The sequence below is a fragment of the Bacillus sp. EE-W1 genome, from assembly GCF_009760835.1.
Classification (GTDB): domain Bacteria; phylum Bacillota; class Bacilli; order Bacillales; family Bacillaceae_G; genus Bacillus_A; species Bacillus_A wiedmannii.
Genome location: NZ_WIPE01000063.1, coordinates 103,489 through 205,504, shown reverse-complemented (window position 1 = coordinate 205,504; position 102,016 = coordinate 103,489). Strand labels below are relative to the sequence as shown.

Below are 102,016 nucleotides of genomic sequence, written 5' to 3'. Positions count from 1 at the left end.
AATGCAATTTATCACAATTAGCTAATCCATTCGACTCACTGGCAGACAACCAAATTTGTTGTCTGCTTTTTGTATGAGATTTTTCATTTTACATATACTACTTTTGAGCCTGTTACCAATACAAGCCATTTGGTGTTTTGAATTCCGACTAAGCTTTTTTGTTGCATAGATTTTCACATCTTTGACAACACTGTTTTAAAGCGCGTTTTCTGGTTATTCGTAGTTCTAATCCAGAATAATTTTTCTCCTATAAAGGACAGCAGGTACGACTGCTAGTCCTTTTTTCTTGTACTACATACTCTCCTTTTTGATAATTTCGAACGACGTTACCCTCATCATCGTAGTAAGCAATTTCCCGAAAAGGATGACAGTTGTGCTTTTCAATTTCTCCATCGAACAAAACGAAGAAATGAGTTTTCCAGTTCCCAACGATCATACCCCACATGCCAGCTACGTTACTCGCATACCCATGTAAGCAAAATGAAGATCGGTAATTCTGCATTTTCTTGAAAGCTTTTTCCGCACTGTACATGCGCTTGATATCAAAAACACCTTCGTTCTCGCACTTTACAAACTTCATGAATTCAACCATCGGCATCGTTAGAAACTTTGTTCTAAACTTCTGCCAGTACAGGAACCTTGCTTTACTTTCCATTTCCGCTACTACAAATTCTTCGTTTGGCCAATGTTCGAAAATGGTGGTGAGTTTGAATTTGTAAAGGAGATAGCTCAACCCAACCACCCCCGTTTCTCACCTTCACGAAAGATGGAATCAATCAGTAACTTAGCCCCTTTCTGACTGACAACGACTTGTCCATCGAACAGCTCAATGTTTGCATCGAATGCTTCACCGGTTACTACACAAACCTTCTCATGCTTTGCAAGAACAACGTTTTTACCGTCTACATGGATTTCTAATTCCGTACCTTTATGCAGCCCTAATGTTCTACGTAATTCTTTTGGAATCACTACACGACCAAGTTCATCTATTTTTCTTACGATACCAGTGTTTTTCATGGCTTCTTCTCCCCCTTAATTCGCAATCAACTTACGGAACAGTTCTTCGTTTCTTGTGTCTAGCGCGTAATCGATGAGGTTATATTTAATTAACTGATCAATTTCAACTGCGCCTTTCAAATTATTAAGTATTAAAAATCGTAATAAAAAAGAGTGCTATAAAGATATGCACTCTTTTAAAAGGCTTTACCAATCTCGACGATCATCACGATCACGGTCATGATTACGTCTGCGACGACACTCATCACAATCGCAGTCACGTCTACAATGACAGTCGTTAAAATCGTTTCTTCTGCGTCTACGACCGCATCCGCAAAATACTAAATCATCCCAAAATCTATTACAATCTCGAGAATGTTCAAAATTATTGTTACATCCCATAGATATGATTCCCTCCTCTAAAAATAGAATTCATCATATTCTATGAATAAAAGGTGAAAACAGCTTGTTTACTAGCCTATGTTTTTTTGTTTTACACTAATAATATTCCAATTTGCAAGTCTACCTCACCCCTTATCTTTCCTTAACAACAAACAAGACGCCAACCAGATCATGGCAGCGTCTATGATAATTGATATTGGTCTTATCATTCGGCATCATTCCTATTTCTTAAATAAAACAGAATCAACGATTGTTAAAACTACCCAAGCTATTCCGAGAAACACTGCAATTAATGGCATCAACCAGAAGTAGTGATACCATTTTGTGTAACTACTCATCTTCCACCATTCATGGAGTGGATTAAGCCCTATCATTTATAACAACCCTCCCCCATTTTGTTCAATAAAAAGAGAGCACCTGTATATCAAACGTTTATGTCACCAATCACTCCAGCAAATACACCAGGCTCAATAAGAAACACAAAAGCCACGACACACACACATCGTGGCTGAATTTATAAATTCAATTGGTCTTTTCGTCCTTCTTGCGGATTCTTACCGCCCTTGCCCGTTCTCCGGTAACGTTCTGATAAAGGGGCTACGCTATCCCCACACTATTCTTTTTTCAAAGAACTGTATAGATATAGAGTAATATTGATTCTGTTCTGAGAAATCACCGGAAACGTCCCCTTTTTATCGAAAAAAAGACCTGCATTTATGCAGGTCAAATATAAATTAGTGACTTTACTTAGATAAAATTACTGATGGATTTCATATCACTTATTCTGTTGGAGACGGAAATCTTGCAGCTTCAAAATGCGTACTATTTTCTACAGTAGAGATAACTCCAGCTACGCTACTTTGTGCAAAAACCTCGACTACATCCCCAGCATTCAATTGAATTATTGATGAAACGGCAACAACATTAGCAAAGTTTATTGGACCAAAAAAATCATTATCTATTGCAATTGCCGGATTTCCATTAACTCGAATTTCTACCCGTGCTCTATAGTTTGTGTTTAGATTATTAGGAATGAACGCAATTGTTCCAATAACAGAATAAACACCTCTTGTCTTTGGTATAAAAATGGATGTTGCAGGGTTATATTCATTTGCTAAATCAAATTGTTCATTTTGGAATAAGACTTTTACAAAAGTATTTGCTGGCACATTTTGATTAACTGTGCTCACAGCTCTAAAAGCAGATGCTCTTACAAGATTGTATTGGTAATCATCAGAACAACAATTCACTTTTACATTAACCCAAGGCTTTTCATCATGTTTTTTATCACATTTGTCATAACTCTTACTACTTTTATGACAATCATGATATTTCTTTTTGTTATCCTTACAATGATCATAGTAGGAATAAGACATACTAGTTTCCCCCTTTTAAATTTATTACTACATACTATGTAAGATAGATTTAAAAGGTTTGGACGAGCTATTATTATTTTTAATTGAATTAAAAAACCCTACCAATTGGCAGGGCAGGGAAATAATATAACATGTAAAGCAGAACAACCTCATCTTAACCAATCTATACAACATAACAAAATACTAGAATCCCATTTCCGATACCTCAAAACTAAGTTTATATAATCCCCACAGCTGTAGCGATCAACTGAATATCACTTTTTTTCTTCTGATAAAACGGATCACGCTTTATCATTAATTCGTTGTACACAAACGAATCTTTAACCTTTCGATTCCCTAAGTACTTCATTTCAATTATCTTACGTTCCTCTTCATCAAGAGCATGTTACAACGTCCGTTCAATTTGTTTAAAACGTATCTCATGATTCTTTTCGTCACCTTTCATTTTAGGAAAAAGAACAATGCCCCCCGCTCGAGCCTGTTCTTCTTGATTTTTCATCCGGACGCACAATGCTTTGTAGTTTTTCAGCTCCTTCACCACAAGTCTACGCATCTCCTTTTCAATGATGTCTTTAAAAAATGACAATTGATTCATACGATACGGTTCCCCTCCGTTCGATCTACTTACTTATAAACGAATTATTTTGTTTAAATTAATATAGCATCTATTAAACACATAATAATTATACTTTTTTACTAGTATACAAGCCGTATCTTTTAAAAGAAGCACAACATAGAATAAAATACAGGACAAGACTTTCAAAAAACTTGTCTGAATTTATTCTCAAAAAAGAGGTGAACATAAATGCCTATCGTTAAGCCCTTTATAGCTGGAAGACGATTTGTAAGTACAGCAGCAACAGGGACTGTCGCTGGAGCAGATTTAACTTTTGCTAACACAGACTTCACTGATGACACTGGTGCTGTAACAACATTCCCTGCTTCTTATGCTTTTTTAACACTTTATATTAATGGTGGGGGATACTATTACTGGTGTGACTACTACAGCTGCTACTATTGTAGGAGGCGCTGTCCTAGATGGAGGAACTCCTATCGCAATCGAATTTACAATAACGTAAATTTAGTTATCTTTTTAGAGGTTTCATTAAAAGAAACCTCTAATTTTAAAAAATGAAGTTAGTTTTAGTAGCAACTACATAATGCAGTGCCTATACTAGTATAGGATGATTGGTATTTATACTCACTCTTGAAAAGAGCACTTATATGGTGCTCTTTTTTAGTTTTAAACTAATACAAAATGAAATTTTAAATCTTATTTAAAATACACTCAAGTATCCTAATTTACTAACGATTAACCTTACATAGTTGTAATAATTTCTTTAGCCTCCCACTAACTAGAAGCAATCGATTCCTTCTTTGATGGTAAAAATATAAAAAAGCAATGATTAGGTTTTAAATCTAGTCATTGCTTTATCTATCTTATCTTGTTTTACAACTAAATATCTAAATATCATTCTTTCACTTGAATGCTACATGTATTTTTATTAAATTCTTTAATAAAAATTATATAATGCTTCACTAATGGCTTCCTTTTTCTCTTATCAATATTCATATGTTACAATAGTACCAGTTGTATCAGTAGTACCATTAAAACCACTAAAACAATTAGAACAACTACCACAACTACCACAGCCGCCACAACCTCCACAGCCGCCACAACCTCCACAACCTCCACAACCAAAACAACCGAAGCAACCAATACAACGGAATCCGCCACAACGAAATCCACCACAGCGACCTCCACAACCGCCACAACGACCACAACCGCCACAGCGACGAGCAGCATCTTCAATATAGTAATATGGATATTGGTTTTGCTGGTCCCAATACACAACATTTCCAGACTGATAATCATTAAGGCTTAACGCTTGTAGTTCTTGTTGAAACTTATTCATTTTCATGACCTCCGTTTATAAAATACAACCTCATCGATGCTTGCCTATATCCCTGTTCGTTAAATCTAAGTAGAAATAGCGCTATAAACTAAGTTCAATACATACACCAACAAAGTATGACTTATCACTAGATGATGCACCTTGTTTATGCACCTATTTTTAGGTTATTTTTTCCATAGGCTCATTTTTATAAATTGGAAAAAGACGCATTTAGATTGATGCGTCTTTTGGCGAACTTCTTTTGTGAAATCATATACATAGGTATTATTCATACCTGTGTATAGCAATACCTCTACTCATTATCCAATTACATCTTTTACATCTGTATCCACTGGCCACTTTTCTAATGTATAAGCCATATCCCAAAATGAATATTCATATTGACTGCTAATAATAAAGTGCTGTTTCATTCGATTTCGATCTGCCTCTGTCACTTTTTCAGCTATTGTATCTAACCGTGTAATTTGTTCTTCAACTAATGTTCTGAACCAATCAGATCCATAAGCAGAAATCCATTCGTTATAAATTTGCTCTTCTGGCTGACACTCTTTTAAACGCTCACCAATTTCATAATACAACCAATAGCAAGGTAAAATTGCTGCAATGATATCGCCTAAATGTCCTTCATACGCAGCACGATACATATGTGAAGTATAAGCGTATGCAGTTGGAGCAGGGATAAAATTATCTTTCTCTTCTTGTGTTATCCCTAGTTTCTTCGCAAAGTTCTCATGTAAAGATAATTCCGCCTCGTATGTATTTTGAGCATGATGTGCCATACGAGCTGTCGTTTCTAATTCTAGAGCCTTTGCAGCTCCTAAAGTTTGTACTCTAGCGAAGTGACTCAAATAATATGAATCTTGAAGTACGTAATAGCGAAAACTAGCTAAATCTAACGTTCCTTCACCAAGTTGTTTTACAAAAGGGTGATGAAAACTAGCTTCCCAAATTGAATCTACTTCTTGACGTAATGATTGTGAAAATGTCATTTAAATCCCTCCAATAAAGTATAAAATTTAAGTATTTACCCACAGTTATTAAATCTGTAAAATAAAAAAACTTTCTTTACAAACGTAAAGAAAGTGAAATTGACAGTATTTATTCATAAAATAGTAATGTCTTCCCACTTCCCTACGCTAGTATTAACCAGATCAGGTACTAAGAGTCTCAAATTCTCATTTGATCTCAGCCTATAATAGGCCCCCCTAGTGGATAAATATTTAATTTTCGTATTGCATTCATCATAACATACTTCATGTTACTGTCAAAAGTATTCATGATAGCGCTTCTTAAAACCCTTCTTCTTTTCTTACTTTTAATGAAGTTTCAATAATCATATCTAATAGTTTACTATAATGAATACCAGCTGCATCTGCACTTTTCGGTAGTAAACTTGCTTGTGTCATCCCTGGTAATGTATTAACCTCCATTACATATGGAATTCCGTCCTTTACCATCATATCTACCCTTGCATAAACGCTGCATTTCAATGCTTTATAACAAGCCAGTGACGCTTTGTTTACACGTTCCTTCAATTCAGCTGGAAGTTCGATAACTTCTTCAATTGTACTAACATCATCATATTTTGCATTGTAATCAAAGAACTCAGCTGCATGTCGGATTGAAATAATAGGTAACTGTTTTCCATCAAAAATTGAACATGTAATCTCATCACCTTTTATATACTTCTCTATTACTACTTCAGAATCCCATTCAAACACAGTTTCCAGCATTGAAATTAATTCATCTTTATCATATACAATCTTTACCCCAACACTTGATCCACCAGAGTTTGGTTTTACCACTAACGGAAATCCTAACTTATCTAATTCATCAAGATTTAGATCCGCCATTTTTGTAAGTTCAATCCAATCGGGTGTTTCTATACCTTCATAGCGTAAAATCTTTTTCGAAATATTTTTGTCCATACATATACCGCTAGATAACATATTGCTCCCGCTATAAGGAATACCTAAACTTTCAAGCGTGCCTTGAACCGTCCCATCTTCTCCATATTTTCCGTGTAATGCAAGCAGCGCAAAATCAATGTCTTTCGCTTTTTCGATTAAATCCATTTTTTCATTTAACGTAATTGGTACGATTTCATATTTATTTTTATCTAAATTTGCAATCATTTCATTTCCAGTCATAATTGATACTTGTTTTTCAGAGGATACTCCCCCCATAATAACGCCAATTCTCATTTCCTCAACTCCAAATTTCAGTTTTTATTGTATCACCGATTATTTTGATTCCACGAACTATTTCTTCTTCTTTCAGACGTGAAAATCCTAATCGAAAAGTAGTCGCTCCTCCTCCATCAGAATAAAAAACATCTCCAGGAGAAAATGTAACCCCTTGCTCATAACACTTTTGTAAAAGTGTGCGGGCATGAATTTTTTCTTCTAACTCTATAAATAAATGAAGTCCACCATCACCGGTCATTCTTTGAAACGGAATGTACTCGTTACACGCCCCAACAGCTAACTCATATTTCTTCTTATAAACTGATCTTGCCTTTTTTAAATATTTTTCAAAATATCCTTCATGTAAATATTGAAATAGAACAGCTTGATCTAACGTAGATGTGTGAATCGTTCTTGCTCTTTTTACACTTTCTAAATGATGAATCAGTTCTTTATCTGCGATGATCCAGCCTACACGTAAACCAGGGAAAAGTACCTTTGAAAAGCTACTAATATAAATTACATTATTACCAGCGCCAGCAAAAGTTAATAATGGTGCTAAGTGTGAACCTGAATAACGTAGCTCTTCATTAAATCCATCTTCTATAATAGGAACCTTATATTTGGAGAATAATCTCATCAGTTCCGTTCTTTTCTCCGAACTCGTAACAATACCGGTTGGATTATGATAGGAAGGAATTAAATATGCGAAATCAAACTCTTTTTCACGCAAACTTTTTTCTACTTCGTTCGTATCGATGCCATCTTCATTCATATTAATTCCGTGAACTTCAAGTCCATGTAAACGGAAAAGCTTCAATGCAGCATGGTGAGTTGGATTCTCACAAATAACCCGCCCTGATTTCTTCGATAACGAGGATAGCACGATGTCTAATCCTTCTGTAAATCCATTTGTAATTAAAATATCTTTGTTCGAAATATCTACACCTTTCATTTCCATATAATGAAGTAGATAATTCATTAAAGGTCTATAACCTTTTGCGTATCCGTAGTTTAATACGACATCCCCTTCAATGGACATACGAGTAAGAAAAGCTCTTTTGAAATTTTCCACATCAAATAGCTTTTCGTCCGGAGCAATGCTATTAAAAACAATCATTCCTTTTTCCCAGCGAACACCATGTTTCATTAAATCTAATTCATCCGCTAATAAGGTAACTGTATTAAGTTTATGTTTCCAATCTATTTCAACAGACGAAGTGTTCGATATATCAACCTTCGCTACAAAATTCCCTTTCCCTTTAACTGCATAAATGAGTCCTTCTTGCTCTAAATCCGCATAAGCAGCGAGTACAGTATTTCTGCTCACACTTAGTAATTCACTTAGTTCCCTAGTTGAAGGGATTTTTTGATCCCCGAGCAAATGACCTTTCATAATCATCTTTTTCAAATAATCTTTCAATTGAATATAAACGGGACGATTTTTCACAACTTTAAAATCTTTAAACAATTCCTTACCCCCTGCAATCATTTTTGCATATTTATTTCATTCTCAAAAGGTCCACTACATATGTATTTTTTATAAAGGGCGGTACGGTCTTATAAAGTGGAACTTTAATCAATGGGGCTGATTATCACCCACTGATTATTATCCCTTATTAACAGACATTTTACTGCCTATTACTAAGGGATAAATCTTTGCGGTATAAGTTAATTACATCTTTTAAAGCTGCTGCTGCGGCTCCGCGTGGATTTGATGCACCACCAATTGTAGTAACTTGCCCCATCGTATCAGTAAAGAAGGTAATTCCTTTTTCTGTCCCATTTACATTTGCTAGTGGATGATCTTTATCTATTTCGTGTGGTTCCACATGAAGAGCCACTTTACCATCCTTATCCTTATATGCTGAAGCTATTAATTTAATATATTTATTTTGTTCTTTAGCATTTCGTATTTGTTGTTTTGTAACATGTTCGATTCCTTTTATATGTATATCAGTAAGTGTTTTCTCTGTTTCCATTAAGCTGTTTGTCAAAAGTAACAATTTACACGCACTATCTGAACCACTTATATCTAATATAGGGTTTGTCTCAGCAATTCCTTTATTTTGTGCTTCTTTCAGTGCTTCTTCAAATGTCATATCTTCCTCATACATTTTCGTAAGAATATAATTAGTTGTTCCATTTAATATTCCTTCTATTTTTTCAATACTGCAACCTGCTAAACTAAATTGTCCGATATCTAGTGTCGGTAGTGCAGCGGCTGTTGCACCGCTATATCGAATTCGTACATTTGCGCTTCTTGCTGCTTCATTTATTTCTCTCCAGTTTGTAACGAGCGCACCTTTAGAAATTGCTACTATATCCATCTGTTTCTCAATCGCTTGTTTCATATATTGTTTCCCTGGATTTCCATCTTTAAGATTTGTAACTGTTGATTCTACCAATACAGTACCACTTATGCTAGTTGTTGCACGTTCCTTCGGATGATACTCTAAATATTTTTCAATTGCAGCGGTACCGCCACCATACATCAATAAATGATGAAGAGATAAACCGTCTTCATTATGTATTGCAATATTTCTCCCTAATACGCCACTTACAACTAATTGAATCCCATATGTTTCATATATATATGAATACTTTTCATTTAATAATTTTATAAACTCTCTGCCTACTGTTCCGTATCCTGATAATACAACTTGAATTTTCATAATATCCCCCCATATTTTTCTACCAAATCCCTCTTTCAATATAATATAAAGCGCTCTCGAATTCCATCGAGAGCGCTTTATTATTACCTATTTTGGTAAACGTGATAGCTTTTCAGCAATTGTTCTATAAAATTCTTGAATGCTAGAAAAACCTAACGTATCTGAAACACTTAATCCTACCATGTCGAGATGGTCCCAATTCGCTTTCGTTTCGATATGATTCCATTTTCCAACCTGTAATGACTCATTATTATTTACAGCAACATTAGAAGATGGTGCAATCATAGAATTTGTATTTACTACACCATCATTTTGCCACCAAGAAGTATCAACTAACGGACGGTTTTCTTCATATCTCGCATAAGAACCTAAGAAAAATGCATTCCCCATCAACACTTTATTCATCGTTATATGAGGTAAATGTAAACCTGTTATAGGTGCTGCTTGTGATGCATGTCCACTATAAGATAAGTAATACACATCCGGTTGCGTCTTTACCCAATTATTTAACTCCTTTGCACCATCAGTACTTAAATCCCATTGACTAATGTCTTTTGTATTTTTCCAAATTGAACTATTTAGAATACGATTACTATATTGGAAAAAGGACTCTCCAGCATTCTTCTTTATACCCCATTGATCCAATTTAAAATCATATAACGATAAATTATTGTTTCCTCCAAAGCTTGCAGCTGTAATGAGTAAATCTTTAGCGAACGGCAGCAGAAGACTACCATCCGCAAGTGTTGTACCGTTGTGAGGGGTTGCTAATGTTGTCACACTATGAACATATGATTTTCCGCCTTCAAATAGTAGTGATATTTTGGTGTCTGGGTGATTTTTCACATAATTCTTTTCTTCAAAACTACCTTCTTTTAATAGCTGTACTAATGTTCTAATCGTTTGTCCACCCATACTATGCCCAACTAAATGAACTTTATTTGTTTCACTCCAATTCGGTGCAAAACCACTATAAGTTCTACCAAAACGATTATGTCCATGTTTCTCAGCATGTGCGGCACCGTAGTCTACTGTACCACCGTTAATTTGCGCATATAATTCACATGCACGATCCCAGTTACTAGAAACAGGTCCAACAGCTGCGGTATGTACCATATAACCACTTTGCTTCAAATCTTCCTGTATATCATGAACACCACCCCAATATTTTACGCCAAGCATTTCTTCTCTACCCCATCCAGCAAATCCATTCACCAATATGACAGGATAATTATTTTGTTGTCTCTCTTCAGCGTACGTTATTTTCATTGCGAATGAACATACAGTCACTAATGCGAAAAAACATATTTTAAAAAATAACTTCCCCATACTTCCCCCCTAATAAAACGTTTACATTTTTCTTTTAAAAAATTCACAGCATGCTTTAATAACTTAAACATAATGTAAAGCATTTTATATACGTTGTATATATAGAAAACATATACAAATGTTGATAAATATTAATTCAAGTAAACATTTACTGTTTACAATACAACTTGTAAATCTGATTATTTGAATTTATAATTAGATATAGTTTCCTCATGTTAAATAGATTTAAAAACCATAAGAAAACTAATCTCATTGCTTGAAAAGGAGGAAAAAGCATGAAAATCGGATCAAATATTCATACATTATCTCAACCTACTAACATAACTCCATCTACTCTTGAGCATAATACTATCTCTTCTACTAAACTTGAAAGTAAGAAAGTAAATGATCCTATCAAGTTTGATATTCGTTCATCTGAAAAAGAAATGAAACAACCTGAGCATAAATTTAACGAATTAGATTTATGGAAGATGTTAAAAGATAAAGGTGTTCCTTTATGGATCATACTTGAAATGCTACAAAGGTCTCGTAAGGAAAAAGAATCTCAAAATAATTCAGTTCAAATTTCAAATGCGATTGAAGAACCGAGCGAGACGCGATTAAATGAAGTAATGTAAACTATGTTATCTAAATGGTCTAAATTAAAAAGAGTTCAAGGCTGATAAAATTCCTATCAACCTTGAACTCTTTTTTATGATTTTTCTCCAATCGTGACAAATTGAACTGATACTTCTTTCTCAAAATCTTTAATTAACTTTCTTACTTTTACATATTCATTAGTCAATGTATTATCTGTCGACATTTTAGGTTTTTCGTCACCTAAAGATTTTTTCAGATGAAGAAGTTGCATTTTTGATTCATTTACTTTTATTTCTTTATACACATTATTTTTCGCCACAATTACAAACCATAGTGTTCCATAGTTTCGATTATTACCAAGCCAAGCATCACTATCATATGTAACTGGTATCGCTTTACCTTCTATTTCAATACTTTTTATATTCTTTTCTTCTTCATTTATAAATAATAGTGAACTTTCTTTTGGAAAATTCGGTAACGTATCTAAAGGTTTAGAATGAGATGTATGATCTCTTTTACGAAAAATTTTTGCTGTAATCATCGCTTTTGCAGTAGATTCATTTAATATCAGAACCCTTTTTTGATCAAATCTACCTGTTTTCACCGAAAAAACTTCATGTTCTTTCGTATTTTCCTTATAACGCTTCATAACTGTTGAAGTATGATTCTCATCTCCAATGATTAATACGCCGTTAGCTGGAAATCTGTTTTCATTTTTAGAGCATGCACTTAAACTTATTAAAATTAATATACTTAATATGAAAATAGAGAGTGTTTTTTTCATCACAGTTCCTTTCATAACTCAAATTGTTTTTTTACATGCTTTTCTGCAATCTTACTTGCTGATATTCTCTACTGTTCCATAGTTTTATAAAGCTTTTGTAAGTAACGCCAACGAGTTATAAAGAAATATAAAACTTGTATACATATAAATGAAATTAAAATTATGATAGAGCTATCCATAATAGAAAAATCGACTAATTGTTGTAATGCCATATAAGCCACCACAGTATGAATCACTGCAACGATAATCGGTAAGAAGAACATTAATACTAATTGTCTTGTTACAACTTTTTTCAACTCTCGTTTACTTAATCCCATTTTCGAAATCATCTTATATTGCTGCTGATCGCGGTCCAAATCAGTATATAACCGGAAATAAATAAAACTAGCAGCGAAAGTAAAGAAGACGATTCCAACTAAAACACTTGCCATAAGTAATAACCCATTCGTTTGTTTTGCACTTAACAACTCTATAGTTAGTGCTCTAAATTCAAAATGTATGTCTCTAGGATCTTGATCGAATATGTCACTTAATTGGTTTGAAATCTCTTTTGTTTTTATCCAATCATCTACAACAAATCCATAAGTTCGATATTGGATAATATTTTCAAAATCTAGATTACTATTAAGCGGAATTTCATCATACACATGATCTTGAATCGCAATATTAATCCCTTCCGTATCGTGTGGCAAAACTAAATTATCTACAGTTTTTTTTACATGAAATGTCTTTGTCCAATCGCCTTGAATAACTTCAATATTCTTTTTATAATCACCATTTTTAAACTCTTGTTTTTGTGATACGACTCCAGGGATTAATAACATTTCATCTTCTTTTTCAATCGTTTCTTGTTGGTACCCGAGTGCTCTCGCAAGTTCGTTATATTCACTTAACTTCATTACATTTACATTACTTTCTGTATAAATATCTGAAGTGGAAGCCATTCGATATGGAATATTAGAATCAGCAAGATGTTTTTTTATAATCGAGAGATGTTTATCCGTTATTTTATTTTTATCAGGAGCTGTATACAGAAATGTATACGGGTTTGTCATCCTTACCAAATCTTTGTTTCCAAGAGCTGCTGTCGTGCCAATTGCTGTAAAAGCAACTGCTGAAATAATAGATACTATAAAAAACATTGTTGCATTATCTTTCATACGGTATATTAATTCTGAAAATGTTAATATATTGGTTCTCTTTAAAAAGAAAGATTCACTCCTTTTCACAAGATGCAATATATAAACGCTACACTGTGTATATAAAAAGTACGTTCCTATAATTACTAGGAGAACACCCATTCCGAGCGTAATAAAACTATAACTTGGGATAAAGCGAAATACTAAAATATAGCCATATCCTATACTAAATAAAGAAAAAATTGATAATAAAATTGACGATTTCGGTTCAGGCTTTGGCTTTTCCCCTGCTTGAATAAGTTCCACAAGTTCTGTTACTTTTATCATTTTAAAAGTAACTAGCGAAACAATTAAAAATAAGAATAGAAACGTGATGCCAGTTAATAATACCGCCTTTACTGGCATATAAAAAGGTAAGCCGTTACTAATCATTAATACACTGGCACTTATTAATAAAACTAGTTTAGAAAATATAAGTCCAATAAGAACCCCTATACAAATTGAACCAAGTCCAATTAACATATTTTCAATTAACAATAACTTCTTAAGCTGTCTCATTGACATACCTTGCATCATTAAAATGCCAAATTCTTTCTTACGCGTTTTTAAAAACGAACTCACTGAATATAGAATGAAGAAGAATGAAAAGACAAAAATCAAACCTTGAGAAACTTCAAATCCTAATGTACCAAATGTACTTATTGTTTTACTTGTCGATTTCAACTCCCCCTGTAAATCAGGATGGAATAATAAAAGAGCATACGTAAAGAAAATCATTATAGAAAATGCACTACTTAAAAAATGGGCAGCATATGTACGCTTATTACGAAAAATATTATTAAATGCGAATTGACGAAAAGTCATGCCTTTTCCCTCCTAACAAAGAAAGGACATCCATAATCTTTTGATAAAATGCTTGCCTGCTTTCACCACGATAAATTTCGTTATATAGTTGACCATCTTTAATAAAAATTACTCGGCTGCAAAAACTCGCTGCATACGGATCATGAGTCACTAACATCATCGTAGCTTTTTCTTCCTTATTTAGAGTATCTAACATCTCCATTACATCATTTGAAGATTTAGAATCTAAATTCCCTGTTGGTTCATCTGCAAGTAATAATTGCGGCTTATGAACAATTGCACGAGCAATTGCTGTTCTTTGAGCTTGGCCTCCTGATATTTCAAACGTTCTTTTATTCAATATATCTGTAATATTTAATTTCTCTGCGATTTCTTGTACGCATTTGTTCATTTCTTGCACAGAAACGCCATCTAATGTCATCGGCAATACGATATTTTCCTTCACTGTAAGCGTGCTAAGTAAATTAAATGATTGGAAAACAAATCCCAATTGTTTCCTACGGAATAAAGCTAAATCTTCTGATGATAAGTGGAAAGGATTTGTACCATTTATTACTATTTCTCCCGATGTCGGAGAGTCGATAGTAGATACCATATTTAATAACGTTGTTTTCCCGCTCCCGGATGGCCCCATAATCCCTATAAATTCACCTTTTTGAATTGATAAATCAATATCTACTAATGCTTTAAAAGGTATTTTCCCTTTATATACTTTATTAATATTTTTCGCATGTAAAATTTCCATTTCTATTCTCCCTTCATTTGCACTTCTCACAATAGAGTGTAAATGAATTCTCTTATAGCTCATATTGATTCATCTTTCATTTATCTTACACGCTTGTAAGATTTCTAAAAAAACTGATAATAATACTATATACAAATTAAAATTAACGCATAACTATCTTATAATAATTGTATAGTGATAGGAAATACAATTGTATATCAAACCTTTATTATAAAAATGAGAAAAGACCGATTGCTTTATCGGTCTTTTCCTTCCCAAAATTATATTTTTAACTAACGCTTTTAATTGAAATGTTTTTGCGTCACCATTTTAATTCTTTTTCACTTTATAATACCCTCTACAAAAAATTGATTGCTTCGGTTTGATCGCAATTAACAAAGAATTGTATATGTCTGAAGCAGAAAATATTGCGTTTATCCAACATACAAATAATAAGATTGACTTAAAATTGCCTGATACAAAAGATGATATAATGCCAGGAATGACCGATAGTACAATAATAGGTAAGCTCATAAAAATCCAAAACCGCGTTTTGGATAGGATTGCATTTGTATTTAGCCAAAAAAATATTCCGCTACAAGTTAAGCTAATATCCCCCATTTTATTTATAACAATAATGTGTAGACATTCATGAATGATGAAGACTAAAATACCTAAAATGATAAGATAAAATATATTAATATGAGTGAAACTTGCTCCAAAATAATACGGTATTAGAAAAATAATGATTTGAAGTACATATACAAACTTCATATAATGTTTTCGGTGCCAATCATTTTGTATAAAAGGAGTCCATTCTGACAAATCCATACTTATTTGTGGTAAGTGACGAAACCAAATGATAATACGCTTTCCCCCTCATTTAAACTATTTCATATTTTAAAACATGCAACCCACTAACACTCAATCATTAATTTTAAATGCAAACCTTCGCTGTCTTCACTTTTGCCGTGCATTCTTATACGAAAGCCTAAAGTGATTCATGTGTAGGATGATTTGAGTAAGAAATTAGTTTTTTCATAGATACATATATTCGACAAAATTTTCCAAATACCTTTTTGAATATACTGTTTATGAAATGGATCTCGCATGTACAACTTGATGCATTTGTTTTTGGTGAAAAGCACATCCAGAATCTACTCTTTAACATGGTTAACTAGTACATTAGAATGCAAAAAGCTTAGAGTTATAACTCTAAGCTTTTTGCATTGCATGATCACTCCCTTTAAAGAGCACTATTTTTTATCCATTCGGATTTACTCAATACATAATGATTATAAATTTGATTTTCTATCATCTGTTGACCCAAATAAGTAAATCTACATTTTTCAATGACCTTATTTGAAGGTGCGTTGTTTATTACTGCAATTGCGTTAAGGACATCCACATTTGTATTTTCAAACAAATAGTCAATCAGTCCTTTAGTTGCTTTCGTTGCATATCCATTATTATGATATTCACTTGAAACAGCATACATAATTTCTCTATTCGGTGCAGGAATCTCATCTTTCATACTTGTGCAGCACCATCCAACAAATTCATTTGTCGTTTTCTTAAATATTCCTAGTCTTAATATGTGATCATCTATGTTAGTCGTAGTTCTCACTGCATTAAGAAATGCTTTATTTTCTGGTATTTCATAATTTGTAACCCAATTAACTCGTTGTTCTTTCGTTGATTTCCAGTCCGGTAAAAACTTTTCTATGTCCGGTTGATTTGCTATTTTATAAATACTTTCCGCATCTTTGACCGTAAACTCTTGTAGGTATATATCACCACAATCTATTTTAAATAGCTTAGTCAAATCCTCTTCTCCCATGTCTAATCCCCCTTACTTACGTTAAAGCGCCTTAATCTGCTTCGTAAGTTCCATAAACCGTTCATCTAGTTCTTTATATTCTTTGTCTTTAGGAGTTAAAAAGCTTAATTTCCCTAATACTTCTTGTCTTTCTGTTTCTAACGTTAAACGTAGCTCTTCAATTTCATCTCTTGTTTTCGTAGGTTCTTCGAGCTGCTTTTGTATCGTATTGTTTACAAACACAAGTTTTGCCGTAGTTGTTTTCTCCAAAAAATATCGATCGTGAGAAACGATAACAAGTGTTCCATTATACTCAGCTAATGTGTTTTCAAGCTGTTCACGTGATGGCAGATCAAGGTGATTCGTCGGTTCATCTAAAATAAGTACATCTTTTTCATCTAAAATATAAGCCATAAGCTTACATTTTACTCGTTCCCCCATACTCATATACTCAATCGGCTCTTTCCATTGAGAAGCTTGAAAACCTAAATGTTTCATTAAATTTTGAACTTTCCCTCTTTCTTCAAATGACTCTTTATAAAATAAATCTTCTGGTGTTTTATCAAGTGGTAAATCAAATACTTCTTGTGTTAAATAACCAATGTTTGCTGATGGTGAAATCCATACTTCTCCTTCAGCAGTTTCTGTTCCCATAATCATCTTTAGTAACGTTGTTTTCCCACTACCATTCGGTCCAATAATCGCAACCTTCTCACCGTGCTGAATTGTAAAATTAACGTTTTCAAATAATGTTCGTTTATTAAATTCTTTCCGCAATTGTTTTACTTCTAAGAAACGTTTTCCTACTTTTTTACTCGCTTGAATAGAAAATTCAACTGAATAATCTTCTTTCACACGTTCTACTTTCGTTTTCTCTAGCTCTTTTTCAAGACGTTTTCGTTTCGATTTAACTTGCGCGTCCATTCGCTTCGCCTTTACACGATAAAATTCTTTAACACCTTCTTGTTTTGTAGACTGCGCATGTGCCTTTTGTGACCATGAACTTAATTCTTTTATATGTGTTTCTACTTGTTCTATTTTCTTTTGTTGTTTTTCATATTCACGCTGTTGCGTCATTCTTTTATGTTCACGTGCTTTCATATAACTCGTATAATTCCCGCTATGATCAATTAATTTCTTATCCTCAATTGACCATATTCTAGTCGCAACAACATCTAAAAAATATCGATCATGTGATACGACGATAACTGTACCTTTCATATTTTTTATTTGTTTAATAAGAAATTCCGTACTCATCTCATCTAGATGATTTGTCGGTTCGTCTAATATTAAGACATTAGGATTTTGGGCAAACCCTTTTGCTAATCGAACTTTTAGCTTTTCACCACCACTTAAAGTTAGAAAATCGTTCGTGGGCACGCCCCATTTTGCAAGAAGTTCCGCTTCTTTTGCAATTATATCCTTACTAACAAATGATTCTATTTCTTGTTCAACATATGCTGTTGTCATATTCATTTGCATCCATTCAACAGTACCTTTTGATGGTTCAATCTTCCCATTTATTAATTGAAGTAACGTTGATTTACCAGCCCCGTTTTTACCAATTAATCCAATAACATCCCCTTGTCTTACTGTCACATTCATTTTCTCTAACAACATATTTTCCTTAATTTCAACATAAACATCATTTAATTTTAATAGTTCTTTCATAATACCGATCCCTTTCATTAAGGGAGAATAAAAAAATCCTCCCAAATAAATTTGGCAGGATTAGTCGTTAAAATATTTATACCCAAATAAGCTATTGCGTAACATAAATAGCAATACCGTTGTATGGAAATTGGGCAGACTAATCCTATTTTTTAGAAATTGAAATTTATTGAATTTCAACATTTAAAAATAAGATTAGTTAATCATCGTCCACCCATCATTCCTTTCCGTCGTTAATAACCATATTGTACCATACTAGTACTGTATGAGTAAATGCAATTATATGTGCTGGAATAAAGATCGCTTTCTTCCAAGGCAATTTATCATTTCTTAACATCAAATTGAACAAGCATACCTTTATTTTAAGATTCCCCTAATAATTCCCTTCTAAGCACGCCCTCTTATATAATTTTTATATAACTGTATGATTAATTTTATATTATACAGACTACATTTCAGTTCTTATAATAAAGTTATCATTTTTAAGGAGGGATTCTCCAATGGAATTTAGCAAACTAGGAAACAGTGGATTAACAGTAAGCAAGATTGCATACGGGAACTGGATAAACCATGGCGGAAAAGTAAATGAAGATACCGCAAATGAATGTGTGAAAGCCGCATTAGATGTTGGTATTACAACGTTCGATACTGCAGATGTTTATTCGGACACTATTGCCGAGGAAGTACTTGGTCGCTCTTTGAAAGGAACACGCCGAGAAAGTATAGAACTTTGTACAAAAGTATGTCATCCGACCGGACCTGGAAAAAATGATCGAGGTTTATCACGAAAACATATTATAGAAAATTGTAATGCATCGTTACAACGGCTACATACAGACTACATTGATGTCTATTATGCACATCGATTCGATACAACAACACCTCTTGAAGAAACAATGTTAGCTTTCTCAGATCTTGTAAGACAAGGAAAAGTCCTTTATTTAGGCGTAAGTGAATGGAAATCGGAACAAATCACACGCGGTGCAGCACTTGCACGAGAATTGAAAATCCCTCTTATCGCTAGCCAACCTCAATATTCGATGTTGTGGCGAGTTATAGAAACTGATGTGATTCCAACATGCCAACGTGAAGGACTTGGCCAAATTGTTTGGTCTCCCCTCGCACAAGGTATTCTCACTGGAAAATATCAACCAGGTAAACCAATCCCTGCCCACTCACGTGCTAATTCAGATGCAGGAAAACCATTTTTCAATAAACTCGTACAACGTTGGATGAGTGATAATGTACTTACTGCTATACAGAAACTTAATCCTATTGCAATTGAAAATAATCTTACCTTATCTCAACTCGCAGTTGCTTGGGTACTACAAAATCCAGCTGTTTCCTCTGCAATTATTGGCGCTTCAGATCCGGAGCAAATAAGAGAAAATGTAATTGCTTCTAGCGTTACATTGTCACCTGAAATTATGGGTCAAATTGATAGTGTATTAAAAGGTTTCATTGAGTATGACCCAAGTAAAACAGGTTAAATCGTCAGTGACTTAACAATAAATATAGTACCTTTCCCAAATCACTACTGCCCATCCAATCAAGATGGGCCTTTACTTTTCAAATTCAAATTGTGAAGTCGTATAAATCTCTCTAACAACTGATAAGAAGTTCTCGAGCACGACAGACTTTTCATCCTGCCTCCATCCAGCGTATAAGTTTATTTCCGGTGTATGTTCCTGAATATCTTTATATATGACTCCCGATTTTTTATAACTCTCCACCGATGATGGAACGACAGAAATCCCCATTCCTGCTGCAACTAAATTAACAATCGTCTGCATTTGAATTGCTTCTTGAACAATATTTAAACTTACTCCATGTTCCCAAAAGTAACTAATAATTAAATCATAAAAGTTAGTACCGAAATGACGAGGAAATAAAACAAATGGTTCATCTACTAGTTCTTTAATAGAAATATTAGGTAACGAAACTAATGCGTGATTTTCATGTAAAACCAATTTTAAACGTTCTTTAGAACAAACTTCGGAAGACAATATTTCATTATTCTGCTTAGAACGAATAAATCCAATGTGAATTTGTTTTTCATAGAGTGCTTTTATTTGCTGGTCTGTTGTCATCTCGCTTAATATAAGCTGAATTTTAGGAAAGCGTTCTCGAAATGTTTTTAATATGTTTATAACCGTTTCTGTAGAATCGACAAAACCGATGATTAAATGTCCAATCTTTCCTTCATCCGCAAGCTGTGTTTCTTTAATAGTTCTTTCTACTTGAAGTAACGTTTGCCGAGACCCTTCTAAAAATATTTTCCCAGCATCGGTAAGCTCAACCACTCTTTTTGTTCGATGAAAAAGTTGGACCCCTAATTCATCTTCTAATTTACGAATTTCTTGGCTTAAAGGAGGTTGTGCCATCATTAGACGTTCTGCTGCACGGCTAAAGTTTAATTCTTCTGCCACCGTTATGAAATATTTTATTTTTCGAATATCCATTACAATCCCCCTATCATTCACAACTAGTAAAAAATCCCTCCTTCTAATAAATTGTAAATAAAAACAGGAGGAAACTATATCAATCCCTTTTCGTTTCCTTTTTATCATAAATCATTTCATGAAAATACGAGAGATTTATACTAAGTTGAATTACATGTTTTGGGCAATCTCATTACTTGCATATATTATTTGATTTACCATTTGGTTGAGTAACGAGTTCTTGATATTTTATTCACCTAATTATAAAAACAAAATGTTATTCGTTATCCAATAACCACTTATTGTTTTTCGATAATTTTTTATTGATTATCCCCCTGTAATAAGCTATTATATGTTTACAGAAAATACTAATGTAAGGATTGAATTTATGGACAGGACATTAAAAATCACAAAGTTAAATATGTTTTTAAGGATTTTTCTCATCCCGATTATAGTAGGGATAATTGTTGGTATACTAACTAAATTGGGGCAAGGTATACTTCCAGGACATTGGAATTCATTAGCTAATCTAGGAAGCGTTTGGTTAGTCCCATCCTTTTTTGTGGCTAGCTTTAGCTATTCTAAGCGTACAGCTATACTTTCTGGTATCCTTGCACTACTCGGTATGGTATTAGGCTATTATGGTTATGCAATAGTTATTGAAAATGTAGCTCACTCTATTTATTTTATATCTGTATGGATTGTATGTGCATTTATAGGAGGAACTATCTTTGGAATTGCAGGTTTTCTATGGAAAGATACTACAAATCCACTTCATAAATTCGGAAGCGCGCTTATTAGTGGAGTTTTTGTAACGGATGGACTTCACATTCTTTTAAATTTTGAAGACTATAGTCACATGTTACCTGTTGGATATACCGAAGTGATAGTCGGCATTATCTTGATTCTTGTATTAGAACGCTCTAATGCTAATCGAATTTCTTCTTTCTTAATGATGGTTCCCATCACTATTTTAGGATTAATTGGATATAAACTATTAAGTTTGTTTACTTAATTACAATACTGTATCATGAAAAAACAAAAGACCAATTCTATTATAATCTACAAAACATATCACGAATTCGAACATTATACTTATTAATGTTGATACACTTATTCATAGGATGTATTCATGAAGCTATCTCTTTCAAAGGGGTGGCTTTTTTCTTACAAAAACTATTTATCAGCTTTTTATTAAATACTTCTAATTTAACAATCGTATTTAATAGCGTGTCATTATACATACTAAGATGACCTTTTACCATTTCATATAATCGCTATAAGGTGAAACTTTAATCAATGGAAGTTTTCTTCATCCCCCACTAATTATTAGCTGAACCAATCGGACTGCCCATTAAAGCGGGATAAAATAAGGCTAAAAAACTTATCTCCAAAGTTCTTTAGCCTAGATCACTTATTTACACATTAAAAAATATAATACGTACAACGGTACCTTTACCAACTTCTGAATGGATTTCTACACTATGTCCTAATTGTTTCGTAATTTCATATACAAGATATAGCCCCATTCCAGTTGATTCTTTAAAATCTCTACCATTTTCTCCTGTAAAGAAAGGTTTAAACACTCTTGGTAAATCTTGCTTCGGAATTCCTACACCACTATCGATAATTTCAAGTTTAACGTTATTACCTTCCTTACAAGCATTTACTTTAATCTTCTCTCTACTACCTGACGAATATTTAATCGCATTCGATAGTATTTGTCCAATTAAAAATTGTAACCATTTTGCATCACTTTCCACAGTAATATCCTTATCAATTTTAAGCTCTGGATATACAAAATTCCGGATAAAGAAGCGTTTATGTTCATGCACGGAATCATTCACTATTTTATGTAGCTGTACTTTTTCCACATAAAAATCTTGGGTAAATGCTTCTAAACGTGCGACATACAAAGCCATCTCTAACCCCTTTTTCAATCTATCTGTTTCCTCATTTATACTTTCAAAACGTGGGTCTACTTCATCTTGTGTAATTAATTCTATTACAGATAAAGGTGTTTTCATTTGATGAATCCACTGGTTCATAAAGGTTAAATGATCACTATTTTTTCTCTCTTGTATTTGCAGCTGATTTTGATAATGGCGATATTGCACCTCAAGTAGGTCTTGAAGCGCAGTAGATACAGCTGAAAAATCAGATTTTTGAACAGATTCATCCAAAGATTCAAGCGGATTTGCTAATCGTTCATAAAAAGAGCGATGTGTAAAGTAACGAAATACTAAATAGACTACCATAAAAAAGACACCTAAAAACATTGCATATAATGCCGTTGCAATATGGTTATGCCCATCAAACCAATATACAAGAAATATGGCTAGTAATTGGATTGCTGTAAAACAAATAAGTGGTATATGATCACGAATAAATAATTTTATCATTTCTCCATACCAGTATCCCAAGTAATATGTAATCTATAACCGACACTACGAATCGTTTCAATCGCATCTTCAATCTGTAACGTTTTTAACTTTTTTCGCACACGAGTTGTATTTACGCTTAAAGTATTATCATCAACATAAGATTCGCTATCCCATAATTTATTCAACAACACTTCTCTACCCACAACACGCGGATAATTTTTCATTAACATTTCTAATAAAATGGCTTCGTTTCTCGTTATATCAATCTCTTGATTACGCAATTTCAATACAAGCCTTTCAGGATATAAACAAAGACCTTGTTGCTCGACCATCCGTTCTTCTACTTTCGGTGCATAATCTCCGTAAGCACGTCTTAAATGACTACGAATTTTCGCCATTACAACTTCGTAATGGAATGGCTTTGAAATAAAATCATCGCCGCCGTTTTCTAGCGCCATAACTTGATCCATCGTGCCTTCACGAGCCGAAATAAATAATATCGGACATGTAGAAACTCCGCGAATTTGACGACACCAATAGTAGCCATCAAAACTTGGTAAATTAATATCTAATAAAACTAACTCTGGTTGTTCTTCTAAAAAAATGTTTAATACATTTTGAAAATCCGATACAATAATTCCTTCATACCCGTATTTCGCGACATGTGTTGATAATAGTTCAGCAATTTTCATATCGTCTTCTACAATCATAATTTTAACCATATGTTTACTCCTTTTTCGATCCACAATCTTATATTCAATTATATAAAATAAATACTACCTGTTTTTATATCATCCGTAAATTAAAAAAGGATACTTTTATACAACAGCATCCTTCTTCTATCATTCTTATTTAATATGAAATTCACTCAAATTAAAACCTAGCTTCTCCGCATAATTCATACCTAGTTCCATTCGAGCAGTCTTCAGCGGGTCCACAACTTGGCATACTTTTAAATCGCCTGCAGCTGATAATAAAAGCATTGCGCCTGCTGTAGACATTTCTAATTCCTCATGTAAAAATGTCACCATATTACGTACAGCGCGATTCGCTGCATCATCTAACAATTTCTCTGAAGCAATCGTCATAAGTTTTTCTTTTTGGATCGCCATTGGCAGTGGCCATTTCTTTCCTTTTATAATCTGAACAGTTACCGTCACCTCACCAGCAACCTCTACTCCACTAACACCAATTTCACCATCACCCATCGCTGCGTGTAAATCACCTAATGCTAATAAAGCACCAGGAACATTTACAGGTAATAATAATGTTGTCCCTTCTCTTATCTCTTTACAATCCATATTCCCACCGTGATCATGAGGTGTGCCACATGAAATGCTCTCTTCTTTGGGTGCAGTACCAATTACACCGATCATTGGATTAATCGGGATTTGTAGTTCATTTGAAAACAAAACATGTTCATTATGTATTGGGACGATCTTCACTGTATTTTCATGTAGCTCTTCACCCATTACGCCTAGATTTGCCCCTGTAGTTAAAACACCTTGCTCTGCAATTTTTATCTTTTCAATTGTTACAACTAATATATCACCAGGTTCTGCATCATTAATATATACTGGGACAGTCGCTGGATTAATCCGGTTCCAATCTAATTCTTGAAACACAACATCTTCAGAATCAATTTGATTTTCAAAGCAATCATATGTTTCAAATACAAGGCGACTCCCAATTTCCACTTCCATACATGGTTTATTTTCTGGTGACATTGCGTAAATGCTATGTTCTTTATGAATTCGATACATATTATCACTCCCCTTTTATATTAGTCTACAATTACTAATTAGCTTTTTTCACAAAAGCTCCTCTGAAAAATTAATAAATTTACATATAGAAAAGCACCTAGCTTATTTTCATACATACACTCTTTACTATAACAGGTAAAGAAAGGTGGTAGCACTATGCCCCTTATTCCATATAACGAAAGCGATGTTGATTTGCTAGCTCGTTTAATTCGTGCTGAAGCTGAAGGAGAAGGACGGCAAGGTGAACAACTTGTTGGCTGCGTAGTAGTAAATCGTGTATTTTGTGATTGCTTAGATTTTAAACAGCTTCGTTCTGTACGTGATGCAGTATATCAAAGTCCTGGTGGATTTGAAGCAGTGCAATACGGATATTTTTATCAGCGTGCTCGCGACTCAGAAAAGGATATCGCTAGAAAAGTTTTACAAGGTGAATGGCGCTGGCCAGCACGTTGGGCTCTTTGGTATTTTCGTCCAACTGGAGCTTGTCCGCCTGAATGGTATAACCAGCCATTTGCAGGGCAATTTAAAAGTCATTGTTTTTATGAACCACGTGGTGATGAATGTCCGAAAATGTATTCACGGTAGCAAAATATGAAACGCAAGTACTTAGCTGAGTACTTGCGTTCCCTTTATTTTTTAGAAATCTAATAATGTGATAAACTTTTCGATGCCTACTACATGTATTAATAACGGTATTCGAGGGCCACTGGACTGATTCATAATGAGCTTATATATAATAATAAATAATTGTTTTTGATTTTCTTTCATTATTTTTTTATTTTCATGGTGACAAATCGAATACAATTGCTCCATTAAGTTAGAGTAATCTTTGTTAGAACGAAGTATATTGCAAACTTCTACTAACCATTCTTTCTGTCTTTCATCTAATGTGTTGTAAAACTCTATATTTCTCTCTTGATTTACAGCAATTAATTTTTCAGTTTGAAAGTTTCTAACCCAATACTCTGCACGTTTGCTTATCGCTATCATATCCTCTAATGCATAATTCCTATCTATTTTTTCTAATATACCTTGTAAAATAGACGAATCAAAATTTAATAGCGGTAACGTTCCTGCTACTTGATTAAATTTCGGATATTCTTTAATTCTGCTATCAACTCTAGAAAGTTTAATTGCATCAAATAAATCTTCATTTTTGAGCGTTTTATTCTCATAACTATCTTTCAATCGTTCATATTCTGTATAATTGCGAATTACATCTTCATCAAGACCGATATGAAAAGCTGCGTTTGGTCTATATTTAGCAAACATGAAAAGAATCACTTCTGGTAAATACACTTTTAACAAACCACTAGGTGTAATACTATTCCCTGAAGAACTTGACATTTTTTCATGATTCCCTTTAATACCAATGAAATCATAAGCAATATAATGAGGAGCTTCACGATTGAATATTTTCATTGCAATTTCCTTTGATACATTATAACTACCTGTTTCTGATGAATGATCTCTTCCACCCGGTTCAAAAATAACATCCTCTATCATCCATCTCATCGGCCAATCGACTTTCCAATTCAGTTTCATTTTATTTGTATTTAATACCGATAATTCAGTTTGATTTCCGCATTCACATTTATATCGTACTGTTTTTAATACTTCATCAAAATGTGTAATCGTTGTTGCATCTTTCCCGCATCTCTCACAATATAATGTAACCGGATAAAAGCCCTCTCGCTCTTCTTCACTACATTCTCCTGTTTTAAAACTCATTAAAATATCATATATTTCTTTTCTTTTATATAAAGCCTCTAATATGTTTTTGTTATATCTTCCACTTCTATATTCAGCATGTTGATATATAAATTCCACTTCAATCCCAAATACTCGAAGCGATTCTTCAAACTCTTTTTCAAAATGCTCTGCATAGGAGTTATGACAACCATATGGATCTGGAATATCACAGTATGGCATACCAATATATTTTGCAAAAGATGGATCAATATTTTTAGGGACTTTTCTAAACCTATCATAATCATCCCATGAAAATATAAAACGAGTCTTTTTTCCTAAATCTTGAAGAGCTCTTACAACGAAATAAGTCGTTATTATTTCGCGAAAGTTCCCGATATGAACAGAACCAGATGGACTGATTCCAGATGCACAAACAAAAGTTTCTTTGTTTGGATGTTTCCTTATTAATTCATGTGCTACTTCATATGCCCAATGCATATATTATTCACCTCAATTGATTTTTTGTTTTCACACTTTCAGTTTTATGCAATAAAAAAACTCCCACCCCCAAGATTATTCATCTTGAGGACGAGAGTTGTTAACTTCGCGGTACCACCTCAGTTTGTTAATACGTCGCCATATTAACCTCTTCAGGTACGGCAAAATATGCTTATACCCTATCTCTATAACGGGAGAATCCGTCGCACCATCCCTAAACAAATTAGTTCCTTGCGCAGCTCCAAGTCTTTTTTCATTAAGATTTATACCGCTCATTCTCAGCAACTAGAGCTCTCTGTACGTAACCTTTCTTAACTACTCTTCTCTTCCATGCCACTTTATATATTAGTTTTTTCATATGATAATTTATAATGCTTTTATTGTCAAACTTTTCCGGACATATAAGCTATCTAAATAAATGCTTTATCGCTTCTAATTGAATTTTGTGGCTACACTCATCGCAACAATATGTTCCTTTCGGTTTCTCTTTAAATCGTTTATATTTTTCACTACCTTCGTAAACACGAAATACATTTTTGCAAGAAAAGCAAACAATTTCATAAAACATCATATGCATTTTCCTCTCCATGTTTATACATTTTTTTAATCACTTGAGAAAATTAGTTTTCTATAGTACAAATCTTAATATCTTTTGATTAAAAGGTTTACCTCTATTCATATCGAATTATAGAAATATCTTATAAAGCGAGGTGAAAATCTTGATCAGTAATATAGAATTAGTTTTAGATGCGAAAGCTAGTTTGGCTGAAGGGCCTTGTTGGACTGAAAAAAAGCAACTTTTATACTGGGTTGATATTGTGGAGAAACAATTATGCATATTTAATCCTACTACTAATACAAACCGAGTAATTGCTCTCAATCAACAAATTGGCTGTGTTGTTCCATATTTAGATGACGTACTACTCCTAGCTATGGAAAACGGCTTTTATTCTATTAATGTAAAAACAGAAAAACTAACACATATTTTTGATCCTGAACCACATTTATTTGAAAATCGTTTTAATGATGGAAAATGTGATCCAGCAGGACGTTTTTGGGCAGGTACTACAGATACATACGGTATAAATGCTGCTGGTTCCTTGTATTGTTTAAATAATAATTTAAAGATAGAGAAAAAAGTTTCACATGTAAATACATCAAATGGCATAGCTTGGTCACCTGATCATACATACCTTTACTATATTGATACGCCTACTAAAAAAGTAGTTCGTTTTCATTATGATATATGCTCTGGAGTAATTCATAATCCCAGTGATGTAATCATTTTTCCTGAAACTGAAGGTCTACCTGATGGTATGAAAATTGACGAGGAAGGTTGTTTATGGATTGCTCATTGGGGAGGTTCAAAGATTACTAGATGGAATCCTTCAGCTGGAGAACGAATATTAAGCATCCCAATTCCAGCGCTATATGTAACGTCTTGTACATTTGGAGGACCTAATTTAACAGACCTATATGTTACAACCGCCAGGACAAGAATGACGGATGACGAATTGAAAAAATATCCACATGCTGGTGGTATTTTTCGAATTCAAACAAATATAAAAGGTTGTCCTACCCATTCATTTCGCAATAATAATATTGGAGCTGAAACTATATGAACCGTATCGATTACATAAGAACCGAAGAAAAGAAATATCACGATCTTTGTTATGAACAATATAAACTATTTGAAACCGGCTCTTGGCTATACAAACCGGTTAAAACAGTTATGGACTTACTGGATTCCTTTGAAGGAAGAAACAACTTGCAAGTACTTGACCTCGGCTCTGGTGTTGGAAGAAATAGCATTCCAATCGCACAAAAGATACAAAATGGTAGCGGCACTGTTACTTGTGTGGACTTACTGGATTCCGCTTTAACAAAATTACAAACTTATAGCAAAGAACATGATGTATTTGAAGTTATAAAAACAGAACAAGCAGCTATTGAAAACTACTATATTGCCCCTAACACTTATGATTATATCGTTGCAGTATCAAGTTTAGAGCATGTCAAATCAGAAGAAGATTTAAAAAACGTGCTCCATTCTATGAAAAAAGGTACAAAGATTGGTGGTATCAATTGTTTCATTATTAACTCAAACATACAAGAAATCGACTTACATACGAATGAAGAATTAGATGCTTTAATTGAAATTAACCTTCCTACTGATAAAATGATACATCTATTAAAAAATATTTATAAAGACTGGCAAGAAATGAAAGTTGAAACAAAAGAATTAGCTTATGATATAGTCCGAAACGAAAGACACATTTTATTAAAAACAAATGCTATAACATTTGTTTTTAATAAATAAAACTATAAAAGGTAAGGTTTTTTCCTCCTATATTCATAGAAACACCCTTACCTTTCAATTATAAATCCTTGGAAAATTGCTTCGTTATTAGTTTTAACTTCATTTAAAACATTATTTTTATTAGAAATACTATTTAGCTATTAATTGAATTCATTCATTTTATTAATAATTGCTTGTCGAGCTTTTTCTTTATCATCAAAATGAATAGTTGAATCTTTTAAAATTTGATACGTTTCATGCCCCTTCCCTGCAATCAAAACAATATCATTAGTAGATGCCATGTGTATTGCATGATTTATAGCTAGTTCACGATCTACTTCTATTTTATAATTCAAATTATTATTCTGTGAAAATCCTTTTTCAATATCTTTAATTATTGCCTTCGGGTCTTCCGAACGTGGATTGTCAGAAGTAATAAAAACAAAATCACTATAACTTCCAGCAATTCCACCCATTATAGATCGTTTTTTCGCGTCTCTATCTCCACCGCAACCGAAAACAGTAATGATTTTACCTTTTGAAAACTCGCTAATTGTAGAGAGGACATTTTCTAACGCATCCGGTGTATGAGCGTAGTCCACTATTACAAGGAAATCTTGGTTTTCGTCTATAATTTCCATTCTACCTTCAATGCTCTTTAAGTTATATAAACTGTCACTAATGTTTGTAAGCGGAATACCTTCAACCAATGCAGCTGTTATTGCTGCTAATGCATTATATACATTAAAGCGGCCTATTAGATTTAGATGGATTTCTATTTCTCCATTAAAGGATGCAACTACAAAACGAATTCCTTTTGGGCTTAAAGTTATATTCTTCGCTTGAACATCTGCTTTATTATGTATCCCATATGTGATAACCTCAGCTGAAGTAATTTTTTTAAAGTATTCTACCGACGGATCGTCTGCATTCAATACAACAAATTTTTTATCTGTAATAGAAAAGTCATTTCCTAATCTGGAAAATAGAAGGCCTTTTACTTGCTTATATTCCTCAAATGTTCCGTGGTAATCCAAATGATCTTGCGTTAAATTTGTAAAAACAGCGGTTTTAAAGTTACACCCTTTAACTCTTTCCATATGTAAACCTTGTGAGGTAACTTCCATAACACAATAATCTGTATTATGATTTTTCATCGTTTGCAAATTCCGCTGAAGTATCGGTGGTTCTTGCGTATTAATATCAGTAGGATACCATTTCGAACCAACTTTCACTCCGTTATTCCCCATAAGCCCTGTTTGAAATCCATAATCACTCAAAATCTTTTCAAGTAAATAGAAAGTAGTTGTTTTACCATTTGTTCCTGTAATTCCAATTAGTTTCATTTCATTAGATGAGTAACCATAAAAATGCGACGCAATAACTGCCATAGCGTATCGTGCATCTTTAACAATTATTTTAGGTATTTCAATATTTACATCTCTTTCTACAATTAACGCCACAGCGCCATTTTTCACTGCATTTTCAACAAATTGATGTCGATCTTCAAGAAAACCATCGATACCTGATACACATATAAATAAATTTCCACTAGTTATTTTTCTAGAATCCATTTCTAATCCCGTAATTTCTACATTCATATCTCCAATGGTTTCTTTAATCAAAAACAAATCCGCCAGCTCTTTTAGTTTCAAATCCCTCGCTCCCTTACAAATTTCCCCTACCTATTTTACCACTTTATATAAAATAATGGTTTAAAATTCCATATTAGTCGAACGAAATTTAATCATCTTCAATAAACAAAAAATAAAAGAGCACTTGTTTCCGCAAGTGCTCTTTTTGGGGATTTTGAGATACCCTATTAACGAAAGTTAAGGTTACTTAAAGTTAATAGGTATTTCTATTATATGCTTGTCCTTTTTATTTGTGCATAATCAATATATAAGAATTTATATTAACACTAAATAATTTCCTTAATTACTATTTTAGAATAAAGGTTATTCAACTCATTGCAAATAGCCTAAAAAAGATAAGCCAAAACTATTATTAAAATATAAATTTAATATCATACATTACTTGTTCAGCTACAGTATCAGCTAATTGATTAACAAATTGATAAAACAAATACTAAATTTATTTTAAACCTAAAATCGGTAATACTGTGTAATTAATCCTATATCCTTCAAACCCTGATGGCTTCACATCGTATTCCCACTTATGGAAGCATTCTGTTAACATGTATCCTACTTTTCCTTTATTCTCGTCTGTATTATGATTAATATAGCCGCATTGTTGGTGCGAGGTAATGAGATCCCCAGAAATTTTCTCCACATTCTTAAAACGGCTAAGATCAGGCGTCACATCTATCCAACTTTGATTTGTTACTTTATCATAACGAGCTTTTAAACGATAAATAATCCAACCATTTGGTTGTTTGAGTACACTATTCTCTAAAGAGGCCTTACCTGAATAGTAAGTAACTACATCAATCTCAACTTCTTCTTTGTTTTTCATATCTTCCATGAATTGTACAACTTCACTATAATCTGTTTCTTTTAGTTCTTCCTCAAAAACACCAAGTGATACTAAAATTAGTATGAACGCTGTAATTGAAAATAAGGTAATGATTATCTGTTTTCTTGTCATGTAGTTCCCCCTAATTATATTAAACACTACACATGATATGGCTTTGAATATATTCACTCTAGTGGTATAACGTTTTTCCTCCATTTTAAATTTCACCATAATTAACCACATTATTGTTTCTAGAAATACTAAATGAAAATCATATTTTCAACATGGTTAAACTTCATTTTAAGCAGACAACAGATAAGGTATACTTCGTCCATTACGATATGACCACCTACTAATCTTTTTCTTTTGTATAAGCAATTAATAGCCGAAATTTTCACAAAACATTTTGACGTATTACTTATTCCAATATAAAATTATATGCAAACAATCAAAATTAACCTAAAATATATAAAGGGTATACCATACTAACAGTTAAATGCTTAGATTTGTCCTTTTCCATAATTAACAAGGATAGAGTAACATGAAAATAGAGAACGAGTACCGTTACTAATCACATGCAGGTTCTTTGAAAATTACATTTTCATACTATAAACATAAATAAAAGGGGTACATACGAAATGAACGGTTTAATGGAAAATAATTTAAGAACTTTGTTCCTTCTCTTTGTTAGTATAATTGTACTAGTATTTCAAACTATTATTTTTGTAAGAATAGTAAGAAACTGGTTCAAAACCAAAAATATAGATAAATTAAAAGAAGATAAACAGTATATTAAAAAGCTAACTATAGTATACATAGCAATTATGGTAATAGGCGCTATTACAAACTTACCTTTATTCGGATTTATATTGTTAGGTTTTATGTCTAATACTATTATATTAATGTCTTTAAAGATAGAATTGTCTAATACAAAATCAAGTCAGTTGAAAACTGTGAAGAACTCAAAGCTCATGTTATGGTTTGTAATGAACACTATACACTTAGTGCTTTTCTTTGTTGAGGGGATAAAACTCATTAAACGTATATAAGGCGATACTTTGGGATAACGATACGAGTTCTTACGCATCACTTAATTACATTGACAAATTTATAGAAGGGACTGTATCTTTTAAAAGAAACGGTCCCTTCTATAAATATATATGTATTAAAATTTATATTTTTTTACGGTACAAGGAATAGTTACAATGTACAAATCTATAGCATAGATTGTAACCCAAATACCTTTACCTTCAGCTTCTAACTTTTTATCTAATTGAGACGAATGCTCTGAAACTTTTCTTTTCCCCCCATCTTCTAGGAAGCCATTGAAAAACCTTAGGAACATTATATTTCTTATTATACCAAGTATTCAATCTCCAGAAAATGAAAAAAAAGCAATACAATAATTATGGTACGAAAAATATCAAAATATGAAATTCCTAAAATCATATTTTATTTTCTCCATTTCTTCTTTTTCTGACATTAAAACTCCACAAAAAATATCAAACACATTTTGTTTCTCATTTTATCACTGTATTTCCCCATATTTTAAGCGCTATCTAATCTTGTTTCTCTAGACCTATCGCTATTAAGACTTCTAATTCATTCATAATTTCTTGTTTGTTTTATTATTTATACATAATATACAATTAATATATACTAATTTTTTACAGGCCTTTTCTACATTTTATCATTAAGAAATTAATTGAAGGTTTATTTTCTACATTCTTATTTGGTTCATCAATTTCCGAAACTTGTACTAGACCATATTTATTAAAATCTTGTTTTATAGATTCAGAATCATAGAAGTACATTTTTATACCTTCCATTATCTCATAATAATCTTTATCCAACTGTCTTCCTTTTCCATACATTGGAGCTTTTTTAGATACAGTTGTAAAAACCATATATCCATCAGGTTTTAACTGATTATAACAATCTTTAATAAATTTCTCTCTTTCCTGCTCATTCAACAAATGAAGAAGTGCATGACTAAATATCCCATCATACAGTTTATTATCAAAAGGCATTTCGCTTACTGAACCGTGATACATACTAACATCTTCTAGTCCGTTTTCTCTTGCTAAATCGATCGCCATTTTCGAAATTTCAATACCTGTTACATTTATACTATTTTCGATAAATACCTTTGCGTTTCTCCCATAGCCAATACCCGGAACTAATATGTCTTTAACGCTCTTTTCCACAAAAAAATCTTTTGTCAAAATTGCAGATTCTGTAGGTTCAAATCCCCACATCGTTTGTTTCTCAATAAAGCTTGATTCCCAAAATTCCATTATATTTCTATCTCCTTATTTTTATCTCATGTTTAATATCACATGAAAGACCTATTCATTGTAACGCTGCTTTTTTCACCACAGTCACTATAGGTCCATTGAATATAGCATATTAATAAGCCTATATCTAATTTAAGGATTGGTGTAAAATCCACTCTTTTTTATTAACCATTATGCTTTTCTAGAAAAACAAAAAAGCCAATACTTCCCTTGTGTTATTAGCTTTTCTCAAGAGAAATTACCTTTTTGTATTGTACTGATCTAATATTTTTTCTAACATTTCTAAAGTTATCGGTTGAGCTTTCTCTATTAATTGATAACCAATACGCCCATTCGGCTCAGCTGTAACTTGCTGCAAACTCTTTAAATCATGTATTCCTTTTTCTCTTAATTGCATATAAAGTTGTTGTTCAGACATTTTTGCCTTCATCAAGTTCGCTTTAATAATCTCTCCGTTTTCAACAATTACAAAGCTACTGCCATTTAGAAATTGTTCCGCCTTCCTTGATTTCAGTTCAAAGAAATGAATGATAAGAAGTACGCTTGCAAATATTACAGCTGCAAATATAGATGGGACTACTTTCCTACTTAATACAGGCTCTACAATAATACGCGCAATTGATACTACTATAATGATTTCAGCTCTTGTCATTTGGCTAACGGATTTACTGCCTGTCATTTTTAATGCAAGAATCCCAGTGAGAATTAAAATAATGCTTTCAACAATAATATGCATAATAGCCCAATCCTTTAATGGTAAATGTTATTAGCATTCCCATTTCATATAGCATTCTAAATGAACTTTAATTAAACTTTTTTGTGAAAATTAAAACTTACATATATAGAAAATGGATCTATTTAGCCCAACCTTTTTTCAATAAGGATTTGATGATCCATCTTCTAATGTCAAAAAAACAAAAGCACCCAAATGGATGCGTATAGATTAAACTTATTCATTATTACTTTCTCCACTTTTATCATCAACTGATTTCGAGTCTAACATGCTACCTATATCAGGCGGTAAAGCTAACTCTATACCAGCTACTGGTTGATTATCTTCATTAAACCATTGTTTCTTAAATTTAATCAATTCTTCATTTTTCTTATTTTCATCCATATTACCCCGCCTTTTATGTACATGATATTAAATACCTTACTTAATATGTACATTGAGAAAGATAATATACTATTTGTACATAATGAAAAAGCAAAACCCCTTCCCTGTTTACACAACCCGTTGTACCTATTAAAAATCCCCGTACATTCTACTCCTCGTTTTGTTATCATATTAGTGACGAAATATAAGTGAGCTACGTGATAAGTACATGGTCATTTTATTTATATGAGACAAATACTTTTAAAGGAGTAATTATTCCTTCACTTAATTCCTCAAAACATTTTTTAAGTGCAGTATAATGAATTTCATGTTGAAAAATCTCTTCTATCCATGGCGTCTGTTCTATTTGACTAAAAAACCAATCTGCACGTTTTTGGTAATCATATCCATCACTTGAACCAATGATTTGCAATTCTTTTCGATAAAAGTCAGCGGTTAATGTTAGGTCTTCTATATTACCATCAGAAAGAATACATATCGCCCCATTACTATTAATAGCCTTTTGCAATGTGTGAAACCCTCTATTTGTAGCAGAACATTCTAAACCGTAATTATACGTATTTATAACTTTCTCTTCCAAATCAAAGAGATTTTTCGCACCAAACTTCTTTGCAAATTCTCTTCTATTTTTATTAGGTTCAACAACATCCACTTGCTCTACACCTACATAGTATTTTAAAAAATAACACGTGAGTAAACCAATCACTCCCATTCCAGTTATAAGTACCTTTGCATCCTTTTGCGGATTTAGTTTCAATACACCTTTAGCAGCATCACACGAAAGAATAGATAATAAAGCAACTTTAGATTTTATATAACTAGGCACTCGAATTACTTTATCTCCCTTAACTATTCCTACCGTTTCATGTCCATAAAAAGAGACTACTTTATCACCTACGTTTAAATTTGTTACCTTATTACCAACTTGAATAACTTCACCATAACTTTCATATCCAGTTTTTCTTGGATAAATAGGATTTGTATCTGAACCATCCGATTCTTTATACTGTGGTAACTCTGCTCCAATACTTATTGCACCTGCAATTGTTTTAACGATAATTTCCTCATCCTGTATGGACTTAATTTTACATGTTTCCCACTTAAGACGTTTTGGTCCTTCTAAAACTAATTTATTTTGTTCCATCTATGACCTCACATTTTATAAAAATATATTCTCACTAGATTTTAAACAATGTATAATAGATTCATCTAAAATTCAAGCTATAACGTTGGCTAGCATCTAACAGTAATAACATGATAATTGAATTTGATGGATACAGAATGAATGAGTATGTTATTGGCCGTAACTGTTCTCTAAACGAATTAAGAACAATTTATTTACATGTAAAAAATGAAGAGATATCTAATGAAGATCTTCTAAGCTTATTTTGTGTATAGTACCATTATGAAAAAATTCCAAAATTACTACAAGAAGTCATCACGAGCGATGTTGTCATTGATTTATATACGGACTATATTTATATCCCTAATAGATAACAGGAAGCTAGATGAAATGAATAGAAATTACGATTCAGCTAAGTGTTTAATAAAATAAGTGACTGCCCAAATTAATGTCGCAAATTGAGTGACAAAATACATTGTCCATTCAAAACCATTCAATTTTCTCTCTCGTCTTACCTTTTTTAAGTATCTGTAAAATATAAATGTACTAAAGAACATAAGTAACAACGATAATTGTTGTAAATCATCGACTATACGTACCCCCATAGACTCGATTACCCTCCTATTCAAAGTAAATGCTATACTTTAAGGATATCATTTATTGGTAGTTTATTTCCATTTAAAACAATTATGTCCTAAACAAAAAGAGCACTCAGCAATTGAGTGCTCTAAAAAGTATTAACGTAACACTTTTCTTCTACTTTTTATAACTCAGTTCTATCACTTCCGGTATATGATTGTTATCATATTTCCTTTTATAGAGGTAACATCAGGAAAATACGAATATACAACGTTAAGGAATTTTCATTACTTTATGACCATTTTTAAGTTATATTCAATAACCATGCTTTGACATTGTCTAGAGCATGGTTATTATTTAAACAAATATAAATCTGCTAAGTTGATTTTTCAGCTCAGCTATTTAATGAATTCATTAACTCGAAGAAGTATTCAGGTTTATGAGTCTTATTTAGGTTATACCATGCATGTAATGTATCTGGTGCAAATACATCTAATTTTTTCAGTACTTCCATCGCAAATTCAAGAGGAGCTATTCCTGATGCAGTAACTAAATTCGCATCAGATACCGCAGATCCCAACTCGTAGAACTTTTCTCCTTTATAGTTAGGACATACCATTTTAGTGTATTCTAAATTATTACTTGTATGCTTTCTAGTATCTAAGTATCCCATATTTGCAAGGGCCTCAGTTGCACCACAAATTGCAGCGACAATAGTACCAAACTTTAAAGCTTGGCCAACTCTTTCCAAGATAGGTTGATGAATCTCTTCACTCCAAGTAGTCCCTCCTGGTAAAATTAAAAGATCTTTACTCTCAAAAGTACATTCATCAAGGGAAATATCTGGTTTTATGCTCAATCCCCCCATAGTAGTAATCATTTCTTTATTAGCTCCTACTGTAATTACTTTTAAAGGTACTAAATCTTTTTTAAAATATCTTCCTGAATTTAGTTCGGTAATTAAATATCCATATTCCCAGTCCGACATTGTATTAAATACATATAGAAAAACTTTTTTTGTTTGCATCCCATATCACTCCAATCACAATTGATATGGATATTATAATATAACTTCCCTGACAGTTAACGTCAGGGAAGTTATCATACTTCATGAAATTTTATTAATTCCGACAGAACTTCAATAAGTCTTTTCTTAAGACTTATTGGCTCAATAACTTTAATAGATTTGTTATACGGTAAAAGTAAATAAGGTACATATGTATGTATCATATCTTTTTCAAGAAGAAAAACTGCTTTATTTGAAGTCCGCACTTGTAAATAATGTCCTAAAAACCAATGTTGGCAAATATCAGCCAATACACTTTTATCCCCACTAATAACCAAAGAAATAATCCCTTCCTTATCTTCTATAGTTGGAAGAAGGTTTTTTATAAAAAAGTCACGTGCTGAAAAATTTTCTGGCCGGTTAAACTTATTTTCGGTTAGTATTAAATTTTCAATTCGATCTACTCTAAAACTACGGATATCATTCCTAAGATGACAAAATCCAATTACATACCACTTATTATTCCAATAGATAATTCTGTACGGATCGACCAATCTATAATTTAATTGCTTTTCCCCACTTTTATAATAAAGAATTTTTACTGAATACCCATCAGTTACGGCCTGCTCCAACTCCTTCAAAAAATGTTCCATAGAGGATGAACTAAATCGACTTATTACTTCTAGACTACTTAAATGTCGGTTTATCTTTGCTTCCTGCTCTTGATTTGAGTATTTACTTAGTTTTGAAATGGCCCTATTTAATGCTTCACCTCCATAATATCCGGCTTCTTCTGCAAAAACAGCAGCGTGAAATAGTGAAGTTTGCTCCTCAAAATCAAAGAAAAGAGGAGCCTCAATAAAATTGTTCAATAAAGTGTATCCACCGTTATGTCCTGGTTCTGAAATTATAGGTACACCACTTGTTGAAATTGTATCAATATAGCGATACACAGTCCTTATATTCATCTCTAACTTTTCTGAAATTTGTTTTGCAGTAATTTTTTTACCTGAGCGAAGCATCCATAGAATCGCTAACATATTATCAATTTTAGGCATGTAATTCCACCTCTCTATGGAATTTATCCCTTATTATATATTTCTGATTTTTAGTATAACTCATCAACTGTTCCTTTCCGATAGCTTTCTACATAATGAGGCCCTAGACACATTTGTAATTTCACAAATTTGATTTACATTCATATCTACCTCTTCATAAAGCTTTACTGCATAATTCATTCCTGCATGATTTTTATGATATTTCTTTAACCAACCTTTAAATTTTCCTTCTTTCTTATTCAGTTCAATCCCTTTATGTTTCCGCCTACGGATCAGATCACGTTCTAATTGCTTTACACCCGCTATAACCCCGTAATTAAGAATTGGCTGTAGGGATTATCTTCTGATAAATCTACCCATGTATCTTTTAAGGATTATAATTATCATCTTTATTATAATATGCAGTTGCAACAATATCCTCAATTATTATAGCGATACACACAAACAAGAGAATTATTTTGCGACTCACAACAAACTTCCTAATTCATTTTTTCTTTTTTAAATTGAAAGGTTATACGTTCCACTTGTTTGATTTCCTCCATTACTTTACGAATTCCTTCTTCAATCCTATCTTCCTTCACATTCGATACGTTTAACTTTAATAGTCTTTCTTTCGGAAAACCTCTCACATAATTTTTATCAATCGTATCAATGCTTATTTGCATTTCACCTAGTCTTTGTAAAAGTATTTCTGAAATACTAGTTTTATGTAATTCTAAACAAGTGTGGATTCCAATTGTGTTTTGCTTTGTATATGTAAAAAGCTGATTTTCATTATGCATTCTTTCTAATGTTTCTGCTAGTTTTTTAGATCTATCGTGATAGGACGATTTAATTTTATTTTTATGACGTTCAAACATGCCACTCTTTATATAAATTTCTAAAGCAGCTTGAGATATCATTGGGCTATCAATATCTAAAATCTTTTTATATGTATGGAAAGCATCCGCAATAACCGGTGGAATTACTGCTACACCAACTCGTAAACCTGGAAAAATAATCTTCGAATAACTTTTTAAATATATTACATGATTACCATGATCCAAGCTATATAACGGATCTGCTTTTGAATCCGTTTCTAAATCTGCTAAATAATCATCTTCCACTATAAATACATTATATTTTTTAGCCAGTAGTACGATTTTTTCTTTCTCCTCTTTAGAATAAGACGTTCCAAGTGGATGATGATATCTTGGTATTGTATAAAAAAATTTTATTTTACCTGTTCGAAAAATACGTTCCAATTCATTTAAGTCAATACCTTTATTCGTACGTTTAATACCGGTCACAGGAATTTTGTTTATTTCTAGATATTCAATATATAGATGATATGTTGGTTGTTCAATTAATATCGTTTCATTTTCATTTGGAAATGGTATAGAAGTTAGTATCGCTAGCGCTTGCTGTACACCTGACGTAATAAAAATATTTTCTTCTTTAGTGAAGACTTGATAGTTTGCTAATTGTTTTTGAATGACCGGAATTAAAGACGGTAAACCTTTCGGCGTTCCGTATACGAACAAGTCATTTTTATACGTATCAATGGCCTTATTAATACAATGCTGAAAATCTAAATATGGGAAAACATCTGGATCTGGTGCTGAGGAAGCAAAATCAATTATCTCGTTATTTTCTATAACCGCCCCTGATTTTCGAACAACGTAGTATCCACTTTGAGGGACGGAATAAATAATATGACGCTTTTCTAATTCATGTAGCGCTCGTATAACTGTTGCCTTATTACACTCATATTGCGTAACTAGTGTCCGAATAGACGGTAGTTTCTTTCCTTCTTTTATCTCCCCATTTTGAATCATACTTTCTAAGTCGTTGAAAACATGTAAATACTTATACATCATTACCACCTCAACATTTAATTTGTACCGGTACAGTTTGTGATTATTCACATTGTAGCACTAGATCATAAAGATTACTATGTACGTATACTGGCCAGTAAGAAATCAATTACTATGAGGTGAAATTATGAAACTTACAACAAAGGCATATTTATCAGCTTTACTCTATTCATTTATTATTGGATTCTCCTTTATGTTTGTGAAATTAGCATTAACCGTTACGAGCCCCCTTGATACACTTGCTCATCGTTTTACAGTTGCTTTCGTAGCTGCAAGCATTCCCATTGTTTTCGGTTTCGTAAAGTTAAATATGTCATTCAAAAATATACTTGCCCTATTACCACTTGCAATATTTTATCCAGCACTATTTTTTGCTTTCCAAGCATTTGGCTTAGTGTATACAAGTTCATCCGAAGCCGGAATTATACAAGCGGCGATTCCTATATTTACGATGATGTTAGCTTCCTATTTTTTAAAAGAATATACAAATACATGGCAAAAAATATCTGTACTCATTTCTGTCATCGGTGTCATTTATATATTTATCATGAATGGTATAGGGACTCATGAAACTAGTTTCATAGGTATTATTCTTATTTTGCTATCGGCATTATCATCTGCTTTCTATAATGTGTTAGCTAGAAAAATGACGAAGAAATTCAAACTAATGGATTTAACTTACACAATGACAGTAATCGGCTTTATTAGCTTTAATTCAATCGCGATCGCCAGCCATATAAATAAAGGTACAATAATGGTATACTTTAAACCGTTTACGAATGGAACATTTCTTATCTCCATTTTATATTTAGGGTTACTATCTTCCTTGCTAACGGCATTGCTATTAAACTATTCCTTATCTTATATTGAAGCAGCTAAAATAAGTGTTTTTAGTAATTTATCTACACTTATTACAATTATCGCTGGCGTTATTTTTTTACACGAGCAAATTTCTTATTTTCATATCATTGGTACAATAATGATTATTCTTGGTATAATAGGCACAAATTTTTGGGGTAAAAAAGGAATTGCAATGCAAAAGAAGAATATCTCCATGAATAAATAAAAAGTGAGGGATATTTCATGCAACACTTAAATACGATTGATATTAGTAACGTTCTAGAATTAGAAAATACTCTTTCTACTTTAGAAAATGAAGTGATTTCTTCAAAACTAGAACTTGAAAACTGGTTAAAAAAACAATCTACATTCATTTGGGAAATTGAAGAACAATTAAGATCGCACTATATCGCCTTTCAATGTAATACAGATAATAAAAAAATAAAAGATACTTTTGAACATGATCAACAATTTGTAAGGCCTCTTTTAAAACGTTATCAAAATTCATTTGATAATAAATATTTAGAGTCTCCTTTTCGAATGGAACTTGATCCAAAAACGTATAGCTTACTAGATAAAAAAATTAAGAATGCGCAAACATTATTTTATGAAAAAAACATTGATTTAGAGATAACTGAAGACAAACTAGTAACAGAGTACTTCGAAATTACAGGTGGTTTAACTGCACTATGGGACGGTGAAGAGAAAACAATTACTGAACTACAGTCTTACTTACAAGATCCGGATCGTCATATACGAAAAAAAGCAAAAACACTCATTTCCGAAAAGTTTTTATCTGTTGAAAATAAGTTACAACATATATTAAATGAATTAATTGCAATCCGTCACCAAAAGGCGAAAAACATTCAATTAGATAATTATCGTGATTATATGTTTAAAAAACATGAACGTTTTGATTATACGCCTGATGACTGCTATGAGCTTGCTGAATCTATTCGTAAATACGTAGTACCACTTATCGATAAAATATTTAGTGAGAAAAAATCTGAACTTCAAGTAGATTGTCTTCGTCCATGGGACCTAAAAGCAACCGCACCAAATCAAAAAGCATTAAAACCTATCGAAGACGCAAGTGAATTAATCGAAAAAAGTTCTCGTATTTTACACAAACTAGATCCTGAATTTTCTAAATTGCTGGACCGTATGCATAAAAATAATTGCTTAGATTTAGAAAGTCGTAAAGGAAAAGGACCAGGAGGATTTTGCGAATATTTACCTGCTTCTCAATTATCTTTCATTTTCATGAATCTCAATCATACACATTATGATGTTACTACTTTCCTCCATGAAATGGGCCATAGTATTCATAATGAGTGTATGAATCAGCTAGAGCTACAAAAATATTTAGAAATCCCTTCAGAATCAGCTGAACTCGCTAGCATGACGATGGAATTATTTTCGATGGAGTATTGGGATACATTTTATGAAAATAGCGAAGAGTTTATAAAAGCAAAATTAGATTTCTTTAAAGATATTGTTAAGTATTTACCACAAATGCTTATCGTTGATCAATTTCAACATTGGATGTATGAGAATCCTAACCATACCGCTAAAGAAAGAAATGAAAAGTATTTAGAATTACATAACACTTACCAATCAAACGTCGTAAATATTGAAGGGTATGAAAATTGGATCGCAACTGGCTGGTTACCTGTACTACACATATTCGAAATACCATTCTATTACATCGAATATGCTATCGCACAACTTGGTGCGTTACAAATGTATAAACAATATAAAGAAAATCCTAAACAAGCAATAGAAAACTATAAAAAGGCTTTATCATTAGGTAGCTCTAGATCTTTAACGGAAGTATATGAAGCGGCTGGAATTCGTTTTGATTTTTCTGGAGAAACGATTAAAGAACTAATGTTATTTGTAGAGAGTGAATTAGCGTTACTTGAACAATTGTAAGAAGAAAGCTGTTCCTATATTTTAGGTTCAGCTTTCTTCTTTATATTATTTATTAGATTTATGTACTGAGTATCACCATATCCGATTGTTGGAAAAAGTTGAAACAACTTTATTAATAATTCTTGATTTGATAAACCTTGATTTTTAAAGATGAATTTCATTACGATATTATCTTCTTTTAGCATTTCTAAATATAAGTCTATAGCCTGATACATTACAGGTGGTACCTTATGAGAAGTCTTTTTATGGTTTACTAATACTTCATTGTATATAGAAGAATAATTCCCCAATTCAAGTTCAATTTGATTTACTTTAAATTCATCCTCTCTGAAACTATTTAAGTATACTTTCCCTTCATAACCAGACTGTTCAAGATAAGAAAGTATAGTAAGTAGGTTCATTTGGCAAAACATATCTTCACCAAACCATAAAACAATGCATTTATACTTTTTCGTAAAAAGGTTTTCTAACGGGTCTATAACCTTTTTTGTATAACTTTCTACTGAACTGTTATGTCCGTCTGCTCTTGTTTTAATAAACTCTTCATTAAAAACTTGTGTAGTAGCCTGGTTCACACACATTGCCTCATTAAATGGTGCGTATTCAGAATCACCCATTAGCTTTTCATTTTTAAAGTCTTCATACATCATTTGACCATTTAATATGTTTAGTACATCTTTATCAAACAGCTCTCTTTTCGCATTTCGTAACTGCTCAACCTCTAATTTTCTAGAAACATTCATTTTAAACTCCCCTTCTATTTTTAGTTTAATAAATGACTGAACAGGCATTTTGTTAAGTTGGAATTCTCTTGGATTCATTCCAAAAACATTCTTAAAAGCTCTACTATAAGCCTCTTGCGAAGAATAATCGTAATCCAATGCAATATGTATTATCTTTCTATTATTCGTCAAATCCTCCGTAGATAAATACAATCTTCTCAAAAGAATATAGCGTCTAATACTAATGCCTGTTACTTGGTGAAATCTAAAAGAACAGTAATACGGAGAATAACCCATATAACGAGATAATTCATTTAATGAAAATTCTTCTTTTAAATTGCTCTCAATCCAATCAATCATCTTCTGTATATGTTCATTCATTTTCTTCACTCCTTATTTATAAGTATAAAAGAGGTTCGTTTCTTTCTTTTGATATTTCTTGTGTTTTATAAAATGAGCCATTCATTACATCATGCTTCATTTTAAAGGATATCAAAAATAAAACACGAATGTTGTAAATGAAGAATCTTTTCATTCTCAAGTGAAAAATTAAAGTTTGGAAAGGACGTTACAATGAACAAGCTAGAAAAAGAACTACTCAAATTAATAAATGAACGCTATCCATTAAATTTTATTAACATTAAATCTATAACGAATGAAATGTATCAATGTCACGCACAACAAGGTACTTACTTCATTAGAATTACAAACTACAAAACATATGAAGAACAGTTAGAAGAAGTTACATATACGAACTTTTTATATGAAAATGGTTTAGCAGTTCCTCCAATAATACATTCTCTTAATGGGAATTTAATAGAAAAGTTAACATTAGACAAGGAGATTTTTGCCGTATTATATAAAGCTGCTCCAGGTATACATTTACCAAGGTGCGAATGGAATTCTAATATATTTAGAAATCTTGGTAAACAAATTGGAAAATTACATCGTATTTCTAAAAGCTTTGAAAAGACTAAACCGGTTAAACATATAAACGATTGGTATGAAAATGAAGAATATAATTTTCTTAAGTATATCCCTAAAGACGAAACTACTATAAGAGAAATTGCCTCTGACGTTTTAACTTCTATAAAGGGGTTAGAAAAATCCACTTCGAATTACGGCTTAATTCACGGTGATTTATGGTTAGAAAACATTTTAGTTGAAAACAATTCAAATATAACAATGATTGATTTTCAAGACTGTGAAAAACATTTTTACCTATTTGATTTAGCAGTTCCTATTTATAGTGCGATTGAATATTCATTTGCTGGAAATGGGAATATCGTTGACTATGAGCATTCTATTACAAAAGCACTATTTGCAGGGTATCAAGAAGAAAATGAACTACCTAAAGAGATGATAGACAAGTTGCCTATGTTTATAAAATTAAAGGAGATTTTTGAATATAGCTTAATGCATATGTATTGGGATAAAGAAGAATTAACTGAGGAACAAGTACGGATAATGAATCTTTATAGGATGAAAATCGAAACTAAATATATCTATATTAATGTTTAAAATGCTTTTGTTTAACTACATGAAAACCACTTTCTATCTTTAAATAGAAAGTGGTAACTTTAATTTATTAGGAATATCAGAATGAAACTCTGGTGTATGCACAATTGAAAATGCATATCCCTGCTCAATAAATGATACTTCATTAGGTTTACATTGTAATGGGACACTATTTTTCTTAAAGTTAATTTGGATTTGCTGTAAAAATGCAGGGTCCGGTGTTCCAAAAGAAACATGCACTTTAGGTGGTAAAGCTTTCATCGCAATCGGGATCCAAGGTCGTTGCCACCATGTTGCAACAATATATGCTGTGCCCCCTATAACAAAGTTGAAAATATCCCCATCTTCCATCGTTTTCATATTGAGATTTGATTTCAACCATTCTGTAAATACAGGTACACTTTTAACGGGAAGACCGATTTCTCTTACATATAAAACGTTTAATGGTAAATGTGGTACTAATACATCTTCTTTAACATAACTATGCGCGATAATTTCGAGAAGATTTCCATCTCCGTCTTTAAAGTATACATTGAATAAACCATTCTCTTCACCAGTTACATTTCCATTTTGCCATTTCACAATGAGTAATCCAGAATCCTTCAACCATCTTGCTGTTTCGTGAAATTTTGAATACGGAATCTCAAAAGCGAAATGTGCAGGTGCGATTGGTTCGTATACTTCTTGAAAACTAATTGTAGTGTATGGTGTTACTTCAAATTGAATAAAAGATGCCGTTTCTTTTTTTATTGGAAAAGATAATATGTCCTTATATACTTGTTTTACCCCTTCTATGGAAACTGTTTGTAGTTTTATATCTGATATATGTGTAATCACGTTATATTCCCCCTTGTTTCTTATTATCTATTCGTATTGTATTACATTTATAAATAGATAGAATCAAACGGAAGGATGGATTTTTTAAATAAAAAACTACAACTTTAGTATGAATATGTTAGCTCCAATTACTTTTATTTTCAAGTTTTCACTGCATTGTTTCCATACAAAAAAGCTGCCTTTCCTTAAATGAAAAGCAGCTTTTACAATTAAACACATTATGATTTTACAGCAGTAATCATAAACCTTTTTGAATTCGTACGAATCCCTTTTTCAGAACTATTTGCGTCAATGAACTTTTGTAAAATAGTAAAATCTTCTTCCTCTTCTCCAAAATTAGGAATAATAGGCGTATGTTTTAATAAGAAAATGAGGTCTTCAGGGCTACTGTAATAATCAGTGACATCATATTCACTTACTTGAACGCGTTCAAATCCTGCACTACTAAGTTCCCTCATATACTTTTCTTTTAAAGTTCCATCTCTTTCACCTAAGCATTGTCCTCTACCAAATGCTTCTTTTAGGTTTAATTTATCGTGTTCACTAACTTGTTGCGTTAAGAAAACAGCATCCTTTTTCATTACTTTTGATAATTCAGTCGCTGTAAATGGTGCATGACAACTTGAAGCTATATCAAAATGTGCATGCGGAAACACTAAAGCTTCAGAATCCATTTGAAGAAACTCAACATTTTGTATGCCTGATTTTTTTAAGTTAGAATGTGCTGTAGCAATCATCCCATTAGAATTATCTATTCCAATTAACAATTTAGCCGAAGATGCTATGTTAAGTACATTTTCTCCTCCACCTGTACCAACATCTAGTAAAATATGTGATGGCTTGCATCTTTCTTTTACCTCTCTATAAAAGTCCCATGAATCTCCTACAGTTTCACATTTTATTTTACTAAAATCCCATCCATTTAATCTTCCTACTTTATCATAAAAGTTTTTGTATTCTAATTCGTTCATTTTATGTGTTCCCCTTTGTTAATACATATAATTTAAAATGAATCATCAATTATTTATTCTATATATGAAAGCCAAGCTTCATAAAATGCTTGAATAGTACGATATCTATTACTTTTTTCTTTATGTAGCGCTTTTGTACATATATTATATAATTCTTGTGTGCTCTCCCATTTTTCATAGCTTTTATCATTTTTTCCGCCAATAAAGGCAAAAGCAATTCCGGCTAATACATACACATTCGTTTCGCTTGTAATTTGTGCATGCAGTTCATATTCCTCCGGTGCTTTAAAGCGAGCTGTCCCCCAAAAATCTTTCCCAATTTCATTGAATACAGGTGTTTTTTGAAAGAAATCAATATCACAAATCGTCAGTTTTGATTGCTCGAAATTATATAAAATACTGCCATCATAAAAATCAACCATGACATAGCCTAATGACTCCACATAGGCTGCAAACTCAAAAATTTGTGTCAATATGTTAAGTCTCTCCGTCACGGATAATTGTCTTAACTTAACAAAAGGCGAATTTGGTGCATGGTGCTTTTCAAACGGTGTAAAGTCCCAATGATTGTGCATGCATTCCCCATCAATCCAATGAAACCTTAAACAAAATCCATTTTTCATTTGAATCGAATTAATATATGGAACTAGTAAAGGATGTTGAATTTGTTCATACACTTCTTTTGCTTTCATTAATCGTTGGATTGCATCCTCTACATTACCTTTGTATTCTAAATTGCGTGCACCAGCATACTTCAAAAAGTAGCGTTTTCCTTTTTCAATGATACCAAAGCTAATATTCCCTGAATCTTGCTGATCAAAAATAGTAAATACTTCTACATCCTTTAACCAATCAAAATTATGATCCTCAGCTAATGTTATTGGGTATTCATTTTTTCCAATTTTAATATTTATCATGTGCTGCTCCTAGCTTTGAGCGAACGTAGTTTATAGAAGCATGATACGCATACTCAAATTATTTTTACCTCATACTTTATTTTCTTCTGTTTTTTCATAAAATATCACTCCTTTCAAATAAAGGCCCTTAATTTCATTCAATAACTACCAAAATATTCTTACTTTCTATTATATATTATAAAATACAAGTTATAAGGAAAATATATTCCTTGTGCATAAATAGTTTACATAATAATTTTATAGTTTATTTCTATTTATATAATCTAAATGTCTTCTTCCCCAACCACACATACTATCTAACACTGTACTTACTGTTTTTCCATGCTCAGATAAACTATATTCCACTTTAGGTGGTATTTCTTGATAAATTTCTCGTTCTATTAGTTGATCTTGCTCTAATTCACGCAATTGCTTCGCTAAAGTCCCTTGAGATATATCTGGTATTAATCGCTTTAATTCACCAAATCGTTTTGTTCCATCAGTTAATAATATAAACAAAATGAGTGGCTTCCATTTCCCTCCGATGATTTGTAATGTCGCTATTACTCCTTTTAATTTCGGTTCTTGTAAGTCCATTTTTTCACCTCTCAAATCCACATGAATAGCGGTTAGTACGAAATTTGCGACTATGTACATATAAAGTGCGTACTTTTCACTCGCTATCTTTTAGCGAATAATAAAAGCATAGCAATTTTATTTTAAAGTTTTTATTAAGGGAGTGGCTAAAATATGTCTATTACTACATTAAAAGATAATCGTATCGTTATCATTGGTGGGAGCTCAGGTATCGGATTAGCAACAGCAAAACAAGCAATCGAACAAGGAGCACATGTTATTATTGCAGGGCGTTCGAAAGAAAAACTAATGATTGCTCAAGAAATAATAAGTAACAACCGTCTTCAAACTTATGTATTGGATAATCAGGATAAAAACCAACTAGAAGATTTTTTCAAAAAGCTTGGGAATTTTGATCATTTGTTCACCCCAGGAGCCTCTTATACCCTTGGACCAATTACTGCTACGGATGATATTGCTGAAAGCAGCTTTATCGGCAAGTTTTGGCCACAATATTATGCCGTAAAATATGCAATTCCTTTTCTTTCAGACTCCGGATCTATCGTATTAATGTCCGGTGCATTTAGTCAAAGACCACTTAAAGGAGCACCTGCTTATGGAGCTTGTAATGGTGCTATTGAGAGTTTAGGGAAAGCTTTAGCTGTTGAAATAGCTCCTATAAGAGTTAATGTTGTTTCCCCTGGAACGATACGGAGGGAAAATGAACAAAACGAAAATAGACTAACTGCTTATGAAGCTTATAAATCTCTTTCTCTTCTAAAGAGGCCTGGGCATAATGATGAAATTGCACATACTGTTCTATATTTAATGCAAAATAGTTTTACTACAGGCAATGTATTGTTTCCTGATGGAGGATACACATACCATTAAATTATTTAAAACAAAAGCCCCTTATTAAGGTGGCTTTTGTTGCTAATTTAGAAACTGCTGCAGTAATACAGGATCCTCTTTTAAAATTCCTGCTAAAAACATAAGTTGCGGATAAGGTTGTAAGATTAAGTCTATATCCATTTTTTCTTTCAATATAGCTATTCCACCTTGCTTAATATAATCTTTTAGTGTTATTTCCTTACTACAAATTAGCCTAATATCACTTAAAGTAAGTAATAAAAGTCCATTCGTTTCAGAAGATGGATATGGCTTATTTTCTGAATGTGCCATATACATAATAGATAAAGTTTCATCTGGACTATCAATAATTAATATTGGATTGATCTCATTTGCTACCTTTATTTTCTTTGATTGCACATTCCAGTTCTCTTTATAATATGTACTTGGTGAACTCAAAATAGTAATATCGATAGTAGCTTCTTCTCTCACTTCTCTTTTAGCAGTTTCTACTGCTGTTTCTTCATCTTCTTTATGTCCGCCGAGCCTTACTACACCTAATGTATCTCCTTTACTCGTTGGCCCAACTTGGAAAACAAATAAGTTCTCGTATATTACATATGCACCAGATGTTCGTACATTTTTATCTATATGTATCAATATTTCCCCTCCTTAATCAACTTTCTCGCAAAATAGTTTACTATAATTTTATTATGTTTTTAAATAATCTTCAATCCAAAGCCTTCATTTTTATTCCCTCCTTAAAATTTTAAAATACATCTAAAAAGTAGGATTCACAAAAGAATCATAGAATTCTATATATAACAAATATTGAACGGATTTTTTTCAAATTCCTCTATAATAAAGGTGGTATAAATAGTGTGAAACTTAAACAAGAACAAAGATTTACCGTAAAGACAACTTTCTCTAAAGAATACAAGATTTTTATTTTTGGTTTACTCATTTCACGAATTGGGGATTCACTATATACTTTTGCATTGCCTTGGATTGCCTATCAATTAACCGGTTCAGCTGTAATTATGAGTTCTTTATTTGCTATTAATGTATTGCCAATTGTTTTATTCGGCCCTTTAGTTGGTGTAATAATTGATCGATACGATCGAAAAAAATTACTTTGGATAGCGGATATTACCAATATTATTTTAGTAAGTCTCGTACCAATTCTACACGCATTACATCTATTAGAAATCTGGCATTTATACGTAATTACTTTTATCTTAGCAGTTATGTCTATGCTTTTTGATGTAACAACTGTTACAGTCATTCCGCAAATTGCTGGAGAATCCTTAACGAAGGCCAATTCTTTCTATCAAATGGTCAATCAATTGGCTAGTTTATTTGGTCCAATGATAGCTGGGGTTTTCATTTCTTTTATTGGCGGCTTTCAGTTGCTTTGGATTAATGTTCTTTCATTTATTGCAACATTAGTTGCTGTGATGTTATTACCGTCTATGAAAAACACAAATAAAAAATGTGAAGATAAAAATACACTTCAAAATGTACTATCTGATTTGGTTAATGGATTTACATGGCTCAAAAATGACCGCTTAAATTTAGCTTTATCTTTTCAAGCTATGATAGGAAACTTTGGAGCAAGTGCGGTTTTAGGTGTATTCATGTATTATTTATTATCCACATTACAACTTACCCCAGAACAAAGTGGGGTTAATTATTCATTAATTGGAATAGGTGGTCTTTTAGGAAGCTTGATTGCAGTTCCTTTAGAAAAAAGGTTGCAGCGCGGCATACTAATTCCTTTACTCCTATTTGTTGGAGCAATTGGCTTAACTTGCGCGCTTTGGAATACATATTGGTTCGCTCCTGGAATTGCTTTCGGTGTTGCAATGACTTGCAATATTGCATGGAATACAATTGTAGCCACCGTTCGCCAGGAAACAGTTCCATCAAATATGCAAGGGAGAGTTTTAGGATTTTCACGTGTACTTACACGATTAGCTATGCCACTCGGGGCATTAGTAGGAGGCATTATTTCAGCTTATAATCCAGTGTATGTATTTGCTTTAGCTGCCTTTACGAAGTTACTTGAAGTTTTTATTGCACTATGTAGTCCGATACGAAAGCTATGATGGAAGGAAAGATAATTATGTATGATTGGTTAATTAAAATTTATGGATAAGTTTATAAAGAAAAAAGGCATATTATAATGCCTTTTTTCTTTATCATCATTTAACTGGATAACAAACTTCTGTAACCCATTTATTAGGATCCAATTCCATCGCTGGGCTCACATGATAAATATTAAACATAGGGCCTGCTAATTCGTAACCTTCTGTCTCAATCCATTTTGCGGCTGCTTCATTTACGTTTGTTATTTGTTCATAACTTCCGTTTACTGTTACAGAAGCTACTTTGATTGGCTCTTTTTTTTGAAAATAAACATCTTTTGTATTTTTATGCTTTCCTAAGATATTTAGCTGTATTTCTACATCTACATCATTTTTTTTGTATTCTTGATCATGGAAGACAGCGATACTATAACTCGGATGGGCCATACTAATATTTTTCATATGAATTTCTTGCATTAACATGGTCCATAAATCGCCTTCACAATTATATGATGGAATAACCTTTCTAACACTGGCTACATATCTTTCTGGAATTTCTTTTATTGAAACGTGGTAATTCATATCAACAACATCCTCTCTCATCGTTTTCATTGAATCTTCGAGGAGACGTAATTGTTTTTTGAGGTTAGTCATGTCTTCTTTAATTTGAGCACTACGATTTAAAAATTGCTCCTTAATACCCTCTATATTATCGCATTCTATTATTTTTTTAATGGTAGCGATATTAAATCCCATATTTTTTAACGTTTGAATTTGATTTACTTTCTTTAATTGGGCTGCTGAATAGTATCGGTATCCACTCTGCTCATCAACTTTTATTGGTTGTAATAATTCCACTTTATCGTAGTGTCTCAACATCCGAATACTAATGGAAGATAGTTTTGAAAAGTCTCCTATTTTAAACATGATTTCCTCCTATAAGTTACATCTACTTCGAAGTTCAACTTCATCTTAAACAATGACATTGTGTGAGAGTCAACTGTTTCTAACACTTAACTTATATTTCTTTCATTCTTTCCCCTTATACTTACTTCCTTCTTAAGGCTATAAGAATTGATATTAGTCCGTTCGCAGCTAATAAAGTTACAATAATACTTGTAAATACAGCTACGTCTGGCGCAAATATTTTAATCGTACGCCAAGGTGAACTTGTACTATAAGTAAGCAGTGGGATGAAAATAATGGATAATAGTAGGGATAGACTCCCTGTGAATAACCAAATTAGCTTTTTTACAGTTTTTATATATTTATACTTTTTAATTAATATAATTGATATTATGAAAAGTATAAGTGTAACTATCAACAAAATAATTTGTGTTAATGGTATGTTTTTAGGGATATCAACCGGTTCTTCCTCATTCAAAATACTAATAATCCCATTTTTCAATTCCGATAGTGCTGATTCTTCTAAAACATGATTTTTATTTGTTAAAATCACACCACCCCAGCCACTTTTATTTAAAATAAATATTTCTGCACGAGCATCGGGCGTTGATCCTGAATGCCAAATCATCGTTTCACTTTCATTTATATTTGTTGTTCTTAATCCAAAACCATAACTTTTTTCTGAATTTATTTTATAAAGTGGTGAAAGGTAAAGATCCATGTTTTCTTGCTTTAAGAATTGAGCATCCTCTAACCGATTCAAAAACATAGTATACTGAATCATATCTTCTAAATTTGCAGTAATATAGCCATACGGTGCCCCGGCATTATCATAGGCGACTATACTTTTTTTCGGTATGCCAAACCAAGACTGATAACCTGTTAAATAACCTTTTTCATATGCAATCTCTTTACTTGCTGCCGCACCATTCATATTTAATGGCTGAAAAATATGCTTTTCCATATATGATGAATATGTTTCATTTGTAACGGCCTCAATAAGCGCACCAAGTATTATATAATTCGCATTACTATATTGATATTTTTCACCTGGTGGAGCAGTTAATTTTACATTTGAAAGCGTCATTACATTTTCTTTTAATGCTGTAGAATTTTTGGATTGCTTATCTGATAATGCTAAGCCCTCATATGTGTTGATTCCGCTTGTATGAGTTAGTAGTTGTTGGATTGTTATAGTTGAGGATATTTGAGGATTTTTTAGTTTAAACCAAGGGAGATATCGTTGAACTGGGTCCTCTAATTTTATTTTTTTATCTTCTATTAATTTCACTATAGCTAAAGCTGTTAAAGATTTACTTATTGAGCCGATTGCAAATGGCGTTTTACTAGTTACCTTTTTTTCAGATTCTCCAGTAACCCCCATCGTTTTTGTGAAGAATACTTCTTTATTATGTACAATTGCAACAGCAGCTCCTGGAATATTCTGTTCCTTTATAAATTTTTCAATATACTTATCTAATGTAACTTTAACATTCTGCTGAGCGTAAACTTTTGGATGTGTGATACATAGCATAAATACATTACAAAGAATACAAATTAGAAAGACTTTATAGATCGTATTCTTCATTATACTTTAGATGCTTTCTTTTTTTTATAACTTACTAAGCTAATATATACTACTACAGAGAGTGTCAAACTAGTCATTATTAATAATGCGTTCCACCATTGATTCTCTGATATGCGATATAAAAGATTATACTGAAATGCATTTTTACTATTAGTTGGATTAAATGATTCAGTTAAAAATATTGAAAATATAGTTTGTGAGCTGAGGTAAGTAATAACTGCGATGAATATGCCACGTAACATAAATGTGTTATATTTGTCCTTTTCATTTTGAAGTTGTTTCATTTTAACTTTTAAATCAATTTCATTTACTTCTAAAAAATCCTGAACAAATAATTGAGGTGTACCTAAATCATCTATACTATCTTCACCATGTTCACGACATTCTTGAATATGTTCTAATATTTGTCGCTTAATATTATGCCTTTCTTCTAAACTTATATCGTATTGCTTTAATTCCTTTAGTACGTCTGTTAAAAATTGCTTTTCTTTACCTATCAATCTATTCCTCATTTCAGAAGGTCTCCTTTCAAACCGCTTTTTAATAATGTTTGAATATCCGATTGCAATTCTAACCACTCATTAATTTTTTTCTCAAGACGTATTTTCCCGTTTTCATTAATTTCATAATAAATCCTAACTTTACCACTGTCTGTTACTACTTGATAAGTATTAACCCATTCTTGATTTTTCAACTTAGTTAAAATGGGATAAATACTTCCCACTCCTTTCAGTTTTAAATTGTTTACTTCAAGTTCTTTCATAATCTCATAACCATAACTTTTCTTTTTCGACAAAATAGATAATACACACATTTCTAAATGACCTTTAATTAAACTCGTTCTATCCATAGGATAAATTTAACAGAAATATATACTTCATTCAAGTATATATTTCTGTTAAATCCAAAAAATCAGACAACAGAACGAAGATATTATAAGCAAAAGATATTACTTGCGAACTGTTTTTACCCCTAACAATTACTTTTATAATATAATAATTACATAATATATCAACTGTTTGTCCCTTTTATTTCTCTATCTCTCCTCCATATCTTAGCTGGAAATATAGTATACGGGACATAAAAATACTAAAAAATCCAATTCCTTAATTTTCACATTAAGAAATTGGATCTTCTTTCATTACCTTGTAATACTCATACTGCGTTATTATAAACATTATAAAGAATATACGTTTTATATAAGTTATGTTAATAACACATAAGCTAATAAAACTTTACTGATTACGCTCAAGACACTCATAAATCGCCATCATATCTCGTTTATCCAATTCACGAATACGATTAAAAATTGGTATTTGCGCAACTGCCTCTGTTAATAAGTTCTCATCCACAACATCACTAACTTTTCCAGTTAACCATGTTTTTACATCCACACCTTCAACAACTTCTTTTAGACCTTCGTCATTAATACCACTTGCATTACAAGTTACACATGGAATTGTTAGTTTAAAAACACCATCATGCAAATTATCTTCAGTAATAACTTTCTTTCCTTTACAGAATGGACATGGATCACTTTTTTTAATTTTATTAATTTGGGTAACTAATTTTTTGTATCCAAACGCTTCGTATACATACGTAAGTTTTTTATATTTACCATTTGTGAAATACTGATCTATTATGTTTTCTCTCGTTTCATAAACATTAGGGAAATCACAAACAGTTACTTGATTATTAACACTAATGGATTCGATATTCCCTTTAATTTCGCCCCAGAATGGTAAGACATTTTGTAACACCATTTCATAGTTTAAAAAGCTTGCCTGTTCTAGTTCAAACATTTTTAGTACAACTTGTGCTTTTCTTGGCAATAAAGAAACATCTTCTGTCAATCTCATATTGCCACCAACAATATATTTCAATTTATGAAGTTCAGGTAAATCACCGACTATTTTCAACACTTCATTAACTGGTTGATTGATAATTTCACGAATATCTGAGTTGCCAAATTTAAGTGGTTTATGATGGTTTAAAACCGTCCCTTCGCAAATTGGACATGTTACCATTTCTTTAGAAGCCTTAATTTCTTCTTTAACAGGTGCTTTTGAAATAACAATATATCCACCAATAATCGTATTAAATCCTACCCATGTTCTGCGCGTCTTTCCTTTTTTATCATAAAATGATTTTTCAAAATATCCATACCAAAACGTATGCTTTTCTTCTTCTGACATATCATTATAGCTCTTTGACAAATCGTGACCAAGTTCATTTTTAATTTCTTCGAATAGAAACTCTATTTTCTCATATTGATAAAATTTTAATACTTTCATGATTTCTGGATCAAATAAACCGTCCCAAAATGGAACGTTTTTATTTTGGATTGTAATATCTTTATCGAAAACTTCAATTTGAAGACGTCCAGAACAAGATGGACAATGATTGTCCTGTGAATAGAAATCAAAACTTCTCGTATCTTTATTAGTTGGATGAGCAGCTACAATATGATTAATTAATCCACCAACCTCATATAAAAAACTATATTGACTGTATAAATGTCTCTCAAGATCAATAGCAATAACCGGTGCAATTGTATTAGATTCATACTCACCATAAATTAAACGCGCCATTGATGATAAACTTTTTAAAATACCACCCTTATAAACATTTTCAGCATTTTTAAAATAGTTAATATGATTTTCTTCTAAATAGTGAACGCCTTTTTTATGCTTAAGCGCTGAAGTAATATGGATTTGCTCAACATTATTCACAGTGGTTTTCTGACGATAATAATCATCATGACTTACTACTTCAAGATGATTGATAGCCTCAAGCTGTCTTTTCCCGAAGTCTACAATATAATCAGAGCTTTCTAACATGTAACTATTATGTTCAATCATAACGATGGATACTGATTCATCTTGCAATATTCCTCTAACACTGTCTATAAATTGATTTAAAATATTTTGCGATAAACCTTTTGAAGGTTCATCAAAAATAAATAACGTATGTGGATTTCTTGTGTTTGCAAATAACTCTGAAACTAAATGAACACATTGGAACTCACCTGTTGATAATGTTTGTGTTTTTCGTTCTAACGTTAAATAACCAAGTCCTAGTTTAATTAGTAGACTCAAGCGTTTAAACGCAATATCTTCATTTGGAAGTTCATCAATAATATCTTCAATCGAACGCTCAAAAATATCATCAATTTCTTCACTATACTTTGTTAGTTTCTTTTTAATATCTAGAAAAGTTGCTACAGTTGATCGACTTGTAATGGATTGATTGCGATCTTGCCCTACCATAACTAGTTTATCTTTTGGATATCGTTTCAAGAAATCTGTAGCTAAACATTCATTGACAAGTGTAGATTTCCCGCATCCAGACTCTCCTGTAACCGTCACAAGCCTATTTTTAGGAATTTGAAATTCCGCCATTTGGATATTGCGACAATATAATTCTTGGAATGTATAATATTCTGTTGGTACTTCTTTATTTAGATCCGACAGTATTGGTTTTGGTCTTGGCGATTCTTTCACAATTTGTCCACCATATTTTCCGCTACCAGGTCCAAAGAACAATTGCTCATCTGTTGTATCCAGTACTGTATCTGAATGATCAATGAGCCAAATTTGATTTTTACACCCTAACTGCTTAATCTCTTCTAATATTTGTAATAATGTTTCATGATCAAGTCCAACTGAAATCTCATCAATAATAATTACAGTATTTTCGCTTACTGCCATAAATTCAGCCAAATATAGTCTTGTTAACTCTCCACCTGACAACGTACCCATAATTCGATTTAATGTTAAATAACCAATGTTCATATTAATTATATTTTGCAGTATATGTTGCTTTGCTTCACTAATATTTAACTCTTCCGCTAACGAAAGAATAGACTCAACACTTAAATCATTAATATTTGAAATTGTATGTGGTTTAGCAAATAAATCTATCGTATGTTGTTCGATTTCTTCGCTATAACGTTTTCCCTTACATTTTTCACACTCAATATTTTTAGTAGTACCTCGGCCTTTACAACCAATACACCAACCTAACTGATTATTAAACGAAAAAACCTCAGGTGAAAGATGAAATACATCAGCAAGTTTTTCACGTACCTCTGTGAAAACACCAGTATGTGTACCGATTGTTGAACGTGGATTGGAAGAAATCGATGATTTTCCTAGAAAAAGAACTAAAGGCATATCTTCTATCTTAATAGCACTAAAATTCGTTTCCATAATGTTAGGAAATAAATATTGATATTCAGCCTTTGGCAATAAAGAAACTAATCGTTTTTTTGATTCTTCACCAATCGTTTGACAAAAGGTTGTTTTACCTGAGCCTGATAAACCAGCGATTCCAAACGACTTATTAAATGGAATTACTGTATCTAATTTATTTATGTTATTAGCAATTAATTGATTTACTTTCATATTAACCTCTATTCTTATTTTTCTTTAAAATCATTTTTACAGTGTAATAATTACATAATGACTATAACCTTTTATACAATTATCCTCTCACTTCAAGGATCTTATCCTTATATGTTTCAAACCATTGTTGCCATTCATCTTTAGAAAATTCTTTTTCTTTTCCTTCTAGTACGGAAGAAAAAAGATCTAAGCAAATATGCCAACCAGCTATATCTTTCGGTGTATGATCTGTTAACTCATGAATGTATTCTTTAAGAAGTAAAAGAGTACCATTTTCTTCTTTATGTATTTCAAATCGGACACGATCTTTATCCCAACTAAATTCTAGTACTGTGTTTAGTTGACACTCTAAAATATCAATATTTATAAATGAACCATCCATCATGTCGAACTTTATTATTCCACCCGTTTTAAGACTTTCAATTTGTAAATTAGACATCCATTTTTTAAGCTTACTATTTTCTGTTAAAACAGACCAAACTTCCTCTATTGTATTTGGAAATCGGCGTTCAAATTTTACAATATACCCATTAGTTAGTTTCCCAATTTCAGCTATCATATTGATTGCCCCTTTATACAGAATGTATGTTCTCACTCTATTTTACACGAATATAAATATAAAATAAATCTTTATGTCAACGAAGTATTAATTTAAAGTTAATGGTAATGAGAAAAACTTAAATATTTTCCAAGTCGAGTTATATAATGTTGAAAAATAATTATCATGTATATCCGTTTCCTTATTAAATATAGACTTACGCACCAATAAAAAAAGCCGCATTTGCGACTCATGAAATTATAGTATTAATCCCTGCTTTTATTGAATGACTTACCGCTTAATCGCATCCACAATTAGCGATGGAAAGCCAAGCTTATCACCTTTATTTCTAGAATCATACCTTTTCGAACGGAAAATAACACCGTCGTTTGCATCCCATTCGTTGTAATAAAACTGACCATTTTCATCACAATATTCAAGTAAAACTACCTCAAATCCAGCAAATTTAAACATTTCCGTTAATGTTTTATAATTATGAACAATTTTATGACTTGCTGCTGGATGATCTTTCGGGCCAGGTCCGCCTATTTGAACTATGTTTTGGTATGCTTCATCTCGGAAAAATGCATCAGGAACACCACAACGAATATGCCCTCCTGGCTTTAAAAATTCATAACAAATTTCAGCTGCTCTTATACCTTCTTCAAAAGAAAGGTGTTCCCATACATGCTCAGCTAAAATAGCTGAAATAGAGTTGTATTCAAATCTTTCTTCCCACGTAGCTTTGTCTAATAAGTTAAGTTCATCTTCTTGTGTTTGAATCCAACCTGGATTATTATTAAACACGCCAGCGCCGACTACTACTTTAATTTCATCTTGTTTTGTTGCCATCACTTTCACCTCATAAATATTTTGATTTATTAATATATTCTATGTTTACTATTACCCTTCCTTCTTCAACAAATTTAATAGCATGAATCCAGTACAATACCGAACTCATGCTGGAAATTTTTCTAACCAAACGATTTTCTAACTTTATGGAATCAGTTCATAATACACAACTGTTTTTATACTATTTATATACGATTTTTCTTATATAAGCATAACACACCAAACATTAGCACAAAACCAATCACGTAAAAACTTGTTGTTCCGCTGCCACCAGTATTAGGAATTACCCAATTATTTTTCACATTTTTCACTGTTAGTTTTTGTGTCCTTACCGCTTCTGTAATTTCTATTTCTATTGGATCTCTAAGTAACATATAACCGTTTGGCGCTTTTATTTCTTTAATCATATACTTTCCAAGTACTAACTGGTTGGAAATCACCTTTCCTTTTTCATCCGTTGTTAATCTAGTAACTTCTTTACCTTCTTTATCTAATACTTGAAATACAGCACCTTTTAGTTTTAAATTAATATCCTTATCATCAACTTTCTCAATTTCAAATTGCCCAGTCGGATCTGGTAATTTCTTATTCCCTATTTTAATTTCTACTACTGTATCTTTTTTCTACTTTTACAGCTATTTTATCTTTTAATAAGTCATAACCTTTAGGTGCTTCTACTTCCACTAGGGTATAGTTACCTATTGGCAATTCTTTTGATATCGCTTCTCCTTTTTCATCTGTTACTAACTCACCAACTACTTTTTTATTTGAATCTTCAATATGAAACTTTGCTCCTGCTAGCTTTTTATTTTTATCTCCCGTATCTACTTTCACTAGCTTCATTTTCCCCATCGGATCTGGTAATTTCTTATTTCCTATTTTACTTTCTACTACTACATCTTTTTCTACTTTTACAGCTATTTTATCTTTTAATAATTCGTAACCTTTAGGCGCTTCTGTTTCCACAAGAGTATAGTTACCTATTGGTAATTCTTTTGATATCGCTTCCCCTTTTTCATCTGTTACTAACTCACCAACTACTTTTTTATTTGAATCTTCAATATGAAACTTTGCCCCCATCAATTCTTTATTATCATTATTACTATCTACTTTTTTTATCTTTACTTTTCCTGTACTAGGCTTGTTCCAATGTTGCCAATTAAATTTGAAATTGTGAAATTCAAATCCACCAGTTTGTTGTACTGCACCGACAAATGCTTGTCCATTAATTGAACCGCCTTTTGTTTCTAATACAGCATTTGGAGCAAACACACTCCCAACGACACCATATCCCTCTGTTGTGATCTTTTTTGCATTAGGAAAAACCCAAATCACCTTCCCGTATAACTCAGTGAACGGTGAATTAAGAGAATAGGGTTGTGATGTAGGAATTATATCTGTAGCCCTACCAATATTGTTCGTGTCATATAAGATAGCACCATTTTTAAATGTAACCTCTATTGCATCCGAATACATAACGATAAAATCTTTTCCTTTAGCATTAGGTAAAAAGACATCTCTTATATCTAAATTGATTTTCCCTACCAGTTCTGATGAAACATAAATATTAGGATTGTTTATATCTTTTCCGATTCCATAACTCATATTTGGAATTGGGGTATTCGTTTTATATTGACCTGCATTTTTACTGACTTGGTTCACTATGTTGTGAAATTCATTAAATTTCGCGTCAATTTCTAGTTTTTCTTTATAAACGATACGATCATAAGAAGATTGTATGATACGATCTGGATCACTCTCTTTTGTCATTACGACTATTCCGTTTTGAATGATAAAAGATTCCTCTCTTGATTTTTTAAATTTTCCAGACAATAACAAGGATGGATATCCCTCATCATCCCATTTTTCCCCAACTATATTAGATGTTCCCGCTGCTGCACCTACAATTGTATAACCAGATGCATCCATATCACCTTGAACTGCAATTGCTCCTTCAATGTCTCCACCTACTGCTATATGGTTACCAAAGACAACAGCATTATAACGCGATATATCCCCTAGACCTTCTAAGTTAGTCGTGGATCCATATGCTTCTTTTGGTGCATATACGACAAAACTTACACATAACATTAACAAAACCATAAAATGAATACTTACCAACTTTAATTGTAACCTCAATTCCTTTGTTCCCACCTTTACCGTATTTTTTCTACAGTCGAATAAAGTGAAACTTTTTTCAGTGAGGATTTACTTCATCCCCTATATACCTTCTTTACTTATCTCTGGATTTTCGGTCCCACTGCCCATTAATACAGGATAAATAAATTCATTCTATCGAGTTAATTTTTTCTTATAAATTGCGACTAGTAACACACATAATAATAGGATTAAGACTACTACGGTCCACTTATTAAACATAAATATCTCTTTACGCATTTTTTGTTTTTCTTTCTCGTTAAACTCCACACGCTCACCTCGAACCAGTAATCTATTTGTGTTTACTCCATAAGGCGTACATGTAATTAATGTTATATAATCTTTCTTTTCCACAATTTTCAAATCGTCCGTTTCGTGTGGTAACACTACTTTAATTTGATCTACTTTATAAGCAAGAATTTTGTCTAAAGAATGAATATAAAAAAGATCTCCTTCACTCAACTTATCTAAATCTGTAAATAATTTTGCTGATGGTAAACCACGATGCCCTGTTAAAATAGTATGCGTATTTTCTCCACCTACCGGAAGTGAAGAATATTCTAAATGACCTACCCCCCGACTCAATACTTCCTCAGAGGTCCCTTGATAGATTGGCAGTTTAATATTAATTTTCGATATTTCAATATACCCCATTACATCACCTAAATTTAACGCATCAGCATATGCTTGATGATTATTTTTTTCTTCAGAAAATGGATCTGCAAATGTTTTCATGGAAGTTTGAACTTGTTTATTATATTCGGTTGCTTCTTTTTCCCTACGTTCAACTTCTTTCTTTTGTAGTGCTTTGATCTTCTTATCGTAGGAGCTAATCTCAGAATAATGTGCACGAGTCGCCAACCAATTACTAATAGTAGGATATAAAAAAATAGCTAATCCAAATAAAAAAATACCTCCTAAAACAAGATTTCGTTTCATATTTCCACCTCTACATATACTAAAATATTGAAAAGAGGGAAGCATTTTGCTTCTCCCCTTTTCACATCACTTGGTTACATGTTCCTAAAACCTTAATTATTAGCAACCTTTTTTCTAAAGAAAACAAATGCCGCTGTAGCCATTAACGCAAGACCTAGTACAGTAAATAGAGTCGTTCCGATACCACCCGTTACAGGAAGAATCCATCCACTTTTATTATTTTCAATCGATAATTTAACCGTTTGATTATTTTCGCTAATCTTTACATCAATAGGGTCCTTTAATAATTGATATGAAGCTGTTATACCATCTTCTTTTGTATAAATTGGTGCTTTCGTTTCAAAAATTTGATAGTCTCCATACGGAATGTTAGTCCATTTAATAACACCATTTTCATCTGATACACCTGTGACTTCTTTACCAGCCACAACAACTATTTTTCCATTTTTATCTTTAAGTACAAACTCCGCACCTTTTAATTTCTTCTTATCAGCACCATCAACTTTTGTTAACTCGATAATTCCAGTTGTCGGAACAACAACTACAGGTTTAGATTCCTTTTCTCCAATTACATCATTTTTATTTATAAAATCAATTTTTGCTGTATTTAAAATTTCCGAACCAGATAGTACTCCTTCTTTTACTTGTGATTTAATTTGTAAATGAAATTCTTTTTTACCATCTAACTTTGTGAAATCTTTTACTGTGGCTGTTACTTTTTGGCCTTCTACAGCTACCTCTACAATGCTTGCATTTACTTCCGCTCCATCAATTTTTACGACTGGTTTTCCTTGAATCATTAAACGATCGTCTAAAGTATCTGTTACTACATATTTTTTGTATTCTTTAATGTCTTCTGGAATTAATGTTTTGATATCATAATTGTAATTAGTTAACGGATTAATTGGTAACGCTTCCAAATTCCCGTTAATCTTTTTATCAATATTTGGTTCTTCATAGTTTTGCACTTCTACTTTAACTACTGTACCAGAAGTAATTGTTCCATCTTCGTTAATAGTTCCGGAGGTCTTTATAAAAAACTCGTGTTTAGTCGGATCTAGTACATACCCTTTCGGCGCTTTTGTCTCTTGGAAATAGTATTCCCCATACTCTAATCCTTGCACGCGAATATGCCCATTACCATCTGTTGCTAACTCTTTTTTCACTTCTGTACCATCTTTTTTTAATAAAGAGAATACTGCACCTGCTAATGCTTTTTCATTTGCACCAGTTTTTACTAAATCAACTGCACCACGTTTAATCTCATTTTTCGGATACATATGAACATCATAGTTTAGTACCTTACCCTCTTTATTCGTTAATGGAATATCCACTGTATACGTATTTGGATTTAGGTTAACATGCGGAGGTCCTGCCACTTCTTTCACTTCATAACGTCCTAGCGGAAGATCTTTTAATACAGCTTGTCCGTTATCATCTGTTACTACTTGAGTTGGAGTTGCTCCCATTACAGGCTTCACATCTTCTTTCACGATTTTCCCATCGTTTGAAATTTTTTCAAACGACGCAACCCTTTTCACTTCAAACGTTACACCTTTTAACGGTTTCGCATTTGTTGGTACCTCTTGATTTGCAGACCCATCACCTTCTAGCCCCGGTGCGCCATCTTTTTCTTGTTCATATTTATGAATCGTTAAAGTACCTTTGGATGGTGAAGCTGCCTTTACTAATACACTAGACCATGTAGAAAATGTTAAGAAAAATACTAAAAGCACACTAAATATTTTTTTCATTTCTCTTATCCCCTTTACTACTTCTATCATTTTAAAAATCTCTTTATTACTATTACCCTCTTAAAAGTAATAGTGTGCCAAGTACCAGATTTAAACGAGTAACCTAAAACATAGTCGTCCAACAATCCATTGTTTACAATCACTTATTCACTCTTCTTATTTTCTATTATTACGTTGTCTCTCCGTATGATATATGTAGTTTTCCCCCTGAATTGCACTTATATCTCTACTTCAAAAATCGTTACATATTAACTTCTATCGCAAATTTTCATTAATTACTTAACTTCAATTCATTAATCTCTCCCTTCCTATCCCTATTTAAAATCCAATCTTAATCATTTTTGATACATATAAACAATGATCAACGAATAAGTGTGACAATTCATATTTTACGTTACTCCCTAAAACTATTACCTGTATATTCAAATAATATGTGCTAATCATGTTAAATTATGGTATTATTCTTAGAAGTTTATAATTTTTATAGATAAAGTTTTTCCGTTTCTACTTATGAAAAAAAGGAATATATAAACATTCAACTATTACACACAACTGTAAGGAGGAATAATATGAATAAAAAGCTCAGTCTAGTTGAGATAGAGTACATTTGTAATATCTTTTTCCAATCTTTTGAAATTCCAGTTTGTTTTTTAGATTGTAATAAAAATATTCTTTTAGAATTTACATCAAAAGATGAATCACATTCGTTCTATAAATCAAAAATAGAACAGTTACATGTGCTTTTTAAAAAAAATGATTCAAATAATTCGCCCATCTTCAGATCTCACCAATATTTAGGGCACTTCATTTTAATTCACATAAAGAGTCATTATATGGTGAACGGTACTGTTATTATTGGGCCCTTGACACATGTAAATTTTTCTACAAGTAAAACGGATAGTAACCTTAATTTTATTTCGAATTATAAACGAACAAGAGATTATTATTTTTCATTGTCAGTCAAAGATCAAAATTTCTTTGTAAATATAGCAATATTGTTCTATAACATTCTCTACAAAAAAAAATCAGATGTACGTACCTTTTCAAATAACAGTGACTCATTTCATGTAAATCATAGCAATAACTTAAACGAGGATGTATATATTTCAATGCAAAAAAACGAATCTATCTGTCATAATTTGTATATAGAGAACCAACTACTTGGAGCTATAGAAAACGGGGATAAAGAAAGCGTACTCAAATATTATTACGAATTCCAACAAGAGACTCTTTCATCCTTATCTTCATTCCATCAATTAAGACGTCATAAAAACATTTGTATTTCATCCATCACACTTGCTACTAGATATGCTATAAAAGGAGGACTTCCTTCCGGGATTGCTTACAAGATTTACGATCTACACATCCAAAAGACAGAGGATTTAAAAGACACAGAATCTGTTTGGGATTTATTAAGAAATGTTTTCTGTACTTTTGCAGACCGTGTAAAAGCACAAAAAGTAAAGAAATACTCAAAGACTATCGCTATTTGCAAAAACTATATTTTTAAAAATATTTACAATCAAATATCAGTTAAACAACTTGCTAAATTTGCAAACGTAAATTCAGATTATTTATCTATATTATTCAAAAAAGAAGTCGGTATTTCATTAATTGAGTACATTCAACGTGAACGAATTGAAGAAGCAAAAAAATTATTAACTTTCACAACCTATCCCTTATCAGACATATGTGCTTCGCTCAACTTTAGTGATCAAAGCTATTTTACTAAAATTTTTAAAAAATTCACTAACGAAACACCTGGTAAATACCGAAAATCTCATGTTGTCATATAGAGTTAAACTTTCATTAAAACAAAGTGTTTTTAGTAACTTATCAATGGCAGATTAGAATTACTTCCACATCCATGACCTTTTAAATCTAGGCTATTTTTAAATCAAAAAAACACGTTACTATTCTTTTATTTGAATGAGAATAGTAACGTGCTTTATATGTAATGTAGGTCTGTAGGCAAAATAGCGCCCAAGCACAAATTTTTATAGATGCAAAATACACTACTTAAATACTAAAATCTTATTAAGTAAAAAATTCATCTAATAATTATTGTGTGAGAAATAATTATTAGATGAATTTTTATATCTGTCTAAATTTGCGAACCAAAGTGAGTACTGTACCGACAACAATCATCCATATGCCCATTGTTGCACTGTTAGTTGTACTGGCACCTGTGTTGGGAAGCTCTTTATATGTAGATTCTTTTTTATCGGTATTACTGTTATTAGCAACACCTTTAGCTTTTCTAGTATCTTTATCCTTCACCAATACTTTTTGTATTGTATGTACCTCATTACCTACAGAATCTGTGACACTATATATTATTTCAAAAGTACCAGCTTTAGTGATATCTCCAATACCTTCATATGCTACTTTAGAAGTAAGATCACCGTCTTCTTTATCAGTAGCTGATACACCTACCATTGGATCAAATGAATCTCCTATACTAATTGTCGCTACAGCAGGCACTGCTAATGTAGGATTAAGATCAAATATTTCTCCATTTCCCTCCACAATTACCGTCTGTGTTGCCGTTGCATTCCCTTCTTGAGAATCAACGACAGAGTATTCCACAATGTATTTTCCAGGTTTAGAAGTATCTACATCACCTTTATGTTCTACTCGATTTGTTAAATCACCCTCTTCTTTATCAACAGCTTTTACATTACTCATCGGGTCAAACGTATCACCAACACGCAGTGTAATTGTAAGCGGTACAGTTAATTCAGGGACTTGGTTTTCTGCAGTTTTTTCGTTTTCTTTCACTGTCCCTTTAATTTTTGCTGCATCAAAAGCGTTTTGGACCGCTTCAACCTCAATTGAGTTCGCTCCATATTTATTTGTTGCAACTTTAAGACACGCTAATCTTAATTCAGTGAAATTAGATGTCATGTTCAATTCATCTGTATTTGCATAATAGAAAATATCAAACATCTTATCTTCACCAATACCATTTACAGTTACACCGTTATGAGTGCCACCTTGTGCAATTAAATACGCGACTTTATTAATAATACTTGAGTTGAAATGAACGCCCTCATTATCTTCTCCGTTTAAATTACTGTATTTGCTATAATCATCTGGATACGGTACTCCATCAAAAAAATTGATTGAAGATGGATTTTTCATATTACGTAGAACTGAGCCGCTTTGTTCTCCTATTGTCCAATTAAATTCTCCATTATTTATATATTTCTCAATAGCCGTTCCCATAATATCAGATAACGCCTCGTTAATTGCTCCAGATTCTCCGAAAAATTCAAGATTAGATTCGCTAGATGTAACCGCATGCGTAAATTCATGGCCCGCTATGTCAAACGCTCTAACCATTGAATCACCATATATAAGCATACTAACATTGTTAACATTAGCACTAAATGCATTACTCCAATTTTTAGGATCATCTGTTTCTCCAGAATCCCATGCATGTACAACTGATACTACTTTGTTCCCCTTATTATCAAAACTATTACGCTTATATTTATCTTTATAAAAATCATATACCTTTGTTGCTAAGAAATGGGCACTTACCGCCTTTGGATCATTAAATGTTGTTGATGTGCTAGTTGCTAATATACCAGGATAATATTTTTCTTCAAAACTAATATCTCTATAATTCACATCATATGTCTCAATTCCTTGCCCTCTTGTGTAATCTGCAAGCGCATATTTCCCATTACTTTGTTCAGAAATACCGAATGTACGAGTTATTCCTAAATCATCTTTTCCAGTTCCGGTTAATGATTTAAAATTGCTTTTTTTACTCTCCTTAATAGCTTCAACATGCTCTTCACTTACTTTTAAATCTGACTCTTGCACCATATTTTTCAACATATCACCATTATGAGCATTCACTAAATAAGTTCCAGATACATAGTTTGGTGTTGCAGCGGCAAATGTAACTTGATATGCATTGGTAGCCTGTCCATGATTTTCATTAACAAAAATAACTTCCTTAACTTCTGGCTCAGAAATAAATTTAATATCGTTCCCGTACTTCGTATAAATATATTGTTTTGCTTCTTCTTTTGATAAATTACTAGCATTCTTTAAATCTTCTTGTGTTAAATTTTGTGCACTTTCTCCTGAAATACTTTTAATAATACCCTTTTTATCTACATGAGCAGTCAATTGGTGTCCATATACTTCTTTACCTTCATATATTTGTTGCATACGTACAAGTGTAGTCCCATCATAAGAAGCACGTTTTTGAACAACGTTGTAATCTACCCCTTTGTCCCCACTAACTTGTTTTGGAGACAAAGCATGCTCGGTTTTTTCCTTAAGCGCATCTTTCACTACATTCTCTGGCGTCTTTTGTGATGGTTGTGTAAGTTCACCTGTACGGAACGAACCCTCTTGAATATCAACTTGCATTTGACCCGTTTCTTCTGCATAAACTACTCCGTATGGTGCTACACTTGTTAAAACTAATCCTGTTGTTAATACAACTATAGCTATTTCTTTTTTATTCTTCATTTTATTTTCCTCGTATAATTTCCTAAAATATGAAACTGCTTAAATGTATTCCTATCAAAAATAGAAAAAATAAAAAGTACATCACATTACGCAAAACCGTATTATAAAAAGATGACTTCTGTCATCAACAAAAGTCACCTCTTCAATATGTCATATCCCTAATATGTTTTTAATGCATACTTTCTATATGAAAAAGAAAAAGTATTCTTTAACGAGCGTTTTGCAATACTTTTATTAGGTCATTTATATTTTCAACTTTTTGCTGAAACTGATCAAATCTGCTATGTAGCAATGAAGGATTCTTATCTTCAGTTGAAATAACTTTTTTTAATTCTTGTTCTAATTTATCATATGTATGAAAGAAATTATCAAATTCTACACTTATAAGTTCTTCATTTTCACGATAAAATCTTTTTGCTTCTAAATAAGTCATATATGATTTATTTAGAAATCCTAATGAAATTAAATATTTAGAAGTGTTTTCTTGATAAATAGCAATATCACATGCTATTTTAATATCAGAATAAGTCTTTTGAACGAAACAATGCAATTCAAAAATCTTAAACTTTAATCCATTATTCATTTCATCCCCTCCCATCCTATCTATTCTACATAAAAAAAGAATATTATACAAAGTAAAATATCAATATAGCACAAAAATAAAAAGCGAAAGAATGACTCCTTTCGCTTTTTATAATAATACATACATTTCATATTGTGCTAATGAATTCTTTTCAAATCCAGTTTTCTTTAAAAACCCTTCCAGTAAATTGTTGTTTGGAAACCCAATTGATAAACTTGATACATTTAAGTTTTCTGTTGCTACTTGTAATAATTTTGATCCAATACCACGATTTCTATAGTCTTTGTCTACGAAAAGAAAACTAATTTTACCTTGTTCATTCATACATATAGAACCTTTTAAATCATTATCGACATATGCACCATAAAATGTATTGTTTGTTTTTCCTATATAATCTATATCATTTTGCCAATTTATATGGAAGTGTAACCATTTCTGAATTTCAACTTTAAAAGCTGGAAATTCTAATTGTTTTACTTCAATTCCCTTACAATCTTTATTTATTATTTTAGTCATATCTTTTAAATTATAATAAGATAGATCGTACACTTTTTCATAGCCTAATTTCGTATAAAAATGAATCGCTCGGTCATTGCCTACAATGACTTCAAGAAAAAGTTGCTTACACTCATTTTGAAGCGCCTCTTCCTTATGCAGTTCAAATAATTTTTGACTCACACCAATACCGCGGTAATTAGGATGAACCGCTAATGTTCCACAACGCATTGTTTTTATGTTTTCATAATCCTTTATCCCGCCAAGTATTACACCAACAGATTTGTTACCGTCTAAAGCAAGAAAGGAATGTTTTAGTGAATTCCCTTCTGGTCCCAAAAACCTTTTTATAAAATCTTCTTTTGAAACTTCCATTTTGATAATGTAATCTGAAAATCCATCTTTAAAAGCTTCATACACTAAATCTATACTTACTTCACTGCATCTTTTGTATTGAATCATATAAAATTCTCCCCCACTTACTCGTGTTAAACTTAGCATTCAAATACGTAAAATGTACTAGTTTCACTCTACCCGTCATTCTTTAACATTTAACTTGAAATAAACGGGCACTTCCCTACATATCTCTCACTGTTAATTTGTTTTATAACAAATGGTGCAATATCACTATTTTGAATTTTGATTCCTGGCATATCTACTAAACTCTCTTTTATATTTCCAATGCTCTTCCCTTCCATAACAAATGGTAATCTAACAATTGTCCAATCTACATCACTACCTTGAATAGTTTGCAATTCTTTATATTTATCTTGCATCATCTTTGATAAAAATACTTTAAACAAGGTAGCTCCTATTTTATTTACAATTCCCTTTTGATCTCCTGTAACATCTAAAGAACCTCCAGAAATTAGTATATATCTTTTTATTTCAAATTCTTTCATTGCTTCTAAAATATGCTTCGTTACTGTGCTAAAAATATAAGATTCATTTTTTGGTTGACCTACCGCATTAATTACAGCTCGACACCCTTTAAGTAATTTGCGTATTGAAACAAAATCACGTGCATCTCCATTAATAATCTCTAAATTTTCATTTGTTATTTTGATATTATTAGAATTTCTTGTTAATATTTTTACTTGATATCCCTTTTCTAACGCTTCGTTTACAAGGAATTTCCCTGCGTTTCCGTTTGCACCCAGAATAGCTATTTTATTTGTACTTTCCAATATTAACCCCTCTTACTATCTATTATTTACTACATTAATCTCATGTACACGTAAAAAAGCAATTAAATGCTCGCACGCTCGTTCACACGCTAACATTTTAAAGATTTTTTGTTCCTCTTTCGTTTTATCATTTGCTTGATCTGATGCAGCTTTTAAACTAAGAAAAGGTTTGTTATTGATTTGACACACATAAGCAAAAGCTGCCACTTCTTGATCAACCGCTAATGCTCCATATACAGTATGGAGTAAATATCTCATTTCTGAACTACGGATACGTTGATCTCCAGATAAAAATGTACCATAATGAATCGGATCATAAGATCGTATCTTTTTTATTCTTCTTACAAGTGACTTTGTTGTTTCAATAGGTGCTGTCCTACCATTATATAAATTAAAAATATCTTCCCCTGAACCAGCAGCAGTAACGTCGTGTTGTATTGCATTAAGGGCTACTACAATATGTCCATTTTTCACCTTATTTGATAGACTTCCGCATATTCCTGTCATAAACAACTGATCTGGCTGAAACTCACTAATTAATAATTGCACACAACTAGCACAACTTACTTTCCCAACTCCAGTTATTACGGAGATAACTTCCATATTATTAATATAATGAAAATGAAATTCCCAAGCTGCTCGTTTTTCAATACGTTCACTTGGATAATATTGATGCAAATACGTAAGTTCTGGTTCCCATGCGGATACGATTGCAATACGTTTCATTACATGCTTCACTTCCCCTATTGTTATCATGTAAATACTTTATCTATACTTTCTCATTCATAATCTGGAATCCACTTTTTATATTTCTCATATAAATTTCGTATTGTTTCTTTATTCTTCGCAATTACTTCACATCCTCTATCATCGTAAATAAACATGATAATATCTTTTGTTGCATTTATGAGAAATACATCTGGATAAGAAATTTCTTTTTTGCGTCCAAAACGAGGATAAAGACCTAGAAAATCTTCATGATTTGCAGCTTGAATAAGCGGTGTATACTTTATATCACAAGCAAAACATTTTAATGAAAATTGATAAGTACAATACAAGTCAGCTTCTTCTTCTTCAAATAAAAAAGGTATTGTTTCTTGCCTTATATGATACTTTAAATCTCTATTATGAATAAAACGTCTATATATATTAATTTTCTGCGGATTTTTCACATTTTCCTTTTTAAATCGATAAACATTTGTTACTAAAAAAACTTCATCTTCTTTTGAAAATATATCTTCAAATAAGTATTTATTTTATGTATAAAGCTGAGTGAAGTATTCCCTATTTACATCGTCGGTTCTTTCTACAAATAGGTCTTTCCCTTTCCCAAAATGAAAATGCAAATGATTTTCCCATTGAAAGTATATATGTGGTACTAATGTAACTCCAGGGAATGTTTCATTCATATATTCTTTTAATTGCATTCTTAATTCCTTTCTACTCTACAATTTCTTTTAACTGCCAATATGCATCATCTAGCCATGGATGTATAACTTTCAACGTGTCTTTTCTATCCCACAAATATGAAATATATGCAAAAGCAGCATGTTCTAAAGATTTTTCTAATTCTTTTTTTACTTCTAATAAATATGGTGGTGCTCCATTTTGATCCCATTCTATTTTATCAGCAACAAATAACACTAAATCCATTTTCGTTGCAAGTTTACGTAGTGTAGTATGGCAGCAAATTGCATTTAAGATTTCTTCATCATCCACTTTAAATATCTCTTTTGCAATTACTTTCGATAACTTTTGATGAATAATCATTGGAAATTCTCGTTCTTCTTGTAATATCTCTATTCCAAATTCTTCAGCAACTGCAACCCGATCTTCATTTGGAAAGATTGCACTAATATCATGTAAATATCCTGCAAGCGCTGCCTTTTCTTCATTTACATGATACGTAATCGCAATTTTACGGGCTTCTTTTGCCACCCGAATTGAATGTTTATAAGTAAGTTCTTTATTGTATTTTAATAGAAATGATTTTATATCATTTTCAATTTTTCCAGTTGGAGTAAATGAATATATATCCTTATATAACATCTCAAGTCACCTTTCTTCCTAACTTTCAATATAACGCTGTATTTAAATATCCTTTTTATTTGTATTCGTTATGAATGTTTTAATCCCTTTTTTATACGTTACATGAAATTTTATGGTGAATCATTGCTACAAAATACATAAATGTTTGATATTATAGTAATGTTAATGATTTGTAAGGAAAGGAACTACATAATGAATAAAAACATATTAATTATTGATGATGATAAAGAAATTGTTGAGTTACTTGCTGTTTATTTGCGAAATGAAGGCTATAACATTTATAAAGCATACGATGGCGATGAGGCATTGCAAATGATTTCTACATATGATGTTGACCTTATGGTTTTGGATATTATGATGCCAAAACGCAATGGATTAGAAGTTTGCCAGGAAGTTCGTGAGAATAATACTGTACCTATTCTTATGCTGAGTGCAAAAGCAGAAGATATGGATAAAATATTAGGTCTTATGACAGGTGCAGATGATTATATGATTAAGCCATTCAATCCATTAGAATTAGTAGCTAGAGTGAAAGCTTTGTTACGAAGATCATCTTTCCAAAATGCCACTTCCTCCAAAAATGAAGATGGTATTATTCGTATTCGTTCTGCTGAAATACACAAACATAATCATACTGTTAAAGTAAATGGAGAATATATTAAACTTACATCTATTGAATTTGATATTTTATATTTACTTGCGAGTAATACCGGAAGAGTATTTAGTTCCGAAGAAATTTTTGAACGCGTATGGAACGAAGATGGTTATGGTTCAAATAAAACTGTAATGGTTCACATTAGTAATTTACGAGATAAACTTGAAACAGGAATGAATGGAGAGAAGTTTATTCATACTGTTTGGGGAGTAGGCTATAAAATTGAGAAATGAAGCATTTGATATATTAAAAGATATCCCAAAATGGAAGTTAATTTTTTGGTTTATGTTAGCCATCACACTTACTCCTATTACTGAATTAATTATATATCGCCTTGTTACAAGTGTAATTGAAAGTTCACTTACGTTAAGCGAGCTCGGAAAAGAATTCATTAGAATTTTTGGATATGAAAAATATAAAGGAATAAAGGAATCTCTATGGATGATGATTGTATCTTATTTGTTTTTATTTTCTATTTTCTCATCCTACCTATACATTTTTTATCGTCATGAAAAAAAGATTTATTATGAAACTTGTATTAAAAAAATGATAGAAGAGATTCGTTATATTGCAAATGGAAACTTCAATCATAAAGTTTCTATCGTAAATCATAATTATCTGGAAGAGTTAGCAAGCGGGGTTAATCACATTGTTGAACAATTGAAAGTTTCGATTGATGAAGAAAGACAGGCGGAACAAGCAAAAAGTGAACTTATTACAAATGTATCGCATGATTTACGTACTCCTCTTACCTCTATAGTTGGATACGTAAATTTAATCCACCATGATAATTATAGAGATGAAGTGGAATTACGCCATTATATACAAGTCATTTACGATAAAGTAACCCGTCTTAACGCATTAATGAATGATTTGTTTGAATATACACGTGTTCAAAATAAAGAGTTAAGTTTATATTCTGTTCCCATTGATATTGTAGAGCTACTTGGGCAATTAACTGTTCAATTCCGCATACAAGTTCAAGAAGCTAATATAGAATGTCGACCTTCTTTCCCATCTCAAAAACTCATGGTATTAGCTGATGGAGACAAATTAGTACGAGTTTTTGAAAATCTTATTATAAATGCTATCGCTTATGGAAACGACGGTGGATATATCGACCTTGCTGCCTATGAAAGCAATAATATGATTACTATAGATATAACAAATTACGGCCAACCTATTCCTAGTACGGATTTACCTCATATTTTTGAACGTTTTTATCGTGTTGAAAAATCTCGCTCTACGAACACTGGTGGATCTGGACTCGGATTGGCAATTGCAAAAAGTATTGTGGAATTGCATAAAGGAACAATTGAAGTATATAGTGATGATAAAAAAACAACTTTCACTGTAAAACTACAACCATATAAATGTTGATACAACTTAATTTTAGGTCCAATTTCTTACCATATAAGAAATTGGACCTTTTATTTTCCACTAAAATCCAAATTTAATAATCCTTTATAATTCTTTAGAAATTCTTTACCTTTTCTTTCTTCCTAATTAAGCATTCCTTTTTACAATAGTATTATTGATGTCATAGTAGGAGGATCGCTTATGCAATTCTTGAAAAAGTTCACAATTTTATTCTTATCTTTCGTTATTACAGCACTTATCGTTTTATATTTTTACCTCTATGTAAATGGTCCAATTATTCAAGCTAAATCAGCTATTTTAATAGATGCTAATTCAAGTGAAGTTGTTTATAAAAAAAATGAAGAAACTCCTATACAATCAGCTACTTTATCTAAATTAATGACAGAGTATATCACACTGGAACAACTGAATGAAGGAAAAATACAGTTAGATGAATTAGTAAAAATAAGTAACGAAGTTTTCCGAGCAGAAACGAGTCCTATACAAGTAACTTCGAAAGATAAAACGACAGTTCGTGATTTACTTCATGCATTGTTTTTGACAGGGAATAATCGTTCCGCACTTGCCATTGCAGAACACATTGCTGGAAACGAAGATAACTTTACACTTTTAATGAATGAGAAAGCAAAACAACTAAAGTTATCACAACCATCCCCGTTTCTAAATGCTACTGGAATGAATAACGATACAAATAAACAATCAACTACAACAGCTATAGACGTAGCTAAACTAGCGACACAATTAGTAAAAGACTTTCCAGATGTATTGAATGTTACGAAACTAACCTCTTACCAATTTACCTTCAAAGACTCAAAAGTTTTCAACACAAATAAAATGATTTATTCTCTTAATAAAAACATTAAACTCCAAGGTGTTGACGGCTTACAAACTAGTTTTTCAACTAATGGTAATTATAGTTTTGTCAGTACAGCAAAACGAGGAGATACTAGACTTATTTCCGTAATATTAGACTCCAATGAAGAAAATAGTACTTTTATTGAAACAAAAAAGTTACTACAGTACGGTTTTGATCCTTCCTCGTACTCTGCACTCCAAGCTTTTAAAGATGCTGTTACATCGTGGACAGTTTTGCTTCAATTTAAAAATTTGATCATACAAACATTGTTGATTTTCTTCATCATTACAATTTTAATGTTTTTACATATACGTCAGAAAAAATCCGAGGATTTCAACTAGGAAATCTTCTTTTATATAAAAACCGGCTTGCATTTACAGTGCAAGCCGGTTTCTAAATTTATAATCCTCTTCCAATTAAATTCGCTGAAACAGGCTGAAGATTTAATTCTCTCGCCCATATAGATAGCTGACCAATATGGTGAATTTCATGCACAATTACATGTCTTAAAACTTCACCGTATGTATATGTTTTATCTGTCCACGAAGCTTTTAATATCTTACATTCTAGGCTAGATGACCACAACTGTAAAAAATCTTCTAATTCTCGTATATATAAATTAGATAACGCTTTCACTTTTTGGATGGATTGATAATCTTTAAACTGCGGTTCATTATCTTCTTTTCCTTGAAGCGCACTAATCCAGCTGTACTCAACATCGACAATATGGAATAATGTTTCTAAAACACTCCCAACACCACCTACACGCTTGCGGAGTAATTCTTCCTCTGAAAGTTGTTCACACCACTTAAACCAATCATCCCTTACTTGCCAATTGTATTGAAATAACGTGTACATATATATTTATCTCTCCCCTACCTCAACAATCCACTTAACCGCATCTATTACATAATGTGGCTCATCTTTTTGAATATAGTGACCGCTTTGTTCTGCAATTACAAATTTATTATTGCTTGATAATCGTAATAATTCTTCTTGCAACTGTAACCACTTCAGTTGTGCAGCTTGCGAATAAAAAGTTTTTTTACCAGCAGCTAACACGACAAGTGGAATATTTCTAGTTGACTGACAATGTTTATCTGCTTCGCCTAGACTAAACATAAACTCTTCATAAGAACTTTCATATACAAATTGTTTATAGTAAGCTTCTTGAAATTCTGGGGACATGATTGGTAAAAAATCTTCTTTATAATTTTCTGGTGTCGAATCCAACAAGACGATTCCCAACATATCTTCGGGATAAAAAGCCGTAAATAAACGTGCATTTATACCACCAAAAGAATGTCCTACAAAAATATAAGGTGGTTTCAATTGTAATTGCTCTAAGCAACTTCTTAAATCTTTTACCATTTCAGAACTAATACGTCGCTTGGAACTCTTCCCACTTTTTCCTAATCCAGCTCGATCATATGTAATTACCGTCCCAAATTCAGTCAGCCCTTCAGCAATATGCTCCCATGCCTTGGAATAATCTCCATAACCTGCTTCCATTATAATAACAGGTTGCAACTGCTTTCCTTGGAATACTTTTGAATACATTTTAAAATCATCAACTTGTACATATTCCTCTATACATTTAACCATTGACGATTACTTCTCTCCGATTAAGTGACTCTAAAATTTGATTAATTATTTCATCGACAGATAAAGATCCATCCAAAACAATATCTGAATTTGGCTTTACGGTATGAAGTGCCTCTAAATAAGCTTTTCTAGCATATGTTATATAGTGTTTTAAATCATTTTGTATTTCACTCATTGTATCTTCCTTAAAATCTCGCAAAATTCTTCTAGCCATCGCAATATCTAAAGGTGTGTCGATAAATATGGTTACATCAATGAATTGTCGCATTTCACTATTTAGGTATGCAAAAGGATAATCTACAATAATATAATCTAGATAACTATTTTGTAACAGATGCTGAATATCCTTAATTAATGGTGTAAGTACCCATTCATCATAATTTGCTCCATCATCAATCCATTTACAAATATCAGCAGGACAATTATCAAAGTCATAGCTATCAAAATATAGTGCTTTTGAATTCATTAACTTGTGAGTTAAACTTTCTGTAACAGTAGTTTTACCTCCTCCTGAAACAGCTGCAACTGTAATGATTTTCGTTTTTTTATTCATAATTTCCCACCATACCCCTTTTAATTAACATAATATAATTATAGAAAACTATTATTTTTTATTGCTCCATTCATATTCTAACATACTCATTTCCCATAAATTCCAATACGTTTCTCCTACTTTTTTTGACTCTCTTAATAAACCTTCTTTTACAAATCCTATTTTTTCATAACATGAGATGGCCGATGTATTAAAATCATAAACACCTAGAGTTACTCTATGTAGTTTTAATTCTTCAAATGCAATTTGTAATACTGCTTTCATCATATGTTTCCCTATAGAACGCCCTCGCATTTTCGTATCACCAACTAACACTTTTCCAATTCTTGCAGATTTATTTATATTGTCAATTTGCCCAAGTGAAATATGACCAATTACTTTTCTAGTCTCTTCATCTATTACTTTAAATGCAAGCGTATTTTTGCTTTCAATATATTTTTCTAATTGTTGTTCATGTAAAGGGTATGTAAATAAATTTCCTGACCACTGTATTAAAAATTCTTCGCAATCAATCCAATTTATTAATTGTTTGAAATCAGTTCTTGTAAATTGTTTCAGCTTGATCACTCTCATTCTCCTTTCACACAACCTTTTATACATCTTCAAATTTATTTCTATATGAAAAAATATATTCCCTTTTAAACAAAATAAAAAGCCATTCATAAGAATGGCTTAGCATCAATAAAGCATAATTACTCTTTATTTGCTACGTCAACACCGTTAAAATCAAACTCATCAGCAACAGTTGTAGCAGGTGGTAAAATCGCTTCAATTTTACAAAGAGATATAATTGCTGCAACTGAACCAGGAATAGCAGCCAGCTTAACAACATCGCAAGTTACAGAAGAAACAGTACCTATATAAGTACGTCCTTCAGTGTTAATTCGCACTGTTTTATTAATTAATTTTTTAAGTTCGTCTCTAATTCCTTGTACACAAGAGCTGTCACATTTCTCATGCTGTTCTTTTTTACACTCTTCAAAAACATCCCAACAATCATCATGTTTACACGTACATTTTTTTCTACAATTATTAAATCGAGAACCCAAAACCTCACCCCCTAATCCTTTCTATTAGTAAAGTATGTCCACAAGCTTAAAAGTGTAAGAGACAAACACATAGAAAGGAAAAAACAAACAATTGTATAAGACATTCTTTTCTTTATTAACTATAAAAACAGGCCTCTAACAATTTGAAGCTTGTTTAATGAGGGGAATTGGATTTAATTCTGCTGAATTTAAAGTTTAGACAACCTCTTATAAGTCAGCTCCTTTAAGAGTCCCCAGCTTTTCCTATTACTTCACATATACCATATACATAGGCTTTGTTTGCATTAATATAGTATATTTTTCCTTTGCTGTTGTGAAATATGCATTAAGAAAAGCGTACTCCAAAATAAGATATTATTTAAAATCAGAATGTTTTCTTCAACAAGTGTTTGTTGATTAATGTCATAACCAGCAGTTCTCTCCACTACCTTTTGAAAATTAGCATAGTTTGTATGAATTCTATAGCTAGTAGAAAGCACTCTATCATATAAAGGTAAAATAATAGGTTAATAAACAAGCCATTCTTTTACTAAAACATAGAATAGTATGAATCCTATTGAAGGGAGGTATAAAAGAATGTCCTGGAAAAATGATTGCTGGAGTTCTAAGAAAAAGCATTGTTGTGATGACTGGTGGAAATCTAAAGAAAAGAATCATTGTGATGATGATTGGAGTTCTAAGGAAAAGCATTGTAATGATGATTGGAGTTCTAAGGAAAAGCATTGTAATGATGATTGGTGGAAATCTAAAGAAAAGAATCATTGTGATGATGATTGGAGTTCTAAACGAAATAAGTGTCGTTGTAAATGTTTCTTTATTTGTTTTCATTGTAAAAGAAAAAATTGGTAATATTTTCGATATCGACTTAAAAGAGAGAACATGTCTTTTGTGACCGATAAATACTAGAATGTAATATACAAAAAGCTGACTAAGTATAGTCAGCTTTTTGTATATTAACACATAGAGATTTATTTTAATATAGTTCTTATTAGAAAAAGATTATTTTATATAGATTACTATAAGCATCCATAAAGCCAAGGCGCCAATGATAGCGAGCGCTATACGTGTAGATAGTACCCTTAATTCAAAGTCTGTTTTCTTGGAGGGTTCAGGATATGCAATTATGTAGATTCCCTTTAATAGTGCAAGCCATGCAATAACCGTTAGGAACCCCTGCCAGTTGAATACCCATACATTATGTAGAATTACACTACCTAACCCTAGGAAAATCGATAGAAAACCATACATAATACCAAATCCTCTGTCTTTAACTACTAATTTTTTCAATTCACGTAGTACCGATGGACGTACGAAAAGTATTCCCGATACGATAACCGTTATCCATCCCCAAAACAATCCTAAAAAAGTACTAGTTTCCATTATTAGTTCACTCCCCTCAATTATTTATATTTCAGATATTTCCCCCTTTAGAACAATTCCAACATCTTTATATATAGGCTAAATTCTGCTCTTTTTTAATACAAACATGGCATACTCTATGCCCATCCTTAATCACCTCATTTCTCTACAAAATGAAATTTTCATATCATTCTTCATCATCTATCCGAATCAACCGAAGTCGCTTTGTACTATTACCGCACACTTTTTCATAGCTTGGAGCTAACATGCACCAAAGCCAATATAATGATTTATTCGCCTTTTCACTAACCTTTAAAATTGTCCCCTCTGTAATAAAATAATCACCTTGATACAATGTATACTCGCTTGTCCCATGGAATCATCATTATTCCCCTCCCTATTAAAATAGCGTTTTTGTTTCAAATAATGCTCTCATTAATTTGGACGCATTTACCAGTATATTTACCAAAAAATTCATGATATCGTTAACTAGTCGAGTACGTCATTACTTGACGATTACCCTTAGGAGCCCCGCAGACAATCGGGGTTCCTTTTATTTAAATAAGGATTTTGTTTAAACCTTACAAAACTCACTTATATTAAACTATCTTCTAAAATTCCCATTGAACATTTATAATACTTTTAAACAGTTTAAATTCTACAATCAGTAATGGAGGCATTTTAATGGGAAACATCCCAAAAATATCATCACAACAATCAAATCCTAATATACCCTCACAGCAAGTGAACGCTAACACCAAACAAGGTAATAATAAAATAACAAGACGCCGTATTATAACTACTTTAGCTTTTATATTACCTATAATTTTTGTCCTTCAATATTCTCTTAATAACCAGCAAGAAATGATTAAAGAAAAACAAATCACGGTTAATACGGGGCAACAAAAATTATCTTCTTTAAAGAAGGATGGTCATACCCTTAAAAATGATGTTAAAGTTTTAACAGGTAGTGAAGAAGAAGTTTTAAAATTCGCAAGGAAACTGTATGGATTTTCCAAACCGAATGAAACTATATTTCAAATAACTGAATAAAATTACACTGCATTACCCAAAAAGGCGATTTGACGATAATCGCCTTTTTATATTTAATTTCTAAAATAAACATACTAATTTCTTTTTCTATCAAATAACTATTTTGTTTAATTTATTAAAATACAACCGCTTGTCCATTTCACTTTGCTCTATCATTTCATTTACTATTAGTAATACGATTTTAGAGGCGATAAATAATGGACAAGTTTTTATCTTTTGCTGCACTTAATCCGGGTTCTATTGGACCTACACTTCCACCTGTTCAACCCTTTCAATTACCTACTGGTCCCACCGGTTCTACAGGAGCTACGGGATCAACCGGACCAACTGGACCAACTGGATTTAATCTTCCTGCTGGGCCTGCATCTATTACTTTGACTTCTAACGAAACCACGACATGTGTATCCACTCAAGGAAATAATACTTTATTTTTTTCGGGTCAAGTATTAGTAAACGGTAGTCCTACTCCAGGAGTAGTGGTCAGTTTTTCATTTAGTAATCCTTCTCTTGCTTTCATGGTTCCTCTTGCTGTCATTACAAATGCTTCAGGTAACTTTACCGCTGTATTTCTAGCCGCTAATGGGCCTGGAACAGTAACCGTTACTGCTTCACTTCTTGATTCTCCTGGAACAATGGCTAGCGTCACTATTACCATTGTGAATTGTCCGTAATGGTTTTATCTTTAAGTACTAAGCAATTTCTGATAAGATGAGCACTGATTTACAGTGCTCATCTTATCATTGGGATGTTCCTTTCAAATGAAATTTCGAAACACCCTACTAAAATAAAACTTTTATTAAGAACTAATGATCTTTATATTTCTTAAACTTGTCATCACAAGTGATTTTTATAATTAGTTAAATTCTCAATATAGTTTATGTATATAATTCCATTCAAAGATACATAATACCCACGTAACTATTTAAAAACACTTCGTTTTTATATCTAAGTTCAAAAAGGAGCTACATAACATGGATAAAAAAAGTCTATTAAGTCAACAGCTTGATTATGTGTCATCGGATGCGCTGAATACCCCTAGTAAAGCCCAAGAGCAAATGCAAGAAACATCTCAGGAGGCACATGATTCAAACAAAAAGGACAGTACTCAAGCTTTACATGGCGACGATTTACCAATTTCAGATGTATATAGAACAACGAACAAGCAGTAAATTTAAAAGGGAAAAACCTTAAGAACGAGTGAACTTAATTCTTTTCCCTTTTCCTATTTAATTAACACTTTTATATGAAACCCGTACACATTTTTGACACATCCACTATCACAATCTCCTGAAAATTCGTGATAATATTAATTTGTCGAATACGCCAAATTTCGACATTGAACGACAATGATATCTCCCTTATTGAATCCCTGTCCCCCAGGGATTTCTCCTTTTATTTCTTACTTTTTTCTTCACTAAATTTTCATTCTTAACAAAATTCAATCACTCCATTGAATAGACAGCCATAGTATCCTATTTTGATAAAAACTAAAAACAAACACATATACTTAACACTAATAGTAGATTTTTTAACTTCAAATTTACTTTTTCTCTCTTATCTTTTTGTAAACATTAAAAATGAGCTCTATTTACATAGAGCTCATTCGTAATTTTATAGTTTGCTAGACTGTAACCCCTGAATAAACGGAACTACTTCAGGATTTACAAGTGATGATAAATCCCCTAATTCTTTTCCTAAGTAAGCAGCTTTAATGACGCGTCGCATTACTTTAGAATTACGTGTTTTTGGTAAATCTTCTACAACGTGAATATCTTTTGGACACAATGCTTTTCCGATATGAGAGTTTACTAAACTCATTAATTCTTTCTTTAACTCTCCTGTGAATGTTACATTGTCCCTTAATACTACAAAACAATGACAAACTTCACCTTTTACATCATCAGGTACACCAATCGCGGCAGCTTCTATGACATCATTATGCTTCACAAGAATAGATTCATATTCTGCAGGTCCAATACGTTTTCCAGCAATGTTTAACGTATCATCTGAGCGTCCTGTAATAATATATTGCTCACCATCATAAATCACCCAATCACCATGAACCCATTTGTTTTCAAAACGTGACCAATACGTGTTCACATAACGCTCATCGTCTTCCCAAAAACTTTTCGTCATACCAACCCAAGGTTTCTCTAAACATAATTCTCCAACTTCATCACGAATTGGATTGCCTTGATCATCGAGCACAACCGCTGCCATTCCTGGTAAAGATGCGTTAAAACTAATCGGTGCAATTGGTTTAATAAGGACGTTTCCGAAAATCCCACCAGAAATTTCAGTTCCGCCTGAATAGTTACAAATTGGTACATTATTTTTTCCGACTGTTTCAAATAGCCACATCCAAGGATCTGGATTCCAAGGTTCACCTGTTGATGCGAATACTTCTAAACTGTTGAGCGAATGTTTATTTACATACTCATCACCCTTTGCCATTAACGCACGAATTAATGTTGGTGATATACCGAGATGTGTAATTTCATATTTATCAACGGTCTCCCATAAACGATCTGCTTCTGGGAAATCTGGAACACCTTCGTACATAACCATCGTTGCTCCATTAATGAGAGAGCCGAATAATAAAAACGGTCCCATCATCCAGCCCATATCAGTTACCCATAATACGCGGTCACCTTGTTTGATGTTCATTCCAAATCCTGCATCAAATGCAGATTTCAAAGGGAAACCAGCATGTGTATGTACTGTTCCTTTCGGTTTCCCAGTTGTACCTGATGTATAAATGAGCATTAACGGATCATCACTATTCATCTCTTCAGCATGTGTAAATGGTTTTTCTTTTTCTAGCGCACTCCATGGGAAATCATAATTATGTGGTGTAAAATCATTTCCTGCATGACGAACAATAACAACTTTTTCAACAGTTGGACAATGTTCGCAAGCTTTATCTACTTCGTCTTTTAATGAAACAACTTTACCTCGGCGTGAAAAACCATCTGCAGTAATAATCATTTTTGATCCTGCCGCTTGTACACGAGTCATGACTGCATCAGACGCAAATCCTGAGAATATTGGTGAAATAATTGCTCCGATTTTCATAACAGCTAGCATTGCAACAACAGTTTCTGGAATCATCGGCATATAAATTGTTACACGGTCACCTTTTTCAATACCCGCATGTTTCAAACCGCTTGCAACGCGACTTACCCAGTTGTCAAGATCTTCATATGTAAATGATTTTGAAGTTTCATTTTCTCCCTCATACTGTAGTGCTGGTTGCATTCTTGTTTCATCATCCGCAAGCCAGCGTGATAAAACTGATTCTACAACGTTACATGTTCCACCATTATACCACTGTGCAAACGGTGTACCATTTTCTAAATCTAGCACTTCTGTATAAGGCTTCATCCATTGATAGCCAACCGCTTTCTCAGCTTCTCCCCAAAACCATGCTGTTTCTTCAATAGATTTATTATAAAACGTTTCATAATCTTTATAGCCCAATGATTTCATCCAACCATATAAACGCGTTTTTTCTTTATATTCTTCTGTTGGAAACCAAACTGCTTGTTTCAATGTTTTCCCCTCCTTGACTTTTTGAGCAAGAAAGCCCTAAATAGGGCCTTAAACTGGATAAACAGGATGTTTACGATCTGTAAATACTTGATATTTACTCATATACATTTCGAATCGTCCTTTTAACTCTTCTCTTAAATTGTTTGGATGAACAATACCATCAATAACCATCTCTGATGCCAAATGGTAAATATCAATATCTTTCTTATACTCTTCGCGTTTTTCAGCAATGAAGCTATCACGCTCTTCCTCTGGTAAAGCTGCAATCTTATTTGCATATACAGCATTGACTGCCGCTTCTGGACCCATTACTGCAATAGAAGCTGTCGGTAATGCTAGGCAGCAATCTGGTTCAAAGGCTGGACCTGCCATTGCATATAAACCAGCACCGTATGCTTTACGAACAACGATAGAAATTTTCGGTACAGTTGCTTCACTCATTGCAGAAATCATCTTTGCACCATGACGAATAATACCAGCACGCTCTACTTTTGTACCAATCATAAATCCAGGTACATCTGCAAGGAATAACAATGGAATATGATATGCATCACATAAATTAATAAACTTCGCTGCTTTATCCGCTGAATCGTGGAATAATACGCCGCCTTTCATACGCGGTTGATTTGCAATAATACCAACTGGCTTACCATCAATACGTGCCAGGCCTGTAATTAGTTCTTGAGCAAATAATTTTTTCACTTCATAGAAAGAACCTTCATCAATAACTCTATTAATGAGATCTTTCATATTGAAAGGAGCATTTTGATTTTCTGGAATGATTTGTTCTAACGTTTTTTCGAATTGTTTCGGTTCTTGAGGTGTAACCAATGGAGTCTTCTCTAAATAGTTGTTTGGAAAATATGAAATGTATTGTCTTGCTTGTGTAATCGCATCTTCTTCTGTTTTACATAAAACATCTCCGCATCCTGATACAGAGCAATGCATACGAGCTCCACCCATCTCCTCTAAAGTTACCTTCTCGCCGATAACCATCTCCGCCATACGAGGAGAACCTAAGTACATAGATGCATTTCCTTCTACCATCATAACAATGTCACAAAAGGCTGGAATATATGCGCCACCAGCTGCCGAAGGTCCAAATAATAAGCATACTTGAGGAACTTTACCTGATAATTTCACTTGATTGTAGAAGATTCTTCCTGCACCGCGGCGCCCTGGGAACATTTCTACTTGATCTGTAATACGCGCTCCAGCAGAGTCAACTAAATAAAATAACGGAACACGTAATTTTTCTGCCGTTTCTTGAATACGTAAAATCTTTTCAACTGTACGTGCGCCCCATGATCCAGCCTTTACCGTTGAATCATTTGCCATTACGCATGCAGTACGACCATGTATTTTACCCGTTGCCGTTATAACACCATCAGCAGGTAATCCTGTTTGTTCACAATTTGCAAATAATGCATCTTCTACATATTCACCATTATCAAATAAAAGAGCTAAGCGATCTCGAACGAATAGTTTTCCTTTTGCTTTGTTTTGTTCATGATACTTTGGTGCGCCGCCTTGTTTAATCGCTTCAACTCGTTCTTCAAATGTAATCGATTGTTGTTTTTGGTCTAACATATTTACTCCCCCTTATACATTGGTGTGCGTTTTTCCTTGAATGCTTGTAATCCTTCTAATCTATCTTTCGTATGGATTACACCTTCATACGCTTGTTTTTCCATTTGTAATCCGGTATGTAAATCAACTTGAATACCGTTTGAAATTGCTTCTTTTGCTAATCGAACAGCAATAGGACCATTACTAGCAATTTTCTCTGCTATTTCAATCGCTTTCTCTTCAAGTAAATGAGCTGGTACAACAAATTCTACTAAACCATATTCTTTTGCTTCTTGCGCTGAAATACGTCTGCCTGTATAAATTAATTCTTTCGCTCTACCAACACCAATTAATCTTGGTAAACGCTGCGTACCACCTGCTCCTGGTATAATTGCAAGTGTAGTTTCAGTAAGACCAAGACTTGCAGATTCAGCCGCAATTCTAAAATCACAAGCTAAACTTAATTCCGTACCGCCACCAAGGGCGATTCCGTTTATGGCAGCAATAACTGGCTGTGGTAATTGTTCAACCATCTCCATAGTAGTGCGAATCATACTAACAGCATGGCGAACTTGTTCCTCATTCATACCAGCACGTTCTTTTAAATCAGCACCAGCACAAAACGCTTTTTCACCAGCACCTGTTAAAATAACTACACGAGTATTGGACTCTTCACTTATTTGAGTTAATATGTTTTGTAACTCTTCTAATAACGCTAAAGATAATGAGTTTGCTTGTCTTTCACGATATAACGAAATCTTTACAACGTGAGGTGTTACATAATTAACTGAAATGTTTTGTAGTTGTAGCATCTTCTCACCTACTTATCGTTTTATGTTGAAGCGCTCTATACACATGACTCGGTAATTGGATATTTAATTTACTTTGAATGAATTGACTCGCTTTCAATAACTTCTCTTCATCAATATTCGTTTGGACCCCTAACTTATGGAGCATATGAACTAAGTCATCGGTTGCAACATTGCCTGATGCTCCTGGTGCATATGGACATCCACCAAGACCACCACAAGAACTATCAAATGTTGTAATACCATATTCTAATGACTTAACTACATTCGCCAGAGCCATTCCATACGTATTATGGAAGTGCATTGCAAATTGCGAAGCATCATATTTCTTTAATAAATGTTCTAAAACCTGCTCTACTTGTAACGGATTTGCTACACCAATCGTGTCACCAAGAGATACTTCATAAATGCCATATGAAAATAGTTGATTACATAACTCGTCAACTGCTGCGACACTTATGTTCCCTTCATAAGGACAACCAAATACAGTAGAAACATAGCCTCTTACCTTTTTACCTTCGAACGTGGCCTGCTTTGTTATATCTTCAATGACAACTAATGCTTCTTTAATTGATTTATTAATATTACTTTTATTATGAGATTCACTTGCTGATAAAAAAACATTCACCTCATCTACATTTTGCAAAAAAGCTCGTTCCAAACCATTTTGATTTGGAACAAGCGCTGCATATGTAACATTTGGATCCCTTTTCAGCTCAGAAAACACATCATTTGCATCTGCTAATGCAGGAACCCATTTAGGGTGAACGAATGAGGAAACTTCAACGTACGATAATCCCGCCTCTGTAAGTAGTTGAATCCATTTTACTTTATCTTTTGTGCCAACAATCTTTTTTTCATTTTGTAAGCCATCACGTGGCCCGACTTCTTTAATGACAGCAAAATTAGGTAGTTTCAATTCGCTTCCCCCTATATCTCCCTATTCAATTTCTAGTAATACATCTCCTTCATTTACAAAATCGCCTTCTTGCACATTAATTTTCATAACTGTGCCAGCTTCTTCTGAAATAATTGGAATTTCCATTTTCATAGATTCCAAAATGACGACATCCTGCTCTTCTTCTACTGTATCTCCTACTCCTACAACAATCTTCCATACATTTCCTGCCATCGATGCATATACCTTCGTCATCATTTTTTCCCCCTTAATATTGTTAAATCTTATTTTTTAACAAGTTGTTTCGTTACAAAACCCGTTGTATAAATACCACTTTTGAACACATCGTCTTCCAATACTTGAAGTAGCATTGGCGTGTTCGTTTTAATACCTTCTACTTTTAATTCTTCTAAAGCATCATGTAATTTTGAAATTGCTTCTTCACGAGTTCCACCATGAGCAATAACTTTCGCAATCATTGGATCGTAGAAAGGTGTAATCGTGACTTGATTCTCCAAAAAGTGATCAATACGTACATTTGATGGAAGCGTTAAATCTGTAATTTTCCCAGGTGATGGGAAGAAAGTTTTCGGATCCTCTGCATAAATACGTGCCTCAATGGCATGACCACTACGTTTTACATCATCTTGTGTAAATGATAGTTTCTCACCGTATGCAATTAGAAATTGTTGTTCTACAAGATCTAAACCAGTAATTTCTTCTGTAACTGGATGCTCTACTTGTAATCTCGTATTCATCTCTAAGAAATAAAAGTTCTTCTGATCATCTACAAGAAACTCAACTGTACCTGCATTTGTATAGCCTAGAGCTTCGGCAGCTTGTACAGCAACTTCCCCCATCGCTTTTCGCGTACCTTCATCTAAAAATGGTGAAGGTGCTTCTTCAATTACTTTTTGATTTCGGCGCTGCACGGAACATTCACGCTCCCATAAATACACTGTGTTACCATGTGTATCTGCTAAAAGCTGAATTTCAATATGGTGTGCATCTGCAATATAGCGCTCTAAATACATTTCTCCGTTACCGAAGAAGTTTTGTGCTCTTGTTTTGTTACTTTCAAATGCTTTGGTGAGCGTTTGCTCAGTTTCCATCAACTGCATTCCAATGCCTCCGCCGCCTGCGGATGCCTTCAGCATTAATGGATAACCAATTTGTTTTGCAATTTCAATTGCTTCTTCAGCAGTTTCAATATTTGTAGTAATACCTGGAACTACTGGGACATCTGCAGCTTGCATTGCAATACGAGATTCGATTTTACTTCCCATCTTCGTAATAATTTCTTCAGATGGACCGATAAATACAATTCCTTCTTCTCTACAGCGAACCGGAAAAGATGGATTCTCTGATAATAATCCATATCCCGGATGGATTGCTTCAGCATTTGTCTTCTTAGCTATTTCAATAATTTTTTCAAGGTTTAAATAGCTTTCTTGGACACGCGGTCCACCTACTAAGTAAGCTTCATTTGCCATTTTTACATGTAGGGCATTTTCATCAGCCTCAGAATAAATAGCAACAGTACGAATGCCAAGTTTTTGACAAGTTTTCATAATACGAACTGCGATTTCCCCGCGATTAGCAATTAATATTTTTTGAAACATAGTGATTCCTCCTTTTTATCTACATCCTAAATGTCTTGCAATTACGAGACGTTGAATTTCAGAAGTTCCTTCACCAATTTCTAATAGTTTTGCATCACGAATATGCCGTTCCACTTCATATTCACGCATATAGCCGTATCCACCGTGAATTTGTACCGCTTGATTTGCAATACGACTAGCAGCCTCAGATGCAAATAACTTTGCCATAGCCGCTTCTTTACCGAAAGGTTTATCATTATCTTTTAACCAAGCTGCTTTATGTACTAAATTACGTGCAAGTTCTACTTCAGTCGCCATATCAGCTAATTTAAATTGAATCGCTTGGAAATTAGAGATTGACTTTCCAAATTGTTGACGTTCTTTCGCATATTGCAGCGCACGTTCAAATGCAGATTGTGCAATACCTACTGCTAATGCTGCGATTGAAATACGTCCTCCATCAAGTGTATATAAGAATTGTTTAAATCCTTTATTTACATCACCAAGAATATTTTCTTTCGGTACACGTACACCATCAAGTACGATTTCACATGTATTAGAAGCACGAACACCCATCTTATCGTAAGGACTTGAAATCGTTAATCCTTCACTTGTAGTCGGTACGATAAATGCCGAAATACGCTTTCTACCATTATCTTCAACACCGTTGATAGCGGTTACAATAATTGTATTTGCATACTCTGCATTTGTAATCCAACACTTTTCACCACTAATAACATACTCGTCTCCATCTAATACAGCTTTCGTTTGTGTACCACCTGCATCAGATCCAGCGTTCGGCTCAGTTAATCCGAAAGCACCTAAAGTTTTACCTGATGCCATTGGAATTAAATATTTCTGTTTTTGTTCTTCTGTACCGAAATAATAAATTGGAGAAGCACCTAATGAAATTGTTGCAGCGTAACTTAATCCTGTCCCACCACAAGCACGACCAATTTCTTCAACTGCTAACGCGTACGATACAGTATCGCCACCTGAACCTCCATACTCTTCAGGGAATGGGATTCCTAATAATCCTAGTTCGCCCATTTTTTGAAATGTTTCATATGGAAATTCCGCAGTTTTGTCATAATATACAGCTTTCGGTGCGATTTCCTTTTCAGCAAAGTCACGTACCATTTCTTTAATCATTTGTTTTTCGCGAGTTAGAGTAAATTCCATTCCGCTACACACCCCTTATCGAATATTGAGTTTCGACAGCGTGCGAGTTTCTACTACAAACATTACGAATTAAAAGACACGGATATTAGTTAGATAATTGCTATAATTCTGTCATAACTTAATTTTAAAACAGATTCTGTACTAATGCACAAAAAAATTCCTACATTGTTCTACAACAACATAGGAGTTTTCTTGTCGAATTATGTAATTTATTGTTTAATAATCTCTACCTTTTCCCGAATCAGAAATTTCTACTAAAGCTTCAGGGTAAGGTTCAAAATATGTTTGTCTTAATAAATACTTTTCGTCAAATCGAATGGCCCATGATTTTAAAATTGCAAGTAAGCTACTAAGCGGGACTTTCTTTTCTATATACTTTTGTATCAAATCTAAAAAATGATCTTTTTCTTGTTTTTTCAGCTTAGTTTTAAAATATCCAAAAATATGCTCACATACATTTACATTCGATGTATAGCGGGGTGTGCGCATAAATAATTCATATAAAGTCTTCTCATAGTTTTCAAATACCACTTCAATCGTTTCATTTTTTTGGTTTGCAATAATACGCCCCAATTCCTTTTGTTTCACCTGATTATATGCCATAAATAAATACTTATAGTCTGATTGAAATGATACGAGTTCTTTTATGTTTTTAGTATGTTTAATCATTTTGTAATGCGCGATTGTAAACAGCCTTGTAAAGAAATGTTCTCTAATAATAAAATTCGACAATCTACCCTCTTCTTCAATTGGAAGATGCGAAAAATTTTTTATTACTGCTCCGCCAAATAAGCCAGATCCCTTTCCTTTTGCTGGTGCTTTTTCAAAACCAGAATAAATTTTCACATCACGCGTACCACAACTCGGCGAACGATTCTTTAAAATAAAACCATCCACATCAGATATCGTTTGTAAAAAGACATATGAAAATTGCTCCATTTTTTCAGTTACATCTTCTCGTGTCGACGGCTGTACAAGCCTATTCACACCATTTTCTTCTACAATTCGTATCGTTTCACGAGGAGTCCCCAATCCGATCTCGACTTCTGGACAAACAGGTATAAATGTAACAAATGGCTGCAAATTTCGTATTGTTACATCTGGTATCATCTCTGCATTATAACGACAGGCATCAAATTCTAAACATTTACTTACAACTATTGTTGGTTTTGCAAATTGCCGCATTTCATTACCTCCATGGTATCAATCCATACAATCTAAATTGTACTGATATTAGTATCTTAAGCAAAGTCTGTTTATATTGATTATTTTTATAATAACTATAAATTTAATGCTATATCAACTGCAATTCAAATCTATTTCGTATATGTATTAACAAGTTCTTGTACAAACTTGTTAATACATTTTTGTCTAAACACAATCCATCTTTACTAGCATAGTTACAGATTCTTTCCTCTCCTCTTTACATTTAAATTAAAATAAGTCTTAATACGAATTTTAATCCCAAGTTATTTGGAATATATTCTTTATATTTGTACATTATAGACTGAGAAAGTATTACTTGTAGTTAGGGTGTTCCAAATGAATTTTAGAAACCTACTTTCTTTATTACGGAACATTTTCAGAAGCATTTTTTCTTTGGTAAAAAATATTTCAAAAAATCCATTCATTTTAAGGAGGCATATTAAAATGGGAGTATTAAGTGGTAATCCCCAAAATGAACCAATGCATTACGGAGAAGTCTTTGCAATTTGGAGTTATCTTGCAGGGGCACAAGGTGCAATTGCTGGTTACCAAGTTCTTGTCAATCATTCTGGAGACGAGGACTTAAAAAAGTTTTTAGAAAATCTTATAGAAAATGATATCCAATCAGAAGTTGAAGAACTAAAAAACTTGTTAAAATCAAACGGTGTGGCATTACCACCAGCACCTCCAGAGCGTCCAGTTGCATCTATTGAAACAATCCCTCCTGGTGCTCGTATTAATGACGCAGAAATTGCAGCTAAAGTTTCTATGGATCTTGCTGCTGGACTAGTAGCATGTAGCCAAGCGATGGGACAATCACTTCGAGAAGACGTAGGAATGATGTTTGGACAATTCCATATGAAAAAGGCACAAGCAGGTGCTACTTTACTACGGTTAAATAAGAAAAAAGGCTGGATTATTCCTCCTCCTTTACATGTTCTTCAATCTGATCAAGCATAACATGGCGTAAGCGGTTAACTTTTGTTAACCGCTTCGTTGTATTTACCTGTCCTTTTAATAATGGAGATTAAAGATAGTTCTAATAATTTTAACTTTATGATTTAGATACTGTGATACGAATAATGTACAAAAGCAATGGAGAAATTAATACATAAGAAAGGAGGGGAAATTTATGAAGAAAAAATTATCATCTATTTTAAGTGTTTTAGCACTATCTATTATGTTTTTAGGCACATCTGCCCAAGCTGAATACGATGGAAATCATATGAATAGAGTTAATAACACTGATATGTCAACTCGAGTTAATGACAATAACTTGAACAGAGTTAATGATAATAACTTGAACAGAGTTAATAATGATGTGAGAACTCGAAATGTAAATACGACAAATGATTTAAATAATAATCATGATAGAAATAATAATTGGGCTTGGCTCGGTTTATTAGGTCTAGCAGGATTATTGGGTCTTAGAAGAAGAGACAAAGAAGTACGTTAATCTAGAATGTTTTTCGTAAACAAGTACTTATTTATCAAAATTGTATAATGAATATAAATCGCCTTTTTAAAGGCGATTTATTATTTGCTTAAAAATAGTATATGTAATTCACACATCAACATATTTTTACTTATGATTAAACCTATTAAATTACATTTATTTAAATACCAAAAATCAAACCCCTAAAATGTTGTTATAGTTAGATTCGTGGCGTTAATCCATACAATATAAATTGAATCGTATTTTCAATTTCCACTTCATCATCCCATTTTTCTTCAGGCAATAATAAAAATCGTGTTAATAGTAAACCTAATACAGCTGATAAAGTAAGACGTAATACAGAAGATGGTGGTATCTCAATAATTTCTCCTTTATCTTGAAACTTCACAATCAACTTTTTGAAATGTGAAAACAGTTCCGTTTCTACTAATTGTTGTATTTCATTTTTTAGCTCTGGTTGAAATGGTACTTCTTGAATTAATATTTTAATCATAGGAAAGTGCTTTTGAGCAAATTCAAATCTATTATGAATGACAACTCGTAAAAGTCCCTCATATGATTCATACTTCGATTTAAATATTTCCTTTGCAAAGGCTTGTACGAAAAATGGTGCAGCAAACTTTGTTAATGTCGGCATGACGACTGCTAACAATAAATCTTTTTTCGTTTTATAGTAGCGGAAGATTGTTCCTTCCGCTACACCAGCACGCTTTGCAATTTCACTTGTAGAAGTTGATGCATATCCTTTTTCTCCAAACATATCAACAGCTGCCTCTAAAATACGCATTTGACGTTCATTTCGTTTATCCGTATTAGTTGCGGCAATTAATTCATCCAACCAATCCTTCTTCATCTATAATGCCCCTTTGTATCATCATTATATTTTCCGATGTTTCTTTAATGCAAATACATTCCCTATTGCAAATAATAGAGAAAAAAGTAGTAATACAGTTAGATCTAACGCAATCTCTGTAAATCCTTGATTTCGAATCATCACTTGTCTCATTGCGTCAGCTCCATATGTGAGCGGAAATAATTTCCCTAACATTTGTAGCCACTTATTCATAGATTCAATTGGAAACAACCCAGAAAAGAAAACTTGTGGCACAATGACAAGCGGTATAAATTGAATCATTTGAAATTCATTATTTGCGTATGCTGATAAAAATGTCCCTAAAGTTAGTGCTGTTAAAGAAAGCATACATGTAATAAGTAGCGTTAGCCATATGGAGCCAGCTACATACAAGTCTAAAATATAAACTGAAAAATTCACGATTATAATTGATTGTATAAATGCAAAGATTCCAAAACCAATAATATATCCTACAACTATTTCCCATCTTCTCACTGGAGTGGACAATAACCTCTCTAATGTACCACTTAAACGTTCTCTAACAAAGGAAACTCCAGATAATATAAATACAAAGAAAAATGTAAAGAAACCAATCAATACGGGGCCAAGCCCATCAAACATTGTAAAGTCTTTAGAGCCATGTAAGTAATTTACTTCAGGCTTCATAACTGATACATCATACTTTTCTGAACTCTTTTGTAAAACTTGAAGTACAGCACGATTTTTTGATGAATCACTTCCTTCTAATAAAACATTCATTTTCCCATTCTCTAAATAAATTACTGCATCTACCTTTTGCTGTTCTAACTCTGAAATTGCTTTCTCTTTGCCGTATTCATAAATTGAGGCTTCTTGAGTTTTCATTGTTTTTACAATAGGAGCAGGCACATCAACTACAGCAATATGCGGTACATAGTCTTTTTGTGTAAACACTAGAGACAATAACCAAAGTAATAACATTGGTGCCCCAAACATCATCGCTAACGAACGTTTATCTCGAAAAAATTGGCGAATAATACGAATGATTACACCAGTAACTCTCATGATAGGGCCACCTCTTCCAACAAAAAGACATCTTCAATCCGTCCTGATGATACCCGTTTTTTCAATTCTTCAGGTGTTCCAGTCGCAACTAGCTTTCCTTCTCTAATCAACCCTAAACGCTCACAAAACTCAGCTTCATCCATAATGTGCGTCGTTACAATAATAGTTGTGCCTTTCTTTTTCAAATCATAAAATTTTTCCCAGATTGTTTTTCTAAGAAGTGGATCTATCCCCACTGTTGGCTCATCTAAAATTAATATTTCAGGTTCATGAAGGAGTGCTATCGCTAATGATAAACGCTTCTTCATCCCACCTGAAAAATGCTGCACTTGCTGTCTTATATGTTTTGATAATTGTACAAGGTCAAAAACCTCTTCGATTCTTTCTTTTTTATGTTTTCCTTTTAATCCATACATCGTTGCAATAAAATCTGCATTTTCATATGCTGATAGTTCTTCATATAATGCATCAGCCTGAGCCATATAACCAATTCTTTTCATTTCATTTAAATTAGGCATGTTCGTGTTGTATACAAGCACTTCACCTTTCGTTGCCTCATTAATACCTGCAATCAATTTAATAAGAGTCGTTTTCCCTGAACCTGAAGGCCCAACTAAACCAAATATCTCTGCTTTTTCAACTTGCAATGAAAGATTGTGTAAAACTTCTTTTTTCCAAAAACTTTTTGACACGGTTCGTAAAATAATGGCAGGTTGCTGCATGTATTCTTCCCCCTTTTCAAAATGAGTGAGTACTCACTTTCATTTTACTCTTGCGTAATTATATGTCAAACTTCATTGATTAGTATGTATTTTCAATCTTAAACAATGAAACAGAGTCGACATTAGAATTTCATTTCTTAAAGTCGACTCTGTTTCATTTAAATTATATATTTCATTTTACGTTTTTAAATTCATATATTTTCTAATTCTAGCAACATCTAAAGAATATTCGATAACTAATTGCTGTAATGGTAAAATAACTGTATCAGGATATAAATGTGCATATTGTAATGTTTCTGCATATTTTTCTAACCTTTTTTCTAAATACTTTATAATTTGATCAGGATGACTTACTAATAAACATTTACAATAATAATGTATTTGTTCCTCAATCGCCGTATACTCTTCAATTTCATATTCTTTATGCATGTGTACACCCCTTTAAGTTTTTTACTGAATTGCTTATCACACTTTTCACTCGACTAATTTTTAAGTTTTTTGATTATTTACACTATAACAAACTCTCCGGGTCAAATTTTGTTACTTTATGTAACGTAGAAAATTTTTAACAAAACTGTAATGTTAACTTGTATAAAATGCATATGGCCTATTTTTTCTGTATAAAAAATCGTACAGTTCAATTTAACTGTACGACTACAAGTTCTGGCCTATTAAAAATTCTTTGCGGAATGATACTATTGCCTAATCCTCTACTTACTACCATAGACGTATTTTGTTTTTCATATAAACTGGTTGTATATTTAGGTAAAACACCTTGATTTGGAGCCACTAATTTGCTGATAAATGGTAACCTAAATTGTCCACCATGAGCGTGTCCTGATAAAACTATATCTATTTGCTCATCAGCATAATTCTGAATAAATTCAGGTCTATAGAATAAATCATCTATTTCTCCTATTTTAATACACTAGCTAACTGTATTGCTCCTATATATAGACATACTCCTATGTAATCCGCAATTTTCCTTATCGGATAAATTAATAAAAATTATTTCCCTACACATTGCGATTACATGTTATATAAGGAAGCCCTTCTTTTTTCCATGCAAGAAATCCTCCCTTTAAATTCACTACTTCCTTTATACCTGCTCTTTGTAAAATACTAGCTGCTATAGCGGAACGCAATCCGGTTCGACATTGTAAAACTATTGGGCAATCTTTTGGTATACAATCTAGCTGCTTAAATAGATTTCCTAAAGGGATATGTATTGCATCATGAAGATGTCCTTCCTCCCACTCTTTTTTACTACGCACGTCGATTACCTTAACACTTCCACCTTTTATATGCGGATATAATTCGATTGATGTGTCTTCTTTGTAACTTTCTAATCTATTAAATCTTTGTATTACCTTTACAGGTACAAAAGCAATAATATTATCTAGCCCAATAGATTCAAAGTCTCTAATAACTTCCTCCACTCTAACCTTTTCCTCATCTAGAATGATTAAAGTTTCTGTTTTATAATCTAGTAACCATCCACACCAAGTTGTAAAGGAATTGTTATAAGGTATGTTAATTGATTTCTCGATGTGACCAGAAGCAAAACTCTCTACATCCCTTATATCAACTATTTGCTGAACGCTTGTCATAACTTCTTGAAGTTTTTCTACTGTATCAATAGCAATAACTTCTCTCTTCTTACGAATTGGAGGACCAGACTTATTTAAATTCTTCATTAATGAAAAATACTTTGGAGGCTCTGGCTGTCCCGTCAATAAAATCGATACAAAATCACTTTCTTCATTACACTGAAATGCCCAATTGAACATCTTTTCATAACCTAATGTAGAAGTTGGAATTGCTCCTAATGCTTTTCCACATGCGCTTCCTGCACCATGTGATGGCCATATTTGCAAATAATCAGGGAGTATTTTTATTTTTTGTATAGAATTAAATAATTGTTTTGCTCCTATTTTTGCAGTATTTTTCATACCTACAGCAGTTTCTAATAAATCCGGTCTTCCTATATCTCCTACAAATATAAAATCACCTGTGAATATTCCCATTGGCTTTTCATTCGTATAATTATTTTGACTTGTATCAGTTACTAAAAAAGAAATACTTTCAGGCGTATGCCCTGGGGTGTGAATTACATTAAATTTTATATGACCTATTTTAAACTCTGTGCCCTCTCTAACCAATTTGTATCGACCTTCGTTAAAATATTGATATTTCCAATCACAATTTCCTTCATCAGATACATATAACTTTGCATGATAAAGATTAGAAAGTTCTCTAGACCCAGAAAGAAAATCTGCATGAATGTGAGTTTCAGCCGCAGCAATTACTTCCATTCCCTCTTTCTTAGCAAATTCTATATATTGTTCTATATAGCGACCTGGATCAATTACAATTGCTACGCCTTCCTTCTGACAACCGACCAAATAGGAAGCATGTGCTAATTTTTCATCATAAAAATATTTTAAAAGCATAGCTATTCCCTCCAAATAGTTATTTCAAATTACTTTTCAATTTGTATAACTGCTTTCTATCTTCTCCTATAGCATCCCTTTCAACATAAAATTCCAATACATATAGGGCAACATATATCTTTTAAGTAAAAACATACTATATCGTTCTTTCGCTTGATTAAACGGAAATGTTTCTTGAGGCTCATGTTCATAGTTAAATTCAGCGAGTATAAGACTTTTATAACCTGTAACAATCGGACAGGATGTATATCCATCATATTTAGCATGCAAGTCTCTTCCGTTAAGTACGTCCATAATATTTTGTTTTAAGACAGGTATTTGTTTTCGAATTGCCGCTCCAGTTTTAGAGGTGGGTAAATTGGTACAATCTCCAAGTCCGAAAATATTCTTATACTGTACATGCTGCAAAGTATAAGGGCTTATATCTACCCATCCCTGAGAATCACTTATCTCACTCTCTTTAATAAAATTAGGTGGCCCCATTGGTGGAACAACATGGATCATACTGTATGGTACAGTTTCTCTTTTCAGTGTTTGCGTATCTTCAAAAATTGCTTCTCTTTTTTCGGCAATAATTTCTACTAAGTTTTTATTATAATTCGTTATAATTTGCTTTCTTTCTAGTACTTGTTCTAATGTATTAGCATAACGTGGAACCTGAAATATATTAGCGTTCGCCGTATAAAACATTACTTCACTTTTGTTTCTTACACCACTATTAGAAAAATACTCTTCTGCTAAATACATAATCTTTTGTGGAGCACCACCGCATTTAATAGGAGTGTTTGGGTGGGTAAAAACTGCATTTCCTCCTTTAAATTTTTCAATTTCTCTCCAAGTAGAATCAACATATTTATAAGAGTAATTGCTACAAACCCCATTAGTCCCAATAGACTCCTTCAAGCCTTTAATACCATCCCAATTTATTTGTATACCGGCTGCTACAATAAGAATTTCATACTCAAGCAGCAATCCATCATCTAAAAGTAGCTTATTTTCTTTCGGAAACAACTTAACGACACTTTTAGGAATCCACGTTGCACCTTTTGGAATAAGCACTTCTTGATCACGCATCGTACTTTCCTTTGAAACAATTCCTCCCCCCACTAAACTCCATAGTGGTTGGAAATAATGTTTTTTTGATGGATCAATAATTGCTATATCTTCTTTCAATAGGGGTACATTTCGTAACAAATGTGCAGTAGAAGATATTCCTGCAGTCCCAGCACCAATTACAATAATTTTATAACTATCTCTGGTCTTCATTATCCTCTTCCCATCTAAATTTGATTTTTAAAACAACTAATTCGCAGCCGTATTTTCATTGTATTAACATTATTATAAGTTAAAAACACCACCTTTTTATCTGACTTAAATGAAAATTTCGTTAACTTTACCATCAATTTTACTTTATGCGTAAATCCCCTATGCTACTTCCATCTTTTATATTTTTCAATCTTAGCCTTTATTCAATCTTACTTTTATTTAATCTTACTTTTATTTAATCAGATAGAGGAATTGTTAGTTAAATACGGGAGGTTTTTATAACGCGCTAGGTATTCATGTGAAAGAATTACTAATTACATGGGAATTAGCTCCGACTCATATTCAATTGAGTGAAATTATTGAGGTTACCAAAGATAATATATGCTGATGTTGAAAAAGGAGAAGTAAACCTTATTAGTAAAGTAGAATTATCTATTATTTTCAATGAAATTGCTCTTTTAAATATAATAAATGCATAAGTATTACTGTATTGATTAATTTTAAAAATAACCAAATTATGCTCATACAACATCAATTAGAGTAGAGGCTATTTTCTTTTCGTGTCGATGAGATTTTTCGCCCGTTTTGCTGTAGGAGGCTGAACTGGCGAATTAGAATCTTTGATAGCTCTTGGGTATCTTTCTGTATAGCTTGGAAAAGAAGAAGAA

Annotated in this window: 97 protein-coding genes, 10 pseudogenes, 1 riboswitch and 1 other annotated feature; of the genes and pseudogenes, 24 read left to right on the top strand and 83 right to left on the bottom strand. The window is 32.5% G+C overall.

What is annotated here, in order from left to right:
• Nucleotides 1–247 precede the first annotated feature (247 nt).
• The 7 genes and pseudogenes from GFJ36_RS13775 to GFJ36_RS30105 form a co-directional block, all read right to left on the bottom strand.
• A complete protein-coding gene (locus GFJ36_RS13775; protein WP_088004849.1) occupies nucleotides 248–733 on the bottom strand; it encodes an MFS transporter in 486 nt (161 codons plus the stop codon).
• A complete protein-coding gene (locus GFJ36_RS13770) occupies nucleotides 730–1,017 on the bottom strand; it encodes an AbrB/MazE/SpoVT family DNA-binding domain-containing protein (RefSeq protein WP_087984004.1) in 288 nt (95 codons plus the stop codon). Before GFJ36_RS13770 ends, GFJ36_RS13775 begins: the two co-directional genes overlap by 4 nt.
• Before the next feature lie 15 nt (nucleotides 1,018–1,032).
• Nucleotides 1,033–1,122 (bottom strand): annotated as a pseudogene (locus tag GFJ36_RS13765) (IDEAL domain-containing protein); the annotation flags it as partial.
• An 81-nt stretch (nucleotides 1,123–1,203) separates the two neighbouring features.
• Complete coding sequence (locus tag GFJ36_RS13760; protein ID WP_098082210.1) at nucleotides 1,204–1,398, bottom strand: hypothetical protein; 195 nt, start codon at nucleotides 1,396–1,398, stop codon at nucleotides 1,204–1,206.
• 221 nt (nucleotides 1,399–1,619) lie between these two features.
• On the bottom strand, nucleotides 1,620–1,772 hold the full coding sequence (locus GFJ36_RS13755) for a hypothetical protein (protein WP_157349655.1): 153 nt from the start codon (nucleotides 1,770–1,772) through the stop codon (nucleotides 1,620–1,622).
• A gap of 405 nt (nucleotides 1,773–2,177) precedes the next feature.
• Nucleotides 2,178–2,774 (bottom strand): ABC transporter permease, encoded by a 597-nt coding sequence (locus GFJ36_RS13750; RefSeq protein ID WP_088008789.1) that lies wholly within the window; start codon nucleotides 2,772–2,774, stop codon nucleotides 2,178–2,180.
• 217 nt (nucleotides 2,775–2,991) lie between these two features.
• A pseudogene (locus tag GFJ36_RS30105) lies at nucleotides 2,992–3,369 on the bottom strand (ArpU family phage packaging/lysis transcriptional regulator).
• Nucleotides 3,370–3,579: 210 nt separating this feature from the next.
• Here GFJ36_RS30105 and GFJ36_RS13740 point away from each other — a divergent pair.
• Nucleotides 3,580–3,853, top strand: a pseudogene (locus GFJ36_RS13740) (DUF4183 domain-containing protein).
• A 483-nt stretch (nucleotides 3,854–4,336) separates the two neighbouring features.
• Here the strand turns inward: GFJ36_RS13740 and GFJ36_RS13735 are convergent.
• The 6 genes from GFJ36_RS13735 to GFJ36_RS13710 all read right to left on the bottom strand — a co-directional run bounded on the left by GFJ36_RS13735 (nucleotide 4,337) and on the right by GFJ36_RS13710 (nucleotide 10,880).
• Complete coding sequence (locus tag GFJ36_RS13735; RefSeq protein ID WP_157349654.1) at nucleotides 4,337–4,690, bottom strand: heterocycloanthracin/sonorensin family bacteriocin; 354 nt, start codon at nucleotides 4,688–4,690, stop codon at nucleotides 4,337–4,339.
• 299 nt (nucleotides 4,691–4,989) lie between these two features.
• Nucleotides 4,990–5,679 (bottom strand): thiaminase II, encoded by a 690-nt coding sequence (tenA, locus tag GFJ36_RS13730; protein WP_087985859.1) that lies wholly within the window; start codon nucleotides 5,677–5,679, stop codon nucleotides 4,990–4,992.
• A gap of 122 nt (nucleotides 5,680–5,801) precedes the next feature.
• A riboswitch (TPP riboswitch) is annotated at nucleotides 5,802–5,907 on the bottom strand.
• 72 nt (nucleotides 5,908–5,979) lie between these two features.
• Complete coding sequence (gene ddlB / locus GFJ36_RS13725) at nucleotides 5,980–6,894, bottom strand: D-alanine--D-alanine ligase (RefSeq protein ID WP_087985860.1); 915 nt, start codon at nucleotides 6,892–6,894, stop codon at nucleotides 5,980–5,982.
• Between the two features lie 4 nt (nucleotides 6,895–6,898).
• On the bottom strand, nucleotides 6,899–8,347 hold the full coding sequence (gene pdxR, locus GFJ36_RS13720) for a MocR-like pyridoxine biosynthesis transcription factor PdxR (protein WP_087985861.1): 1,449 nt from the start codon (nucleotides 8,345–8,347) through the stop codon (nucleotides 6,899–6,901).
• Between the two features lie 160 nt (nucleotides 8,348–8,507).
• The gene (locus GFJ36_RS13715; protein ID WP_087985862.1) at nucleotides 8,508–9,551 is read right to left on the bottom strand and encodes a homoserine dehydrogenase; all 1,044 of its coding nucleotides are present in this window, start codon (nucleotides 9,549–9,551) and stop codon (nucleotides 8,508–8,510) included.
• 87 nt (nucleotides 9,552–9,638) lie between these two features.
• Nucleotides 9,639–10,880: an esterase/lipase family protein gene (locus GFJ36_RS13710; protein ID WP_087985863.1), complete on the bottom strand. Its 1,242-nt coding sequence runs from the start codon at nucleotides 10,878–10,880 to the stop codon at nucleotides 9,639–9,641.
• Between the two features lie 275 nt (nucleotides 10,881–11,155).
• On the opposite strand from GFJ36_RS13710, the gene GFJ36_RS13705 reads away from it, so the two are divergent.
• Complete coding sequence (locus tag GFJ36_RS13705) at nucleotides 11,156–11,497, top strand: DUF3914 domain-containing protein (protein WP_087985864.1); 342 nt, start codon at nucleotides 11,156–11,158, stop codon at nucleotides 11,495–11,497.
• Nucleotides 11,498–11,571: 74 nt separating this feature from the next.
• Here the strand turns inward: GFJ36_RS13705 and GFJ36_RS13700 are convergent, their stop codons facing one another.
• From GFJ36_RS13700 to abc-f, 6 genes are all read right to left on the bottom strand, one after another.
• Nucleotides 11,572–12,243: a lipoprotein BA_5634 family protein gene (locus GFJ36_RS13700; protein ID WP_141542847.1), complete on the bottom strand. Its 672-nt coding sequence runs from the start codon at nucleotides 12,241–12,243 to the stop codon at nucleotides 11,572–11,574.
• A gap of 68 nt (nucleotides 12,244–12,311) precedes the next feature.
• Nucleotides 12,312–14,246, bottom strand: a complete 1,935-nt coding sequence (locus GFJ36_RS13695) for an ABC transporter permease (RefSeq protein WP_097890176.1) — start codon at nucleotides 14,244–14,246, stop codon at nucleotides 12,312–12,314.
• On the bottom strand, nucleotides 14,221–14,991 hold the full coding sequence (locus GFJ36_RS13690) for an ABC transporter ATP-binding protein (RefSeq protein ID WP_097890177.1): 771 nt from the start codon (nucleotides 14,989–14,991) through the stop codon (nucleotides 14,221–14,223). The genes GFJ36_RS13695 and GFJ36_RS13690 overlap by 26 nt, the downstream gene beginning before the upstream one ends.
• Nucleotides 14,992–15,300: 309 nt before the next feature.
• Nucleotides 15,301–15,801 (bottom strand): DUF3267 domain-containing protein, encoded by a 501-nt coding sequence (locus GFJ36_RS13685; protein ID WP_087985866.1) that lies wholly within the window; start codon nucleotides 15,799–15,801, stop codon nucleotides 15,301–15,303.
• A 415-nt stretch (nucleotides 15,802–16,216) separates the two neighbouring features.
• Nucleotides 16,217–16,810: a GNAT family N-acetyltransferase gene (locus GFJ36_RS13680; protein ID WP_087985867.1), complete on the bottom strand. Its 594-nt coding sequence runs from the start codon at nucleotides 16,808–16,810 to the stop codon at nucleotides 16,217–16,219.
• Between the two features lie 21 nt (nucleotides 16,811–16,831).
• Nucleotides 16,832–18,460 carry a ribosomal protection-like ABC-F family protein gene (gene abc-f, locus GFJ36_RS13675; protein ID WP_087985895.1) on the bottom strand — a complete coding sequence of 543 codons (1,629 nt, stop codon included), beginning with the start codon at nucleotides 18,458–18,460 and terminating at the stop codon, nucleotides 16,832–16,834.
• 500 nt (nucleotides 18,461–18,960) lie between these two features.
• Between abc-f and GFJ36_RS13670 the strand changes: the two genes are divergently transcribed.
• Nucleotides 18,961–19,950 (top strand): aldo/keto reductase family protein, encoded by a 990-nt coding sequence (locus GFJ36_RS13670; RefSeq protein ID WP_048547080.1) that lies wholly within the window; start codon nucleotides 18,961–18,963, stop codon nucleotides 19,948–19,950.
• Between the two features lie 72 nt (nucleotides 19,951–20,022).
• On the opposite strand, the gene GFJ36_RS13665 is transcribed toward GFJ36_RS13670, so the two are convergent.
• The gene (locus GFJ36_RS13665; RefSeq protein WP_097890178.1) at nucleotides 20,023–20,922 is read right to left on the bottom strand and encodes a LysR family transcriptional regulator; all 900 of its coding nucleotides are present in this window, start codon (nucleotides 20,920–20,922) and stop codon (nucleotides 20,023–20,025) included.
• Between the two features lie 367 nt (nucleotides 20,923–21,289).
• Between GFJ36_RS13665 and GFJ36_RS13660 the strand changes: the two genes are divergently transcribed.
• Complete coding sequence (locus tag GFJ36_RS13660; protein WP_097890179.1) at nucleotides 21,290–21,916, top strand: DUF6518 family protein; 627 nt, start codon at nucleotides 21,290–21,292, stop codon at nucleotides 21,914–21,916.
• A 403-nt stretch (nucleotides 21,917–22,319) separates the two neighbouring features.
• Here the strand turns inward: GFJ36_RS13660 and GFJ36_RS13655 are convergent, their stop codons facing one another.
• From GFJ36_RS13655 to GFJ36_RS13645, 3 genes are all read right to left on the bottom strand, one after another.
• Nucleotides 22,320–23,303: a sensor histidine kinase gene (locus GFJ36_RS13655; protein WP_048547074.1), complete on the bottom strand. Its 984-nt coding sequence runs from the start codon at nucleotides 23,301–23,303 to the stop codon at nucleotides 22,320–22,322.
• The gene (locus GFJ36_RS13650) at nucleotides 23,300–24,007 is read right to left on the bottom strand and encodes a response regulator transcription factor (protein WP_000238985.1); all 708 of its coding nucleotides are present in this window, start codon (nucleotides 24,005–24,007) and stop codon (nucleotides 23,300–23,302) included. Before GFJ36_RS13650 ends, GFJ36_RS13655 begins: the two co-directional genes overlap by 4 nt.
• Before the next feature lie 126 nt (nucleotides 24,008–24,133).
• Nucleotides 24,134–25,048 (bottom strand): acetamidase/formamidase family protein, encoded by a 915-nt coding sequence (locus GFJ36_RS13645; RefSeq protein WP_097890180.1) that lies wholly within the window; start codon nucleotides 25,046–25,048, stop codon nucleotides 24,134–24,136.
• 156 nt (nucleotides 25,049–25,204) lie between these two features.
• Here GFJ36_RS13645 and GFJ36_RS13640 point away from each other — a divergent pair, with 156 nt between their 5' ends.
• Nucleotides 25,205–25,633: a cell wall hydrolase gene (locus tag GFJ36_RS13640; RefSeq protein ID WP_097841046.1), complete on the top strand. Its 429-nt coding sequence runs from the start codon at nucleotides 25,205–25,207 to the stop codon at nucleotides 25,631–25,633.
• A gap of 51 nt (nucleotides 25,634–25,684) precedes the next feature.
• Here the strand turns inward: GFJ36_RS13640 and lysS are convergent, their stop codons facing one another.
• Nucleotides 25,685–27,238: a lysine--tRNA ligase gene (gene lysS, locus GFJ36_RS13635; RefSeq protein ID WP_098067865.1), complete on the bottom strand. Its 1,554-nt coding sequence runs from the start codon at nucleotides 27,236–27,238 to the stop codon at nucleotides 25,685–25,687.
• An 83-nt stretch (nucleotides 27,239–27,321) separates the two neighbouring features.
• Nucleotides 27,322–27,578, bottom strand: a binding site (T-box leader).
• 66 nt (nucleotides 27,579–27,644) lie between these two features.
• On the bottom strand, nucleotides 27,645–27,815 hold the full coding sequence (locus tag GFJ36_RS13630) for a DUF2197 domain-containing protein (RefSeq protein ID WP_000551050.1): 171 nt from the start codon (nucleotides 27,813–27,815) through the stop codon (nucleotides 27,645–27,647).
• 142 nt (nucleotides 27,816–27,957) lie between these two features.
• Here GFJ36_RS13630 and GFJ36_RS13625 point away from each other — a divergent pair, with 142 nt between their 5' ends.
• Nucleotides 27,958–28,860: an SMP-30/gluconolactonase/LRE family protein gene (locus tag GFJ36_RS13625; protein WP_141497569.1), complete on the top strand. Its 903-nt coding sequence runs from the start codon at nucleotides 27,958–27,960 to the stop codon at nucleotides 28,858–28,860.
• A complete protein-coding gene (locus GFJ36_RS13620; RefSeq protein ID WP_097890184.1) occupies nucleotides 28,857–29,558 on the top strand; it encodes a class I SAM-dependent methyltransferase in 702 nt (233 codons plus the stop codon). Before GFJ36_RS13625 ends, GFJ36_RS13620 begins: the two co-directional genes overlap by 4 nt.
• Before the next feature lie 140 nt (nucleotides 29,559–29,698).
• On the opposite strand, the gene GFJ36_RS13615 is transcribed toward GFJ36_RS13620, so the two are convergent.
• Nucleotides 29,699–31,192: a UDP-N-acetylmuramoyl-L-alanyl-D-glutamate--2,6-diaminopimelate ligase gene (locus GFJ36_RS13615; RefSeq protein WP_097890185.1), complete on the bottom strand. Its 1,494-nt coding sequence runs from the start codon at nucleotides 31,190–31,192 to the stop codon at nucleotides 29,699–29,701.
• A 439-nt stretch (nucleotides 31,193–31,631) separates the two neighbouring features.
• Nucleotides 31,632–32,144: a hypothetical protein gene (locus GFJ36_RS13610; protein ID WP_000197227.1), complete on the bottom strand. Its 513-nt coding sequence runs from the start codon at nucleotides 32,142–32,144 to the stop codon at nucleotides 31,632–31,634.
• A gap of 506 nt (nucleotides 32,145–32,650) precedes the next feature.
• Between GFJ36_RS13610 and GFJ36_RS13605 the strand changes: the two genes are divergently transcribed.
• Nucleotides 32,651–33,061 (top strand): hypothetical protein, encoded by a 411-nt coding sequence (locus tag GFJ36_RS13605; RefSeq protein ID WP_001013790.1) that lies wholly within the window; start codon nucleotides 32,651–32,653, stop codon nucleotides 33,059–33,061.
• Nucleotides 33,062–33,177: 116 nt separating this feature from the next.
• Here GFJ36_RS13605 and GFJ36_RS13600 read toward each other — a convergent pair.
• The 5 genes and pseudogenes from GFJ36_RS13600 to GFJ36_RS13585 form a co-directional block, all read right to left on the bottom strand.
• Nucleotides 33,178–33,461: pseudogene (locus tag GFJ36_RS13600) on the bottom strand (hypothetical protein).
• Nucleotides 33,462–33,679: 218 nt separating this feature from the next.
• A complete protein-coding gene (locus GFJ36_RS13595) occupies nucleotides 33,680–34,309 on the bottom strand; it encodes a class I SAM-dependent methyltransferase (protein WP_048547058.1) in 630 nt (209 codons plus the stop codon).
• Nucleotides 34,310–34,547: 238 nt separating this feature from the next.
• Nucleotides 34,548–35,045 (bottom strand): DUF421 domain-containing protein, encoded by a 498-nt coding sequence (locus GFJ36_RS13590; RefSeq protein WP_048547056.1) that lies wholly within the window; start codon nucleotides 35,043–35,045, stop codon nucleotides 34,548–34,550.
• 213 nt (nucleotides 35,046–35,258) lie between these two features.
• Nucleotides 35,259–35,426, bottom strand: a complete 168-nt coding sequence (locus GFJ36_RS29150) for a hypothetical protein (protein WP_048547055.1) — start codon at nucleotides 35,424–35,426, stop codon at nucleotides 35,259–35,261.
• A gap of 217 nt (nucleotides 35,427–35,643) precedes the next feature.
• On the bottom strand, nucleotides 35,644–36,570 hold the full coding sequence (locus GFJ36_RS13585; protein WP_157349653.1) for an alcohol dehydrogenase catalytic domain-containing protein: 927 nt from the start codon (nucleotides 36,568–36,570) through the stop codon (nucleotides 35,644–35,646).
• Nucleotides 36,571–36,680: 110 nt separating this feature from the next.
• Here GFJ36_RS13585 and GFJ36_RS13580 point away from each other — a divergent pair.
• Nucleotides 36,681–36,923 (top strand): annotated as a pseudogene (locus GFJ36_RS13580) (hypothetical protein).
• 27 nt (nucleotides 36,924–36,950) lie between these two features.
• On the opposite strand, the gene GFJ36_RS13575 reads toward GFJ36_RS13580, so the two are convergent.
• The 5 genes and pseudogenes from GFJ36_RS13575 to GFJ36_RS13555 form a co-directional block, all read right to left on the bottom strand.
• Complete coding sequence (locus GFJ36_RS13575) at nucleotides 36,951–37,154, bottom strand: hypothetical protein (RefSeq protein ID WP_048547052.1); 204 nt, start codon at nucleotides 37,152–37,154, stop codon at nucleotides 36,951–36,953.
• Between the two features lie 368 nt (nucleotides 37,155–37,522).
• Complete coding sequence (locus tag GFJ36_RS13570; protein ID WP_048547050.1) at nucleotides 37,523–38,155, bottom strand: type 1 glutamine amidotransferase family protein; 633 nt, start codon at nucleotides 38,153–38,155, stop codon at nucleotides 37,523–37,525.
• Between the two features lie 74 nt (nucleotides 38,156–38,229).
• Nucleotides 38,230–39,192, bottom strand: coding sequence for a helix-turn-helix transcriptional regulator (locus GFJ36_RS13565; protein ID WP_097890187.1), 963 nt, complete (start codon nucleotides 39,190–39,192; stop codon nucleotides 38,230–38,232).
• 63 nt (nucleotides 39,193–39,255) lie between these two features.
• Nucleotides 39,256–39,566: pseudogene (locus GFJ36_RS13560) on the bottom strand (helix-turn-helix domain-containing protein); the annotation flags it as partial.
• 105 nt (nucleotides 39,567–39,671) lie between these two features.
• On the bottom strand, nucleotides 39,672–41,048 hold the full coding sequence (locus GFJ36_RS13555; RefSeq protein ID WP_087985881.1) for an aminotransferase-like domain-containing protein: 1,377 nt from the start codon (nucleotides 41,046–41,048) through the stop codon (nucleotides 39,672–39,674).
• A 127-nt stretch (nucleotides 41,049–41,175) separates the two neighbouring features.
• On the opposite strand from GFJ36_RS13555, the gene GFJ36_RS13550 reads away from it, so the two are divergent.
• Nucleotides 41,176–42,114 (top strand): DMT family transporter, encoded by a 939-nt coding sequence (locus GFJ36_RS13550; RefSeq protein ID WP_048547045.1) that lies wholly within the window; start codon nucleotides 41,176–41,178, stop codon nucleotides 42,112–42,114.
• A gap of 17 nt (nucleotides 42,115–42,131) precedes the next feature.
• Nucleotides 42,132–43,823 carry a M3 family oligoendopeptidase gene (locus GFJ36_RS13545; RefSeq protein ID WP_097890188.1) on the top strand — a complete coding sequence of 564 codons (1,692 nt, stop codon included), beginning with the start codon at nucleotides 42,132–42,134 and terminating at the stop codon, nucleotides 43,821–43,823.
• 14 nt (nucleotides 43,824–43,837) lie between these two features.
• Here GFJ36_RS13545 and GFJ36_RS13540 read toward each other — a convergent pair whose 3' ends face one another.
• Nucleotides 43,838–44,926, bottom strand: coding sequence for a helix-turn-helix domain-containing protein (locus GFJ36_RS13540; protein ID WP_116443023.1), 1,089 nt, complete (start codon nucleotides 44,924–44,926; stop codon nucleotides 43,838–43,840).
• Between the two features lie 192 nt (nucleotides 44,927–45,118).
• On the opposite strand from GFJ36_RS13540, the gene GFJ36_RS13535 reads away from it, so the two are divergent.
• The gene (locus tag GFJ36_RS13535; protein ID WP_097890190.1) at nucleotides 45,119–46,066 is read left to right on the top strand and encodes a phosphotransferase enzyme family protein; all 948 of its coding nucleotides are present in this window, start codon (nucleotides 45,119–45,121) and stop codon (nucleotides 46,064–46,066) included.
• Nucleotides 46,067–46,105: 39 nt separating this feature from the next.
• Here GFJ36_RS13535 and GFJ36_RS13530 read toward each other — a convergent pair whose 3' ends face one another.
• From GFJ36_RS13530 to GFJ36_RS13515, 4 genes are all read right to left on the bottom strand, one after another.
• Nucleotides 46,106–46,900 (bottom strand): VOC family protein, encoded by a 795-nt coding sequence (locus GFJ36_RS13530; protein WP_097890191.1) that lies wholly within the window; start codon nucleotides 46,898–46,900, stop codon nucleotides 46,106–46,108.
• Nucleotides 46,901–47,118: 218 nt separating this feature from the next.
• Nucleotides 47,119–47,871, bottom strand: a complete 753-nt coding sequence (locus GFJ36_RS13525) for a class I SAM-dependent methyltransferase (protein ID WP_097890192.1) — start codon at nucleotides 47,869–47,871, stop codon at nucleotides 47,119–47,121.
• 53 nt (nucleotides 47,872–47,924) lie between these two features.
• Nucleotides 47,925–48,788: a serine/threonine protein kinase gene (locus tag GFJ36_RS13520; protein WP_097890193.1), complete on the bottom strand. Its 864-nt coding sequence runs from the start codon at nucleotides 48,786–48,788 to the stop codon at nucleotides 47,925–47,927.
• 237 nt (nucleotides 48,789–49,025) lie between these two features.
• Complete coding sequence (locus tag GFJ36_RS13515) at nucleotides 49,026–49,364, bottom strand: winged helix-turn-helix transcriptional regulator (RefSeq protein ID WP_048547027.1); 339 nt, start codon at nucleotides 49,362–49,364, stop codon at nucleotides 49,026–49,028.
• Nucleotides 49,365–49,517: 153 nt separating this feature from the next.
• On the opposite strand from GFJ36_RS13515, the gene GFJ36_RS13510 reads away from it, so the two are divergent.
• On the top strand, nucleotides 49,518–50,234 hold the full coding sequence (locus GFJ36_RS13510; protein ID WP_097890194.1) for an SDR family oxidoreductase: 717 nt from the start codon (nucleotides 49,518–49,520) through the stop codon (nucleotides 50,232–50,234).
• 42 nt (nucleotides 50,235–50,276) lie between these two features.
• On the opposite strand, the gene GFJ36_RS13505 is transcribed toward GFJ36_RS13510, so the two are convergent.
• Complete coding sequence (locus tag GFJ36_RS13505) at nucleotides 50,277–50,852, bottom strand: NUDIX hydrolase (RefSeq protein WP_070168846.1); 576 nt, start codon at nucleotides 50,850–50,852, stop codon at nucleotides 50,277–50,279.
• 221 nt (nucleotides 50,853–51,073) lie between these two features.
• Between GFJ36_RS13505 and GFJ36_RS13500 the strand changes: the two genes are divergently transcribed.
• The gene (locus GFJ36_RS13500) at nucleotides 51,074–52,300 is read left to right on the top strand and encodes an MFS transporter (protein ID WP_098082212.1); all 1,227 of its coding nucleotides are present in this window, start codon (nucleotides 51,074–51,076) and stop codon (nucleotides 52,298–52,300) included.
• A 96-nt stretch (nucleotides 52,301–52,396) separates the two neighbouring features.
• Here the strand turns inward: GFJ36_RS13500 and GFJ36_RS13495 are convergent, their stop codons facing one another.
• The 10 genes and pseudogenes from GFJ36_RS13495 to GFJ36_RS13450 form a co-directional block, all read right to left on the bottom strand.
• Entirely contained in the window at nucleotides 52,397–53,206 is an 810-nt protein-coding gene (locus tag GFJ36_RS13495) for a MerR family transcriptional regulator (RefSeq protein WP_097890873.1), read from the bottom strand.
• 121 nt (nucleotides 53,207–53,327) lie between these two features.
• Complete coding sequence (locus GFJ36_RS13490) at nucleotides 53,328–54,773, bottom strand: serine hydrolase domain-containing protein (RefSeq protein ID WP_157349652.1); 1,446 nt, start codon at nucleotides 54,771–54,773, stop codon at nucleotides 53,328–53,330.
• Entirely contained in the window at nucleotides 54,773–55,285 is a 513-nt protein-coding gene (locus GFJ36_RS13485; protein WP_141542849.1) for a hypothetical protein, read from the bottom strand. Before GFJ36_RS13485 ends, GFJ36_RS13490 begins: the two co-directional genes overlap by 1 nt.
• The gene (locus GFJ36_RS13480; RefSeq protein WP_000338007.1) at nucleotides 55,282–55,587 is read right to left on the bottom strand and encodes a PadR family transcriptional regulator; all 306 of its coding nucleotides are present in this window, start codon (nucleotides 55,585–55,587) and stop codon (nucleotides 55,282–55,284) included. The genes GFJ36_RS13485 and GFJ36_RS13480 overlap by 4 nt, the downstream gene beginning before the upstream one ends.
• A 421-nt stretch (nucleotides 55,588–56,008) precedes the next feature.
• Nucleotides 56,009–59,179, bottom strand: coding sequence for an ATP-binding cassette domain-containing protein (locus GFJ36_RS13475; RefSeq protein WP_097890877.1), 3,171 nt, complete (start codon nucleotides 59,177–59,179; stop codon nucleotides 56,009–56,011).
• Between the two features lie 79 nt (nucleotides 59,180–59,258).
• Nucleotides 59,259–59,738, bottom strand: coding sequence for an SRPBCC family protein (locus GFJ36_RS13470; RefSeq protein ID WP_097890879.1), 480 nt, complete (start codon nucleotides 59,736–59,738; stop codon nucleotides 59,259–59,261).
• 270 nt (nucleotides 59,739–60,008) lie between these two features.
• Nucleotides 60,009–60,569 carry a class I SAM-dependent methyltransferase gene (locus GFJ36_RS13465; RefSeq protein ID WP_097890881.1) on the bottom strand — a complete coding sequence of 187 codons (561 nt, stop codon included), beginning with the start codon at nucleotides 60,567–60,569 and terminating at the stop codon, nucleotides 60,009–60,011.
• Nucleotides 60,570–60,754: 185 nt separating this feature from the next.
• A pseudogene (locus GFJ36_RS13460) lies at nucleotides 60,755–62,708 on the bottom strand (SpaA isopeptide-forming pilin-related protein).
• Nucleotides 62,709–62,861: 153 nt separating this feature from the next.
• Nucleotides 62,862–63,665 (bottom strand): class C sortase, encoded by an 804-nt coding sequence (locus tag GFJ36_RS13455; protein ID WP_000828079.1) that lies wholly within the window; start codon nucleotides 63,663–63,665, stop codon nucleotides 62,862–62,864.
• Between the two features lie 92 nt (nucleotides 63,666–63,757).
• Nucleotides 63,758–65,419: a SpaA isopeptide-forming pilin-related protein gene (locus GFJ36_RS13450; RefSeq protein ID WP_088110296.1), complete on the bottom strand. Its 1,662-nt coding sequence runs from the start codon at nucleotides 65,417–65,419 to the stop codon at nucleotides 63,758–63,760.
• Nucleotides 65,420–65,988: 569 nt separating this feature from the next.
• Here GFJ36_RS13450 and GFJ36_RS13445 point away from each other — a divergent pair.
• Complete coding sequence (locus GFJ36_RS13445) at nucleotides 65,989–67,215, top strand: AraC family transcriptional regulator (RefSeq protein WP_097890887.1); 1,227 nt, start codon at nucleotides 65,989–65,991, stop codon at nucleotides 67,213–67,215.
• Nucleotides 67,216–67,513: 298 nt separating this feature from the next.
• Here the strand turns inward: GFJ36_RS13445 and GFJ36_RS13440 are convergent, their stop codons facing one another.
• From GFJ36_RS13440 to yqeK, 7 genes and pseudogenes are all read right to left on the bottom strand, one after another.
• Nucleotides 67,514–69,913, bottom strand: a complete 2,400-nt coding sequence (locus GFJ36_RS13440; RefSeq protein ID WP_157349651.1) for a M4 family metallopeptidase — start codon at nucleotides 69,911–69,913, stop codon at nucleotides 67,514–67,516.
• Nucleotides 69,914–70,121: 208 nt separating this feature from the next.
• Nucleotides 70,122–70,496: a hypothetical protein gene (locus GFJ36_RS13435; RefSeq protein WP_087986129.1), complete on the bottom strand. Its 375-nt coding sequence runs from the start codon at nucleotides 70,494–70,496 to the stop codon at nucleotides 70,122–70,124.
• 108 nt (nucleotides 70,497–70,604) lie between these two features.
• Nucleotides 70,605–71,453, bottom strand: coding sequence for a GNAT family N-acetyltransferase (locus GFJ36_RS13430; protein ID WP_087986130.1), 849 nt, complete (start codon nucleotides 71,451–71,453; stop codon nucleotides 70,605–70,607).
• Nucleotides 71,454–71,542: 89 nt separating this feature from the next.
• A complete protein-coding gene (locus tag GFJ36_RS13425; RefSeq protein WP_087986131.1) occupies nucleotides 71,543–72,178 on the bottom strand; it encodes an SDR family oxidoreductase in 636 nt (211 codons plus the stop codon).
• Between the two features lie 15 nt (nucleotides 72,179–72,193).
• A complete protein-coding gene (gene mtnN, locus GFJ36_RS13420) occupies nucleotides 72,194–72,931 on the bottom strand; it encodes a 5'-methylthioadenosine/S-adenosylhomocysteine nucleosidase (RefSeq protein ID WP_141542850.1) in 738 nt (245 codons plus the stop codon).
• A 26-nt stretch (nucleotides 72,932–72,957) separates the two neighbouring features.
• Nucleotides 72,958–73,605 (bottom strand): annotated as a pseudogene (locus tag GFJ36_RS13415) (DUF3885 domain-containing protein).
• 13 nt (nucleotides 73,606–73,618) lie between these two features.
• Nucleotides 73,619–74,227, bottom strand: a complete 609-nt coding sequence (yqeK, locus tag GFJ36_RS13410; protein WP_098230255.1) for a bis(5'-nucleosyl)-tetraphosphatase (symmetrical) YqeK — start codon at nucleotides 74,225–74,227, stop codon at nucleotides 73,619–73,621.
• 192 nt (nucleotides 74,228–74,419) lie between these two features.
• On the opposite strand from yqeK, the gene GFJ36_RS13405 reads away from it, so the two are divergent.
• The 3 genes from GFJ36_RS13405 (at nucleotide 74,420) to GFJ36_RS13395 (ending at nucleotide 77,459) form a co-directional block, all read left to right on the top strand.
• Nucleotides 74,420–75,115 (top strand): response regulator transcription factor, encoded by a 696-nt coding sequence (locus tag GFJ36_RS13405; protein WP_087986134.1) that lies wholly within the window; start codon nucleotides 74,420–74,422, stop codon nucleotides 75,113–75,115.
• Nucleotides 75,105–76,262 carry a sensor histidine kinase gene (locus GFJ36_RS13400; RefSeq protein ID WP_097890895.1) on the top strand — a complete coding sequence of 386 codons (1,158 nt, stop codon included), beginning with the start codon at nucleotides 75,105–75,107 and terminating at the stop codon, nucleotides 76,260–76,262. Before GFJ36_RS13405 ends, GFJ36_RS13400 begins: the two co-directional genes overlap by 11 nt.
• Nucleotides 76,263–76,442: 180 nt before the next feature.
• Nucleotides 76,443–77,459 (top strand): D-alanyl-D-alanine carboxypeptidase family protein, encoded by a 1,017-nt coding sequence (locus tag GFJ36_RS13395; RefSeq protein ID WP_088063522.1) that lies wholly within the window; start codon nucleotides 76,443–76,445, stop codon nucleotides 77,457–77,459.
• A 58-nt stretch (nucleotides 77,460–77,517) separates the two neighbouring features.
• On the opposite strand, the gene GFJ36_RS13390 is transcribed toward GFJ36_RS13395, so the two are convergent.
• The 5 genes from GFJ36_RS13390 to GFJ36_RS13370 form a co-directional block, all read right to left on the bottom strand.
• On the bottom strand, nucleotides 77,518–77,976 hold the full coding sequence (locus tag GFJ36_RS13390) for a DinB family protein (RefSeq protein WP_048546986.1): 459 nt from the start codon (nucleotides 77,974–77,976) through the stop codon (nucleotides 77,518–77,520).
• 6 nt (nucleotides 77,977–77,982) lie between these two features.
• Nucleotides 77,983–78,723, bottom strand: coding sequence for an alpha/beta fold hydrolase (locus GFJ36_RS13385; RefSeq protein ID WP_087986136.1), 741 nt, complete (start codon nucleotides 78,721–78,723; stop codon nucleotides 77,983–77,985).
• Nucleotides 78,716–79,276, bottom strand: coding sequence for a nucleoside/nucleotide kinase family protein (locus GFJ36_RS13380; RefSeq protein WP_087986137.1), 561 nt, complete (start codon nucleotides 79,274–79,276; stop codon nucleotides 78,716–78,718). Before GFJ36_RS13380 ends, GFJ36_RS13385 begins: the two co-directional genes overlap by 8 nt.
• Nucleotides 79,277–79,327: 51 nt before the next feature.
• Entirely contained in the window at nucleotides 79,328–79,849 is a 522-nt protein-coding gene (locus tag GFJ36_RS13375) for a GNAT family N-acetyltransferase (protein WP_087986138.1), read from the bottom strand.
• 119 nt (nucleotides 79,850–79,968) lie between these two features.
• Nucleotides 79,969–80,325, bottom strand: a complete 357-nt coding sequence (locus tag GFJ36_RS13370) for a hypothetical protein (RefSeq protein WP_000535579.1) — start codon at nucleotides 80,323–80,325, stop codon at nucleotides 79,969–79,971.
• Between the two features lie 556 nt (nucleotides 80,326–80,881).
• On the opposite strand from GFJ36_RS13370, the gene GFJ36_RS13365 reads away from it, so the two are divergent.
• Complete coding sequence (locus GFJ36_RS13365) at nucleotides 80,882–81,217, top strand: hypothetical protein (RefSeq protein ID WP_346265321.1); 336 nt, start codon at nucleotides 80,882–80,884, stop codon at nucleotides 81,215–81,217.
• Between the two features lie 107 nt (nucleotides 81,218–81,324).
• Here GFJ36_RS13365 and GFJ36_RS13360 read toward each other — a convergent pair whose 3' ends face one another.
• Nucleotides 81,325–81,705, bottom strand: a complete 381-nt coding sequence (locus GFJ36_RS13360) for a hypothetical protein (protein WP_097891006.1) — start codon at nucleotides 81,703–81,705, stop codon at nucleotides 81,325–81,327.
• A gap of 166 nt (nucleotides 81,706–81,871) precedes the next feature.
• Nucleotides 81,872–82,039: a hypothetical protein gene (locus GFJ36_RS29145; RefSeq protein ID WP_176523135.1), complete on the bottom strand. Its 168-nt coding sequence runs from the start codon at nucleotides 82,037–82,039 to the stop codon at nucleotides 81,872–81,874.
• A 329-nt stretch (nucleotides 82,040–82,368) separates the two neighbouring features.
• On the opposite strand from GFJ36_RS29145, the gene GFJ36_RS13355 reads away from it, so the two are divergent.
• From GFJ36_RS13355 to GFJ36_RS13345, 3 genes are all read left to right on the top strand, one after another.
• Nucleotides 82,369–82,737: an FtsB family cell division protein gene (locus GFJ36_RS13355; RefSeq protein WP_048546974.1), complete on the top strand. Its 369-nt coding sequence runs from the start codon at nucleotides 82,369–82,371 to the stop codon at nucleotides 82,735–82,737.
• A 197-nt stretch (nucleotides 82,738–82,934) separates the two neighbouring features.
• Nucleotides 82,935–83,408 carry an exosporium leader peptide-containing protein gene (locus GFJ36_RS30100; protein ID WP_087986142.1) on the top strand — a complete coding sequence of 158 codons (474 nt, stop codon included), beginning with the start codon at nucleotides 82,935–82,937 and terminating at the stop codon, nucleotides 83,406–83,408.
• A 300-nt stretch (nucleotides 83,409–83,708) separates the two neighbouring features.
• Nucleotides 83,709–83,906, top strand: a complete 198-nt coding sequence (locus tag GFJ36_RS13345; protein ID WP_097891004.1) for a hypothetical protein — start codon at nucleotides 83,709–83,711, stop codon at nucleotides 83,904–83,906.
• A 442-nt stretch (nucleotides 83,907–84,348) separates the two neighbouring features.
• Here GFJ36_RS13345 and GFJ36_RS13340 read toward each other — a convergent pair whose 3' ends face one another.
• The 8 genes from GFJ36_RS13340 to GFJ36_RS13305 form a co-directional block, all read right to left on the bottom strand.
• Entirely contained in the window at nucleotides 84,349–86,289 is a 1,941-nt protein-coding gene (locus GFJ36_RS13340) for an AMP-binding protein (protein WP_097891002.1), read from the bottom strand.
• A 48-nt stretch (nucleotides 86,290–86,337) separates the two neighbouring features.
• Entirely contained in the window at nucleotides 86,338–87,879 is a 1,542-nt protein-coding gene (locus GFJ36_RS13335) for an acyl-CoA carboxylase subunit beta (RefSeq protein ID WP_087986144.1), read from the bottom strand.
• A gap of 2 nt (nucleotides 87,880–87,881) precedes the next feature.
• The gene (locus tag GFJ36_RS13330; protein WP_048546966.1) at nucleotides 87,882–88,670 is read right to left on the bottom strand and encodes an enoyl-CoA hydratase; all 789 of its coding nucleotides are present in this window, start codon (nucleotides 88,668–88,670) and stop codon (nucleotides 87,882–87,884) included.
• 4 nt (nucleotides 88,671–88,674) lie between these two features.
• Nucleotides 88,675–89,586 (bottom strand): hydroxymethylglutaryl-CoA lyase, encoded by a 912-nt coding sequence (gene mvaB / locus GFJ36_RS13325; RefSeq protein ID WP_097891000.1) that lies wholly within the window; start codon nucleotides 89,584–89,586, stop codon nucleotides 88,675–88,677.
• A 21-nt stretch (nucleotides 89,587–89,607) separates the two neighbouring features.
• A complete protein-coding gene (locus tag GFJ36_RS13320; RefSeq protein ID WP_001987345.1) occupies nucleotides 89,608–89,823 on the bottom strand; it encodes an acetyl-CoA carboxylase biotin carboxyl carrier protein subunit in 216 nt (71 codons plus the stop codon).
• A gap of 26 nt (nucleotides 89,824–89,849) precedes the next feature.
• On the bottom strand, nucleotides 89,850–91,187 hold the full coding sequence (locus GFJ36_RS13315; RefSeq protein ID WP_097890999.1) for an acetyl-CoA carboxylase biotin carboxylase subunit: 1,338 nt from the start codon (nucleotides 91,185–91,187) through the stop codon (nucleotides 89,850–89,852).
• Nucleotides 91,188–91,202: 15 nt separating this feature from the next.
• Complete coding sequence (locus GFJ36_RS13310; RefSeq protein WP_000397260.1) at nucleotides 91,203–92,348, bottom strand: acyl-CoA dehydrogenase; 1,146 nt, start codon at nucleotides 92,346–92,348, stop codon at nucleotides 91,203–91,205.
• A gap of 216 nt (nucleotides 92,349–92,564) precedes the next feature.
• A complete protein-coding gene (locus tag GFJ36_RS13305) occupies nucleotides 92,565–93,533 on the bottom strand; it encodes a YbgA family protein (protein ID WP_087986147.1) in 969 nt (322 codons plus the stop codon).
• 465 nt (nucleotides 93,534–93,998) lie between these two features.
• Between GFJ36_RS13305 and GFJ36_RS13300 the strand changes: the two genes are divergently transcribed.
• Both GFJ36_RS13300 and GFJ36_RS13295 read left to right on the top strand, forming a co-directional pair.
• Complete coding sequence (locus GFJ36_RS13300) at nucleotides 93,999–94,514, top strand: DUF3231 family protein (protein WP_087986148.1); 516 nt, start codon at nucleotides 93,999–94,001, stop codon at nucleotides 94,512–94,514.
• A gap of 172 nt (nucleotides 94,515–94,686) precedes the next feature.
• Complete coding sequence (locus tag GFJ36_RS13295; RefSeq protein ID WP_087986149.1) at nucleotides 94,687–95,010, top strand: WGxxGxxG family protein; 324 nt, start codon at nucleotides 94,687–94,689, stop codon at nucleotides 95,008–95,010.
• Nucleotides 95,011–95,209: 199 nt separating this feature from the next.
• Here the strand turns inward: GFJ36_RS13295 and GFJ36_RS13290 are convergent, their stop codons facing one another.
• The 8 genes and pseudogenes from GFJ36_RS13290 to GFJ36_RS29615 form a co-directional block, all read right to left on the bottom strand.
• Nucleotides 95,210–95,863: a TetR/AcrR family transcriptional regulator gene (locus GFJ36_RS13290; RefSeq protein ID WP_060488911.1), complete on the bottom strand. Its 654-nt coding sequence runs from the start codon at nucleotides 95,861–95,863 to the stop codon at nucleotides 95,210–95,212.
• Between the two features lie 24 nt (nucleotides 95,864–95,887).
• Nucleotides 95,888–96,907, bottom strand: a complete 1,020-nt coding sequence (locus GFJ36_RS13285; RefSeq protein WP_087986150.1) for an ABC transporter permease — start codon at nucleotides 96,905–96,907, stop codon at nucleotides 95,888–95,890.
• Complete coding sequence (locus tag GFJ36_RS13280; protein WP_048546950.1) at nucleotides 96,904–97,629, bottom strand: ABC transporter ATP-binding protein; 726 nt, start codon at nucleotides 97,627–97,629, stop codon at nucleotides 96,904–96,906. Before GFJ36_RS13280 ends, GFJ36_RS13285 begins: the two co-directional genes overlap by 4 nt.
• Nucleotides 97,630–97,806: 177 nt before the next feature.
• Entirely contained in the window at nucleotides 97,807–98,058 is a 252-nt protein-coding gene (locus tag GFJ36_RS13275; protein ID WP_000548621.1) for a hypothetical protein, read from the bottom strand.
• Nucleotides 98,059–98,266: 208 nt separating this feature from the next.
• Nucleotides 98,267–98,530, bottom strand: a pseudogene (locus GFJ36_RS13270) (metallophosphoesterase); the annotation flags it as partial.
• Nucleotides 98,531–98,645: 115 nt separating this feature from the next.
• On the bottom strand, nucleotides 98,646–100,082 hold the full coding sequence (locus GFJ36_RS13265) for an MBL fold metallo-hydrolase (RefSeq protein WP_097890997.1): 1,437 nt from the start codon (nucleotides 100,080–100,082) through the stop codon (nucleotides 98,646–98,648).
• A gap of 66 nt (nucleotides 100,083–100,148) precedes the next feature.
• Entirely contained in the window at nucleotides 100,149–101,348 is a 1,200-nt protein-coding gene (locus tag GFJ36_RS13260) for an FAD/NAD(P)-binding oxidoreductase (RefSeq protein ID WP_060488903.1), read from the bottom strand.
• 521 nt (nucleotides 101,349–101,869) lie between these two features.
• Nucleotides 101,870–102,016, bottom strand: a pseudogene (locus GFJ36_RS29615) (IS4 family transposase); the annotation flags it as partial.

Excerpts from the sequence above, each read along its gene's own strand:
- GFJ36_RS13550 (WP_048547045.1), top strand. The coding sequence starts at position 41,176 with ATGAAACTTACAACAAAGGCATATTTATCAGCTTTACTCTATTCATTT.
- GFJ36_RS13405 (WP_087986134.1), top strand. The coding sequence starts at position 74,420 with ATGAATAAAAACATATTAATTATTGATGATGATAAAGAAATTGTTGAG.
- GFJ36_RS13520 (WP_097890193.1), bottom strand. The coding sequence starts at position 48,788 with ATGATAAATATTAAAATTGGAAAAAATGAATACCCAATAACATTAGCT.
- GFJ36_RS13315 (WP_097890999.1), bottom strand. The coding sequence starts at position 91,187 with ATGTTTCAAAAAATATTAATTGCTAATCGCGGGGAAATCGCAGTTCGT.
- GFJ36_RS13455 (WP_000828079.1), bottom strand. The coding sequence starts at position 63,665 with ATGAAACGAAATCTTGTTTTAGGAGGTATTTTTTTATTTGGATTAGCT.
- GFJ36_RS13280 (WP_048546950.1), bottom strand. The coding sequence starts at position 97,629 with ATGCAGCAACCTGCCATTATTTTACGAACCGTGTCAAAAAGTTTTTGG.
- GFJ36_RS13640 (WP_097841046.1), top strand. The coding sequence starts at position 25,205 with ATGCCCCTTATTCCATATAACGAAAGCGATGTTGATTTGCTAGCTCGT.
- GFJ36_RS13265 (WP_097890997.1), bottom strand. The coding sequence starts at position 100,082 with ATGCTTTTAAAATATTTTTATGATGAAAAATTAGCACATGCTTCCTAT.
- GFJ36_RS13395 (WP_088063522.1), top strand. The coding sequence starts at position 76,443 with ATGCAATTCTTGAAAAAGTTCACAATTTTATTCTTATCTTTCGTTATT.
- GFJ36_RS13380 (WP_087986137.1), bottom strand. The coding sequence starts at position 79,276 with ATGAATAAAAAAACGAAAATCATTACAGTTGCAGCTGTTTCAGGAGGA.
- GFJ36_RS13305 (WP_087986147.1), bottom strand. The coding sequence starts at position 93,533 with ATGCGGCAATTTGCAAAACCAACAATAGTTGTAAGTAAATGTTTAGAA.
- GFJ36_RS13680 (WP_087985867.1), bottom strand. The coding sequence starts at position 16,810 with ATGGGAGAAGAGGATTTGACTAAGCTATTTAAAATAGATTGTGGTGAT.
- yqeK (WP_098230255.1), bottom strand. The coding sequence starts at position 74,227 with ATGTTATATAAGGATATATATTCATTTACTCCAACTGGAAAAATTGAA.
- GFJ36_RS13555 (WP_087985881.1), bottom strand. The coding sequence starts at position 41,048 with ATGTATAAGTATTTACATGTTTTCAACGACTTAGAAAGTATGATTCAA.
- GFJ36_RS13650 (WP_000238985.1), bottom strand. The coding sequence starts at position 24,007 with ATGGTTAAAATTATGATTGTAGAAGACGATATGAAAATTGCTGAACTA.
- GFJ36_RS13375 (WP_087986138.1), bottom strand. The coding sequence starts at position 79,849 with ATGAGAGTGATCAAGCTGAAACAATTTACAAGAACTGATTTCAAACAA.
- GFJ36_RS13440 (WP_157349651.1), bottom strand. The coding sequence starts at position 69,913 with ATGAAGAATAAAAAAGAAATAGCTATAGTTGTATTAACAACAGGATTA.
- GFJ36_RS13385 (WP_087986136.1), bottom strand. The coding sequence starts at position 78,723 with ATGGTTAAATGTATAGAGGAATATGTACAAGTTGATGATTTTAAAATG.
- GFJ36_RS13770 (WP_087984004.1), bottom strand. The coding sequence starts at position 1,017 with ATGAAAAACACTGGTATCGTAAGAAAAATAGATGAACTTGGTCGTGTA.
- GFJ36_RS13645 (WP_097890180.1), bottom strand. The coding sequence starts at position 25,048 with ATGTATCGAATTCATAAAGAACATAGCATTTACGCAATGTCACCAGAA.
- GFJ36_RS13685 (WP_087985866.1), bottom strand. The coding sequence starts at position 15,801 with ATGGATTTGTCAGAATGGACTCCTTTTATACAAAATGATTGGCACCGA.
- abc-f (WP_087985895.1), bottom strand. The coding sequence starts at position 18,460 with ATGAAAGAACTATTAAAATTAAATGATGTTTATGTTGAAATTAAGGAA.
- GFJ36_RS13605 (WP_001013790.1), top strand. The coding sequence starts at position 32,651 with ATGAACGGTTTAATGGAAAATAATTTAAGAACTTTGTTCCTTCTCTTT.
- GFJ36_RS13295 (WP_087986149.1), top strand. The coding sequence starts at position 94,687 with ATGAAGAAAAAATTATCATCTATTTTAAGTGTTTTAGCACTATCTATT.
- GFJ36_RS13660 (WP_097890179.1), top strand. The coding sequence starts at position 21,290 with ATGGACAGGACATTAAAAATCACAAAGTTAAATATGTTTTTAAGGATT.
- GFJ36_RS13335 (WP_087986144.1), bottom strand. The coding sequence starts at position 87,879 with ATGTTAGACCAAAAACAACAATCGATTACATTTGAAGAACGAGTTGAA.
- GFJ36_RS13320 (WP_001987345.1), bottom strand. The coding sequence starts at position 89,823 with ATGATGACGAAGGTATATGCATCGATGGCAGGAAATGTATGGAAGATT.
- GFJ36_RS29150 (WP_048547055.1), bottom strand. The coding sequence starts at position 35,426 with ATGGATGAAAATAAGAAAAATGAAGAATTGATTAAATTTAAGAAACAA.
- GFJ36_RS13450 (WP_088110296.1), bottom strand. The coding sequence starts at position 65,419 with ATGAAAAAAATATTTAGTGTGCTTTTAGTATTTTTCTTAACATTTTCT.
- GFJ36_RS13695 (WP_097890176.1), bottom strand. The coding sequence starts at position 14,246 with ATGACTTTTCGTCAATTCGCATTTAATAATATTTTTCGTAATAAGCGT.
- GFJ36_RS13590 (WP_048547056.1), bottom strand. The coding sequence starts at position 35,045 with ATGCATATTATTGTTGAAAGCATTATTTTAATTCTCACTGGGATTCTT.
- GFJ36_RS13360 (WP_097891006.1), bottom strand. The coding sequence starts at position 81,705 with ATGGAAACTAGTACTTTTTTAGGATTGTTTTGGGGATGGATAACGGTT.
- GFJ36_RS13750 (WP_088008789.1), bottom strand. The coding sequence starts at position 2,774 with ATGTCTTATTCCTACTATGATCATTGTAAGGATAACAAAAAGAAATAT.
- GFJ36_RS13475 (WP_097890877.1), bottom strand. The coding sequence starts at position 59,179 with ATGAAAGTAAATCAATTAATTGCTAATAACATAAATAAATTAGATACA.
- GFJ36_RS13485 (WP_141542849.1), bottom strand. The coding sequence starts at position 55,285 with ATGAGGAATAGATTGATAGGTAAAGAAAAGCAATTTTTAACAGACGTA.
- GFJ36_RS13515 (WP_048547027.1), bottom strand. The coding sequence starts at position 49,364 with ATGGACTTACAAGAACCGAAATTAAAAGGAGTAATAGCGACATTACAA.
- GFJ36_RS13525 (WP_097890192.1), bottom strand. The coding sequence starts at position 47,871 with ATGAACGAATTAGAATACAAAAACTTTTATGATAAAGTAGGAAGATTA.
- GFJ36_RS13275 (WP_000548621.1), bottom strand. The coding sequence starts at position 98,058 with ATGCATAAAGAATATGAAATTGAAGAGTATACGGCGATTGAGGAACAA.
- GFJ36_RS13545 (WP_097890188.1), top strand. The coding sequence starts at position 42,132 with ATGCAACACTTAAATACGATTGATATTAGTAACGTTCTAGAATTAGAA.
- GFJ36_RS13670 (WP_048547080.1), top strand. The coding sequence starts at position 18,961 with ATGGAATTTAGCAAACTAGGAAACAGTGGATTAACAGTAAGCAAGATT.
- GFJ36_RS13445 (WP_097890887.1), top strand. The coding sequence starts at position 65,989 with ATGAATAAAAAGCTCAGTCTAGTTGAGATAGAGTACATTTGTAATATC.
- GFJ36_RS13575 (WP_048547052.1), bottom strand. The coding sequence starts at position 37,154 with ATGGGGGTACGTATAGTCGATGATTTACAACAATTATCGTTGTTACTT.
- GFJ36_RS13570 (WP_048547050.1), bottom strand. The coding sequence starts at position 38,155 with ATGCAAACAAAAAAAGTTTTTCTATATGTATTTAATACAATGTCGGAC.
- GFJ36_RS13595 (WP_048547058.1), bottom strand. The coding sequence starts at position 34,309 with ATGGAATTTTGGGAATCAAGCTTTATTGAGAAACAAACGATGTGGGGA.
- GFJ36_RS13700 (WP_141542847.1), bottom strand. The coding sequence starts at position 12,243 with ATGAAAAAAACACTCTCTATTTTCATATTAAGTATATTAATTTTAATA.
- GFJ36_RS13690 (WP_097890177.1), bottom strand. The coding sequence starts at position 14,991 with ATGGAAATTTTACATGCGAAAAATATTAATAAAGTATATAAAGGGAAA.
- GFJ36_RS13655 (WP_048547074.1), bottom strand. The coding sequence starts at position 23,303 with ATGATAAAATTATTTATTCGTGATCATATACCACTTATTTGTTTTACA.
- GFJ36_RS13490 (WP_157349652.1), bottom strand. The coding sequence starts at position 54,773 with ATGAAGAATACGATCTATAAAGTCTTTCTAATTTGTATTCTTTGTAAT.
- GFJ36_RS13260 (WP_060488903.1), bottom strand. The coding sequence starts at position 101,348 with ATGAAGACCAGAGATAGTTATAAAATTATTGTAATTGGTGCTGGGACT.
- GFJ36_RS30100 (WP_087986142.1), top strand. The coding sequence starts at position 82,935 with ATGGACAAGTTTTTATCTTTTGCTGCACTTAATCCGGGTTCTATTGGA.
- GFJ36_RS13610 (WP_000197227.1), bottom strand. The coding sequence starts at position 32,144 with ATGACAAGAAAACAGATAATCATTACCTTATTTTCAATTACAGCGTTC.
- GFJ36_RS13465 (WP_097890881.1), bottom strand. The coding sequence starts at position 60,569 with ATGGCAACAAAACAAGATGAAATTAAAGTAGTAGTCGGCGCTGGCGTG.
- GFJ36_RS13310 (WP_000397260.1), bottom strand. The coding sequence starts at position 92,348 with ATGGAATTTACTCTAACTCGCGAAAAACAAATGATTAAAGAAATGGTA.
- GFJ36_RS13355 (WP_048546974.1), top strand. The coding sequence starts at position 82,369 with ATGGGAAACATCCCAAAAATATCATCACAACAATCAAATCCTAATATA.
- GFJ36_RS13470 (WP_097890879.1), bottom strand. The coding sequence starts at position 59,738 with ATGATAGCTGAAATTGGGAAACTAACTAATGGGTATATTGTAAAATTT.
- ddlB (WP_087985860.1), bottom strand. The coding sequence starts at position 6,894 with ATGAGAATTGGCGTTATTATGGGGGGAGTATCCTCTGAAAAACAAGTA.
- GFJ36_RS13510 (WP_097890194.1), top strand. The coding sequence starts at position 49,518 with ATGTCTATTACTACATTAAAAGATAATCGTATCGTTATCATTGGTGGG.
- GFJ36_RS13665 (WP_097890178.1), bottom strand. The coding sequence starts at position 20,922 with ATGGATATTCGAAAAATAAAATATTTCATAACGGTGGCAGAAGAATTA.
- GFJ36_RS13620 (WP_097890184.1), top strand. The coding sequence starts at position 28,857 with ATGAACCGTATCGATTACATAAGAACCGAAGAAAAGAAATATCACGAT.
- GFJ36_RS13705 (WP_087985864.1), top strand. The coding sequence starts at position 11,156 with ATGAAAATCGGATCAAATATTCATACATTATCTCAACCTACTAACATA.
- GFJ36_RS13715 (WP_087985862.1), bottom strand. The coding sequence starts at position 9,551 with ATGAAAATTCAAGTTGTATTATCAGGATACGGAACAGTAGGCAGAGAG.
- GFJ36_RS13300 (WP_087986148.1), top strand. The coding sequence starts at position 93,999 with ATGGGAGTATTAAGTGGTAATCCCCAAAATGAACCAATGCATTACGGA.
- GFJ36_RS13435 (WP_087986129.1), bottom strand. The coding sequence starts at position 70,496 with ATGAATAATGGATTAAAGTTTAAGATTTTTGAATTGCATTGTTTCGTT.
- GFJ36_RS13565 (WP_097890187.1), bottom strand. The coding sequence starts at position 39,192 with ATGCCTAAAATTGATAATATGTTAGCGATTCTATGGATGCTTCGCTCA.
- GFJ36_RS13630 (WP_000551050.1), bottom strand. The coding sequence starts at position 27,815 with ATGCATATGATGTTTTATGAAATTGTTTGCTTTTCTTGCAAAAATGTA.
- GFJ36_RS13755 (WP_157349655.1), bottom strand. The coding sequence starts at position 1,772 with ATGATAGGGCTTAATCCACTCCATGAATGGTGGAAGATGAGTAGTTAC.
- lysS (WP_098067865.1), bottom strand. The coding sequence starts at position 27,238 with ATGCATTGGGCATATGAAGTAGCACATGAATTAATAAGGAAACATCCA.
- GFJ36_RS13430 (WP_087986130.1), bottom strand. The coding sequence starts at position 71,453 with ATGATTCAATACAAAAGATGCAGTGAAGTAAGTATAGATTTAGTGTAT.
- GFJ36_RS13735 (WP_157349654.1), bottom strand. The coding sequence starts at position 4,690 with ATGAATAAGTTTCAACAAGAACTACAAGCGTTAAGCCTTAATGATTAT.
- GFJ36_RS13585 (WP_157349653.1), bottom strand. The coding sequence starts at position 36,570 with ATGGAACAAAATAAATTAGTTTTAGAAGGACCAAAACGTCTTAAGTGG.
- GFJ36_RS13535 (WP_097890190.1), top strand. The coding sequence starts at position 45,119 with ATGAACAAGCTAGAAAAAGAACTACTCAAATTAATAAATGAACGCTAT.
- GFJ36_RS13760 (WP_098082210.1), bottom strand. The coding sequence starts at position 1,398 with ATGGGATGTAACAATAATTTTGAACATTCTCGAGATTGTAATAGATTT.
- GFJ36_RS13495 (WP_097890873.1), bottom strand. The coding sequence starts at position 53,206 with ATGTTTAAAATAGGAGACTTTTCAAAACTATCTTCCATTAGTATTCGG.
- GFJ36_RS13390 (WP_048546986.1), bottom strand. The coding sequence starts at position 77,976 with ATGTACACGTTATTTCAATACAATTGGCAAGTAAGGGATGATTGGTTT.
- GFJ36_RS13330 (WP_048546966.1), bottom strand. The coding sequence starts at position 88,670 with ATGCTACAACTACAAAACATTTCAGTTAATTATGTAACACCTCACGTT.
- GFJ36_RS13710 (WP_087985863.1), bottom strand. The coding sequence starts at position 10,880 with ATGGGGAAGTTATTTTTTAAAATATGTTTTTTCGCATTAGTGACTGTA.
- tenA (WP_087985859.1), bottom strand. The coding sequence starts at position 5,679 with ATGACATTTTCACAATCATTACGTCAAGAAGTAGATTCAATTTGGGAA.
- GFJ36_RS13540 (WP_116443023.1), bottom strand. The coding sequence starts at position 44,926 with ATGAATGAACATATACAGAAGATGATTGATTGGATTGAGAGCAATTTA.
- GFJ36_RS13290 (WP_060488911.1), bottom strand. The coding sequence starts at position 95,863 with ATGAAGAAGGATTGGTTGGATGAATTAATTGCCGCAACTAATACGGAT.
- GFJ36_RS13480 (WP_000338007.1), bottom strand. The coding sequence starts at position 55,587 with ATGTGTGTATTATCTATTTTGTCGAAAAAGAAAAGTTATGGTTATGAG.
- GFJ36_RS13285 (WP_087986150.1), bottom strand. The coding sequence starts at position 96,907 with ATGAGAGTTACTGGTGTAATCATTCGTATTATTCGCCAATTTTTTCGA.
- GFJ36_RS13345 (WP_097891004.1), top strand. The coding sequence starts at position 83,709 with ATGGATAAAAAAAGTCTATTAAGTCAACAGCTTGATTATGTGTCATCG.